General features: G+C 67.1%; 112 protein-coding genes, 1 tRNA gene, 1 other RNA gene and 1 pseudogene (2 of these 115 cut by a window edge). 61 read left to right on the top strand and 54 right to left on the bottom strand.

The window, feature by feature from the left end; genetic code table 11:
• From ACWJIO_RS09635 to ACWJIO_RS09595, 9 genes are all read right to left on the bottom strand, one after another.
• A protein-coding gene (locus ACWJIO_RS09635) for a CYTH domain-containing protein (protein ID WP_480313118.1) crosses the window boundary here: on the bottom strand, positions 1-225 show its start. The gene continues 411 nt to the left of window position 1, outside the view; the window shows 225 of its 636 coding nt (coding positions 1-225); the start codon lies at positions 223-225; its stop codon lies beyond the left edge, outside the window.
• An 8-nt stretch (positions 226-233) separates the two neighbouring features.
• Entirely contained in the window at positions 234-1,187 is a 954-nt protein-coding gene (locus ACWJIO_RS09630; protein ID WP_480313116.1) for an NAD(+) kinase, read from the bottom strand.
• Positions 1,188-1,203: 16 nt separating this feature from the next.
• Positions 1,204-1,533 carry an NADH-quinone oxidoreductase subunit NuoK gene (gene nuoK, locus ACWJIO_RS09625; protein WP_480313115.1) on the bottom strand — a complete coding sequence of 110 codons (330 nt, stop codon included), beginning with the start codon at positions 1,531-1,533 and terminating at the stop codon, positions 1,204-1,206.
• A 97-nt stretch (positions 1,534-1,630) separates the two neighbouring features.
• The gene (locus tag ACWJIO_RS09620; RefSeq protein WP_480313113.1) at positions 1,631-2,233 is read right to left on the bottom strand and encodes an NADH-quinone oxidoreductase subunit J; all 603 of its coding nucleotides are present in this window, start codon (positions 2,231-2,233) and stop codon (positions 1,631-1,633) included.
• On the bottom strand, positions 2,233-2,862 hold the full coding sequence (gene ndhI, locus ACWJIO_RS09615; protein ID WP_480313111.1) for an NAD(P)H-quinone oxidoreductase subunit I: 630 nt from the start codon (positions 2,860-2,862) through the stop codon (positions 2,233-2,235). The genes ACWJIO_RS09620 and ndhI overlap by 1 nt, the downstream gene beginning before the upstream one ends.
• Before the next feature lie 79 nt (positions 2,863-2,941).
• On the bottom strand, positions 2,942-4,126 hold the full coding sequence (gene nuoH / locus ACWJIO_RS09610; protein ID WP_480313109.1) for an NADH-quinone oxidoreductase subunit NuoH: 1,185 nt from the start codon (positions 4,124-4,126) through the stop codon (positions 2,942-2,944).
• A 24-nt stretch (positions 4,127-4,150) separates the two neighbouring features.
• On the bottom strand, positions 4,151-5,335 hold the full coding sequence (locus ACWJIO_RS09605) for a citrate synthase (protein WP_480313108.1): 1,185 nt from the start codon (positions 5,333-5,335) through the stop codon (positions 4,151-4,153).
• Positions 5,336-5,360: 25 nt separating this feature from the next.
• The gene (sixA, locus tag ACWJIO_RS09600) at positions 5,361-5,882 is read right to left on the bottom strand and encodes a phosphohistidine phosphatase SixA (protein WP_480313107.1); all 522 of its coding nucleotides are present in this window, start codon (positions 5,880-5,882) and stop codon (positions 5,361-5,363) included.
• Positions 5,875-7,692 carry a DUF3352 domain-containing protein gene (locus tag ACWJIO_RS09595; RefSeq protein ID WP_480313106.1) on the bottom strand — a complete coding sequence of 606 codons (1,818 nt, stop codon included), beginning with the start codon at positions 7,690-7,692 and terminating at the stop codon, positions 5,875-5,877. Before ACWJIO_RS09595 ends, sixA begins: the two co-directional genes overlap by 8 nt.
• Between ACWJIO_RS09595 and ACWJIO_RS09590 the strand changes: the two genes are divergently transcribed.
• The 3 genes from ACWJIO_RS09590 to ACWJIO_RS09580 all read left to right on the top strand — a co-directional run bounded on the left by ACWJIO_RS09590 (position 7,673) and on the right by ACWJIO_RS09580 (position 10,257).
• Positions 7,673-8,017, top strand: coding sequence for a rhodanese-like domain-containing protein (locus tag ACWJIO_RS09590; RefSeq protein WP_480313104.1), 345 nt, complete (start codon positions 7,673-7,675; stop codon positions 8,015-8,017). The genes ACWJIO_RS09595 and ACWJIO_RS09590 overlap by 20 nt on opposite strands.
• 11 nt (positions 8,018-8,028) lie before the next feature.
• The gene (locus tag ACWJIO_RS09585; protein ID WP_480313182.1) at positions 8,029-9,117 is read left to right on the top strand and encodes an HrcA family transcriptional regulator; all 1,089 of its coding nucleotides are present in this window, start codon (positions 8,029-8,031) and stop codon (positions 9,115-9,117) included.
• 162 nt (positions 9,118-9,279) lie between these two features.
• A complete protein-coding gene (locus ACWJIO_RS09580; protein WP_480313103.1) occupies positions 9,280-10,257 on the top strand; it encodes a proteasome-type protease in 978 nt (325 codons plus the stop codon).
• A gap of 33 nt (positions 10,258-10,290) precedes the next feature.
• Here ACWJIO_RS09580 and trpB read toward each other — a convergent pair whose 3' ends face one another.
• Positions 10,291-11,544 carry a tryptophan synthase subunit beta gene (gene trpB / locus ACWJIO_RS09575; RefSeq protein ID WP_480313102.1) on the bottom strand — a complete coding sequence of 418 codons (1,254 nt, stop codon included), beginning with the start codon at positions 11,542-11,544 and terminating at the stop codon, positions 10,291-10,293.
• A 129-nt stretch (positions 11,545-11,673) separates the two neighbouring features.
• Between trpB and ACWJIO_RS09570 the strand changes: the two genes are divergently transcribed.
• A complete protein-coding gene (locus ACWJIO_RS09570; protein WP_480313101.1) occupies positions 11,674-12,003 on the top strand; it encodes a translation initiation factor in 330 nt (109 codons plus the stop codon).
• 27 nt (positions 12,004-12,030) lie between these two features.
• Here ACWJIO_RS09570 and ACWJIO_RS09565 read toward each other — a convergent pair whose 3' ends face one another.
• Positions 12,031-12,861: a DUF3598 family protein gene (locus ACWJIO_RS09565; protein ID WP_480313099.1), complete on the bottom strand. Its 831-nt coding sequence runs from the start codon at positions 12,859-12,861 to the stop codon at positions 12,031-12,033.
• Between the two features lie 76 nt (positions 12,862-12,937).
• On the opposite strand from ACWJIO_RS09565, the gene ACWJIO_RS09560 reads away from it, so the two are divergent.
• The gene (locus tag ACWJIO_RS09560; RefSeq protein WP_480313098.1) at positions 12,938-13,837 is read left to right on the top strand and encodes an ion channel; all 900 of its coding nucleotides are present in this window, start codon (positions 12,938-12,940) and stop codon (positions 13,835-13,837) included.
• A 17-nt stretch (positions 13,838-13,854) separates the two neighbouring features.
• On the opposite strand, the gene ACWJIO_RS09555 is transcribed toward ACWJIO_RS09560, so the two are convergent.
• Positions 13,855-14,364: a DM13 domain-containing protein gene (locus ACWJIO_RS09555; RefSeq protein ID WP_480313096.1), complete on the bottom strand. Its 510-nt coding sequence runs from the start codon at positions 14,362-14,364 to the stop codon at positions 13,855-13,857.
• A gap of 137 nt (positions 14,365-14,501) precedes the next feature.
• Between ACWJIO_RS09555 and ACWJIO_RS09550 the strand changes: the two genes are divergently transcribed.
• The 3 genes from ACWJIO_RS09550 (at position 14,502) to ACWJIO_RS09540 (ending at position 17,563) form a co-directional block, all read left to right on the top strand.
• On the top strand, positions 14,502-15,104 hold the full coding sequence (locus ACWJIO_RS09550) for a methyltransferase family protein (protein ID WP_480313095.1): 603 nt from the start codon (positions 14,502-14,504) through the stop codon (positions 15,102-15,104).
• A 189-nt stretch (positions 15,105-15,293) separates the two neighbouring features.
• Positions 15,294-16,430, top strand: coding sequence for an N-acetyltransferase DgcN family protein (locus ACWJIO_RS09545; protein WP_480313093.1), 1,137 nt, complete (start codon positions 15,294-15,296; stop codon positions 16,428-16,430).
• The gene (locus ACWJIO_RS09540) at positions 16,427-17,563 is read left to right on the top strand and encodes an alanine/ornithine racemase family PLP-dependent enzyme (RefSeq protein ID WP_480313091.1); all 1,137 of its coding nucleotides are present in this window, start codon (positions 16,427-16,429) and stop codon (positions 17,561-17,563) included. Before ACWJIO_RS09545 ends, ACWJIO_RS09540 begins: the two co-directional genes overlap by 4 nt.
• Here the strand turns inward: ACWJIO_RS09540 and ACWJIO_RS09535 are convergent.
• On the bottom strand, positions 17,502-17,684 hold the full coding sequence (locus ACWJIO_RS09535) for a hypothetical protein (protein WP_480313089.1): 183 nt from the start codon (positions 17,682-17,684) through the stop codon (positions 17,502-17,504). The two genes, ACWJIO_RS09540 and ACWJIO_RS09535, sit on opposite strands and share 62 nt — an antisense overlap.
• Positions 17,685-17,816: 132 nt before the next feature.
• On the opposite strand from ACWJIO_RS09535, the gene ACWJIO_RS09530 reads away from it, so the two are divergent.
• Positions 17,817-18,512, top strand: coding sequence for a DUF429 domain-containing protein (locus tag ACWJIO_RS09530; protein ID WP_480313087.1), 696 nt, complete (start codon positions 17,817-17,819; stop codon positions 18,510-18,512).
• Between the two features lie 8 nt (positions 18,513-18,520).
• Positions 18,521-19,495: an NAD(P)-dependent alcohol dehydrogenase gene (locus ACWJIO_RS09525; RefSeq protein ID WP_480313086.1), complete on the top strand. Its 975-nt coding sequence runs from the start codon at positions 18,521-18,523 to the stop codon at positions 19,493-19,495.
• Between the two features lie 17 nt (positions 19,496-19,512).
• Here ACWJIO_RS09525 and ACWJIO_RS09520 read toward each other — a convergent pair whose 3' ends face one another.
• Both ACWJIO_RS09520 and ACWJIO_RS09515 read right to left on the bottom strand, forming a co-directional pair.
• Complete coding sequence (locus ACWJIO_RS09520; protein WP_480313085.1) at positions 19,513-19,884, bottom strand: VOC family protein; 372 nt, start codon at positions 19,882-19,884, stop codon at positions 19,513-19,515.
• A 221-nt stretch (positions 19,885-20,105) separates the two neighbouring features.
• The gene (locus tag ACWJIO_RS09515; RefSeq protein WP_193915042.1) at positions 20,106-20,300 is read right to left on the bottom strand and encodes a hypothetical protein; all 195 of its coding nucleotides are present in this window, start codon (positions 20,298-20,300) and stop codon (positions 20,106-20,108) included.
• A gap of 177 nt (positions 20,301-20,477) precedes the next feature.
• On the opposite strand from ACWJIO_RS09515, the gene cysC reads away from it, so the two are divergent.
• Positions 20,478-21,137 (top strand): adenylyl-sulfate kinase, encoded by a 660-nt coding sequence (gene cysC, locus ACWJIO_RS09510; protein ID WP_480313083.1) that lies wholly within the window; start codon positions 20,478-20,480, stop codon positions 21,135-21,137.
• Between the two features lie 18 nt (positions 21,138-21,155).
• Here the strand turns inward: cysC and ACWJIO_RS09505 are convergent, their stop codons facing one another.
• Both ACWJIO_RS09505 and purE read right to left on the bottom strand, forming a co-directional pair.
• A complete protein-coding gene (locus ACWJIO_RS09505; RefSeq protein WP_480313081.1) occupies positions 21,156-22,238 on the bottom strand; it encodes an AI-2E family transporter in 1,083 nt (360 codons plus the stop codon).
• A 73-nt stretch (positions 22,239-22,311) separates the two neighbouring features.
• Entirely contained in the window at positions 22,312-22,848 is a 537-nt protein-coding gene (purE, locus tag ACWJIO_RS09500; RefSeq protein WP_480313079.1) for a 5-(carboxyamino)imidazole ribonucleotide mutase, read from the bottom strand.
• 44 nt (positions 22,849-22,892) lie between these two features.
• On the opposite strand from purE, the gene ACWJIO_RS09495 reads away from it, so the two are divergent.
• Together ACWJIO_RS09495 and bchM are read left to right on the top strand one after the other, a co-directional pair.
• Entirely contained in the window at positions 22,893-24,050 is a 1,158-nt protein-coding gene (locus ACWJIO_RS09495; protein WP_480313077.1) for an N-acetylglucosamine-6-phosphate deacetylase, read from the top strand.
• A 64-nt stretch (positions 24,051-24,114) separates the two neighbouring features.
• The gene (gene bchM / locus ACWJIO_RS09490; protein WP_480313076.1) at positions 24,115-24,819 is read left to right on the top strand and encodes a magnesium protoporphyrin IX methyltransferase; all 705 of its coding nucleotides are present in this window, start codon (positions 24,115-24,117) and stop codon (positions 24,817-24,819) included.
• A 9-nt stretch (positions 24,820-24,828) separates the two neighbouring features.
• Here the strand turns inward: bchM and gghA are convergent, their stop codons facing one another.
• From gghA to ACWJIO_RS09465, 5 genes are all read right to left on the bottom strand, one after another.
• Positions 24,829-27,318, bottom strand: a complete 2,490-nt coding sequence (gghA, locus tag ACWJIO_RS09485; protein WP_480313075.1) for a glucosylglycerol hydrolase — start codon at positions 27,316-27,318, stop codon at positions 24,829-24,831.
• Between the two features lie 27 nt (positions 27,319-27,345).
• Positions 27,346-28,422 (bottom strand): pseudouridine synthase, encoded by a 1,077-nt coding sequence (locus ACWJIO_RS09480; RefSeq protein ID WP_480313074.1) that lies wholly within the window; start codon positions 28,420-28,422, stop codon positions 27,346-27,348.
• The gene (locus ACWJIO_RS09475; protein ID WP_480313073.1) at positions 28,412-29,038 is read right to left on the bottom strand and encodes a glycosyltransferase family 32 protein; all 627 of its coding nucleotides are present in this window, start codon (positions 29,036-29,038) and stop codon (positions 28,412-28,414) included. Before ACWJIO_RS09475 ends, ACWJIO_RS09480 begins: the two co-directional genes overlap by 11 nt.
• A 137-nt stretch (positions 29,039-29,175) precedes the next feature.
• Positions 29,176-29,943 (bottom strand): response regulator transcription factor, encoded by a 768-nt coding sequence (locus ACWJIO_RS09470; protein ID WP_480313072.1) that lies wholly within the window; start codon positions 29,941-29,943, stop codon positions 29,176-29,178.
• A gap of 20 nt (positions 29,944-29,963) precedes the next feature.
• Complete coding sequence (locus tag ACWJIO_RS09465) at positions 29,964-30,410, bottom strand: hypothetical protein (protein ID WP_480313070.1); 447 nt, start codon at positions 30,408-30,410, stop codon at positions 29,964-29,966.
• Between the two features lie 92 nt (positions 30,411-30,502).
• Here ACWJIO_RS09465 and ACWJIO_RS09460 point away from each other — a divergent pair, with 92 nt between their 5' ends.
• Positions 30,503-31,639, top strand: coding sequence for a cysteine desulfurase family protein (locus tag ACWJIO_RS09460; protein WP_480313068.1), 1,137 nt, complete (start codon positions 30,503-30,505; stop codon positions 31,637-31,639).
• A 49-nt stretch (positions 31,640-31,688) separates the two neighbouring features.
• A complete protein-coding gene (locus tag ACWJIO_RS09455; RefSeq protein ID WP_480313066.1) occupies positions 31,689-32,453 on the top strand; it encodes a hypothetical protein in 765 nt (254 codons plus the stop codon).
• On the opposite strand, the gene ACWJIO_RS09450 is transcribed toward ACWJIO_RS09455, so the two are convergent.
• The gene (locus ACWJIO_RS09450; RefSeq protein ID WP_480313065.1) at positions 32,434-33,015 is read right to left on the bottom strand and encodes a DUF456 family protein; all 582 of its coding nucleotides are present in this window, start codon (positions 33,013-33,015) and stop codon (positions 32,434-32,436) included. The genes ACWJIO_RS09455 and ACWJIO_RS09450 overlap by 20 nt on opposite strands.
• Positions 33,012-33,935, bottom strand: coding sequence for a 16S rRNA (cytosine(1402)-N(4))-methyltransferase RsmH (gene rsmH, locus ACWJIO_RS09445; RefSeq protein ID WP_480313181.1), 924 nt, complete (start codon positions 33,933-33,935; stop codon positions 33,012-33,014). The genes ACWJIO_RS09450 and rsmH overlap by 4 nt, the downstream gene beginning before the upstream one ends.
• Positions 33,936-34,000: 65 nt before the next feature.
• Here rsmH and ACWJIO_RS09440 point away from each other — a divergent pair, with 65 nt between their 5' ends.
• Complete coding sequence (locus ACWJIO_RS09440) at positions 34,001-35,185, top strand: NAD(P)H-quinone oxidoreductase subunit H (protein WP_480313063.1); 1,185 nt, start codon at positions 34,001-34,003, stop codon at positions 35,183-35,185.
• Entirely contained in the window at positions 35,178-35,606 is a 429-nt protein-coding gene (locus ACWJIO_RS09435; protein WP_480313180.1) for a DUF2752 domain-containing protein, read from the top strand. The genes ACWJIO_RS09440 and ACWJIO_RS09435 overlap by 8 nt, the downstream gene beginning before the upstream one ends.
• A 5-nt stretch (positions 35,607-35,611) precedes the next feature.
• On the opposite strand, the gene ACWJIO_RS09430 is transcribed toward ACWJIO_RS09435, so the two are convergent.
• The gene (locus ACWJIO_RS09430; RefSeq protein WP_480313062.1) at positions 35,612-36,361 is read right to left on the bottom strand and encodes a class I SAM-dependent methyltransferase; all 750 of its coding nucleotides are present in this window, start codon (positions 36,359-36,361) and stop codon (positions 35,612-35,614) included.
• A gap of 255 nt (positions 36,362-36,616) precedes the next feature.
• Here ACWJIO_RS09430 and ACWJIO_RS09425 point away from each other — a divergent pair, with 255 nt between their 5' ends.
• From ACWJIO_RS09425 to ACWJIO_RS09405, 5 genes are all read left to right on the top strand, one after another.
• Positions 36,617-37,900, top strand: a complete 1,284-nt coding sequence (locus ACWJIO_RS09425) for a twitch domain-containing radical SAM protein (RefSeq protein ID WP_480313060.1) — start codon at positions 36,617-36,619, stop codon at positions 37,898-37,900.
• A gap of 26 nt (positions 37,901-37,926) precedes the next feature.
• Complete coding sequence (locus ACWJIO_RS09420; protein ID WP_480313059.1) at positions 37,927-41,055, top strand: AMP-binding protein; 3,129 nt, start codon at positions 37,927-37,929, stop codon at positions 41,053-41,055.
• Between the two features lie 2 nt (positions 41,056-41,057).
• On the top strand, positions 41,058-43,148 hold the full coding sequence (locus ACWJIO_RS09415; protein ID WP_480313179.1) for a glycosyltransferase family protein: 2,091 nt from the start codon (positions 41,058-41,060) through the stop codon (positions 43,146-43,148).
• Positions 43,145-44,026 (top strand): glycosyltransferase family protein, encoded by an 882-nt coding sequence (locus ACWJIO_RS09410; protein WP_480313057.1) that lies wholly within the window; start codon positions 43,145-43,147, stop codon positions 44,024-44,026. Before ACWJIO_RS09415 ends, ACWJIO_RS09410 begins: the two co-directional genes overlap by 4 nt.
• A 106-nt stretch (positions 44,027-44,132) precedes the next feature.
• On the top strand, positions 44,133-45,362 hold the full coding sequence (locus ACWJIO_RS09405; RefSeq protein WP_480313055.1) for an AGE family epimerase/isomerase: 1,230 nt from the start codon (positions 44,133-44,135) through the stop codon (positions 45,360-45,362).
• Here ACWJIO_RS09405 and ACWJIO_RS09400 read toward each other — a convergent pair whose 3' ends face one another.
• Complete coding sequence (locus tag ACWJIO_RS09400; protein ID WP_480313053.1) at positions 45,363-46,295, bottom strand: hypothetical protein; 933 nt, start codon at positions 46,293-46,295, stop codon at positions 45,363-45,365. It lies immediately after the preceding gene.
• Positions 46,296-46,707: 412 nt separating this feature from the next.
• On the opposite strand from ACWJIO_RS09400, the gene ACWJIO_RS09395 reads away from it, so the two are divergent.
• On the top strand, positions 46,708-47,766 hold the full coding sequence (locus ACWJIO_RS09395; protein WP_480313051.1) for a hypothetical protein: 1,059 nt from the start codon (positions 46,708-46,710) through the stop codon (positions 47,764-47,766).
• Between the two features lie 75 nt (positions 47,767-47,841).
• Here ACWJIO_RS09395 and ACWJIO_RS09390 read toward each other — a convergent pair whose 3' ends face one another.
• Entirely contained in the window at positions 47,842-48,528 is a 687-nt protein-coding gene (locus ACWJIO_RS09390) for a hypothetical protein (RefSeq protein ID WP_480313049.1), read from the bottom strand.
• 77 nt (positions 48,529-48,605) lie between these two features.
• Here ACWJIO_RS09390 and ACWJIO_RS09385 point away from each other — a divergent pair, with 77 nt between their 5' ends.
• The gene (locus ACWJIO_RS09385; RefSeq protein WP_480313047.1) at positions 48,606-49,052 is read left to right on the top strand and encodes an acyl-CoA thioesterase; all 447 of its coding nucleotides are present in this window, start codon (positions 48,606-48,608) and stop codon (positions 49,050-49,052) included.
• Positions 49,053-49,217: 165 nt separating this feature from the next.
• Here the strand turns inward: ACWJIO_RS09385 and ACWJIO_RS09380 are convergent, their stop codons facing one another.
• From ACWJIO_RS09380 to menA, 4 genes are read right to left on the bottom strand one after another with little or no spacing between them, the layout of a single operon-like run.
• Positions 49,218-49,496, bottom strand: a complete 279-nt coding sequence (locus tag ACWJIO_RS09380; protein ID WP_193815627.1) for a TM2 domain-containing protein — start codon at positions 49,494-49,496, stop codon at positions 49,218-49,220.
• Between the two features lie 25 nt (positions 49,497-49,521).
• Positions 49,522-50,784, bottom strand: coding sequence for an AMP-binding protein (locus ACWJIO_RS09375; protein WP_480313045.1), 1,263 nt, complete (start codon positions 50,782-50,784; stop codon positions 49,522-49,524).
• Positions 50,766-51,770 carry an enolase C-terminal domain-like protein gene (locus ACWJIO_RS09370; RefSeq protein ID WP_480313043.1) on the bottom strand — a complete coding sequence of 335 codons (1,005 nt, stop codon included), beginning with the start codon at positions 51,768-51,770 and terminating at the stop codon, positions 50,766-50,768. The genes ACWJIO_RS09375 and ACWJIO_RS09370 overlap by 19 nt, the downstream gene beginning before the upstream one ends.
• A 5-nt stretch (positions 51,771-51,775) precedes the next feature.
• Positions 51,776-52,774 (bottom strand): 2-carboxy-1,4-naphthoquinone phytyltransferase, encoded by a 999-nt coding sequence (gene menA, locus ACWJIO_RS09365; protein ID WP_480313041.1) that lies wholly within the window; start codon positions 52,772-52,774, stop codon positions 51,776-51,778.
• Positions 52,775-52,812: 38 nt separating this feature from the next.
• Here menA and ACWJIO_RS09360 point away from each other — a divergent pair, with 38 nt between their 5' ends.
• A complete protein-coding gene (locus ACWJIO_RS09360; protein ID WP_480313039.1) occupies positions 52,813-54,237 on the top strand; it encodes an isochorismate synthase in 1,425 nt (474 codons plus the stop codon).
• 13 nt (positions 54,238-54,250) lie between these two features.
• The gene (locus tag ACWJIO_RS09355) at positions 54,251-55,981 is read left to right on the top strand and encodes a patatin-like phospholipase family protein (RefSeq protein WP_480313038.1); all 1,731 of its coding nucleotides are present in this window, start codon (positions 54,251-54,253) and stop codon (positions 55,979-55,981) included.
• Between the two features lie 3 nt (positions 55,982-55,984).
• Here the strand turns inward: ACWJIO_RS09355 and ACWJIO_RS09350 are convergent, their stop codons facing one another.
• The 3 genes from ACWJIO_RS09350 to grxC all read right to left on the bottom strand — a co-directional run bounded on the left by ACWJIO_RS09350 (position 55,985) and on the right by grxC (position 58,017).
• Positions 55,985-56,680, bottom strand: coding sequence for a Coq4 family protein (locus ACWJIO_RS09350; RefSeq protein WP_480313037.1), 696 nt, complete (start codon positions 56,678-56,680; stop codon positions 55,985-55,987).
• 66 nt (positions 56,681-56,746) lie between these two features.
• Positions 56,747-57,748 (bottom strand): glutathione synthase, encoded by a 1,002-nt coding sequence (gene gshB, locus ACWJIO_RS09345; protein ID WP_480313177.1) that lies wholly within the window; start codon positions 57,746-57,748, stop codon positions 56,747-56,749.
• 8 nt (positions 57,749-57,756) lie between these two features.
• Entirely contained in the window at positions 57,757-58,017 is a 261-nt protein-coding gene (gene grxC, locus ACWJIO_RS09340; RefSeq protein WP_186698303.1) for a glutaredoxin 3, read from the bottom strand.
• Positions 58,018-58,101: 84 nt separating this feature from the next.
• Here grxC and prfB point away from each other — a divergent pair.
• From prfB to ACWJIO_RS09310, 6 genes are all read left to right on the top strand, one after another.
• A protein-coding gene (prfB, locus tag ACWJIO_RS09335) for a peptide chain release factor 2 (protein WP_480313036.1) occupies positions 58,102-59,236 on the top strand; the annotation gives its coding sequence in 2 pieces (ribosomal slippage) (positions 58,102-58,176 and positions 58,178-59,236; 1,134 coding nt in all).
• Positions 59,229-59,399 carry a DUF3285 domain-containing protein gene (locus ACWJIO_RS09330; protein WP_480313034.1) on the top strand — a complete coding sequence of 57 codons (171 nt, stop codon included), beginning with the start codon at positions 59,229-59,231 and terminating at the stop codon, positions 59,397-59,399. Before prfB ends, ACWJIO_RS09330 begins: the two co-directional genes overlap by 8 nt.
• A 3-nt stretch (positions 59,400-59,402) precedes the next feature.
• Positions 59,403-59,972 (top strand): rRNA maturation RNase YbeY, encoded by a 570-nt coding sequence (gene ybeY / locus ACWJIO_RS09325; protein WP_480313175.1) that lies wholly within the window; start codon positions 59,403-59,405, stop codon positions 59,970-59,972.
• A gap of 68 nt (positions 59,973-60,040) precedes the next feature.
• The gene (locus ACWJIO_RS09320; RefSeq protein WP_186700045.1) at positions 60,041-60,469 is read left to right on the top strand and encodes a diacylglycerol kinase family protein; all 429 of its coding nucleotides are present in this window, start codon (positions 60,041-60,043) and stop codon (positions 60,467-60,469) included.
• A gap of 41 nt (positions 60,470-60,510) precedes the next feature.
• Positions 60,511-61,104, top strand: a complete 594-nt coding sequence (locus ACWJIO_RS09315; protein WP_480313033.1) for an anthranilate synthase component II — start codon at positions 60,511-60,513, stop codon at positions 61,102-61,104.
• 64 nt (positions 61,105-61,168) lie between these two features.
• Entirely contained in the window at positions 61,169-61,933 is a 765-nt protein-coding gene (locus ACWJIO_RS09310) for an MBL fold metallo-hydrolase (protein WP_480313032.1), read from the top strand.
• A 33-nt stretch (positions 61,934-61,966) separates the two neighbouring features.
• On the opposite strand, the gene ACWJIO_RS09305 is transcribed toward ACWJIO_RS09310, so the two are convergent.
• Complete coding sequence (locus ACWJIO_RS09305) at positions 61,967-63,103, bottom strand: pyridoxal phosphate-dependent aminotransferase (protein ID WP_480313031.1); 1,137 nt, start codon at positions 63,101-63,103, stop codon at positions 61,967-61,969.
• Positions 63,104-63,164: 61 nt separating this feature from the next.
• On the opposite strand from ACWJIO_RS09305, the gene ACWJIO_RS09300 reads away from it, so the two are divergent.
• The 11 genes and pseudogenes from ACWJIO_RS09300 to ACWJIO_RS09250 all read left to right on the top strand — a co-directional run bounded on the left by ACWJIO_RS09300 (position 63,165) and on the right by ACWJIO_RS09250 (position 70,856).
• A complete protein-coding gene (locus tag ACWJIO_RS09300) occupies positions 63,165-64,136 on the top strand; it encodes an integron integrase (protein ID WP_480313030.1) in 972 nt (323 codons plus the stop codon).
• A gap of 191 nt (positions 64,137-64,327) precedes the next feature.
• On the top strand, positions 64,328-64,738 hold the full coding sequence (locus ACWJIO_RS09295) for a GFA family protein (protein WP_480313028.1): 411 nt from the start codon (positions 64,328-64,330) through the stop codon (positions 64,736-64,738).
• A 136-nt stretch (positions 64,739-64,874) separates the two neighbouring features.
• The gene (locus ACWJIO_RS09290; RefSeq protein WP_480313027.1) at positions 64,875-65,084 is read left to right on the top strand and encodes a tautomerase family protein; all 210 of its coding nucleotides are present in this window, start codon (positions 64,875-64,877) and stop codon (positions 65,082-65,084) included.
• A 355-nt stretch (positions 65,085-65,439) separates the two neighbouring features.
• Complete coding sequence (locus tag ACWJIO_RS09285) at positions 65,440-66,060, top strand: hypothetical protein (RefSeq protein WP_480313026.1); 621 nt, start codon at positions 65,440-65,442, stop codon at positions 66,058-66,060.
• Positions 66,061-66,077: 17 nt separating this feature from the next.
• Positions 66,078-67,514, top strand: a complete 1,437-nt coding sequence (locus ACWJIO_RS09280) for an AAA family ATPase (RefSeq protein ID WP_480313025.1) — start codon at positions 66,078-66,080, stop codon at positions 67,512-67,514.
• A gap of 330 nt (positions 67,515-67,844) precedes the next feature.
• A pseudogene (locus ACWJIO_RS09275) lies at positions 67,845-68,161 on the top strand (type II toxin-antitoxin system PemK/MazF family toxin).
• A gap of 179 nt (positions 68,162-68,340) precedes the next feature.
• Entirely contained in the window at positions 68,341-68,670 is a 330-nt protein-coding gene (locus ACWJIO_RS09270) for a hypothetical protein (RefSeq protein WP_480313024.1), read from the top strand.
• 487 nt (positions 68,671-69,157) lie between these two features.
• Entirely contained in the window at positions 69,158-69,433 is a 276-nt protein-coding gene (locus ACWJIO_RS09265) for a hypothetical protein (protein ID WP_480313022.1), read from the top strand.
• Positions 69,434-69,626: 193 nt separating this feature from the next.
• On the top strand, positions 69,627-69,986 hold the full coding sequence (locus tag ACWJIO_RS09260) for a DUF1801 domain-containing protein (RefSeq protein WP_480313020.1): 360 nt from the start codon (positions 69,627-69,629) through the stop codon (positions 69,984-69,986).
• A gap of 61 nt (positions 69,987-70,047) precedes the next feature.
• The gene (locus tag ACWJIO_RS09255; protein WP_480313019.1) at positions 70,048-70,431 is read left to right on the top strand and encodes a hypothetical protein; all 384 of its coding nucleotides are present in this window, start codon (positions 70,048-70,050) and stop codon (positions 70,429-70,431) included.
• Between the two features lie 32 nt (positions 70,432-70,463).
• Positions 70,464-70,856 carry a class I SAM-dependent methyltransferase gene (locus ACWJIO_RS09250; protein WP_480313018.1) on the top strand — a complete coding sequence of 131 codons (393 nt, stop codon included), beginning with the start codon at positions 70,464-70,466 and terminating at the stop codon, positions 70,854-70,856.
• Positions 70,857-70,963: 107 nt separating this feature from the next.
• Here ACWJIO_RS09250 and ACWJIO_RS09245 read toward each other — a convergent pair whose 3' ends face one another.
• The gene (locus ACWJIO_RS09245) at positions 70,964-71,482 is read right to left on the bottom strand and encodes a WbuC family cupin fold metalloprotein (RefSeq protein ID WP_480313016.1); all 519 of its coding nucleotides are present in this window, start codon (positions 71,480-71,482) and stop codon (positions 70,964-70,966) included.
• Positions 71,483-71,510: 28 nt separating this feature from the next.
• On the opposite strand from ACWJIO_RS09245, the gene ACWJIO_RS09240 reads away from it, so the two are divergent.
• Entirely contained in the window at positions 71,511-71,822 is a 312-nt protein-coding gene (locus ACWJIO_RS09240; protein ID WP_480313015.1) for an Mpo1-like protein, read from the top strand.
• Between the two features lie 3 nt (positions 71,823-71,825).
• Here the strand turns inward: ACWJIO_RS09240 and ACWJIO_RS09235 are convergent, their stop codons facing one another.
• From ACWJIO_RS09235 to acpP, 4 genes are all read right to left on the bottom strand, one after another.
• Complete coding sequence (locus ACWJIO_RS09235) at positions 71,826-73,079, bottom strand: PQQ-dependent sugar dehydrogenase (RefSeq protein WP_480313014.1); 1,254 nt, start codon at positions 73,077-73,079, stop codon at positions 71,826-71,828.
• Between the two features lie 93 nt (positions 73,080-73,172).
• Positions 73,173-75,197 (bottom strand): transketolase, encoded by a 2,025-nt coding sequence (gene tkt / locus ACWJIO_RS09230; RefSeq protein WP_480313013.1) that lies wholly within the window; start codon positions 75,195-75,197, stop codon positions 73,173-73,175.
• A 75-nt stretch (positions 75,198-75,272) separates the two neighbouring features.
• The gene (fabF, locus tag ACWJIO_RS09225) at positions 75,273-76,520 is read right to left on the bottom strand and encodes a beta-ketoacyl-ACP synthase II (RefSeq protein ID WP_480313011.1); all 1,248 of its coding nucleotides are present in this window, start codon (positions 76,518-76,520) and stop codon (positions 75,273-75,275) included.
• A gap of 8 nt (positions 76,521-76,528) precedes the next feature.
• Positions 76,529-76,771, bottom strand: a complete 243-nt coding sequence (gene acpP, locus ACWJIO_RS09220; protein ID WP_480313010.1) for an acyl carrier protein — start codon at positions 76,769-76,771, stop codon at positions 76,529-76,531.
• A 170-nt stretch (positions 76,772-76,941) separates the two neighbouring features.
• Between acpP and psaC the strand changes: the two genes are divergently transcribed.
• The gene (psaC, locus tag ACWJIO_RS09215) at positions 76,942-77,187 is read left to right on the top strand and encodes a photosystem I iron-sulfur center protein PsaC (protein ID WP_011295528.1); all 246 of its coding nucleotides are present in this window, start codon (positions 76,942-76,944) and stop codon (positions 77,185-77,187) included.
• A gap of 95 nt (positions 77,188-77,282) precedes the next feature.
• Positions 77,283-79,196 carry a glutamine--fructose-6-phosphate transaminase (isomerizing) gene (glmS, locus tag ACWJIO_RS09210; protein ID WP_480313009.1) on the top strand — a complete coding sequence of 638 codons (1,914 nt, stop codon included), beginning with the start codon at positions 77,283-77,285 and terminating at the stop codon, positions 79,194-79,196.
• A gap of 4 nt (positions 79,197-79,200) precedes the next feature.
• Here the strand turns inward: glmS and ACWJIO_RS09205 are convergent, their stop codons facing one another.
• Together ACWJIO_RS09205 and rimM are read right to left on the bottom strand one after the other, a co-directional pair.
• The gene (locus tag ACWJIO_RS09205) at positions 79,201-80,670 is read right to left on the bottom strand and encodes a mannose-1-phosphate guanylyltransferase/mannose-6-phosphate isomerase (RefSeq protein ID WP_480313007.1); all 1,470 of its coding nucleotides are present in this window, start codon (positions 80,668-80,670) and stop codon (positions 79,201-79,203) included.
• A 75-nt stretch (positions 80,671-80,745) separates the two neighbouring features.
• The gene (rimM, locus tag ACWJIO_RS09200; RefSeq protein ID WP_480313006.1) at positions 80,746-81,312 is read right to left on the bottom strand and encodes a ribosome maturation factor RimM; all 567 of its coding nucleotides are present in this window, start codon (positions 81,310-81,312) and stop codon (positions 80,746-80,748) included.
• A gap of 109 nt (positions 81,313-81,421) precedes the next feature.
• Here rimM and ACWJIO_RS09195 point away from each other — a divergent pair, with 109 nt between their 5' ends.
• Entirely contained in the window at positions 81,422-81,601 is a 180-nt protein-coding gene (locus ACWJIO_RS09195; protein ID WP_480313005.1) for an NAD(P)H dehydrogenase subunit NdhS, read from the top strand.
• Here ACWJIO_RS09195 and ACWJIO_RS09190 read toward each other — a convergent pair.
• The gene (locus ACWJIO_RS09190) at positions 81,582-82,316 is read right to left on the bottom strand and encodes a ribonuclease III family protein (protein ID WP_480313003.1); all 735 of its coding nucleotides are present in this window, start codon (positions 82,314-82,316) and stop codon (positions 81,582-81,584) included. The genes ACWJIO_RS09195 and ACWJIO_RS09190 overlap by 20 nt on opposite strands.
• Before the next feature lie 40 nt (positions 82,317-82,356).
• Positions 82,357-82,765: RNase P RNA component class A (gene rnpB, locus ACWJIO_RS09185), an RNA gene on the bottom strand.
• An 89-nt stretch (positions 82,766-82,854) separates the two neighbouring features.
• Between rnpB and ACWJIO_RS09180 the strand changes: the two genes are divergently transcribed.
• Positions 82,855-82,928, top strand: a tRNA-Arg gene (locus ACWJIO_RS09180).
• Between the two features lie 1,051 nt (positions 82,929-83,979).
• Here ACWJIO_RS09180 and ACWJIO_RS09175 read toward each other — a convergent pair.
• The gene (locus tag ACWJIO_RS09175; RefSeq protein WP_480313001.1) at positions 83,980-84,171 is read right to left on the bottom strand and encodes a hypothetical protein; all 192 of its coding nucleotides are present in this window, start codon (positions 84,169-84,171) and stop codon (positions 83,980-83,982) included.
• Between the two features lie 32 nt (positions 84,172-84,203).
• A complete protein-coding gene (locus ACWJIO_RS09170; RefSeq protein WP_480312999.1) occupies positions 84,204-85,784 on the bottom strand; it encodes a mechanosensitive ion channel in 1,581 nt (526 codons plus the stop codon).
• Between the two features lie 159 nt (positions 85,785-85,943).
• On the opposite strand from ACWJIO_RS09170, the gene ACWJIO_RS09165 reads away from it, so the two are divergent.
• Together ACWJIO_RS09165 and ACWJIO_RS09160 are read left to right on the top strand one after the other, a co-directional pair.
• On the top strand, positions 85,944-86,282 hold the full coding sequence (locus ACWJIO_RS09165; RefSeq protein ID WP_480312997.1) for a hypothetical protein: 339 nt from the start codon (positions 85,944-85,946) through the stop codon (positions 86,280-86,282).
• A 65-nt stretch (positions 86,283-86,347) separates the two neighbouring features.
• Entirely contained in the window at positions 86,348-86,836 is a 489-nt protein-coding gene (locus tag ACWJIO_RS09160; RefSeq protein ID WP_480312994.1) for a hypothetical protein, read from the top strand.
• Between the two features lie 10 nt (positions 86,837-86,846).
• On the opposite strand, the gene ACWJIO_RS09155 is transcribed toward ACWJIO_RS09160, so the two are convergent.
• Positions 86,847-89,381 carry a glycogen/starch/alpha-glucan phosphorylase gene (locus ACWJIO_RS09155; protein ID WP_480312992.1) on the bottom strand — a complete coding sequence of 845 codons (2,535 nt, stop codon included), beginning with the start codon at positions 89,379-89,381 and terminating at the stop codon, positions 86,847-86,849.
• Complete coding sequence (locus ACWJIO_RS09150) at positions 89,378-91,819, bottom strand: phosphoketolase family protein (RefSeq protein WP_480312990.1); 2,442 nt, start codon at positions 91,817-91,819, stop codon at positions 89,378-89,380. Before ACWJIO_RS09150 ends, ACWJIO_RS09155 begins: the two co-directional genes overlap by 4 nt.
• Positions 91,820-91,948: 129 nt before the next feature.
• Between ACWJIO_RS09150 and ACWJIO_RS09145 the strand changes: the two genes are divergently transcribed.
• Together ACWJIO_RS09145 and ACWJIO_RS09140 are read left to right on the top strand one after the other, a co-directional pair.
• Positions 91,949-93,304, top strand: coding sequence for a cation:proton antiporter (locus ACWJIO_RS09145; protein ID WP_480312989.1), 1,356 nt, complete (start codon positions 91,949-91,951; stop codon positions 93,302-93,304).
• Positions 93,276-93,839, top strand: a complete 564-nt coding sequence (locus ACWJIO_RS09140; RefSeq protein WP_480312988.1) for a methyltransferase family protein — start codon at positions 93,276-93,278, stop codon at positions 93,837-93,839. The genes ACWJIO_RS09145 and ACWJIO_RS09140 overlap by 29 nt, the downstream gene beginning before the upstream one ends.
• On the opposite strand, the gene ACWJIO_RS09135 is transcribed toward ACWJIO_RS09140, so the two are convergent.
• On the bottom strand, positions 93,799-94,113 hold the full coding sequence (locus tag ACWJIO_RS09135; protein ID WP_480312987.1) for a hypothetical protein: 315 nt from the start codon (positions 94,111-94,113) through the stop codon (positions 93,799-93,801). The genes ACWJIO_RS09140 and ACWJIO_RS09135 overlap by 41 nt on opposite strands.
• Positions 94,114-94,164: 51 nt before the next feature.
• Here ACWJIO_RS09135 and ACWJIO_RS09130 point away from each other — a divergent pair, with 51 nt between their 5' ends.
• The gene (locus tag ACWJIO_RS09130) at positions 94,165-95,127 is read left to right on the top strand and encodes an alpha/beta fold hydrolase (RefSeq protein ID WP_480312985.1); all 963 of its coding nucleotides are present in this window, start codon (positions 94,165-94,167) and stop codon (positions 95,125-95,127) included.
• On the opposite strand, the gene ACWJIO_RS09125 is transcribed toward ACWJIO_RS09130, so the two are convergent.
• On the bottom strand, positions 95,054-96,211 hold the full coding sequence (locus ACWJIO_RS09125; protein WP_480312984.1) for an FAD-binding oxidoreductase: 1,158 nt from the start codon (positions 96,209-96,211) through the stop codon (positions 95,054-95,056). The two genes, ACWJIO_RS09130 and ACWJIO_RS09125, sit on opposite strands and share 74 nt — an antisense overlap.
• Positions 96,212-96,228: 17 nt before the next feature.
• Here ACWJIO_RS09125 and ACWJIO_RS09120 point away from each other — a divergent pair, with 17 nt between their 5' ends.
• Both ACWJIO_RS09120 and ACWJIO_RS09115 read left to right on the top strand, forming a co-directional pair.
• Positions 96,229-97,662 (top strand): four-carbon acid sugar kinase family protein, encoded by a 1,434-nt coding sequence (locus ACWJIO_RS09120; RefSeq protein ID WP_480312982.1) that lies wholly within the window; start codon positions 96,229-96,231, stop codon positions 97,660-97,662.
• A 60-nt stretch (positions 97,663-97,722) separates the two neighbouring features.
• Positions 97,723-99,144: an adenylate/guanylate cyclase domain-containing protein gene (locus ACWJIO_RS09115; RefSeq protein ID WP_480312980.1), complete on the top strand. Its 1,422-nt coding sequence runs from the start codon at positions 97,723-97,725 to the stop codon at positions 99,142-99,144.
• Here the strand turns inward: ACWJIO_RS09115 and ACWJIO_RS09110 are convergent.
• Together ACWJIO_RS09110 and ACWJIO_RS09105 are read right to left on the bottom strand one after the other, a co-directional pair.
• On the bottom strand, positions 99,099-100,463 hold the full coding sequence (locus ACWJIO_RS09110) for an APC family permease (RefSeq protein WP_480312978.1): 1,365 nt from the start codon (positions 100,461-100,463) through the stop codon (positions 99,099-99,101). The two genes, ACWJIO_RS09115 and ACWJIO_RS09110, sit on opposite strands and share 46 nt — an antisense overlap.
• Before the next feature lie 7 nt (positions 100,464-100,470).
• Positions 100,471-100,773 carry a hypothetical protein gene (locus tag ACWJIO_RS09105; protein ID WP_480312977.1) on the bottom strand — a complete coding sequence of 101 codons (303 nt, stop codon included), beginning with the start codon at positions 100,771-100,773 and terminating at the stop codon, positions 100,471-100,473.
• 138 nt (positions 100,774-100,911) lie between these two features.
• Here ACWJIO_RS09105 and ACWJIO_RS09100 point away from each other — a divergent pair, with 138 nt between their 5' ends.
• Positions 100,912-101,091: a hypothetical protein gene (locus ACWJIO_RS09100; RefSeq protein WP_186698186.1), complete on the top strand. Its 180-nt coding sequence runs from the start codon at positions 100,912-100,914 to the stop codon at positions 101,089-101,091.
• Here ACWJIO_RS09100 and ACWJIO_RS09095 read toward each other — a convergent pair.
• The gene (locus ACWJIO_RS09095) at positions 101,049-101,732 is read right to left on the bottom strand and encodes an alpha/beta fold hydrolase (RefSeq protein ID WP_480312975.1); all 684 of its coding nucleotides are present in this window, start codon (positions 101,730-101,732) and stop codon (positions 101,049-101,051) included. The genes ACWJIO_RS09100 and ACWJIO_RS09095 overlap by 43 nt on opposite strands.
• 223 nt (positions 101,733-101,955) lie before the next feature.
• On the opposite strand from ACWJIO_RS09095, the gene ACWJIO_RS09090 reads away from it, so the two are divergent.
• On the top strand, positions 101,956-102,279 hold the full coding sequence (locus ACWJIO_RS09090) for a hypothetical protein (protein WP_480312974.1): 324 nt from the start codon (positions 101,956-101,958) through the stop codon (positions 102,277-102,279).
• 653 nt (positions 102,280-102,932) lie between these two features.
• Positions 102,933-103,337: a hypothetical protein gene (locus tag ACWJIO_RS09085; RefSeq protein ID WP_480312972.1), complete on the top strand. Its 405-nt coding sequence runs from the start codon at positions 102,933-102,935 to the stop codon at positions 103,335-103,337.
• A 37-nt stretch (positions 103,338-103,374) separates the two neighbouring features.
• On the opposite strand, the gene ACWJIO_RS09080 is transcribed toward ACWJIO_RS09085, so the two are convergent.
• Complete coding sequence (locus ACWJIO_RS09080) at positions 103,375-104,403, bottom strand: helix-turn-helix domain-containing protein (RefSeq protein WP_480312971.1); 1,029 nt, start codon at positions 104,401-104,403, stop codon at positions 103,375-103,377.
• Positions 104,404-104,741: 338 nt separating this feature from the next.
• Here ACWJIO_RS09080 and ACWJIO_RS09075 point away from each other — a divergent pair, with 338 nt between their 5' ends.
• The 3 genes from ACWJIO_RS09075 to ACWJIO_RS09065 all read left to right on the top strand — a co-directional run.
• A complete protein-coding gene (locus ACWJIO_RS09075; RefSeq protein ID WP_480312969.1) occupies positions 104,742-105,773 on the top strand; it encodes a formylglycine-generating enzyme family protein in 1,032 nt (343 codons plus the stop codon).
• Entirely contained in the window at positions 105,766-108,426 is a 2,661-nt protein-coding gene (locus tag ACWJIO_RS09070; protein WP_480312968.1) for an arylsulfatase, read from the top strand. The genes ACWJIO_RS09075 and ACWJIO_RS09070 overlap by 8 nt, the downstream gene beginning before the upstream one ends.
• A 143-nt stretch (positions 108,427-108,569) precedes the next feature.
• Positions 108,570-108,820 carry the start of an alpha/beta hydrolase gene (locus tag ACWJIO_RS09065; RefSeq protein ID WP_480312967.1) on the top strand. 1,315 nt of this gene lie beyond the right edge of the window, so only the first 251 of its 1,566 coding nucleotides appear in the window; the start codon lies at positions 108,570-108,572; the stop codon falls past the right edge of the window.

The following is a 108,820-nucleotide window of genomic DNA, read 5'->3' as shown; positions in this document are numbered from 1 at the left end:
GCCGGCCATCACAGGAGCCTTGAGGGTCAGCCAGGCCTCGTCAGCCCCCGGCTCTGCGGCAGCCTCCGCCCCCGCCGGAGCCTCCGCCCTGCTGGAGCGCACCCGCAAGGTGAGCCCACCGGTGCCGCTTACCAGGTAGCCCTGCAACAGATGGGCCCGCCCGGCGATGTGCTGACGCCACTGGTCACCGTGCACCAGGAACCGACGCTCAATCTCCAGGGCCATGGCTCGGGTCAGTTGTGGGAGGGTTCGCCGGCAATCAGGCTGCCGGCCCAGTGCAGCTTGTGGGTGAGGGTGCGGTAATAGGACGGGCTGCGCTCGAGCACCAGCAGCAGCGCCGGATGGCCCGAGCGCTGCACCAGGGCCCGGTCCCCCGGCTCGAGGGTGGTGGCCTGGGCTCCGTCCTGCCAGAGGTTGACCCGGCGGTTGGACTCTCCCAGGGGCCACACCGAGAGCTGGGCCCGGGGGGGCACCACGAGGGCGCGGCTGGAGAGACTGATCGGGCAGATCGGCGTGACCACGATCGCCTCGATGCCTGGGTGCAGGATCGGCCCACCGGCCGCCATGGCGTAGCCGGTGGATCCGGTGGGGGTGGCGATGATCAGCCCATCGCCACGGAACTGATCCACCACCTCGCCATCGATCTCCAGCTCCAGCACGCAGGTGGGCGAGCGTTCATCGAGGCCCGGTCGGAAATAGACATCATTGAGGGCGAGGTGGGTCAGCTCCGCAGCGGCCTCCACCCCATCGCCGCGATCGATGTGGGCCTCCAGCATCATGCGCTGCTCCACTGCGAAGGCGTCTTCGCGCAGGATGCCCCAGAGGCTGCGGGGGTCGTCGGAGGGAGTGCCGCGGCGGGGGGCCTCGCCATCGAGCCGCAGCAGGTTGCGGTTGTGGGTGAGAAAGCCCAGGTGGCCGCCCACGTTGAAGCAGAGGATCGGGATGGACAGCGGAGCCAGGTGGCGAGCGGCTCCCAGCACCGTGCCATCACCCCCCAGCACGATGGCCAGATCCGGCAGCTCAGGCTGCGTGGCCAGCAGTCCCGGGAAGGGGTTGTTGACAGGGCCACTGGTGGCCATGGTCACAGTGGCTCCCTGGCTGCGCAGGTCAAGGGCACAGCGCTGGGCCTGGCGCTGGGCGGCCTGGCTGCCGGCCCTGGCGATCAGCCAGATGCGATCGAGCCGCATGGGGAGAGCTCAGGGATCACCAGCGCAGCAGATTGAACCGCTCCATGTCCACGGTTTCGCGGTTGCGATACAGAGAGAGCAGGATCGCCAGACCCACCGCTGCCTCTGCAGCGGCCACGGTGATCACGAAGATCGCAAACACCTGGCCGCGGATCAGCTGACCATCGAGATAGCTGGAGAAGGCCATCAGGTTGATGTTCACGGCATTGAGCATCAGCTCAATACTCATCAGCACCCGCACCGCATTGCGGCTGTTGATGAGCCCCCAGACGCCGGCGCAGAACAGCAGAGCCGCCAGCACCAGGTAGGCCTGGAGAGGAATGGTGGCGGAAAGACTGGACTCCATGGTGGGCTGGTGGTGACGGAGGGTGCGGAGGTAAGGCGGAACGGAGGGTGAATCAAGGCAGCCTTAAGGGCGGCATCAGAGGGTCCACCAATCCAGGTCAGGAAGACGGCTTGTCGAGCAGCAGGGGATAACGGGACTGCTCGATCAGCTCCTGATCGGCGGCCTCGCCCGTGCCGATGTCCGAACTGAAGACATCGCGCCGGGCCAGAACAATGGCACCGATCATGGCCATCAGCAGCAGCACGGAGGCGAGCTCGAAGGGCAGCAAATAGTCGGAGAAAAGATGTTCACCGATGCGAATGGTGGCCTCCTCCCCGATCGGCATCGGGCCAGGCAGGTTCCAGGGGGTGGTGACGGCCACGCGGAAGAGGAGGGCAAACAACCCGCCGCAGACCAGACCAGACAGACCCCGGCGCAGGGCCAGACCCTTGATCACGGAGAGGTCCTCCCGCTTGTTGACCAGCATGATCGCGAACAGGATCAACACGTTCACGGCCCCCACGTACACCAGCACCTGGGCCGCAGCCACGAAGCTGGCGTTGAGCATGAGGTAGAGGCCGGCAACCGAGAGAAAAACCCCGGCCAGCAGGAAGGCGGAATAGACGATGTTGGGCAGCAGCACAACGCCCAGGGTTCCAGCCACCAGCGTGGTGGAGAGGATGGCAAAGCAGATGAACTGGGTGGTGGAGGCAATGGTCATCAGCTGTCACCCTTGGAAGCGGACTGGTCCTTGGAGGTCTGGGCTGAGGCCGGCATCGAGGCGAGCACCTGCTCAGGCAGCTGCCCCACTCGAGGCGTGGTGTCGGGAACTCCATGGGGGTCCATCACCCCCTTGGGCAGGTAGGCGAGTTCCCGCAGGGCCACGACAGCGGGATCACTGGTCACGCTGGTGGGCAGGCGTCCAAGCGCCACGTTGTCGTAGTTGAGGCTGTGGCGATCGAAGGCGGAGAGCTCGTATTCCTCTGTCATCGAGAGGCAGTTGGTAGGGCAGTACTCCACACAGTTGCCACAGAAGATGCAAACTCCGAAATCAATTGAGTAGTTACTGAGCTCTTTTTTCTTGGTGGCTTTGTTCATCGTCCAATCCACTACAGGCAGATTGATCGGACATACCCGCACGCACACTTCGCAGGCGATACACTTATCAAACTCGAAATGGATACGGCCGCGATAGCGCTCCGAAGGAATCAGCTTTTCGTAGGGATACTGAACCGTGACGGGCCGCCTGCGCAGGTGGTCAAAGGTGACCGCCAGCCCCTGAGTCATGTATTGGGCGGCACCCACCGCGTCGCGGCTGTAATCGCCGACTTTTTTGAGAAACCCGAACATGATGTGAAGGGGATGGGAAGACGGTGCTGGTCTGAGCGAAGCCAGACCATGATGACTCAGGAGAGCCGAAGCTGAAGGTTCAGCCGCCGAAGACGGCCGGGAAAGCAAGCTTGAGGCCAGCGGTGACCAGCAGATTGACCAGGGCGATCGGCAGCAGGAACTTCCAGCCCAGATCAAGGAGTTGGTCGATTCGCACCCGAGGTGTGGTCCAGCGCAGAAGGATCGCCAGGAACACCAGCAGGTAGGCCTTCAATACGGTCATCACGATGCCCACGGACCCCGTGATCACCTGCACCAGCGGAGCATCAATGGGCTGACCCAGCCAGCCCGCCAGCCATTCCACCGGCAGCGGGAAGCCCCAGCCCCCCAGATACAGCACCGAGACCAGCAGGGCAGAGAGCACCAGATTGATGTAGCTGCCCAGATAGAAAAGGGCAAACTTCATACCGGCGTACTCGGTCTGGTAGCCGGCCACCAGTTCCTCCTCGGCCTCGGGGAGATCGAAGGGAAGGCGCTCGCATTCGGCCAGCACGCAGATCCAGAAGATCACAAAGCCCACGGGCTGGCGCCAGATGTTCCAGCTGAGGATGCCGGCCCCGTTCTGCTGAGCCACGATGTCCACGGTGCTGAGCGAGTTGCTCATCATCACCACGGCCAGCACGGCCAGAGCCAGCGGAATCTCGTAGCTGATCGACTGGGCGGCCGCCCGCAGACCACCCAGCAGCGAGTACTTGTTGTTGGAGGCGTAGCCACTCATCAGCAGGCCGATGGGCTGGATCGAGCTCAGGGCAATCCAGAGGAAGATGCCGATACCCACATTGCTGATCACCAGATGCTCCCCGAAGGGCACCACCAGCCAGCTGAGGATCACCGGGATCAGCACCAGCACCGGGCCGAGGGTGAACAGCAGGCCGTCGGCCCGGGCGGGAATGATGTCCTCCTTGAACAGCAGCTTGAGGCCATCAGCCATGGGCTGCAGCACCCCCAGGGCGCCTGCGTATTCGGGACCGATCCGCTGCTGCACAGCGGCGGAGATCTTGCGCTCCAGCCACACGTTCACCAGCACCCCAACCACTGCGGCGACCAGCACCAGCAGCATGGGTAGGGGCAGCCAGAGCAGACGGGCCGCGCCTGGACTGAGTCCGAGGCCCTGGAGCAGAGCAACAAAACTGGCTTCGAGGTCGAGGCCTGGGTCAGGTGGGAGGGCGGCGGCCGGGACGAGCCCCAGCACCGCTGCCAGACCTGAACCTGAGGGGCTCAGCATGACGGCGTCTCAGATCGCAGCAACTTAGCGGGCTTCCAGGGGGATCCACTCACGTGGTGCAGCCCCGGTGTAAATCTGCGACGGTCGGAAGATGCGGTTTGCACCAAGCTGCTCCTTCCAGTGGGCCAGCCATCCAGCCGTGCGGGCAATGGCGAACACGGGGGTGAACAGATCGCGGGGGATGCCGAGCTTGCGGTAGACGAGGCCGGAATAGAAGTCCACATTGGGGTAGATGCCCTTGGGGCCGAGCCGGGAGCTGGCCTCCTCCTCCACCTTGCGGGCCAGGTCGTAGAGGGGATCGTGGCCGAAGCGGTCGAACAGCTGTTCGGCCAGCCCCTGCAGGATCACGGCGCGGGGATCCTTGACCTTGTATTCGCGGTGACCGAAGCCCATGATCTTCTGCTTCTCGGCAATGGCCCGGTCGAGCCAGGGACCAACCTGTTCCTCGCTGCCGATCGCTTCCAGCATGGCCAGCACGTCCTCGTTGGCGCCGCCGTGCAGGGGGCCGGCCAGGGTGCCCACCGCCGAGGCCACCACGGCATAGGGATCGGTGAGGGTGCTGGCCGTCACCCGGGCGCTGAAGGTGCTGGCGTTGAGGCTGTGCTCGGCGTGCAGGATCAGGCAGGCATCGAAGATGCGGGCCGCCAGGGGGTCAGGCTCCCGCTCCATGAGCATGTAGAGGATGTTGGAGGCAAAGGCGAGGTCGTCGCGGGGCTGGATCGGGTCCTGGCCTTTGCGGATCAGCTGGAACGCCGCCACCATCGTGGGGATCTTGGCGATCAGCCGCACCACCGCCTCGGCGATGTACTCGGGGTTGTCGAGGGCGCGCCGCGAATAGAAGAGGCCCAGGGAGGCCGCGCTGCTCTGCAACGCATCCATCGGGTGGCCGGTGGCCGGGAAGCACTTCATCATGTCGCGGATGCGGAAGCTCACCCGGCGGTGCATCTGCACCTCCTGCTCGAACTGGCGCAGGCCTTCGGCGGTGGGCAACTCCCCCCAGATCAGCAGGTAGGTGGTTTCCAGAAAGGAGCTGTTGGCCACCAGGGTCCCGGCGTTGAAGCCCCGGTAGGTGAGCAGCCCGCGCTGGCCGTCGATGTCGCAGATGGCCGACTGGGTGGCGGGCACCCCCTCAAGACCAGGGCGAAACGGCGGTGGGCCCGGCTGGTCGGTGACGCCGGCGGGTGGGTGGGTGGTGACGCGCTCTGCCATGCCTCGAGGTCCAATGGGCCAGAACCTACGGCTGGGGGCTGGCCCCGCGCGGTGCCCGCTCGCACAGCAGCTGGCGCGGGGCAATCAGCAGCCGCAGTTGCCAGCAGCCCGGCGCCAGGGCCTCGGAGCTGCACAACAGCGCCAAGCCGGCCTTCTTGAGGGCAATGCTGCCACTGGCCGCTCCGATCAGGTGGGCGGCCAGGCCGCCGAGATCGGGCTCGTGGCCCACCAGCATCCACCGCTGGGCCACTGCCGCAGTCTGCAGCCGGGCCAGCAGCAACGCCAGCGTCCTTCCGCCCGGAGCCAGCGCCTCGCTTTCCTCCAGGCCGGGTGCCAGACCAGCGGCGAGGGCGATCTCGGCAGTCTGGCGGGCCCGGGCCAAGGGGCTGGTGATGAGCCGGTCTGCCCCCAGGCCGAGGCGGCTGAGCCGCTCCACCACCTCCCGGGTGCGGCGCCGCCCCTCGGGGGTGAGCTGGCGCAGCGCATCGTCCCGGCCGGGGCAGCGCTCCTCGGCGATGCCGTGGCGGAGCAGCAGCAGCTCAGCCAAAATCAAGATCCAGCCTGAGATGCAGGCCATCGCCGGGTTCCGGCTCCAGCCCCAAGGCCAAGCCTTCCACGGCAGCATCGAGGGGTTGGCCGGCGAGGCTGGTGAGCAGCCGCCAGGTCGGCCAGCGGCGCAACCGGGCCCTGGCGGTTTCTGGGCCGCTGGCCCACTGCAGGGGCGCTTCGGGCAGGTCCAGGGCGTCCAACGCCCGCAAGCGATCCCGGGGAACGGGCCCTGCCTGGCGCCGCTGCTCCAGCACGGCCAGGGTCTGCCCCCACCACGCCTGGCCCGCCTCCACCTCCCGCGCTCCCGCCAGGCTGACGCTGAGCTGGGGGCCGTTGCGGCGCTGGCGCCCAGCCCCCTCCTGAGCGTCGAGCCTGGTCCACACCTGCTGGCTGCCCCCATCCGGGCGCTGCAGCGTGGCGGTGATCAACCCCAGCTGATCCAGGGCAGGCTGCAGCGCTGCCGGTTCAGGCTGATCGGCCGGGGTGGCCAGCATCCAGCCCTCGGGTCCCTGGCTCCAGAGCAGCGGGCCCGCATCGGCCGCCAGCACCGCACCCGGCAGGGGTCCCCCGTCAGGCTGCTGCAGCAGTTGTTGCAACAGCTGGTTCCAGGTTTCGGGCCAATGGGCCGGATCCTGGAGCAGGGCCAAACTGTCGGGGTCGCCCCGCAGCCCTGCCATCAGTGCAGCGGCTCGGGCCGGATCGAGGCGGGAGGTCCAGGCGGTCTGGGCTGGGGCTTGGGCGGGAACCGGCTTCGCGGGATCGGCAGGTGGTGGGGGATCTGTACGGAATGCAAGTTCTATGGGTTCTGCCTGGTCAACCTGGGGAGAGACCTGCAGATCGCGCTGGGGCGATGGTTCGGGGGTCAGCGCCAGCAGGGCCTCCAGCTCCAGCCGCCGACCGCTGGGGCGCAGGGCCAGCGTCCCCGATTGCAGCGGCAGGGCGGCGGACCTGGCTGCGCCCCCGGCGGCCGGCAGACCCAGCCACGCTTCCAGGCCCGCCGGCCGGAGCTGCAGGAGCAGGGTCCCCTGCCCCAGGCGCTGCACGGCCTGGCGGAAGGAGGGATCGGCGGCCAGGTTGAGTTCGTCGATCTGGGACACGTCGAGGGCCTGCTCCAGCACGCCCCGCCCGGAGGCCAGCAGCACGAGGTCGTCGTCGATCAGCGCCGTGGCGATCGGCACGGGCTGGCTGCCCAGCAGAGCGCCCCGGCCACTGATCATCCCCATGCCGCGGTAACTCGACACCTGCAGATCCGTGCCAGCCAGACTGCGGGTCTGCCAGAAGCGCTGCAGGAAACGGCGGGCACCGTCACCATCGCGGCTGTGCAGAGCCAGCAGCCAGCCGTCGGGGGGCTGACCGGGTTGGCTCGCCACCAGGGCCAGTCCGGTTTCGGCGCCGAGCCAGCCGGCCAGTTCGCCCTGGTAGTCGAGGCCGGCGGCCGCGAAGGCCCCATCGCGCAGGCGAGCCACGGCCTCGGCGGCCTGGCGGCGCTGGCGGATCGGCGCCTGGGCGCGGGCGTAGTCGACGGGCTGCTGGGGATCGCTCAGCAGGAACAGCCCCAGGGCGGCTGTGCGCGGCACGAAGCGGGCTGAGCCGGGCACCACCAGAGTGCGCACCTGGAGCTGCAGGGGCGAGAGCTGCCAGAGCAGCCAGCCCGCGCCAGCCGCCGAGCCCAGCAACAGCAGGGCAACCGCCAGCACCACCGCCAGGAAGGGACGGGCTTTCATGCGTCCAGGCAGGCCGTCATGCAGACGCAGCAGGATGCGCCCATCCTGCACCGAACACCAGCCCGTGGACACGCCGATCAGCATCAAGGCCCGCGACCTGCAGCAGCGCCTGGCCGCCGGAGAGGCCATCCAGCTGGTCGATGTGCGCGAGAGCGAGGAGCTGGAGCTGGCCCGACTGCCCCTGCCAGTGATCCATCTGCCCCTCAGCCGCTCCCAGGAGTGGCTGGGCGAGCTGCCCACCCGGCTGCAGCGCGACGCCCCGGTGGCGGTGCTCTGCCACGCGGGGGTGCGCAGCTGGCAGTTCGGCTGCTGGCTGATGCAGGAACACGGTTACGACGTCGTGTGGAATCTGGTGGGCGGCATCGATGCCTGGAGCACCCAGGTGGATCCCTCCATACCGCGCTACTGAACACCGCGCCACTGAGCTCTACCCAGGCCTGCGTTACCGAGAGCCCACGGCGACGGCGCAATCCAGCCGGCTCTCCCTACCATCCAGCCACTCCGGATCGGGGGCTCGTCTTGGCGCAGAACCTCTCTCCCCGTCAGCAGGAGGTGCTGCGCCTGGCCGTGCGCCACTACGTGGACACCGTGGAACCGGTGGGCAGCCAGACCCTGGTGCGGCGCTTCGCCCTGCCGGCCAGCTCCGCCACGGTGCGCTCGGCCATGGGCGTGCTGGAGCAGCGGGGTCTGCTGACCCAGCCCCACACCTCGGCCGGCCGCATCCCCAGCCAGCTGGGCTACAGAGAGTATGTGGACCGGCTGCTGCCGGCGCCGGGGGCCGCGGCCCAGCAGCTGGACCGGGAGCTCGCCGGCCTCAGCCTGCACTGGACGGCCCTCGACGATCTGCTCGTGCACCTCGGGCGGCGCCTGGCGGACCTCACCGGCCTGCTGAGCCTGATCACCCGCCCGATCAAGACGCAGCAGCGGCTTCAGGAACTGAGGCTGGTGGCCAGCGGCGACCGGCTGATCGTGTTTCTGGTGAGCGGCTCGGTGGCCGGCGGCAGCCTCAACCTGCGCCTGCCTCCTAAGGCCACTGCCGAGCTGGCGCGGCTGGAGGACTGGACCAACCGGCAGTTGCGGGCCCACCCCGAGCAGCCGATTCCGTGGCAACAGTTGCCGCAGGAGCTGCGCAGCAGCGGCCACCTGCTGCGCCAGGCGCTCGACCAGCAGCAGCCCCTGGCAGCGCCGGGCGCCAGTGCCGTGGCCAGCGGCATGGGGGGGCTGCTGGCCCAGCCCGAGTTCAGCCAGACCGCCTCCCTGCGGCCCCTGCTGCAGCTGGTGGAGGCCACCCCCCACGAGCTGCTGGGTCCCCCGGCCGACGCCATCTGGATCGGCCAGGAGCATCCCCATGGCGCCCTGAAGGCCTGCGCCGTGGTGCAGGCCGGCTACAGCAGCCTGGACGGGGCCCGCGGCCATGTGGCCCTGGTGGGGCCGATGCGCATGGCCTACGCCACGGCCCGGGCCGCCGTGCAGTCCGTGGCCGCCACGCTGACGCGGCTGCTGAGCTGATCGGCTTGCGGGCTGCCAAGCTGAAGAAGAGCAGCAGCTGAGCCCCTCACCCCCAGCGCCCGATTCCATGGACCCCGCCCCTGCCGCTGGCCACAACGCACACCGGCAGACCCCACACCGGCAGAGCGTTGAGGCTTCCGCCCGCCCGTTCGGGGTGCAGGCATGACCTATTGCGTGGCCTTTCTGCTGGATTCCGGGCTGGTGTTCGCCTCGGACTGCCGCACCAATGCCGGGGTCGATTACATCTCGACCTACAGCAAGATGCACGTGTTCCAACCGGCACCGGACCGGCTGTTCGTGCTGCTGGCCGCTGGCAACCTGGCCACCACCCAGGCCGTGCTGAACCAGATTCAGCGGGAACTGAGGGACCAGGGGGTAGGACCGATCGGTGCCACCCAGCCGGGGATGCCTGTGGGCAGCGGACTGGGGCTCAGCGGCGAGGCGGGCGATCCGCCCCCGCAGACCAGGGTGTTCGCCGGGCTGGAGGCCGCCAGCCAGGGGCTGCCCACAGCGAAGGTGCAGGAGGCCGGCCAGCCCCCTGACGCCGCGGTGCAGCGCTGCGAGGCCCCCAGCCAGGAGGCTCAGGACAGCCCGCCCGAGCCCAGCGCTCCTGGCCCGAATCTGCTCACGGCCCGCTACCTCTTTGAGGTGGCCGACTACGTGGGGCGTACCAGCGTGGCGGTGCAGGACCGCCACAAGGCGTCGCTGCACCAGTCAGGCGCCAGCGCCGAGGCCACCTTCATCCTGGGCGGCCAGATCGAGGGGGACCGCCATGGCCTCTATCTGATCTACCCCCAGGGCAATGCGGTGATGGCCACGCGCGAAACGCCGTTCCTGCAGATCGGCGAGAGCAAATACGGCAAGCCGCCCCTCGACTTCGTCGGCCACTGCGGCCTTTCGCTCGAGGACGCCGCCCGGCTCTGCCTGATCTCCCAGGTGATCACGCGCCGCTCGAACCTCTCGGTGGGGCCGCCCTTCGAGCTGGCGCTGATGCCCGCCAATGAGCTGCGCATCTCGCGGCGCATCAAGCTCAAGAAGGGAGCCCCCGAGATCAGCCGCTCCATGGAGGTGTGGGCCGGCTGCATGCAGGAGGGCCTGCAGCGGCTGCCGCGCTTCGCCTGGGAAGAACATCCGCTGTAGCCAGCCGCCAGGTCCGGCAGCCGGCCAGCGGTCTCAGCCCCGCAGCTGATCGCCCAGCCGGTCGGCCACGGTGTTCACATCCTTGTCGCCGCGGCCGGAGAGGTTGAGCACCACCTCGGTGCCGGGCGCCAGGGTGGGGCAGAGGGCGTCGAGGGCCGCGAAGGCGTGGGCGGTTTCCAGGGCCGGGATGATCCCCTCCAGCTCGCTCACCAGCCGCAGGGCCGTGAGCGCGTCGTCGTCGGTGACGGCGAGGTAGTCGGCCCGGCCGATCTCGCGCAGGTAGCTGTGCTCGGGGCCGACGCCGGGGTAGTCGAGGCCGGCACTGATCGAATGGGCCTCCTGCACCTGGCCCTCGGCGTCCTGGAGCAGCAGGCTCATGGCGCCGTGCAGCACGCCGATGCGGCCCTCGGTGATGGTGGCGGCGTGGCGGCCGCTGGCCACGCCCTCGCCGGCCGCCTCCACACCGATCAGGCGCACGGCGGTGTCCTGCACGAAGGGATGGAACAGGCCCATGGCGTTGGAGCCGCCGCCCACACAGGCCACCAGCACATCCGGCAACCGCCCGAAGGCCTCCTGGCACTGGGCCTTGGCCTCCTTGCCGATGCAGGCGTGGAAGTCGCGCACCAGCATCGGATAGGGATGGGGGCCCGCCACCGAGCCGAGGATGTAGTGGGTGCTCTCCACGTTGGTCACCCAGTCGCGGATGGCCTCGCTGGTGGCGTCCTTGAGGGTGGCGCTGCCGGCGGTGACCGGCTGCACCGTGGCGCCCAGCAGGCGCATGCGGAACACGTTGAGGGCCTGGCGGCGCATGTCCTCGGCGCCCATGTACACGACGCACTCGAGGCCGAAGCGGGCGCACACGGTGGCGGTGGCCACGCCGTGCTGACCGGCGCCGGTCTCGGCGATCACCCGCTGCTTGCCCATGCGCAGGGCCAGCAGGGCCTGGCCGAGGGCGTTGTTGATCTTGTGGGCGCCGGTGTGGTTGAGGTCCTCGCGCTTCAGCCACAGGCGGGGACCGCCCTCGGGGCGGGCGTAATGGGCCGTGAGCCGCTCGGCCTCATACAGCGGGGTCGGCCGGCCCACGTAGGTGCGCAGCAGGTGATTGAGACGGCCGGTGAAGGCGGGATCGGCCCAGGCCTCGGCGGCGGCGGCCTCCAGCTCCGCCAGGGCCGGCATCAGGGTTTCCGGCACGTACTGGCCGCCGAAGCGGCCGAAGCGGCCCGCCGGGTCGGGGCGCACGGCGGGCACCAGGGAGGGCGCCGGGGCTGGGGGGACGGTGCTGGTCACGCTGGGGCCACCGGAACGGATCAATGAGCTCAGCGTAGGCAGGAAGGCAGCCCGAACCAGCCCAGGCTGCGGGAGGATGGGGGCCACCGGCTGCAGTGCCGGACTGAAGGGATTCAGCGGGAGGAGGCGATGGGCAGCAAGGGCAGCTGGCAGGAGTTCGAGAGCCTCGAGCGGCCGGCCAGCCTGGAGCGCCCGACCGCGGCCCCCACCCCCAGGGCCCAGCAGCGGGTGCGGGTGCAGCGCACCAAGGCCGGCAAGGGCGGCAAGCTGGTGACCGCCATCAGCGGGCTGGAGGCACCGGAGGCCGAACTCAAGGCCCTGCTGAAGCAGCTCAAGGCCGCCGCGGGCACGGGCGGCAGCGCCAAAGCCGGCGTGATCGAACTGCAGGGCGACCAGGTGGCCACGGCCCTCGCGGCCCTGGCAGCGGCCGGCTACCGGCCCAAGCAGGCTGGGGGCTAGCTCCGGGAGCTCCGGGGGGCGGCGGCGCTAGGCCAGCTTGGTTTCGACCAGGTGGGTGGAGGACAGCCAGGCCCCGCGGGCGTCGTAGCGGCGGATCAGGCGCTGACGCTGCGTGGGAGAGGAGAGCCAGCCGGCCTCGACCTCGAAGGACTGGCGATGGCTCACCTGCAGCGGCACCCGGCTGAAGCCGCCATCGGGCAGGAGATGGAGGCGCTGCGGCGCCGGCGCCTCAATCGCCACCGCGCTGCCCTGCACGGTGCCTTCCAGACTGACCAGCTCGCCGCCGAGATCGGTGCTGATGCGGAGGCCATCGCCCGGCAGGTGTTCGATGCGGGTGGTGCAGGGCACCGTGCTGGGCACCGGCCAGTCGGCCTCCACCGTGGCGGCCTGGCCCTGCCAGGTGCCGATCAGATGCTCCGGGCTGAGCGGAGGGAGCTCGCCGGCGTTGCTGCCGGCCCGGGTCTCGCGGATCAGCACCAGCGACTCGAAGACCCCCGACTCACCGTGCAGCTGCACCAGCCGCCAGCGGCGATCCGGGCCCACGAAGCCGAACTCGGCGCCGGAGCGGGTCGACGGGGCGATCTGCAGCGATCCCTTGGAAAAGCTGCCGTTGTCGAAGAAGGTCACCTGCTTGCCCAGGGAGCGGTACTCCTGCTGGTGGTCGGAGCTGGGAGGCCCGCTGGTGTCGCCGCCTGCGAAGCGGCGCAGGCGGAACTGCACGCAGGCACCCCCTTCATGGCTCTCGAGGCTCAGGATCGAGGCTGTGGAGTGCAGCAACGCCCCGTGGGCGTCGAGGTCGGCGAAGCTACCGTGCCACTCGCCAAGGTTCTGGAGAAAGTTCTGCCACTGGGTGCCCATGGCTGCGGCCACTGGCGGCTCAAAGGGGGGGATGCTAACGATGTGGTCGATTCCAAGTCCCAGGGCGGCGCCACCGATGGCCAGGGTCCAGCACCTGCGGCGGAAGCACGGCCTGCTCACAGCCCAGGAGAGCCAGCGCTGGTGGCGCCACTGGCGGGAGCCCTATCTGCTGGCGCTCTCGCTCTCCTGGCCCCTGTTTCTGGGCCTGCTGGCCCTGGTGTACCTGGCGATCAACCTGCTGTTCGCCAGCCTCTACCTCGCCGACCCGGCTGGCCTGGCCGGGACGGCCGCAGGCCGCGCCAGCTTTGCTGAGGCCTTCTTCTTCAGTGTGCAGACCCTGGGCTCGATCGGCTATGGCGCCCTCCATCCGCTGAGCCTCTACGTGAACCTGCTGGTGGTGGCGGAATCGTTCAGCGGCGTGCTGTTCATTGCGCTCAGCACCGGCCTGGTGTTTGCCCGCTTCTCCCGCAGCACCGCCCGCATCCGCTTTTCGAAGCTGGCCGTGGTGCACCGCTACAACGGCCTTCCCACCCTCAGCTTCCGCCTGGCCAACGAGCGCGGCAACAACATCCTCGAGGCGCGGGTGCGGGCCTTCCTCTCGGTGGATGAGATCAGCCAGGAAGGTCACCGGATGCGGCGGCTGCTGCCGTTGCCGCTGGAGCGCGACCAGGGCGTCTCCTTCCTGCTGGTGTGGACGGCCCAGCACCGCATCGATGCCACCAGCCCGCTGCACGGACTCACGCCGGCGGAGCTGGCCCGTCGGCGCGCCGAGCTGGTGGTGGCCTTCAGCGGCGTCGACGAGACGATCGAACGGTCGATTCACAGCCGCTACAGCTGGCCCATGAGCCGGATCGGGCTGGGCCTCTGCTTCATCGACATGGTGGAGGTGGAGCAGGTGGAGGACGGGGGCGACCTGCACCACATCGATTGGTCGGCCTTTGATCGCACCCGCCCCTGCCCGCTGGGAACGGCCTGAGGCCCGCGGGCAGCCCTCTACGGATTCAGGGGGGACCAGGCCATGGTGGCGTTGAACTGCTGGCACCAGATGATCAGGGAGCCATAATCCGCCAGATCGAAGTCGGCCGGGAGTTCATAGGTCTGGGCTCCGGAGACGGCCCGCAGGGGCGCGATCACGGTGTAGGTGCCCTCCTCGAGCGGGTAGGCCGGAGGCCTGCTGTTCGAGAGCGGGTTGGCGGCCCGGCCGAAGGTCACCTTGAGATCGGGCGCCGTGCGGCTGGTGCTGAAGTCCTCGCTGAGCATCAGCAGGGTGCGCTGGCCCTCCCGGCGGATGCTGAAACCGCCCTCCACCGGTTTTTCAGCCTCGAGGAACGATCCGCTGTGGAGCGGCTTGGCGGGCTTGCCGGGCATGGCCGCCACAAAGGCGGCCTCGGGAGTGGCCGCCACTGGAGCGGCGGCCTCCTTCTGGGAAGCAGTGGCGCAGCCCGCCCCCCCGAGCGCCAGGGCGAGGCTGAGCAGCAGGGCAGGGCGTGGGGAGAGAGACACAAGGAGATCGGCAGACAGTCAGAACAACTACCGCCCAGCCCCACGACTGGATGGTCCACGCCTACGGGCGGCCCGGATTCGCGGCGGGCCTTTGGATCCAGACTTACGGTCTGTAGCTTTGTCGCTCCGAGCTGCTGATGGCGAACCAGGCCTTTTCCACCGTCCATCGCATGGTCTGGAGCAGGGTGGTGGCTGCCCTGGTGGTGCTGTATCTGCTGGTGGCGGCCCCCCCGCCGCTGCTGCCCGGCTGGGCGCTGGAACTGGGGGAGGCGGTGGGCTTGATTCTGTTGGCCACGGCCGCCTTCGGCAGGCTCTGGTGTCTGCTGTTCGTGGCCGGCCGCAAGAATGAACAGGTGGTGCGGGAAGGTCCCTACTCCGTCGTCCGCAACCCGCTCTACGTGTTCAGCCTGCTGGGGGCCGTGGGCTTCGGACTGGCCGTGGAAAACCCTCTGTTGGCGGCTGTGCTGGGGCTTGGCTTCATCGCCTACTACCACTTCGTGATCCGCAGTGAAGAGCGTTTTCTGCTCTCGGCGTTCGGCAAGAACTACAGCGCCTACCTGAATCAGGTGCCCCGCTGGATTCCCAGCTTCAAGCTCTATCACTCCCCCAGGACCATTGAGGTGGATACCACCAAGGTGCTGCGCGGCATCGGCGATGCCATGTGGTTTGTGTGGGCCTTTGTGCTCTGGGAACTGGTGGAGGTGATGCGCTCCTCGGTTCTGCCGATGCTGCGCGCCTGACCGGCAGGCAGGGGCCAGGCCACCGCGGTTGCCCGGAACAGTTAGTATCGAGATATACATTCCCGCTTGGCGGGGCCACTGGTATCCCTGCCCGGTTCTGGCGATCGGCAGACCATTCGGTCGTCTCCCCTGAGTCTTCAGAACCGAATCAACCCCGTGGTCTCTTCTTTCAGGGCCCTGCGTGGACCGATGGTGCAGGACGCTCCATCGATCCCCAGGGTCGTCGCTTCAGCCTCCCCAGCCGCCGGCATCCCAGCGGTGATCTACTGCGAAGGGCAGTTCGGCCTGGCCGATGGCAAAACGGCCCACGGCCTGATGCGGCACAGCGAACGCTTCAGGATCGTGGCGGTGATCGACAGCCTGCTCACGGGCCGCGATGCCGGCGAGCAGCTCGATGGAGTGGCCAATGGCGTGCCCGTGGTGGCAGACCTGGCGGCCGCCTTTGCCCTGGGCGGGGCACCCCCGCAGGCCCTGATCTACGGCATGGCCCCCGCCGATGGCCTGTTCAGCCCGGTCGACCGCCTCGTGCTGCTGGGCGCCCTGCGCGCCGGCCTCAGCCTGGTGAGTGGCATGCGCGAGTTCCTCGGGGATGACGCCGAGTTCGCCGCCACCGCCAAGCGCCACCAGGTGACGATCGAGGACGTGCGGCGCCCGCCGGCCCTCAAGGATCTGCGCCTGTTCAGCGGCACGATCGCCAGGGCCAACTGCCGGCGCATCGCCGTGCTCGGCACCGACGGCGCCATCGGCAAGCGCACCACCGCCACCGTGCTGGTGCAGGCCCTCAACGACCACGGCATCCACGCCGTGCTGGTGTCCACGGGCCAGACCGGCATGATCCAGGGCGGGCGCTACGGGCTGCCGCTCGATGCGATTCCCTCCCAGTTCTGCTCCGGCGAGGTGGAGGCCGCGGTGGTGCAGGCGTTTGATACCGAGCGGCCCCAGGTGATCGTGATCGAGGGCCAGGGTGCCCTCAGCCATCCCGCCTACCTCTCCTCCACGTTCATCCTGCGCGGCAGCCAGCCCCAGGCCGTGATCCTGCAGCACGCGCCGATGCGCCGCCAGCGCTGTGATTTTCCTCAGGTGGCCATGCCCACGCCCCAGAGTGAGATCGCTCTGATCGAGGCCTTCGCCCCCACCCGCGTCATCGGCATGACCCTCAACCATGAGGGAATGGACGTGGCTGAACTCCCCGCCGCCATCGCCCTCTACGAGGCCGAGCTGCACATTCCCGTCAGCGATGCCCTGGCCTGCCCGCCCGGGCGGCTGGTGCAGATGGTGATCCGGGCCTTCCCGGAACTGGGAGCACCGCTGGCGGCGCTGGCGTGAGCGCCCCGCGGCTCGAGATCGATCTCGGCCGCCTCCATCACAATGCCGCCACCATGGTGAGGCGCCTGGCCCGCCAGGGAATCGCAATCACGGCCGTGGGCAAGGCCGTGCTCGGGCTGCCGGAGATCGTGGCCACCTGGCTGGCGGCGGGGGTGGGCTCGATCGGCGACGCCCGCCTCGACACTCTCGAACGCCTGGAGCGCAGCGGCGTGACCGCCCCGATGCTGCTTGTGCGCACGCCGATGCTCAGCCAGGTGGAGCGGGTGGTGGCCGGGGTCAGCGTGAGCTGCAACAGCGAAGCGGTGGTGCTGGAGGCCCTGGCGGCGGCGGCCGAGCGCCAGGGGCGACGCCACGGCGTGCTGCTGTTGGTGGAGCTGGGCGATCTGCGCGAGGGGATCCTGCCCCAGGACCTGGCGGGGATCGCGGCGCTCACCCTGGGGCTGCCCTGGCTGAGACTGGTGGGGATCGGCGCCAACCTGGGCTGCCAGCACGGGGTGGCTGCCGATGCCACCAACATGGCCGAACTCTCGGCCCTGGCCGAGGCCCTGGAGGCCCGCTTCCACATCCATCTGGAGCTGATCTCGGGGGGCAACTCCGCCAACCTTGCCTGGCTGGCCGGGGGCGGTGATCCCGGCCGGATCAACCATCTGCGTCTGGGGGAGGCCCTGCTGCTGGGCCGCGAACCCCTGGGGCGGCGCCCCATCCCCGGACTCCACACCGATGCCTTCCGTCTGGTGGGCGAGCTGATCGAAGTGAAGACCAAGCCCAGCCGGGCCTGGGGCCGCCGCGGCCTCACCAGCTTCAGCCCCGAGGGCTGTGCCCAGCCCGCTCCCCTTCCCCCGGACCGTGGCCCGCAGCAGCGCGCCCTCGTGGCCCTCGGCCACCAGGATGCCGATCCGGCCGGGCTGGAGCCTCCCGCCGGCATGGCGATCCTGGGGGCCAGCAGCGACCACCTCGTGCTGGAGGCCGATCGCCCCTTGAGCGTGGGGGAGGAGATCGGCTTTCGCCCCAGCTACAGCGCCCTGTTGCGCGCCATGACCAGCCCGTTCGTGGCCCGCCAGTGCCGGGGCCTCAGCGCTGGCCCAGCAACTCCAGCCAGCTTGGGGACGGCTCGCCGGCGATCGGGATCGTGAACGACTCGAGCGCAAAGGCGCCGGCTTCCAGGCTGCAGAAGGGCCCACTGGCAGGCCAGGGGGGCAGGTCGATCGGCGGGGTGAGCACCACGGGACGTGGCGTGGAATCAAGGTTGAACATGGGCAGGCCTCATGCCCACTCAGGCTGGGCGGGGCCCTCCGCCCTGGCTGCTGCCTGGATGGCGGCTCCACGGTGTCGCCGCACACACGGGCCTGCGGCAGCGGACCCCCCTGGCGCTGGCAGTCTTGGGCCATGGCGGCCCCGGTTCCACAGCAGACCTCAGCAGAAGCCCCCAGCCTCTGCGTGGTGGGGGTCGACGTGGGCGGCGAGCGCAAGGGCTTCCATGCCGTGGCCCTGCGGGGCGCCGGCCTGCAGGGCCTCCACACCACATCCGACGCCACCGAGCTGGCCCAGTGGTGCCGCAGCCTCGGCGCCAGGGTGATCGGCGTGGATGCTCCCTGCCGTTGGAGCACCGATGGGCGCGCCCGGCCCGCCGAGCGGGAGCTGATGGCCGAGGGGATCCAGTGCTTCGCCAGCCCCAGCCGCGAACGGGCCCTGGAGCACCCCAGCAACTACTACGGCTGGATGCTGCGGGGCGAGGCCCTCTACCGGGCCCTGGAGCCCAGCCATCCCCTGGCCAGCGGCCTGCCCAGCCCAGGCCAGCGCTGCTGCTTCGAAACCTTTCCCCATGCGATCACCTGCCAGCTGCACCGGTCCCTCGGCCTGGAGCCGGCGGCAGCGTCGCGAAAGCGCTTGGAGCGGCGGGCCCTTCTGGAATTGTGCGGATTGGCCTGTGGTCAGTTCTCCAGCATCGACTGGATCGATGCTGCCCTTTGCGCCCTTGCCGCCGATCAGGCGGCCAGGGGTGGCCCCTGCCGCGTCTATGGCGAGGTAAGCAGCGGCGTGCTGATCGTGCCGACTCAGGTGCCAAGCCGCCCCAACCCTTGAGCCAAGCCATGAAAGCCTTCCTCTATCACCACTACGGCTCTGCCGATGTCCTCCGGCTGGAGGAGATCGATCAGCCCGTTCCCCGGGCCAACGAGGTGCTGATCAAGAGCCATGCCACCACGGTCACCTCCGGGGACTGGCGCATGCGCAGCCTGGAGGTACCTGCCGGTTTTGGCTTGATCATCCGATTGGTGGCGGGGCTGAGGCGGCCCCGGCAACCGATCCTGGGATCGGAGCTGGCGGGGGTGGTGGAGGCGATCGGCCAGGACGTGACGCGTTTCCAGGTGGGTGATGCGGTGTTCGCGTTCAGTGATCTCGCCCTGGGATGCCACGCGGCCTACCGCTGCCTGCCGGAGGACGGCGGCGTGGCTCGCAAGCCCAGCGGCCTCAGCTTTGAGGAGGCCGCCGCCCTCTCCTTCGGCGGCACCACGGCCCTGGATTTCCTGCGCCGGGCCGGCCTGAAACGCGGCGAGCGGGTGTTGATCCATGGCGCTTCCGGGAGCGTCGGCAGCGCCGCCATCCAGCTCGCCCGCCACCTGGGGGCCGAGGTCACCGGCGTGTGCAGCAGCGCCAATCTGGAGCTGGTGCGCTCTCTCGGGGCCCACCAGGTGATCGATTACAGCTGCGACGACTTCGCCCGCAACGGCCAGACCTATGACGTGATCCTCGATGCCGTGGGCACGGCTTCCTTCTCCCGCTGCCAGGCCTCGCTGCGGCCCGGAGGGCGGCTGCTGCTGCTGGTGGCAAGCCTTCCCGCCCTGCTGCTCAGTGGCTGGCAGACCCTCACCACGGACAAGCATGTGATCGCCGGGCCAGCCAGCGTGAAGCCCGGCGACCTGGAGCAGCTGGCGCAGCTGGCCGAGGCAGGGGTCTTTCGGCCCGTCGTCGGCCGCTGCTATCCATTCGAGCAGCTCCCGGAGGCGCACCGTTACGTGGACAGCGGCCACAAACGGGGCAATGTGGTGATCAGCCTGGAGGCCTGAGCCCCAGAAGCAACCGCTCAGGCCAGGGAATGCAGCCCGATCGGATTGCCTTCGGTGTCGATCACCACCGAGATGAAACCGAACGCTCCGATCGCCATCTTGGGACGCAACACCGTGCCACCTGCTGACCCCACCCTGCCCTCTTCGACGGCACAGTCCTGACAGGTGAAGTACACCATGGTGCCGCCCTTGCCGGGCTCGCAACCCTCCATCTGCATCAATGCTCCGCCTGCTCCCACCTGGTCGTCCTGCATCGGGAAGCACCAGTAGGCCATCCCCGGCGTGGAGAAGTCTTCAAAGCCCACCTGGAACACAGCCGTGTAGAAGGCCTTGGCGCGCTCCATGTCGGAAACATTGAGCTCGAACCAGGTGATGGGGTTAGGAGTCATGGCTCACGTGTGTAGTCTTTGACATGAAATTAGGCCTGCCGGAAGCTCGCTTCAAGCCTGCAGAACCAAACGTCATGGCGCGTGCGAGATGCGAGCGCAACCGCAGTGAAGGTTGCAAAGCTGGTGAGTACAAAACCTGCCAGATCCGTTGCTCCACCACTCATCACAACGGCGAGCGGCATGACATCCATGCCAAACCTGATCAGGGAGAAGCCATCGGGTCAGCGCGCGAGCAGCCAGCGCAGGGCAGAGAGCCCGATGATCAGCCCGATGCCGCTGTTCCACAGCAGGCTGCGGTGCCGGCGCAACCGCTCCAGCCAGTGCGGCAGCCGACTGCCATTTTGCAACAGCAACATGGTGGCGACCAGCAGCAGGGCAGTGGGCAGCAGCAGTGCCAGCAGCAGGTCTGCGGCCATGGTGGTCAGGGGCGACAGCCTCCCCAGCTTGGCTGCTGGGCTGGATGGCGCCATCGCTTTGCCTCGGACCAGGGCTTCGGGGTCAGCCCCCCAGACCCGAACTCGGCCCCTTGCGCGCCAGGGCCGGGCGCAGAGCTGAAACAATGCCCCCCACACCCCCTGCTCCTCGCGCTCCTGATGGCCGCTGCTCCCGCTCCCAACCCCGCCTACGGCGCCCTCACCGACCAGGGCAAGTCGACCAACATCGTGTGGCACCATTCCACGGTGACCAGGGAGTCCAGGGCCCACCAGCGCGGCCACCGCAGCGCCATCCTCTGGTTCACGGGGCTGAGCGGCTCAGGCAAGAGCACCCTCGCCAACGCGGTGAACTCTGCCCTGTTTGAGCAGGGGCTGGCCTGCTACGTGCTCGATGGCGACAACATCCGCCATGGCCTCTGCACCGACCTCGGCTTCTCGGACGCCGATCGGGTGGAGAACATCCGCCGGATCGGCGAGGTGGCCAAGCTCTTCCTCGATGCCGGCGTGGTGGTGCTCACCGCCTTCGTGTCACCGTTCCAGGCCGACCGCGAGCGGGTGCGGGCCCTGGTGCCCGCAGGTGATTTCATCGAAATTCACTGCGACGCCGACCTCAGCGTCTGCGAGGAGCGCGACACCAAGGGCCTCTACGCCAAGGCCCGCGCCGGTGTGATCAAGGAGTTCACCGGCATCTCCAGCCCCTACGAAGCCCCCGAATCCCCGGAGCTGAGGGTGGACACGGGCCATGCCGAGCTGGAGGGCTGCGTGGCCCAGGTGCTGAGTTTCCTCGATGCCAATGGGGTCATCCCGGCAGCCAGCTGATCCAGGCCAGAGCGGGGCTCAGGGGTTGAGCGGCGCCGGCGGCGGAGGATTCAGGCGGGCCTGGAGGCTGGCATCCAGGAAGGTCTTGCAGCAGCTGGCCACGGGCACGGCCAGGAGCAGCCCCAGCAGCTCCCCGAGCCCCAGCAGACCGCCCAGCCGAGCCCCCACCGGCAGGCTGATCAGCAGCCAGGCCGGCTGCAGGCCCACGATGCTGCCCATCAGGCGTGGCTGGATCACCTGATCCACCACCTGCCCCACGCTGATGGCCGCTGCGAGCACCTCCAGGCCGGTGCGCGGGTCACTCAGGGCCAGCAGGGCACTCACCAGCAGGATCGTGACGGCACTGGCATAGGGAATCAGGGTGGTGAAGCCGATCACCACAGCGAACAGCACCCCGTAGGGAATCCCCAGCAAGGTGAACACCAGGATCTGCAGGCCGCTGAGGATCAGGGCCAGCACCACCTGGCCGGCGAAGTAGCCCCGGAAGGTGCGGTTGAGGGTGTCCACCACCAGGGGCCGCACTCCGCCGGGGAGCCACAGGGCCAGGCCGCTGACGACGCGCTCTCCACCCAGCAGCAGGAACACCGCCAGCACCAGCACGATCACGGTGTTCACCGTGAGGCCCACCGTGGCGCCGAGCAGACTCAACAGCCGCTGACTCAGCTGGCTGGCCAGCTTGCTGAGCCTGGTCAGCAGGTCGCTGCTGAGCTCACCGAAGTCGGTGGGGATCCCCTGGGCGCGGGCCCAGCCCTCGAGGCTGTCCAGCCACACCTCACCCTGGGCCAGCCAGCCCGGCAGGGCAGCGATCAGCTCAGCGAGCTGATCGATCAGCCGCGGCACCAGCCAGATCACCGCCAGGGCGAGCAGCCCCAGGGCCACACCCAGCACCAGGGCCATCGCCAGGGGCCGCGGCAGCCCCCGTCGCCGCAGCCAGAGGCTGGGGATGTCGAGCAGGAAGGCGATCAGGGCTGCCGTGAGGAACAGGGCGGGGAAGGGGGCCAGGGGCACCAGCAGCTGGCGCAGCACCCAGAGGTTGAGCACCAGCAACGGCAACGCCAGACCGGCCTTGAGCCAGGGCGGCAGCACCAGGGAATCGAGCATGGGCCGGGCGGCAGGGAGCGGAACAGCGGGGATTGGGGCGGCAGGGGGGAGGCTGGGGTCTTGGGGTGGTGCGTCAGTCCATCTGGGCCAGGTAGGCCTCGCTGCCCAGCTGGCTGAGGCGCCCATCCTTGGCACGCACCTGGCCATGCAGTTCAGCGCGGTAGGCCAGCAGGGCCTCAGCCAGCCGGCCATCGGCCGTGGCCAGGATCTGCACCGCCAGCAGGCCGGCGTTGGTGCCGTTGCCGATCGCCACCGTGGCCACCGGAATCCCGGCGGGCATCTGCACGATCGAGTGCAGCGAATCCACCCCGGAGAGGGCCCGGCTCTGCACCGGCACGCCGATCACCGGCAGGGTGGTGAGCGCCGCCACCATGCCCGGCAGGTGGGCGGCACCGCCGGCGCCGGCGATGATCACCTTGAGCCCCCGCCCAGCTGCCTGCTGCGCGAAGGCCACCATCTCCAGCGGTGTGCGGTGGGCGGAGAGCACCCGCACCTCGACCGCCACGCCAAAGCGCTCCAGCATCGCCACCGCCGGCTGCATGGTGGGCAGATCGGAATCGCTGCCCATCACCACGGCCACGCGGGGTTCGGAGCTGGAACGGTCGCTCAAGGGGCCGGGCGCAGGATGGTCGCATTCTCCCGTGTGCCGCTGCGATGCGCTGGATCCGCAACGTCCGCCTGCCCCAGGCCCGCCGCTGCAGCCACGGCCGGCAGCAGCGCTGGCGGCTCGGGCTCGACGCCCACGACTGGATCGAGGTGCTGGAGCCCATCGACCCTGGCAGCAGCGTGGCCGGCGACGACTGGCAGGGCGACTGGCTGAGTCCTGCCGGGGTGGACCTGCAGATCAACGGCGGCCTGGGCCTCGCCTTTCCGGAACTCACCCCCGCTGACCTGCCCCGGCTGCTGGAGCTGCTGGAGCTGCTCTGGTGCGATGGGGTGGAGGCGATCTGCCCCACCCTCGTCACCTGCGACGCCACCGCCCTGCGCCAGGCCCTGGCCGTGCTGGACCGGGCCCGCCAGCAGCACCGCGACGGCCGCTGCCAGCTGCTCGGCGCCCACCTGGAGGGGCCCTTCCTCCACCCGGCTCGCCGGGGCGCCCACCCCCAGCAGCACCTGGTGGCCCCCAGCCTGGAGGCCCTGGCAGCGCGCATCGACGGCTTCGAGGACCAGATCGACCTGGTGACCCTGGCCCCGGAGCTGGAGGGCGCCGGCGCCGTGATCGAGGCCCTGCGCGAGGCCGGCGTGGTGGTGAGCCTGGGCCACAGCAGCGCCGATGAGCACCAGGCCGCCGAAGCGTTCAGCGCCGGCGTGGGCATGGTGACCCACGCCTTCAACGCCATGGCGGGCCTGCAGCACCGCAACCCGGGCCCGATCGCCGCGGCCGTGCTCGATGGCGGCGTGGCGCTGGGGCTGATCGCCGATGGGGTGCACGTGGCACCGTCGATGGCGCTGCTGCTGCAGCGCCTGGCCCCCGAGCAGCTGGTGCTGGTGAGCGATGCCCTGGCCCCCTACGGCCTGGGCGAGGGCCGCCACCGCTGGGATGAGCGGGTGCTGCTGGTGCAGAACGGCTGCTGCCGCCTGGAGGACGGCACCCTCGCGGGGGTGACCCTGCCGCTGCTGGAAGGGGTGCGGCGGCTGGCAGGCTGGGGCGTCGCTGCCGAGCAGGCGATCGCCGCGGCCACGATCACGCCCCGGCGGGTGCTCGGGGATGGGCGCGACATCGCCACCATGCTGCTGGGCTCACCCCTGGCGGAGACCCTGCGCTGGAGCGGGGGCGAAGGGGAAGCCCTTGGCTGGCGGCGCTGCGCCTGAGCAGCCAGGCGGCGGCGGGGCCAGGAGCCGCTCCTTAGGATCCGAGCCACATTCTTCTGCCCCGATGCCTGCTGAGTCCACGGCCGCTGAGAAGGACGAGGTGAAGGGCTACTTCGAGACCACGGGCTTCGAGCGCTGGAACCGGATCTACAGCGACAGCGAGGACGTCAACAAGGTGCAGCGGAACATCCGCCTGGGTCACCAGAAAACGGTGGACAACGTGCTCGTCTGGCTGCAGGAGCAGGGTGATCTCTCCAGCCGCAGCTTCTGCGACGCCGGCTGCGGCGTGGGCAGCCTCAGCCTGCCCCTGGCCGGGCTCGGCGCCGGCAGCATCGCCGCCAGCGATCTCTCCGAGGCCATGGTGGCCGAAGCCGCCCGCCGCGCCGCCGCCGCCGGCCTCACCACCAGCCAATTGCAGTTCCACGCCTCCGACCTGGAGAGCCTCACGGGGCGCTACGACACGGTGATCTGCCTGGATGTGTTCATCCACTACCCCCAGGCCGCCGCAGAGGAGATGGTGGCTCACCTGGCCGCCATGGCCGAGAAGCACCTGATCGTGAGCTTCGCCCCCTACACCCCCCTGCTGGCCCTGCTCAAGGGCATCGGCCAGCTGTTTCCGGGTCCCAGCAAGACCACCCGGGCCTACACCCTGCGGGAGGAGGGCATCGTCAAGGCCGCCGCTGCAGCCGGCTTCACTCCCATGCGCCGCAACCTCAACCAGGCCCCCTTCTACTTCTCGCGGCTGATCGCCTTCGAGAAACAGGCCTGACGGCTGAGCTCAGCAGGGTTCCAGGAGCAGTGCCTGGCTGTCCTGGAACAGGATCGGCTCCCGGCCGGCCAGCTGCACGGCACTCGGCTCCAGCCCGGGAGAGGCGAGCAGCAGCCGCCAGGGGCCAGGCTGCTCCGGGAAGAGCTCGGGCAGGCCCAGAGCCATCGCCGCACCGCCCATATGGGCCACCAGGGCCACGCTGGAAGCCTCAGGAGCTGCTTCACCATCCTCGGCGGGTTCCCCGGCGGGCGCCCGCCGCAGCCCGTAAAAGATCGTGGTGGAGGGCGTGGTGAGAAGGTCCAGCCGCTCGACGTTGCTCAGGTTCTCGGCCAGCCAGGGCCGGGAGCGGCGGAACTGACGCAGGGCCAGGTTGAAGCCGGCCTGCACCGGATCCACCCGATCGGCATGGAGCCAGATGTTGCAGGCGGCATGCATGTCTTCCATGAAATGGCGGGCAAAGGCCTTCAGCCAGGCCACGTCCACCACCGCCGTGGTGCCGTCGTCACCGGTGGGCACCCCGGCCTGGCAGGCCAGGGCGATCTGCTCGAGGTCGTAGTCGCTGGCGGCGATGGAGCCGGTCAGCAGGGCCAGAAACTGGCGCAGCTGGGCCAGCTCAGCGAAGCCCAGCTGCTTGATCGCCTGGAACAGCCCGTCAGCGGCGTACAGCTCGGCAGTGAGCTGCCAGTCGAGGAAACCCGGGGCCTCCTCCGCCACCACCTTGACGCCGAAGCGGTCATCGGTGTTGCGGAAGAAGCCCCAGGGCGCCCGCATCAGGCAGTGGATGAAATCCATGGGCAGGCCCGGACCGAAGCCATAGGTGAGGGCCCCGATCGCACCGTTGTCGTAGGCGTTGGCCAGCACCTCCGGCAGCGTGCTGCCCAGGTGAGGATTGATCGGCTCGCCGGGATCCACCTGGGTGCCGCGCCGCAGGGTGTCGTGGTTGCCGCAGCCGGTGACCCAGCGGGACCCCAGCTGCATCTTTTCGCAGACCCGCCGCCACTTGCGGGCCCAGAAGCCGTGCAGGGCCGGGGTGTTGTGGGCAAAGATCATGGGGCCCCACTGGAAGGCGTCGGGACGCTGCTCCACCAGGTCGCGGTAGCTGGACACCTCTTCCCAGCCCTCGGCCGGCCAGGGCCGGCCGTCTTCATAGATCACAAAAGGCCGCCAGCGCGCCGCGCCGATCACCTGCACCAGATCGCCCATGCTCAGCAGGTAGGGGTCGTCGTAGGCGACCCGGCCCGTGATCGGGTCGAAGTACTTGAAATCCTGGCCGCCGTCGATGCGGATGCCATCGGCGCCGGTGTTGACCTTGCGGCGCTGCATCTCCAGCAGGATCGCCCGCACCACCGGGTTCTGGTGGTTCACATCCTGGCCGTACATGTTCGGCCCCTTGAGAAAGCGGCCGTTCAGCAGGTCGATCGCCTGGTTGTCGGCGTGGCCATAGACCAGGTCGTACACCACCCGGATCGGGCCGGTGGGGAAGGTGTGAAGTTCGCTGATGAAGGCCACCAGCTCATCGGGCCGCAGGGTTTCGAGCAGGGCCGGATTGGTGGCGGCGCTACCGAAGATCACGATGTCGTAGCCCCAGTTCTGCAGATCGGGGCGCCGCAGCCTCACCCTCACATCCCCTGACTCGGCCACGATCCCCTCGGTTTCTGGATCGAGCACGTCCTCATCGTCAGGCCGCAGGCTGAAGTGGTCGTCGTCACCCCCCTGCCCGGAACGCACCTCCACCGTGGGTTCGGTGGGCAACAGCTGCACGGCGTCGTAGCCGATCAGGTTGGTTTCGGCGGGGGTCAGCGCCTCGCCGCAGCGCAGTTTCGCGGCCAGCTTGCGGTAGAGCTGCGTGAGCCCGGAGAGGTAGCCATTGGGTGAGGCCGTGCGCACATGCAGCTGCAGGATGTTGCAGGGCGCCGGGATGGTGACGGGCTCATCGGCGATGAGGGCGTCGTAGTAGGCGCGATCGGCCCGGCGGGCCTGCAGACCCTCCAGGTCATAGATCTCGGCGGGGGCGTAGACGCCGTAGGGGAAGGAGTTGCCGAGGCAATCCCCCAGGGCGGTCACGGCGTTGGTGTCGGGGCTGAGATAGCGCAGCCAGTAGAGCGAACCGATCGTGGTGGCATCGCCAGCCCGCAGGCCACTGAGCACGCCCCAGTGGTAGTCACCCCACTTCTCGAGCTGCAGGTAGTCACGCTGGAAGCGCACCGTCTGCTCGGCCAGGGAGGGATCGATCGTCTGGCGGGGGGTGAACACTTCCAGCTGGATGTTCTTCGGCTGGATCACATCGCCGGAGAGTTCCGGGGTCCAGAAGCCGATCTCCACCAGCCCGTCGGGGCGCACGTGGGCCCCGAGCCGCGTGGCCAGCAGCCGCGCCTTCTCGAACAGGGTGCCCTCACCGGCCTCCACCGCCTCGGCCCAGGCCAGCAGCGCGGCGGTGGGCTCGGATTCCAGCTGGATGGAGGCGTCCCGTTGGAGGCTGGCAGTGGGGGGCTGGGGCATGGCCTGGCGTCGGGAACAGCCGGGGGCTCACCCTGGCATGGGGTCGGGGTCAGAGGCGCTGGCCCCATCGGCGGAACCGAGCAGGGGCGGGGGCAGCGGCGCCTCCAGCGCCAGCACCTGCCCGCCCGGCAGGGGCAGCCACAGCCGGTGGGCGTGGAGCCGGTAGCCGCCCTGCCCCGGCAGCACCGTGGGCCGGAACCCGCCCCCCGGCAGGTAGAGGGGATCGCCCAGCAGGGGGGCGCCGAGGGCGGCGGCATGGATGCGGATCTGATGGGGCCGGCCGCTGGCGATCACCACAGCCACAAGACAACCCTCAGCGCGGCGATCCAGCAGGGTGAAGACGCTCTCCGCCGCCAGGGCCCCGTCGCCGCCAGCAGCCCAGATCCGGCCCAGCAGGGGGTGCGGGAGCCGGCCAATCGGGGTGGTGACCCGCCGGCAGGACCCCACGGCCAGCGACGCGGGCAGGGGAGCCGTGAGGGCGCGGTAGAGCTTGCGGCATCTCCCCGGGGCAGCCCCGGCGGCCTGGGGAGCCGCGGTGTTGTCCCGCAGCAGGGCACTGAGCCAGGCCCGGGTGGCCTCACGGCGGGCACACACCAGCAGGCCTGAGGTGAAGCGACCCAACCGGTGAACCGGGCGGGGCAAGCCGGCGGCAGCGTCGAGCTGGCCCTCCGCCACCTGCCGCTCCAGCAGGCGCAGCACGGTGTGCTCCAGGAAGCCACCGGCCGGCAGCACCGGCAGACCGCTGGGCTTGTCGATCACCAGCAGGTCGCCGTCATCGAACAGGGGACTGGGCAACCCCGGCACGGCGGCCTCCTGCCAGGGGGGCCGATGCCACACCAGCCGATCCCCCGGGGCCAGGGGCCCATCGGCCTGGAGGCACTGGCCGTTCCTGCAGATCTCCCCGGCGGCGAGCCGCTGCAGCCACACGGCCCGGGAGGAATGGGGGTAGCGGCGGGCGTAAAAGCCGCTGAGGCTGGGTTGGTGCAGGGGGTCGCCAGACGGATTCACCAGGTCGGTCGGCCCTACCCGGTCGCGATAGGCGTGCCCCCGGTTGAGGGCGACCGGCAGCCACTGCCTGGGCTCCAGGCTGGCCCTAGCGTCCACTCTCGTGCTGGGCTCCAGGCTGAGCGGAGCCCTGGTCGGTGCTCAGAAAAGGCGATTCCCCCTGCTTTTCGCGCAGCGACCAGTGCGTCTCCACCGGCAGGAAGTGGATGCTGCTTCCCACCTCAACCTTGCCCACCAGCTCCTGGAGCGGAATGACGCGCAGGGTGTGGTCGAAATCACCCCCCTTGAGGGTGTCGCGGAAATGGCCGGGGCCGTAGTCGAGCCAGATCGAATCACATTCCCTGGCCAGAAGGCGCCTCTGCACCGTGTCCCAGAGCGCCACGAGGAAGGGATGCCTGGGCCGATGGACATAAATCACCCCGTTCCAGCACTGGGGCGGCACCATGTGCGGGCGCCGCAGCATCACCAGCCCATCGCTGCGATCGAGCCAGCTGCCCAGGGGCGCCTTGCAGACCGTGCCGGCGTCCACCCAGAGGCCCGAGCCCTCAAGCAGGCGACCCATGCGAAACACATCGGACATCATCGAGGGCATGCGGATGTCGAGGAAGGCCTCCCGCACCGGCTCCCCGAACGCCCTGCCCAGGTAATCGGCTGCGAGCTGGCGGTCGTAGACCTCGTAGCGCCAGTCTGGATTCAAGCGGCGCCAGGCCTCCATCCTCTCCACCAGAGCTGAAGAGGGGTTGCCGTCGTGCCAGAAGCGGATGATCGTTCTGGAGCGGTGGGGACGTCGACGTCCGGAGCGCTTGCGCCGGGGGGGTCGGGGGACACCTGTTGCTGGCGGCTCTTCAGGCTTCACTCCACCAGGCCATGTTCCAGGGCGTAGCGCACAAGCTCGGTGCGGCTGGCGGTGCCGGTCTTGATGAACAGGCGGCTCACGTACTTCTCCACGTTGCGGATCGAGGTTTCCAGCCGCCGGGCGATCTGCTTGTTCATCAGCCCCTCCGCCACCAGCTGCAGCACCGAGGCCTCCCGGGGGGTGAACACCAGGTCACTGCTGCCCATGGACGGCTTCGCCTGGCCACCGCTGGCCAGCAGCGAGCGGATCTCGGTGATCTGCTTGGCCATCTGGCCGATGTCCGCATCGGCGAAGCGGGCAGCCTCGGCCAGCAGCCGCTCCTGGCGGCGCACGGCATTGCGCACCCTGGCCACCAGCTCGTCGGGATCGAAGGGCTTGGGGATGTAGTCGTCGCAGCCGGCCTGGAAGCCGGCGATGCGGTCGGCGGTCATGCCCTTGGCGGTGAGGAAGATCACCGGGGTGCCGCCCAGGCGTTCATCGGCGCGCAGCTTTTTGAGCAGGCCGTAGCCATCGCAGCGGGGCATCATCACGTCGCTGATCACCACATCGGGCAATAGCTCCTGGGCCTTCTCCCAGCCCTCCTCGCCGTCGGCGGCGGTGGTCACCGCGAAACCCTCGTCCTCGAGGTAGGCCTGCACGGCGGTGCGCAGGCCGGGCTCGTCGTCGACGAGCAGCAGGCGCGCCGGCGCCGGGGGGGCGTCGGGGCTGCTGGGGTCGGGCCCGGCGTCAGGGGAGGCGGGCGCTGCGAGGGGATCGGTGCTCATGCGGTGCAGTCTGCAGAGCCTCAGCGGGGTCGTCCAGGCAGCACCTGCTCGGATTCCCGCAACGTGGTGCTGTAGCCCAGCTCGAGGGCGGTGGCCTTGAGCTCGGAGGGGTCGCGGCCCGCCTGCTCCGGATGGCAGACAGCCCACCACACCAGGTGATCCACCCGGTTGGCGGGGGTGATCACGCCGCCGGGGTTGAGGGAGCGGATCACCAGCCGGCCCCCATCCTGGGTGATCCACATCGGCTCGTCCTTGTCGCAGTGCACGGTGTCCGTCTGGATCGACACCTCCACCCCCAGCTGCCGCCAGAGCTGCATCCGCCAGAGGCCGGGGGTGGTGGGATCGGCCTGGGGGCTGAAGACCCCAAGCACCAGGCCCCCCTCCGGACGGGGCCGCTCATCCAGCACCACCAGGCCGGGCGGCCGCTCCACCGCCGTGGCCTGGGCCTGTGCAGGCCCAGGCGACATCCCGCACATCAGGGCAAGGCCGCCGGCCACCAGAGCCGGCCGGCGCCAAGGCCCCCAGTTCGTTGGCAGCATGGTGGGCGGCACGGCCCTCCATGCTCGCCTATCTCGACCACCACGCCAGCACCCCCTGCGATCCGGCGGTGCTGAACGCCATGGAGCCCTGGTGGCGGGAGCACTGCGGCAATCCCTCCAGCCGCCTGCACCGTGAGTCCCTGGCGGCGGCGGCGGCCCTGGAGCGGGCCCGGGCCCAGGTGGCCGCGGCCCTTGGGGCCGAGACCAGCGGTGTGGTGTTCACCAGCGGCGCCACCGAGGCCAACAACCTGGCGCTCAAGGGCGTCTGCGAGGCCGCCCTGGCCCAGGGCGGCGAGCGGCGGCGGCTGGTGACCCTGGCCACCGAACACCGGGCCGTGCTGGATCCGCTGCGCTACCTGGAGCGCCATGGCTTCCCGCTCACGGTGCTGTCGGTGGATGGCGACGGCCTGGTGCAGGAGGAGGTGCTGGCGGCGGCCCTGGGCCCGGATGTGCTGCTGGCCTCCGTGATGGCGGCCAACAACGAGATCGGCGTGCTGCAGCCGATCGCGGCGATCGCCCGCCTCTGCCACCAGCACGGCGCGCTGCTGCACGTGGATGCCGCCCAGGCCGCAGGCCACATCCCGCTGGCGATGGCGGAGCAGGGGGTGGATCTGCTCAGCCTCAGCGGCCACAAGTGCTACGGGCCCAAGGGGGTGGGAGCTCTTCTGGTGCGCGAGGGGGTGGCCCTGGCGGCCCAGCTGCACGGCGGCGGCCAGGAGGGGGGCCTGCGGGCCGGCACCGTGGCGGTGCCGCTGGTGGTGGGCCTGGGGGAGGCTCTCAGCCGGGCCGTCGCCGATCAGGAGCCGCGGGCGGCGCGGCTCGGCAGCCTGCGCGATCAGTTGCGCCAGGAGCTGCTGGCACTGGGTGGGGTCACAGTGAACGGTGCCGCGGCGGCGCGTCTGGCCCACAACCTCAACGTCACGGTGGGCGGGGTGGACGGCACCGCCCTGCACCGGCTGCTGCGCCGCAGCATCGCCGTGAGCAGTGGCTCGGCCTGCAGCCAGGGCTCCCCCTCCCACGTGCTGGCGGCCCTGGGCCGCAGCCGCAGCGAGGCCGCCGCCTCGATCCGCTTCGGGCTCGGCCGCAGCACCGGCGCGGCGGAGATCGAACGCGCCGTAGCCAGCGTGGAGGCGGCAGTGCGGCAGCTGCGCCCCTGACGGCAGCTGACGCCAGGCCTAGGTTCCAGACACTTCAGCCGCGTCTGCGATGGTCACCACCCCCGGTAGTCCTGGTCGCCTGCAGATCCTCCTGGCCGTGCAGGAGGGCTGGAGTGCCTTCTGCCGGGCCCCCTGGCCCTTCGTGCTGTTCACCCTGGTCACCGGGGCACTGTCGGTCCTGTTCCAGAGCCTGGCCAGTCTCGACATCCTGCCGGCCGCCTACCAGCCGCCTGTGCTGGTGCAGGTGCTGGGGGCCGTGGTGGGAACGGTGGGTAGCGTGATCGTGAGCCTCTGGGGCACGGTGGGGCTGCTGCGCGGCTCCTGGATGGCCCTGCAGGGCGGCCGGCCCGACTGGGCCACCTTCAGCCGCTGGGACAACGGCGCCGCGGGCCGCCTGCTGATCCGGCAGCTGGCGCTGGGGGTGCTGCTGCTGCTGCTGATCGGTGTGGCGGCCCTGCTCGCCCTGGGCTTCGGCCAGGTGGTGGACGCCCTGGCGGCCATCCCGGCGCTCGTCGCCTTCGTGGTGCTGGTCTATCTGCTGGTCAACCAGACCTTCCTGCCCTGGCTGGCGCTGCTGGAGGGTGAGGGCCCCCTGGCCACCCTGCAGCGCGGCCGCGAGGTGGTGGACCCCCAGTGGTGGCCAGTGCTGCTCCTGCTGCTGGTGCAGGGAGCGATCGTGCTGGCCGGTGCCCTGCTCTGCGGCGTGGGGTTGCTGGCGGCGGCCCCCCTCAGCCTCTGTGTGGCCAGCGCCGCCTATCGCCAGCTGTTCGGTGGCGAAGACCGCACCGGGCTGCTCAAACCCGCAGGCTGGTGAGCAGCACAAAGCCGGCGGCGCCCACCAGGGCCAGCAGGGCCTGGGCCACCTTGCTCACCAGCATCCCGGCCACCACCGCCAGGCCCACCACCAGGGACCGCCGCAGCCGCAGCAGCCCGATCGGCCCCAGGGCGGTGGGGGCCGTGATCAGCTCCCCAAGGCTGGCCCCGAGCAGCGGGCCCAGCAGGGCCCCCAGCAGCGGACCTCCTACGGGCAGCGCCGGCAGCAGGCCCAGCAGCCCCACCAGCAGGCCGATGCCGGCGCCGATGTAGGCCCAGCGGGTGGCCTTCAGCCGCGCCGGCCCCAGCACCAGCCCCAGGGCGTCGGCGCCCCAGCCCAGCAGCAGCAGCAGGCAGGCGAGGGCGAAGGGGGGCCAGGCGGCACTCCAGCCCACCGCCCAGACCCACAGCCCAGCCCCCAGGGGCAACAGCGCCAGCCCCGGCAACAGCGGCAGCAGGGTGCCGGGAATGGCCAGCAGCTGGATCAGCAGCGCCGCCCACCAGAGACCATCCACCAACGTGAGCGCAGGCAGTGTGAGCCCTCCCACCGCAACGCCACTCATGGCCGCCGGCGCGCCAGGCGGGCCTTGGCCGAACGGCTGCGGGGATTGGCCTCGGCCTCCTCGGCACTGGCCACCAGCGGCTTGCGGCTGATCCGCTCCAGCCGTGGATCGCTGCGGAAGGCCGTCTTGACCCGGCGGTCTTCGAGGGAATGAAAACAGATCACCGCCAGCAGGCCTCCAGGCACCAGCCAATGGGGTACCAGCTCCAGCCAGCGCTCGAGCACCCCGAGCTCATCATTCACCGCGATGCGCAGGGCCTGAAAGGTGCGGGTCGCCGGATGCAACCGGCCCCGGCGGGCCGCCGGCGGGTAGCAGCCACCCACCAGCCAGGCCAGCTCGGCGGTGGTGCGCGGCTGGCGCGGGTCGTCCCACGGCCCCTGCTCCTTGATGCGGCGGGCGATGCGCCGCGACAGCCGCTCCTCGCCGTAGCCATAGATCAGATCGGCCAGGGCGCCCTCGTCGAGGCGATCCAGAAGAGCGGCGGCCGTCTCCCCGTCGCCGGGGTTCATGCGCATGTCGAGGGGACCCTCGCTGCGGAAGCTGAAACCCCGCTCAGCCACGTCCAGCTGGGGGCTGCTGACGCCGAGGTCGGCGAGCACCGCCAGGGCGGGTTCGGGAGGCTGGTAGTCGGCGAAGTTGGTGGCCACGATCTCCACCCGGGATCCATAGGGGGCGAGGCGCTCGGCGGCGGCGGCGCGGGCACTTGGGTCCTGGTCCAGCCCGGTCAGGCGCAGGCCGGGATGGGCTTCCAGCAGCAGGGCGCTGTGGCCGCCGCCGCCGAGGGTGCAGTCGATCAGCAGGCCGCCAGCGGGGTGCCGCGCCAGCAGCTCCCCCAGCGGCTCAAGGCCCGCCAGCACCTCGGCGGCAAGCACGGGCCTGTGCTCAAAGCCAGAGGGATCAGTGAACAGCTGAGGTGGCAGGGGAACAAAGCGGGGCGCCAAACCTTCCTAAGATCCCGACACTCTTTCTCCGTTCCCTCGGCCCCATGACGCAGCTGGAAACGCGCACGGAGCCGATGGTGGTCAACTTCGGCCCCCACCACCCCTCGATGCACGGGGTGTTGCGGCTGGTGGTGACCCTCGACGGCGAGGACGTGGTGGACTGCGAGCCGGTGATCGGCTACCTGCACCGCGGCATGGAGAAGATTGCCGAGAACCGCACCAACGTGATGTTCGTGCCCTACGTGAGCCGCATGGACTATGCGGCGGGCATGTTCTACGAGGCGATCGTGGTCAATGCCCCTGAACGGCTCGCGAACGTGCCGGTGCCCAGGCGCGCCAGCTACATCCGGGTGCTGATGCTGGAGCTCAACCGCATCGCCAACCACCTGCTCTGGCTTGGCCCCTTCCTGGCGGATGTGGGCGCCCAGACGCCGTTCTTCTACATCTTCCGCGAGCGGGAGATGATCTACGACCTCTGGGAAGCGGCCACCGGCCAGCGGCTGATCAACAACAACTACTTCCGCATCGGCGGGGTGGCCGCCGATCTGCCCTACGGCTGGCTGGAGAAGTGCCTCGACTTCTGCGACTGGTTCGGCCCCAAGATCGATGAATACGAGAAGCTGATCACCAACAACCCAATCTTCCGCAAGCGCATCGAGGGGCTGGGGGTGATCAGCCGTGAGCAGGCGATCAACTGGAGCCTCTCGGGGCCGATGCTGCGGGCCTCCGGCGTGCCCTGGGACCTGCGCAAGGTGGATCACTATGAGTGCTACGACGACTTCGACTGGTCCGTGGTGACCGCCCAGGAGGGTGACTGCTTCGCGCGCTACCGGGTGCGGGTGCAGGAGATGCGGGAGTCGCTGAAGATCCTGCGCCAGGCCTGCGCCATGATCCCCGGCGGCCCCACCGAAAACCTGGAGGCCAGGCGCATGGCCGAGGGCAAGGGCGGCGAGGCCAGCGGCTTCGATTACCAGTACGTGGCCAAGAAGGTGGCTCCCACCTTCAAGATCCCCTCCGGCGAGCTCTACACCAGGCTGGAATCCGGCAAGGGCGAGATCGGCGTGTTCATCCAGGGCAACGACGACGTCACCCCCTGGCGCTTCAAGATCCGCGCCGCCGACCAGAACAACCTGCAGATCCTGCCCCACATCCTCAAGGGCGCCAAGGTGGCCGACATCATGGCCATCCTCGGCTCCATCGACGTGATCATGGGCTCGGTAGATCGATGAACAGCACAGACCGCTGAAGCGCCTTCTGCGCCGCCTCCAACACGCTGGCTTCCTGCTGCCTGCGTCCCTCACGGGCTATCTGTGGCTCAAAGGCGCCCATCCCGCCCTACCGGGTTGGCCATGCCCGCTACGGGCCTTCACCGGCATCCCATGCCCCACCTGCTTCCTCACACGGGCCACCAGCCTGGCGCTGCATGGGGAGCTGGCCACTTCCGTGCAGTGGCATGCCTTTGGGCCCATCGTGGCGGCGACCCTGCTGGGCTGGTCGGTGCTGGCTGTGCGTCAGCAGCGGCTGATGCCCCGGCCTCTGCGTGGCTGGCGACTGGGGGGAGCCACCGCCGCGGTTGGCCTGGTGGGCTACTGGGGGGCTCGGCTGGCCCTGCAACTGGGCCTAGGCTGGAGCAGTTTTCCAGAGGACTGATCGGCCTAATAGGGGAGGCACTCCTGGTCCCAGTCAAGCCCGCGTCGATTTCCGCTGAACTCAGCAGGAGCCCGCGCAATCCCAAAGCAGTTCATATCAGCAGGGCGCGTCGTCTTGACGAGCACGGCGCGCGTGATTGAGCTTTGACCATCGGCCCCTAGCACATTGCATCGAGAATCCATATCCTCAGGAAGACGCTGCGCACAGTATTCCAGGTAGCGGTGCACAGCGGCAGGCCTGGCCAGAAAAGCCTTTCCAAATCCTGTAAGAAACAAGCTGAGCCGATAGGGACTGGCATCGAGGTACCGGAACACAGCTTGTGTCACCTGGGGGTACCAAGGAGAGAAAAAGTCATCAACGCAGATCACCCCATCTTCCATGAGCAAGGCCTCCGCAGCCTCAAGGTCGGCGTGTAGATAGGCTCCGGTATGATTGCCATCGACATGAATGAATCGGAAATTATGCTGTGAATCTCGATAGAACTGAAGATTCTTAATCAGCCGAGAGGAACCCTCGAAAAGATCCACCTTGAGCGGAGAATCGATTAATCGAAGCGCAGTGGCGCCCTTCAAGACCTCTGAAATGGAAACTCGATCTGGGGTTGTATCCATCAGGTGGAGCACCTCCTGTTCACACTGGTGCACTCCCCACAGGCCTGCAGACTTACCCTTCCAGACACCAATTTCAAGGAAGTGACCCGAGATCGCCTCTTGCTCCTGGAAACAGAGTAGACAGTCGCAGACACTCGCAGCCATGGAGTCAAACCAACCCTCTGTTGTAGACCACAGCTGATTCATGTAGGCGGAGAATCGCAGCAGATCAGATTCCGGCAACGCAAAGTCAGCTCAATAGCTCCAACCATAGCTCCTTCACGGGGCGTGAACAGCTTCAGCGTGTGGGGCACCAGCACCGAAGCAGGTGACAAGATCAAGGAAAGCCAATAGGATCAGAACGGCAAAAGCGCCAGGATGCATCAACCCTCTGGGGGCTGCGAGCAGGAATCCACGATGTTGAGCAACGAGGTTGGCCAGCAGTCCGATGGCACTGAACTGCTTGAGAGAACCAACGGATTCTGTCTATTGCCGTGGACCCATCTGCATGTGCGCCCGGATGGCATGGTGGCAGCCTGCTGCGACTTTGAGGGCGAGCTCGGCAACATTCGAAAGCATGATCTGGGCTCTATTCTGGACGGCGGAGCCATGCGAGAGCTACGCCTGAAAATGCTGCGCGGCGAAACGGTGTCCGGGTGCAGGCGCTGTGCTGATCGCGAAAGCAGCGGAGCTCTGAGCATTCGGCAAACCATGAATGGCGCATTGGCACACCATGTCGGCGCAGCATTGACCACAGAACCAAATGGGCATGCACCACAGGCACGGCCGGTCTACTGGGACATCCGCTTTTCCAACGTCTGCAATTTCCGTTGCCGCAGCTGTTGGCATGGGGCCAGCTCGCGCTGGTTCGAAGACGCTGTGGCACTGGGTCGGCAAGTCGGCGACCAGCCGATCATCCATGCTGATGATGACATCGACCGCCTCATGGCAGAGCTCGATTCCTTCCTGCCCGTCGTGGAGGAGATATATTTTGCGGGTGGCGAACCAATGCTCATGGAAGAGCATTACAGACTGCTGCACAGGTTAATCGCAAAAGGCAGAACCGAAGTCAGTCTAAAATACAGCAGTAATTTATCCACACTTGCCTACAAGGACATGAAAGTTCTCGATGCATGGCAACACTTCTCCAGGGTGCAGCTACTCGCCAGCGTTGACGCCATGGGGGCCCGCGGCGAACTCATGCGCAAGGAACTCAACTGGGAACAGTTCGTAACTAACCTACAGGCCGTGCAACAAGCTTGCCCCCATGTTGAAAGGAAGACCTTGACCACGGTATCGATTTTCAACGTGTTGCATCTCGCAGAGCTGCAACGTTTTCTTCATCTTCAGTGTGGCATCGGCTTAGGACAAATCCAATTACATATGCTTCAAGTGCCTAGTCATTACAGTATTCGCCTGCTTCCCTCAGGCCTCAAGAAGATTGCAAGTAGCCAGCTCAGGGCCCATCTCGCCTGGCTCGAGCAGCACACGGATGATGACGCTGCCGGGGTAGAATTCCAGCAACGTCAGATCAACGCAGTCATCAAAGAGATGGATGGTAAGAGCTCTACCGAATCACTGGATAACTTTCGCAAAGAATGCGCAGAGATTGATGCCTTACGCCAGGAATCTGTGGAGGCAACCTTTCCGGAGCTGGCAGAGCTCTTCAGCGCTTCAACAGCAAGCATAAGCCCATCATGTTAAGATAAGCAAGCTGAAGGTAGTTTCCAATGGGCAAAGTTACACTGCAAGCGCAGTGCAATGGGCCCGAGCTTGCAGCCGTCGGGATTGATGATCAACTCGACGCACTATCGGTATTGCGTGCTCAGGTTGAGGAACATGGCGAGAGAAGACTAACCCTGGTAGGCGCCAATGGCAAACCAACCAACATTCTCACCTATGACCAGATCTGGAACAAGGCGGCTTGCCTCCATCATGGACTGCTGAATCACCACTGCGAACCTGGAGATTTGGTGATCGTCGCCCTTGCAGAACTAGGCGATCTGATTTCTGCTCTGTGGGCCTGTTGGATGGCGGGTGTAGTGCCTCTGGCAGCCCCGCTCAGCAGCACACGGTTGACTGACTGGAGAGAAGATCTGGATCGGGCCGTAGGCCAATTGGTCCGTCAACAGCGGTTCCGAGCTCTGATCCATGATCACAGCACGGCCAGCAAACTTTCCGCACCTGGCTTCCCAACGTTCAGCCTCGAAGCCCTCGCCGCCGAGTCTCCGGAGTTCAGCTTCAAGCGCCTGCCAGGAAGCACCCCAGCGGTTCTGTTCAGCAGCAGTGGCTCCACGGGAGTGCCCAAACTGGTGCTGCTGAACCGCCAGGCCCTCGCAGTCCGGCTGCAGCTATGCCGCACCTCGGGGCACAGCTCCAGAACCGAGGATGGCGGCGGGTTGTACTGGCTACCGCCCCATCAGGCCGCCACCTTCCTACGAGTGATGACGCCGGATGGAATGCCAAAGACTGTGCTCAGCACCGAGGCCTTTCTGGCCAATCCATGCCAGTGGTTCGATCTGATTGAGCAGCACAGGATCGGCACATCGATGATGACCAGTTTTGGCATGGGCCTGTTGTTGCAGGCCACTGAGCAAGCGCCAGAACGGGGCTGGAATCTTTCCTCCCTCCGTAATCTCGGCATCGGAGCAGAACCAATCTCCCCCCATACCCTGCGCCGTTTTCTGGCTCTCATCGAGCGTTTCGGGATCAGTCCGGAGCGGGTGTATGCAGGGTATGGAATGACAGAAGCGGGTACCGTCACCAGCGGGCCCGCCAGGGTGGAGGCTGGTGACGGTAGCGATGGGCAAGCCATTGCCGTGGCTGTGGGCCAACCCTGTGCTGGCTACGCCGTTCGTGTGGTGCGCAGCAACCACAGTCTTTGCAGCATGGGTGAAGTGGGGCAGATCGAGGTGTTCAGTCCTACCGCCGCCGAGGGCTATCTCGGCAAGCCGCGGGCGAGCAGACGGTTGCGCTGCGTCGACCGCTGGTTGCGTACCGGTGATCTGGGACTGATCCAGGGTCAACAACTCACCGTGACTGGCCGCTGCCAGGATGTGGTGATCATGAATGCCAAGAAATATTCTTGCCACCACATTGAATTGGCCCTGCAGCAATCCCTGAACTGCACCGATGCGGATGTGGTGGCCTGCGCGGTGCGCGAGGCCTCTGACCACACTGAGGCGCTGCTGATCTTCTTCAATCCTGGCGCGCCCGTTTTTGTCAGCCATGCGGGCGCCGGAGATTCAGCTTCCAGCGCAATGCTCGACCAGACTGTCACCCAGCTCCGCCGCAGTCTGCTGGAGTCGACCGGCCTTACGGCTCGCGCCTTCATTCCGCTGGCCCCGCAACACATCCCGCGCACACCGGCAGGGAAAGTGAAACGATCGGCACTCACGCAAGCCTTTCTTGACAGCAGCTTCACCAGGGCAGAAGGTCTGCCTCAAGACCAGGCAGAGCAGGACCCCCAGGCCTTGCAGGCCGACGTCGCAGCGGTACCGGACAGCTCCAAGCGTTTGCTGGCAACCCCCTCTGAGCAGCTGCTGCTGGAGGTCTGGGGTCAACAGTTTCCTGGCCAGAACGTAGGACTCCACGACGATTTCTTTGACCTCGGCGGTGACTCGATCACCGCTTTGGCGCTGCTCGCGGCGATCGAACAGCGCACGGGCTGCCGTCTGGCCATGGCCAACCTTGCTGCCTTCACCACGATTTCCGCCCTTGCCGTTCAGATGGATGCCCTGAGCAACGGTGAGAATCTTGCTGCCAAGTCGACCCTTGATCCCGAGGTGGAGCAGCAGTTACGGGGGTATCTGGGCGGCTGGCCCGGCCCACGCAGCTCCGCCGATGCTCTGCTGGTGGGCTGCAACCTGGAGACCGGTGCGATGCCTCTGTTCTGGTGTTGTCAAGGCTTCCAGGAGCTGCAGGCGCTGGCACAGGAGCTGGGCCCGGAACAGCCCGTCTATGGCATGCGTTCCCTCCACCTGATTGCGCCATGGGATAGCCAGCTGGTGACACAACTCGCTCATCGCTACTGCGAAGAAATCATGGCCATCGCCAAGGGGTCGAAGGTCGCCGTCGGCGGGAATTGCCAGGGCAGCTACGTGGCCCTGGAGCTTGCCCGGGAGTTGCTGAGACGGGGGCTGGAGGTTTCAGTACTGTTCCTGCTGGAACATCATCGCCCAAGTCCTTATCCGGGGAGAGTGGTATTATTGCATGGCGCCGATAGCTTTGCTGATCCCCACATTCAGTACATCAATCCCGAACTCGGATGGAGAGCAATTTATCCGGCTGGATTTTCCGTGTCCAGGATCAACTGCAAGCACGGTCAGTTCTTTCTTCCGCCCAATCGTTCTGCCTTGACTGAGCTGATTGGCGCTGGCCTGAAGGCCGCTGCCGCATCTCCATCATGGCCGGCCAGCTGTGCCTCCCCTTCACCCCTGGCGGCGATTAGGTTTGAGGCTTGCGTGCGACTGCTTGAACCCGCTCAGTCCAACGCACCGCCCAGCTGGCCAATGGCTGTAGCGGTGACCAATCGCAGCTCCACCCCGTGGCCTCCCACTCACGCCAGTGGGGTGAGGCTGGGGGCCATGGTTGAGGCAGGCGATGGCGGCTTACGGCGCCTGTCCGTGGCAGGGGCTGATCTCCTGGAGGCGATCATGCCTGGAGACACACGCTGCCTTGAGCTGAGCTTGGCCCTGGGCGAGAATCTGCCGGAGCCGCCGGGTGAAGGGCTCCTGACCATTGACCTCGTTCAGGAGGGGGTCAGCTGGTTTCGGCACCGAGGCGGCAGGGCCTTGCAGCTCAGCCTGAACCAGGAGCCCCCCCTTGATCAGCCGCCATCCGGGGGGCCTGATCCTTGACGATGGTCACTCCCAACACGATCCTCGATGTCTCACCACAGACGGGGAACGAACAAGCTGCTGGCCGCAGGGTCGAGCCCAGGATCAGTCCTGCTTCATTGCTGGTCTGCCTGACCCTCTACAACGAATCGGCCCCCAGCCTGGCAGCGTCGCTAAGCGCCCTGGCTCGAACCTGCGCCGCAAGCCGTGGAACTGTGATCACCAAGTCTGGAGGGAATGGTGCGGCGCCCTCCGTCGTGATCGCGATCATCGCCGATGGCGCCGAGGCCCTGGCTCCCTGCATGCGGGAGTTCCTGGCCCATCTGATTCGGGACGCTCCCGGCGGAGCCGAAGCAGCTGACGTTCCCATGGTGAAAGGGGTGGGGCACAGCGCGGTGGCGCGATTCAGCGCCGGCCAACTGGCCCACTCCTGCGAGCCATGGACTCGGAACAGCAGGCCTGCATCTGGCTCTGGGTGGATGGATGGCGGGCAGGGAGCGCAGAACCTGGATGCAACCACTGGAATGGACTTGCATCTGTTCATCAAGCCACAGAACGTCGGCAAGCTCGATTCCCACGTGCTGTTCTTTGCCCAGATCTGCCCTGATCTAGAGCCCCAATTCTGCATTCAAATGGATGTGGGTACGATGCCCGATCCCGAATGTCTATCCAGGCTGATGGCTGAACTCTGGGCATCCCCGGATTGCATCGCCTGCTTTCCCACAATCATGTCGGATAGATCCCAACCCAGCACACTGGTCAGGTTGCAACACTACGACTACCTCCTGGGCAACGCGCTGAGATGGTCACTCCAGTCACTGTTCAACTATGCTGAGGTCATTCCTGGGCAGTTCTGTGTTCTCCGCTGGAATGCCCTGAAGCAGGGTTCACCGAGCCTGATTGATCGCTACCTTAAGTCTGGTCGGGGCAGCTCTCCACTCGAGGCCCTCATGTTTCTGACTGAGGATCGTGTCTTGGCGATGGACCTGATGTTGGCTGATCACGGCCGCTCAGGCCCATTCACATCCCATGTGGTCGATGCCATTGCCATCACAGACCCCTGCCTCTCCTGGCCCGAATTACTGCAGCAGCGGCGCCGATGGCTGAACGGCTCCGCCGCCGTACACGTGGCCATCCTGGCTGCACTGCTATCCATGGTGTTAGGCAGGGATAACCCAGCCGCGAGACCGAAGGGGTGGACGTTAACCGCAGGCCTGCTCAGCGCAGTCTCCCTGCTGGGCTACTGGGTGGGAGGAGCCCTGCCTCTGGTGCTGGTGGTCTGCCTGCTGGACCTGTTGGCCGAACCAACCTGCGTCCTGGGTGCGTGGTGGTGCTCGGCTGGCCGGCTGGCCTGCCTGGGGTCTGCATCACTCTGGTTGGTCCAGGCCTGGCTGCTGGCCAGGCAAGGCGACAGGCTCGCCCGGGGGTTAGGCCTGATCCTCTGGTGCAGTCTGGCCCAGGTAGTGGGACTGGCCGCTGTGTTAACGCTGGCCGCCGCCGCCGATCGTCGCGTGCTGATCGCCAGCCTGGGCCTGGCCATCAGCTGTGCCGCTGCCGAACTCGGAGCAACAGGGTGGTATGGCTCCTCCAGAGCCCGAGGCTGCGGAGGGCGACGACTGCACTGGTGGCCGCTGATGCTGCCGATCATGCGAAGCAGCCTGGCCACCTATGCCATCGCTCACTTCACCGACCACTCCTGGGGCACCAAGGGGTTGACCCAGACCAGGCGAGGCCCTGGCCCCAGACCACGGCTGCTGAGCGCTGCGGGGCTGGTTGTGGTGGGGCTGACGATGGGACTCATCGGCTTCGGGTGGCCCACCTGGTGGGTTGAGCTGCTGGTCTGGCTGCTGCTGGCCTCCCTTGGCCTGCTGGCCCTGCTGGCCAACTATCCCTGGCTGCGCGATCGCCTGGACCCGAGATGGTCTGATCCATGGCCGATCTGGTTGGCCAGCACTGCGGCTCTGCTGCTGCTTCTGCAACGCCTCCAGAACCAGCAGATCCTGCTGGACCTGATCGCGCCGATCCTGGTAGGAATCAGTGGCGTGGTGTTGATGGGCTCGGTGGCCAGCCTCTGGCGTCTGCGCCAGCTGGGTCAGCGACGGGCAGCCCAGTGAAGCTCTACTACTTCCGCCGTAGCGATGGCATCAGCAATTTCGGTGATGATCTCAATCCCTGGCTTTGGCAGAAGCTGCTGGGGGATGTGCTTAATGACGATGACCGCGTCACCTTCGTGGGGATCGGCACGCTGCTGAATGACCAGCTTTCTGCTCGCTGCGGCCATCCGCAGCTGCATGTGATCTTTGGATCTGGAGTGGGCTATGCCCACCCGCTAAGACTGAAGTCCAACGATCATTTTCGCATCGATGCCCTGCGCGGCCCGGTGTCGACAGCCGTGCTGGGTATTGATCCCGATCTGGCGCTGGTGGATCCCGGCCTGCTGCTGCGTCGGTTTGCCAACCGCCGGCAGCCAGGGCCAAGGGCAGCAGCCTTCATGCCCCACGTGGAGCAAGCCATTGTAAACGAAGAGATCTGGGAACAGGCCTGTGCCGTTGCCGGAATCAGCTTCATTGATCCCCGCGATCCGATTGACACGGTGCTCTCGGCTCTGGCCCAGCATCAACTGCTGCTGGCGGAGGCCATGCATGGAGCGATTGCCGCAGAAGCCCTTGAAATTCCCTGGGTTCCATTACGCATCTCCGATGGGATTCTGGAGCTGAAGTGGCGTGACTGGTGCGGTTCATTGCGCTTGCCTTACACTCCTATCAGCTTTGATCTTGGTGATTTCACCCTTCACGGCAACTCCGCTCTGCCGCCTTCGCTAGAGCCGCTCTCACCCTGGGCCCTGGATCGACTGGCTGAGCAGCTGGTCCGGATCAGCCAGATGGCCGAGCCATTTCAAGGTGATTCAAGTCATACCAATGGGCTGCTCGAAAGGCTTGAAGAACGGCTGGAGACACTCCGCTGCGACGCTGTATCAGGCAAGCTCAGCTGACTTCTGCATGGGTCAAAAACAGGGTCATAGGCAGGAACATCTGCCAAAGCCAGCTTACGAATAGGCGGAAAATGAGTAGTTCACTGTTCCCTACCACCACCTGCCGATGAGCTTTCTTGAGAGCCGTGAAAGCATGCTTCAGTTCCTGAAGCAACACGTGATACAAGCCTGGTTTCCCCGCTGCTTTAACCCGGAGGGGTCTGGCCTGGTGGCAGATTTTTCCGCCGACTGGCAATGGCTTGGTCCCCAGCCCCGCCTGCTCGAATTCAGTGCAAGGCAGGGTTGGGCTGCTTGCGTACTGGGCCAGTATGTTCCTGAGCAGGCTGAGCTTCTGTCCGAAGGCATCCGGCGGGCCCATGAGGATCTCGACCGCACCTTTTCTCAACCCTCCACAGGGGGTTGGCGCCAGTGGGCCGAACCAGCGGGCGAGAGGCCCCAGGCTTCGGATGTGCAATTGCATGGCATCGCCTACCTCATCTCCTTTCAGACCAGTTACGAACTGAGCCATCCCGGCCAGGGAGGGCTGGAACGGGCCGTGGACGCCTGGAAATGGCTAGAGAAGCTACCGGCAACGCACCCGTTCTCCCTGCTGCGTCTGCCCCCTGTACCCAAGACCTGCAGCGATCCCTGGGGCACCGTTGACGGAGTCGGAACACCACTGGCACTCTGTGACCTGAACCATCTGGGGGATCTGTTCGAGGCGTTGCATCTGCTGCATCAGGTGTGGCCAGAATCGCGTCTGCTTCCCACACTGCTCCAATTGCGTGGCCAGATGCTGGCCCAGATCCATGCTCCAAGCGGCACCTTAAGGGAGTATTTCCTGTCCACGGGAGAGCCTGGTCCGGGGCATCTGTGGACGGTGGGGCGTGCCTGGCAGCTCATCAAGCGGCTATTGCTGGCGCAGAACAGTTTGCCCCTGGGAGAAGGGGAAGCAGAACTGATCGAGCAGTTAATCCGTGGGCTGCTGAACCGTGCCATGGATCAGGGTGGCTGGGTTTTTGCCATGCCTCACCATCCGCCCTATGTGATCGAAGGACACGATCTGGTGGTACGCAGCAAAAGCTGGTGGGTGCAATTCGAAGCACTGGCTTGCCTTGCCCTGATCGCCGACTCACCCTTGTTTGGCCTTGATCTTCGTAGCAGGGCCCTAGAGAAGTATCACCAGAGTGGGCAATTCATCGAGAGCCACTTAGTGGATAAACAGCATGGAGGGATCTTTCACTGCGCCCCGTCTTCAACCAGTCTCAAGATAGCCTGCCACAAGGGCAGCGCCTGGAAAGATGCTTCTCACGAAACCCTCTGCCTAGACGTTCTCCTGCAAAGGCTGGGGCAGTGATCAGGAGCTGTGCCCTAGGGGATAGTCAATAGCTTGGGCATGATTCAACACTTCCCGGCAAAGCGATCGAGGCGACTCACGCAGACTTTCGACATAACCTGATCGAATCGAATCATATTTTTCAGAGTCGAAGACTCGTTGGTATCTATCCCGCACCCCTAGCATTTCAAGAGTGAGCTGAGTGCGTGCGCATTTCCAACACAAAGAACAGTTTGACTGATCATCCTCAGGCTGAACACAGACGTTCAGGAAGTCGTAAGACAACGGAAATCTTGAGACAATCTCAGTTTTTTTAATACGGGAGTACTGACACCCGACAACCAGAGATTGCATGGATTCGGTGGAGAGCAGGTGGATGGCCATAGGATCCATCGCCCCACCATCAGTCGAGGCAACAATGTCACAGGCTTCATAGGAATAGGCAGAGGAATAAAGAAAGCGTCGAAATAAGCCCTGAAGCATCAAAACGCCAGAAAGATGCCGCAGACTATGGGTTGAGCAGAAGTCTGTCACCAGGTGCTCATCCAAGTTGGAATCAATCGCGATCAACGGCAGCCCCAGATGGCTGGCACAAACCTGCAGCTGCTGGCAGCGTGCGTTGAACAGGGCCCGTCCGCCAGGCCCGTGCGAGCCTACATTCAGATGGACGAGATGGGTGATCTGATAGCCACTGGGAACATCTTCATGGCGATGTTCTGCCACAGTGCAAAAGGAGTCAATGCCACCGGTAAACCCGGTGCCCACCCCATCCTGGATACCGCCATCAGCAACAACAAGGCTTTGTGGCCATAGCTGAATTGGGGCAAGCTCTGGCAACAGAACGCGGAGTATGGGAATTAAAGACCGGGTTATATTATAGAATAATTGCTCAGAAATGGGCGCTAAAAGTCGGATATTCTCCTTGCGACTCATCGCCAGAGTGAGTAGGCCCACCAGGAATCCATCGCATCGGTTGATGCAGAGAAAAGGAGCGTAAACAGCATCAACCTCGTACCAGAGCTCTCGCCGAAGCCCTCCACTGGTGAACCAGCAGCTGAGTCGAGCCCGCCCATGGCAGTCGCTCAATCTGGGACACTCAATTGTCATCCATGAGGTAGCCACTTGTGGCTCCAAAGCAGCTCCCCCTTGAGACATCCTGATCACCGAATGACCGAACAAGCCTAACTCTGCGGCACTCTAAATAACAGGAAGATTGTCGCTAGGGTCAGGCTCTGCTGATGGAAAAGAGTGTTTGCATCAAGCTTGACCAACAGCAGGTAGACAAGCTTAACTGGCGGTCAGCCTGGGGTGCACGAGATGGGGAAGCAAAGCCATTGAATCGATAGCCCCCTCGTTATCTTTCATCATGTACTATATCATTCATTTTCGTAATGTCCATGGCGACAAGACAAAGATGGCATTTCTGCTGCATCGCAGTCGCGCAACCAACCAATTTATTTGGTTGTCTCAGAACGACATCGCCGATGGCAAAAGCGTAGACCAAGACGAAGGCTACAACTTCGCGATGGCGTATGGACGCGATGCTGCAATCAGCTTATCGTCAAAACTAAACGAGGGCATTGATGCTTTTAATGCAATTCAACAACAGGAGTTCAAGTTTAGGATCCAGCCCTTCAGGTTCAGTGGCGATCCACTCAAAGACAGGCAATTGCTGAACCGGCAACATGCTGATTTTGAATTCTTCATCGGTCGGCTACATGAAGGGAATACAGCTATTGGAAGCAACTCAGAAAGCAGAATGAGAGCAATCAAGTCTGCAGGCTTGGATAAGACTCCCACTCCCAAATGGAATATTGCCAATCACGAGCGGCAATCCAAGTATCATCTCAATGCCATCAACAAGTTGATCCACGGACTGGAATGGAAGCTGCACACGTACTACAGCAATGACAGCAGCGTTGTCAGCGCCTCTATGGCCTATAGGGTGAAAGACGGCAACAGAGTCGAGAACACCAAAGACTATCACAAGTATTTTACGCTAGGCAGTGATTTCGGCTTGTTGATGATGAGCTATGCCACTACCGGGAAGAATCTTTCTAGTCTGTATCTAGATAATGATGTCACCTATTTGCAGAAGGGTGGCAGGGCTACAGCTCAGCAATACATCAACTCCGGTGTGCTCGCCCTGTTCAGTGGCACAGCCGAAAACAGACTAAGTGACGACAATTCGACTTCTCATCAAGAGCGAAAAGCATCTTTTGATCACTGGTTTGAAGCGAATAACATCGCGCACTTTGGGTATGACATGGATTGCGAGAGCAATTGCCTCGGCTACATCCCCCTAGGCACATATTGCCCGACTGATCAATTTAATGCGAATACGAAGCTCCACGAGATCGTGGACCACTACAAGGAGCATCCGATTTTCAGCCATTATGAGTTATCAGAAACCCTGGAAGCCTGAACACTCAGAAGGGTTCTGGCTGCCAAGCACTCAACGCGCCTGGCAGGCTGGTCATCGGCAGGCCGCCAGGGGCACTCAGCTCAGCACGCCCCGGTGATAGGCCACGTTCTGGATGTAGAAGCTGGAGACGGGAACCGCCACCAGGGCCCCCAGGCCGCAGGTGGCCACGGACACAACGGCGACGACCAGGCCCGTGAGGATCTCGATCCCCACGAACTCCCAACCTCGCTGGGAGCGGTAGACGGCCTGAAACGAAGTCCGCAGGGCATCGAGCACCGGCAGGTCGGTGTTGAACACCTTGTTGATGTACACGGGCCCCACCAGGGCCACGGCAATCCCGGGCAAGACGCACAGCAGCAGGCCGATCACCACGGCGACGCTGAACAGCACACCCGCCAGCAGATAGCGCCAGGGGCGGGCCCACAGGGCCTGGAACGCCGCCTCGATGCCGATGGTGTCTCCCGTGGCGTAGTGAATGGCCGGGACGGCGGTGAACAGCACGCCCACCAGGCTGGAGAGGATCGAGAAGGGCAGCTGACCCAGCTGGCCCACGACCAGCGCCGTTCCGGCAGCGGCATCGGACATGTCCTCGCCGCCGGCAGCGGCGAACACGATCAGGTTCACGATCAGATAGATCGCCACCCCTACCCCACTGATCACCGCCGTGGCCACCCAGATCAGCAGCATCGTGGGCACATGGGCCAGGAAGGCTTCCCAGGCCCGGATCAGGGTGGGCTGTTCGGAGGCGGCGGGGGAAGCCAAGGGCTTGGAGGCGCACTGGGGCGACTGTACGAACCCCTGGCGGGACTAAAACGCTGGGGTGACCACCGCCCGGCGTCATGGATCGTTCCGATTGGTTGCAGCTCAGCCGCACTGTGCGCTTCGGGGACACCGACGCCGCCGGGGTGGTGCACTTCCACCGCCTGCTGGGCTGGTGCCACGAGGCCTATGAGGAGAGCCTGGAGCGCTTCGGCGTGGCGGCGGCGGAGGTGTTTCCCACCCCCGGCAGCTCCCTGGCCGTGGCCCTGCCGATCGTGCACTGCCGGGCCGATTTCCTGCGGCCCCTGGTGTGCGGCGATGGGCTCAGCCTGGAGCTGAAGCCCAGGCGGCTCGATCCGGCCAGCTTCAACGTGCACTACAGCTTCCGCTGCAACGGCGCAGCCGCGGCTGAGGCCCTCACCCGCCACCTGGCGATCGAGACCAGCAGCCGCCGGCGCTGCCCCCTGCCGGCGGCGCTCAACCGCTGGCTGGAGGCCTCGAGCCTGGGGGGGGTGCAGCCGCTGTAGCCCAGTACAGGGCCGCCAGCTGCAGGGGCAGCAGGCTGGCCAAGACAGCCAAGAGGTGCAGGGAGCCGTCCTGGGGAATGGCGCCGAAGGCCCCAACGCTGATGCCTGCCGCTGCCAGCAGGATCAGGCCGGTGAAGCGCCGGGCCGGTTTGGTAGGAGCCAAGATCAGAACCAGTCCTTGACGGCATCGATGTAGGTGACCTGGAACTCCTCGTTGGTCTTGGTGAGATAGAGGATCCCCTCGATCAGGCCGATCACCCCCATCACGAAGCTGGCGATGCCACAGGTGACGACGCCACCGGCCAGCGACACCACCAGCATGATGATGCCCGCTTTGGTGTAGCCGAGGATGAACTTGTGCACGCCAAAGGCACCGAGGAAGATGCCAGTGAGGCCGGCAGCCAGTTTCTTGTTGCTCAGTTCGGCATCACTCAGAGTGGTCATTGCAGGGTGGTCAGGCAGTGGATTCCTAACCAGCTTCTAGCGATTCAAGCCAACGCTGCCAACGGGCCCGGGGCCACTTCCCCAGGCCTGTTGGTGCCAGCGTGGGGCAGAGCAGCCAGGTTCGGGGCCGCTCAGCGGGTGACCACACGGCCACGGCGGCCTTCAGCTGGGCCAGCAGGGCCTCGCCATTCGCCGCAGGCTGAGCCCGCACCAGGGCCACCAGGCGCTGGCCCCAGAGCGGATCGTCCACCCCCAGCAGCAGCACCTCCCCCAGCGGCAGGTTCGTGCTGGCGGCGAGGGCCCGCAACCTCCCCTCCAGCTGTTCGGGAAACACCGTTTCGCCGCCGCTGTGGATGGCGCCATCCAGCCGCCCCAGCACCTGCAGGCCATCCCCACTGAGCCGGGCGGCATCGCCGCTGCGCCACCAGCCCCCCGCCGCCAGCGGCAGCGGCTGCAGCACGCCGTCGCACAAATAGCCCGGGCTGAGCCTGCCGCAGCGCACCTCCAGGGCGCCGCCCTCCGCCGTCAGGCGCAGCTCCACCCCCTCCAGGGGCGGGCCACAGCCGGCGGTCCCGGCCAGGAAGCCCTCCGGGTGAAGGGCGGTGACCATGGCGGCGGTCTCGGTGGCGCCGTAGCAGGGGGCCAGCCGCAGACCGGCCTGGCGGGCCTGCTGGGCCAGGGCCGGCGGCAGCGGCGCGCCACCCACCCAGATCACCGCCAGACGCTGCAGCCAGGCCAGCCCGGCCGGGTCGGCCAGCAGACGGGCCAGCTGGGTGGGCACCAGCGACAGCAGGGCCGGCGACTGCGTCGCGATGGGCAGATGGGCGGCCAGAGCCTGGGGCTGGCGCATCAGTTCGGGGGAAATCGGCCGGTGGGCGCAGCCCCAGCGGCGCGAGCGCAGCCAGGGCAGCAGGCCGCTCACGTGGTGGCTGGGCAGCGGGTTGAGGTGTACGCAGGCGGCGGGATCGAGGCCGATCCCCTCCAGCCAGCGGCCCGTGGCTGCGGCCGAGGCCTCCAGGTGGGCGAGCGGTTGCAGGCACCAGCGCCGCCCGCCAGGGCCACGGCCCGGGCCGCTGTTGCCACGGCTGCCGCCGCTGCCCAGCACCACCCCGGCCCCCCAGCGCTCCGCCAGCTGATGCAGCGTCCTGCCCCCCGCCTCACCAAGCGCCAGGGCCAGCGCCTGCTGCTGCTGGGGGCCGGCCAGGGCCACCAGCTCACCGCGACGCCAGGCCGCGTCCAGCTGCTCTGGCCCCAGGGGTTCCCCGGGCCTCACTGGGCCGCCCGCCACACCGCCTCCGGGCTGGCCGAGCCCAGGCTGCCCAGGGGCTGCCAGGCCCTGGCCAGGCCAGGGGCCACCGGGGTGGGGCCGCGCCACTGCAGGGCGGCGAGGTGCTCCAGCCAGCGGCGGCCGATGCCGGTTTCAAAGCCGCTGCTCAGCATCAGGAAGGAGCTGCCCCGCTCCAGGGCCGCCAGCAAGGGCCTTGGATCGCCCTCCTGGCTGGGACGGCGCACCTGCCAGGAGGGCCAGTCACCGGCCAGCTCAGGGTGGCACTCCAGGGATTCATCCAGGGCCACCGGCAGCTGGCGGACCAGCAGCTCCAGCCCCTCCCGATCGGCCGGGGGCAGGGGCTGCTCCAGCCACTCCAGCCGCGGCTCCTGCCGCAACCGCTCCGCCCAGGTCCAGGCGGTGGCCCGGGTCCAGCCCCCGTTGGCATCGAGACGCAGACGGGCCGAGGCGGGCAGGCGCTCCAGCAGCTGCTCCAGCACGCGGCGCTCCACGCCATCAGGCTCGGTGGCCACCTTCCACTTCAGCACCAGCGGACTTGGGCAGGAGTCCTGAGCCAGTAGACGCTCCAGTTCGGCCAGGGCCGCCTCCCCGGCCGGCAGCAGCGCTGCCCCGGCGGGGGCTGCCAGCCAGCGTTCCTCGGGCAGTCCGTCGAGCTCCGCCAGGGCAGCCCCCAGGGCGAAGGCCAGACAGCGCGGACAGCCGGGCTGGGCCAGCAGGGCCTCCAGGGCGGCGCGGTCACAGGCGCCGGGGAGGGCATCGATCGCCTGCTCAAGGCTGCGGGGGTCCCCCTCGAGCAGGGCCGCCTCGCCCCAGCCCAGGGCGCCATCGCGGCGAGCCTCCAGGCGCAGCAGCCAGCCCTGCTTGGCGTCGATGCGGCCCCGGGCGGTGCGCAGCGGCCGGGGCAGCGGCGCCCGGAACCGCCGCCACTCCAGGTGGAGCACCTGGGCCGCCGCCGACTCTTCACGCAGGAGAGGGGGCTGGGCCATGGCCTTCAGAGCCAGCGCCCGAGGGCCAGGCCCAGAGCCAGGCCGAGGCCGTTGAAGGTCTGGAAGCGGAGGGCCAGAAACTTGCTGCCCGCAATCGCACTGGGGCTGTCGTGCTGCTGTTGGAGCAGACCGATCAGCTGACGGCCGGGGGCCAGCGCCAGCCCGCCGAGCAGGGCGGTGAGGGGCCAGTGGCCCAGCAGCACCGGCGCCCACTGCAGCGCCAGGGTGAGGGCCACGAACCAGGGCACCAGGCCCGCAGCGGTGGCGGTGCCCAGCTGCACCACCGGGGATCGCTTGCCGTGATCCGCATCCTCCTCCACCTGATGGAAGTGGGAGCAGAACAGCACCAGGCTGGTGGCCACGGCCGCTCCACTTCCCAGCAGCAGGGCGGTGCGCCAGGGGATGCTGCTGGCGGCGGGGCCCAGGGCCAGCAGCGCCGCCGCCGTTGCCAGAGGCCCGAAGGCCAGCCAGCACAGCGGCTCCCCCAGGCCGTGATAACCGAGGCGAAAGGGCGGGCCCTGGTACAGGTAGCCGAGGGCGCAACAGCCCAGCACCAGGGCCAGCACCAGCGGCGTGCTGCGCCAGGCCACGAGGGCCATCAGCAGAAGCCCGGCCACCAGAGCAGTCCGGGCCCAGCGGGCCACCGTGGCGCGGCGGCCGGTGAGGTTCACCAGGGAGTGGGGCTTGCCGTGGGTGTCCACGCCGGTGTCGGCGTCGTGGACGTCATTGGCGAGGTTTTCCCAGGCCAGCAGCAACACGGCCGCCAGCAGGAACAGCAGCAGCTGGTCGAGGCGCAGCACCTCGCCCTGCCCCCAGCGCCAGCCGGCCGCCAGCAGCGCCGGCATCACCGCCACGGCATACATGGGCCACTTGATCGCCGAGCGCCAGAGGAGTCGCCGCTGCTCGGCCGCGCCCGCCGCCTGCCCTGAACCCACGGCACCCAGCGCCGCCACGGACCCGGGCGCTGCGGCGTAACGGCTTGCGACGACCTCGGGCTCAGGCATGGGGACCGGGGGCGGCAACCGCGACAGGACCCATACATTTGAGCAGCTCTTCGCGGCGCCCCGGGCCCCAGCCGTTGCCGGCTCCTGATTCCTTCACCGATCTGCTGGCCCTGGCCAGCGAGGGCGCCCGCCAGGCGGACGAGGAGGGCGTGCTCAGCCTGGCCATGGCGATCGCCCCGGGGGATCCGATGGCCCTGCTGCCCCACCTGGAGGGCGGCGACAGCTTCCGCTTCCTCTGGGACGGCGCCCCGGGGCTCTGCATCGCCGCCAGCGGCCGCACCAACAGCCTGGAGCTGAGCGGTCCGCGGCGCTTCGAGCTGGCCCAGCGCTTCGCCAGCGCCAGCCTCAACCGGCTGGCCGGGGCCCAGGTTGCCTGTCCGCCCCTGGCCAGGCCCAGGGTGCTGCTGGCCTTCGGCTTCTTCGACGCCCCCCTGGACACCAGCGTCGCCGCGATCCCGGGGGTGCAGGCCGTGCTGCCCCGCTGGCAGCTGAGCCGCCATGGCCAGCACTGCTGGCTGCGGCTGCAGCGGCCCCTGGGCGGCGGCGTCACGGCCCGCAGCCTGGCCGAGGAGCTCTGGGAGAAGGCCCGCCAGCTGGAGCGCCACAGCCACGCCTCAGCGGCCAGCGCCACGGTGGCGGTGGCCCTGCGCACGCCCTGGCAGGAGAACTACCGCCAGGCGGCGGCCCAGGCCCTGGAGCTGGTGGAGGGCGGCGCCCTGCAGAAGCTGGTGCTGGCCGTGCGCCAGCAGCTCACCCTCAGCGCCCAGCCCGATCCCCTGGGCCTGCTCGCCCCCCTGCGCCGCCACCAGGGCGGCAGCTGCCGGCTGCTCTGGCAGCGCTGCGCCGGATCAGCCCTGATCGGCGCCTCGCCGGAGCGGCTGCTCACCGTGCGCCAGGGCCAGCTGCGCAGCGATGCCCTGGCCGGCACAGCGCCCGCCGATGAACGGGCCGCCAGCCTGCTGCACTCCACCAAGGACCGCCTCGAACACGAGCTCGTGGTGGACACGATCACCGCCGTGCTCAGCCGGGCGGGCCTGAACCCGCGGCGGCCTCGGCATCCCCGCCTGGCCCGCCACGGCCAGCTGGTGCATCTGCACAGCCCGATCAGCGCCTGCCTGGGACGGCAGCAACCCCTGGCCATCGCCGCCGCCCTGCACCCCACGCCGGCGGTGGCGGGCCTGCCGCGCCGCGAGGCCATGGCCTGGCTGCGCAACCTGGAGCCCTTTGAGCGGGGCCACTACGCCGCCCCGATCGGCTGGATCGACAGCGCCGGCGACCTCGACCTGCGGGTGGCGATCCGCAGCGGCACGGTGGAGGGCCGCCAGCTGGAGCTCACCGCCGGCGCCGGGCTGGTGCCGGGTTCGGCGGTGGACCGGGAGTTGCAGGAGGTGGCCCTCAAGCTGGGGGTGCTGCAGCAGCAGCTCAACCTGCCCCAACCCACGCGGCTGACAGGGCCTGCCTGATCGATACCCCTCCATGACACAAACGCTTCATGCCCTGCTGGCCAGGGCCCTCGCCGGCTCAGGGGTGCTGGCGGGCCTCGATCCCAGCCGCATCACCGCCCTGGGCCCCAGCCAGATGGCCCTTGAGGAGGGAGAGCTCCTGTTCCGGCAGGGCGATCCCGGCGACCACGCCTATCTGGTGCTCACGGGGGTGGTGGGGCTGCACACCGGGCCGCCGGGCCAGCCGGAGGGCTTCTTCCGCAAGGTGGTGCCCGGGGAGCTGGTGGGGGACTACGGCCCCCTCAGCGGGGAGCCCCGCTCCGCCTCGGCCCTGGCCCTCACGGCGGTTGAGGTGCTGCAGTTCGACGGCGACCAGCTCAAACAGCTGCTGGAGTGCGAGCCCGGGGTGCCATCCCGCTTCATCACGGCCCTGGCCGAGGCGGCCTCCGTGGGTCGCGACCCCGGCCGCTTGCCGCTGCAGACGATCGTGATCCACGACGCCTGCCCCGGCTCGCCCCTGACCACGGCGGTGCGGCGCCTGCTGCCGGAGCAGCTGCAGCGGCTCAGCCAGGGCCTCAACGGCCTGGACGACCTCAGCATCAGCGCAGCCTCCGAAGCTGACGACGACCCCGAAGCCGGCCTGCACGCCCGGCTGGTGGAGGCCACCCGCACCGGCCGTCCCGAGGTGATCGTCAGCGACGATCCAGCCGCCCTCAGCCGCCGCAACCGGCTGCTGGTGGATCGGCTGCTGATCCTCAGCGAGGGGGAGGCCAGCAGCATCCGTCTGCCCCAGGCCGAAGCTGGCGAGGCCCTGCTGGTCAGGCTCTGGCCAGCCGAGGAGCAGAACCCCCGCTCGCGGGACTGGGCCACGGCCCAGCCCTTCGCCCAGGTGCTGAACCTCAAGCCCGAGCGCCCCGATCACCTGGAGCGGCTGGCCCGGGCCACCCTGCGGCGCCAGCGGGTGCTCGTGCTCGGCGGCGGCGGCGCCAGGGGCTTCGCCCACGTGGGCGCGCTGGCGGCCATGGAAGAGCTGGGCCTGCGCGACTTCGACATGGTGATGGGCGTGAGCATCGGCGCGCTGGTGGCCTCGCTGGTGGCCTTTGATCTGCCCGCCAGCGAAATCCTCAGCAATCTGGAGCGGGTGATCATCAAGGCGCGGCCCTACTCCTTCACCGTGCCGCGGGGCTCCCTGTTCACCCTGCGCAACTCCCGGCTGGAACTGGACCGCTTCTTCGGCACGGCCCGGCTGCAGGACAGCTGGCTGCCGCTGCGCACCTTCTCCACCAACCTCGCCACCAACCAGCTGCAGGGCTGGGGCAGCGGCGACATCGCCACGGCGGTGATCGCCAGCATGTCGGTGCCGGGGATCTTTCCCCCCGTCGCAGACGGGCAGGGCCAGCTGAACGTGGATGGCGGCATCCTCAACAACCTGCCGGTGGCCGAGGCTCGCCGGCGCAGCAATGGCCGCGTCGTGGCCCTGTCGCTCGATCCCGATCCGGAACTCAGCGCTGAAGCTGGGGCCGGCAGCGCGGCAGCGCGCGGCAGCGAGCGCCAGCCCCCCTCCCTGGGGCGCACGATCATCGACGCGATGATGTGCGGCTCCCACGCCACCACCCGGGCCCAGGAGCGGCTCGCCGATGTGATCCTGCGACCCGATATCGGCAGCTTTCCCTTCCTCGACTGGAAGCGTTACCAGGAGATCCACACGGTGGGCTACGAAGAGGCCAGCCGGCAGCTCCAGGCTGGCTGGCCGGAGAGCGGCTGAGGGCTAGGGCTGCGGCGGCAGGCCTGCCACCTGGGGCAGCACCGGCGCTTCCGGCAGGCCCACGGCCTGGCGCCAGCCGGCCAGGGGCCGCGTCCAGTCGCGTTCCCAGCGCTGGGCCAGCAGCGGCTGGGCCTTGTAGCCCAGCTGGTAGCCGTGGCCGATGCCCCCCAGCACCGCGCCCATCTGTTCCGGGTCCTTGAGCAGATAGCGCAGCAGGCCACCGCAGGTGATCACCGCCGCCATGGGCCGCCAGGTCTGGGCCAGTTCAAACGCCTTGAGGGCGATCTCACCAATGCGGTCGGTGCCGATGCCGCTCACCACATGCCAGATGTCGTGGCTCTGACGCATGCGCATCAGGATCCAGTCGAGGTCGCTGTTCACCGCCACCTTGCGGTAGTAGTCGGGATCGAAGCCGTGGTCCTGGAGGTGGCGGGCCAGCGCATGGCCGAGGCTCTCGGGGGGCATGGCGGCCAGCTCCTCCACGTTGAGGGGCTGGGCCAGGTAGCGCTCCTGCATCAGCTCCTCCACCCCTGGCAGGGAGCGCACCCGCGCCTCGAAGCTGTCCATGGCACCGCTGCGCTTGAGGCCGTCCTCGATGTCGAAGACGGATTCGGTTCCCTCGGGGTTGCGGATCATGCCCACCACGCCGCTGAGGGTGCGCAGGTAATTGATCTGGTGGCGGTGCCGGAACTCGGCCATGGCGTAGCCCCTGAGAACACAGTGCTGGCGGGCGGGCCCGGGGGCCAGCCGACCAGCTGCAAGGTATCAAGGCCGGCTGAGTCGGGCCACGGTGAGGTCGGCGAGGGGCACCCCGCCGAGGCGCTCCACCTCGCGGATGCCGGTGGGGCTGGTCACGTTGATCTCGCTGAGGCGGCCGTCGATCACATCGATGCCCACGAAGAACAGCCCCTCGGCCCGCAGGGCCGGAGCCAGCTCGGCGCAGATGCGGCGCTCCTGGTCGGTGAGTTCGGTGGCCTGGGGCGCTCCCCCCACGGCGAGGTTGCTGCGGAATTCACCACCGCTCGGCACCCGGTTCACGGCCCCGAGCGGCTCGCCATCCACCAGCAGGATGCGCTTGTCGCCCGCCTTCACCCCCGGCAGGAAGGCCTGCACCATCACCGGCAGCTGTTCCTGGCCCGTCACCAGCTCCAGCAGGGCCCGCAGGCCGGGGCTGGAGGCCGAGGCGAACACCACCCCCTGGCCGGCCCGGCCGCCCAGGGGCTTGAGCACCACCTCGGCGTGCTCGGCGGTGAAGGCCGCCAGGGCCTCCACCCGGCTGGCCACCAGGGTGGGAGCCATCAGGTGGCTCCAGCGCAGGGCACTGAGCTTTTCGTTCCAGGCCCGCAGGGCGGCGGGCCGGTTGATCACCGCCACCCCCTGGCGCTCCGCCAGATCGAGCAGGTGGGTGGCATAGAGGTAGGCCTCGTCCACCGGCGGGTCCTTGCGCATCCACACGTGGGCAAAGGCCGTGAGCGGCAGCAGCTGGGGCTCCCCCAGGCGATACCAGGGCTCCGGCACGATCCAGCCCTCGGGCCCCAGCGCCATCGGCTCCAGGGCGATGGGCCAGGCCCGCACCCAGGCCTGATGGCCTGCAGGGGCGGCGGGGTCAGCGCAGCGGGCCGAGAGGTCGGCCGGGGTGGCCACCCACACGGGCCGGCCGGCCCGCTGGGCCGCCTGCATCAGGGCGGCGGTGGAGTCCTTGGCGGGGTTGAGGCGACCGATCGGATCGATCACGAACAGCTGGGCGCCCTCCTGCTGGAACGGCATCGCCACCGTCAGGAGGCCAGCAGGGCGTCGAGCCTGCCGCTGCGTTCGAGGGCGTGCAGGTCGTCGCAGCCGCCCACGTGTGCGCCGTTGATGAAGGTCTGGGGCACGCTGCGGCGGCCGCCGCTGAGTTCGGCCATGGCCGCACGGGCCCGCTCATCGCCGTCGATGGCGAATTCGGTGTAGGCCACACCCTTGCGATCGAGCAGGGCCTTGGCCCGCACGCAGAAGGGGCAGGCCCGCCACGTGTAGATCTCGACGGTGGGGGCCATGGGCACTCGCGGCTTGATGAAGGAATCCTAAAAGCGGCCCCAGCCCCTCGCTGGTACGGTCGATTCACCGACCGACCGTGCCCGGTGCTCGATCTCACCGACTTCAAACGCGACCTCTCCGAGCTCACTGACCGCCTGGGCAACGCCCAGGACTGTCTTTGACGTTCCTGCCCTGAACGCCCGGCAACAGGACCTCGAGCAGCTCGCCTCCCAGCCGGAGTTCTGGAACGACCAGCAGGAGGCGCAGAAGCAGATGCGCCAGCTCGACGACGTGAAGGCCCAGCTGCAGCAGCTGCAGCGCTGGCAGACCGCCGTGGGCGACGCCGAAGCCACCCTGGAGCTCTACGAGCTGGAGCCCGACGCCGAGCTGCTGGAGGAGGCCCATGGCGGCCTGGGCCAGCTGCGCAGCGAACTGGATCGCTGGGAGCTGGAGCGGCTGCTCTCCGGCCCCTACGACAAGGAGGGGGCCGTGCTCACCATCAACGCCGGCGCCGGCGGCACCGACGCCCAGGACTGGACCCAGCTGCTGCTGCGCATGTACACCCGCTGGGCGGAAGACCACGGCATGAAGGTGAGCGTCGATGAGCTCAGCGAGGGGGAGGAAGCAGGCATCAAGAGCTGCACGATCGAGATCGAGGGCCGCTACGCCTACGGCTACCTGCGCAACGAGAAGGGCACCCACCGGCTGGTGCGCATCTCCCCCTTCAACGCCAACGACAAGCGCCAGACCAGCTTCGCGGGGGTGGAGGTGATGCCCAAGCTCGATCAGGAGGTGAAGCTCGACATCCCCGACAAGGACCTGGAGATCACCACGTCACGCTCCGGTGGTGCCGGTGGCCAGAATGTGAACAAGGTGGAAACGGCGGTGCGCATCCTGCACATCCCCACCGGCCTGTTCGTGCGCTGCACCCAGGAGCGCTCCCAGCTCCAGAACAAGGAGAAGGCGATGGCGCTGCTGATGGCCAAGCTGCTGGTGATCGCCCAGGAACAACGGGCCTCGGAAATCGCCGACATCCGCGGCGACATCGTGGAGGCCGCCTGGGGCAACCAGATCCGCAACTACGTGTTCCATCCATACCAGATGGTGAAAGACCTGCGCACCCAGCACGAAACCACCGATGTGCAGGGAGTGATGGACGGCGACCTCGACCCCTTCATCCAGAGCCTGCTGCACGCCGGCGTGGCCGGGGTCGCCGCCGAGGGCGAAACCGATGGCTGAGCCCAGCCCGGACGCCAACCCCAGCTTCGTGAAGCTGGCGATGCGCAACATGGTGCGCAAGGGGCGCCAGAGCCTGCTGCATTTCGGGCTCACCGCCGTTGGCCTGATGGCGTTTCTGGTGCTGGTGGCCTGGCTGGGCCGGCCCCAGCTGCCCGGGGGCTGAGCCATCGAGCTCGATCTCGCCTTTGACGCCTCGGCCACCGGTGCCGCTGAGCTGGCCGATCCCGAAGCTGGCGCAGCGCTGTGGCAACAGCAGCTGGAGCACTGGCTGGCCCTGCTGCAGCCTGAGCTGCCCGCCGCCCTGCAGGCTCCGGCCTACAGCCTGGGGCTGAGCCTGGTGACCGATGCGGCCATCGCCGCCCTCAACCAGGACTGGCGCGCCCTCAGCGGCCCCACTGACGTGCTCGCCTTCGCCGCCCAGGATCCAGACCTGGACGGCCTGCCGGCTCAGCCGGCCCTGCCGGCCGACCCCGACGGGGCAGCGGTCGCCCTGGAGCTGGGCGACATCGTGATCTCCCTGGACACGGCCGAGCGCCAGGCCCCGGAGCACGGCCACAGCCTGGAGCGCGAACTGCTGTTCCTGGCCAGCCACGGCCTGCTGCACCTGCTGGGCTGGGACCATCCCGACGATGAGGCCCTGGCGGCGATGCTGGCCCGGCAGGAGGCCCTGCTGAGCGCCTGCGGGCCCCAGCGGCGGCGAGTCGCTGGCGTAGCCGGCAGGCCTGTTCAGAGCTGAGAACGGCGGTAAGGTGCGGCACAGTCATGACCAGTCCTCGCCCAGTACCCGAACCCCGTCCCCGGCTGATGGAGGCGCCCCCGCCAGTGTCACGCAGGAAGGTGCCCAAGCGGATCGGAGCCTGGCGGGTGGCCGGCGATCTGCCCTCGAGCTTTCGCTACGCCGCCCAGGGCCTGGCCTACGGCCTGCGCAGCCAGCGCAACTTCCGCATCCATACGGCCACCGGCGCGGTGGTGTTCGGCCTGGGGTTGTGGCTGCAGCTCAGCGCCGACCGCATGGCCCTGCTGGTGCTCACGGTGGCGGCCGTGCTGGTGCTGGAGCTGCTCAACACCGCCACTGAGGCCGTGGTGGACCTGGCCATCGGCCGCCAGTTCCACCCCCTGGCCCGGGTGGCGAAGGACTGCGCCGCCGCCGCCGTGCTGGTGGCGGCCATGGCGTCACTGGTGATCGCAGCCCTGCTGCTGGTGCCGCCGATGCTGAGCCGCTTCGGCCTCTGAAGCCGGCTCGGCCTTTGAATGGGCCGAGGCCCCGAGCGTTCATGCTTCTCGTTCTCGACAACTACGACAGCTTCACCTTCAACCTGGTGCAGTACCTGGGCGAGCTGGCGGCCGACCATCCCCTCGCCGCCGAGGTGCGGGTGGAGCGCAACGACGCCCTGAGCCTGGAGCAGATCCGTGCCCTGCAACCGGCGGCGATCCTGATCTCGCCTGGGCCGGGGGATCCGGATCAGTCGGGCGTGTGCCTGGAGGTGCTGCGGGAGCTCAGCCCCACGGTGCCCACCCTGGGGGTGTGCCTGGGCCACCAGGCCCTGGCGCAGGTGTACGGCGGCCGGGTGGTGCGGGCCCGGGAGCTGATGCACGGCAAGACCTCGCCGGTGCTGCATGAGGGCGCCGGGGTGTTCGAGGGCCTGCCCAGGCCCCTCACGGCCACGCGCTATCACAGCCTGATCGCGGAGCGCGACTCGCTGCCCGACTGCCTGGAGATCACCGCCTGGCTGGAGGACGGCACGATCATGGGCCTGCGGCACCGCAGCCATCCCCACCTGCAGGGGGTGCAGTTCCACCCCGAGAGCGTGCTCACCCAGGGCGGCCACGCCCTGCTGGCCAACTTCCTCAACCAGGCGGCAGGCTGAACCCCGCCGGCCAGCCAGGCCTGGCAACGCTGCTAGTTTCGCGCCAGCAAAGCGGCCCGATCCGATGCTTAGCGCCACCCAGACCCGCCGGAGCCGGCCGCGGCCCAGCCGCAGCGGCAGCGCCCTGGTGGCCCTGGCCCTCGGCGCCGGCCTGGGGCTGAGCCCGGCGGCGGCCCTGGCCGGCAGCGGCGTGAGCATCACCAGCTACGGCCACAGCGCCCTGATGATCCGTGGCGGCGGCGCCAGCGTGCTGCTCAACCCGTTCAAGGCCGTGGCCTGTGCCGCCGGGCTGGCTGAGCCGCGGGTGAGTGCCACGGTGATCCTGGCCAGCAGCCGCCTGCTGGATGAGGGAGCGCCCGTGGCCAGCGGCAAGTTCCTGGTGGATCCGGGCTCCTACCGGGTGGGCAGCCTCAAGATCGAAGGCATCGGCGGCCCCCACGACCGGGTCGGTGGCCGCCGCTTCGGGCAGTCCACGCTGTGGCGCTGGCAGCAGGGGGGGCTCACCTTCGCCCACCTCGGCGGCACCGTGGCCCGCCTCAGCCCCGCAGACAAGGTGCTGCTGGGCCGCCCCGACGTGCTGATCATCGGCGTGGGTGGCGGCGCCAAGGTGTACGACGGCAGCGAGGCCGCCGAGGTGGTGCGCGAGCTGCAGCCGGCGGTGGTGATCCCGGTGCAGTACGTCTCCGGCTCAACGCCCGCCGACTGTGATCAGGGCAGCGTGGATGGCTTCCTGCAGGCCATGGGCGGCGTGCCGGTGAAGCGGCCGGGCCGCAGCCTCAACCTGCCTGGCAGCCTCAGCGGCGGACCGGTGATCCAGGTGATGCGCTGAAGCCGCACCGTTGCTCAGTGCACCAGTGCTGAGTCAGGCGGAGGTGATGGCCGTGTAGGCGGCCCAGAACTGCTGCATCTGGGCGGTGGTGCCGAGGCTCACCCGCAACGAGCCCCCGATCAGCGGCTTGCCCGCCATGGAGCGCACCAGGATGCCGGCCTCCCTCAGACGCCGCTCCACCTCCTCAGCCGGGCGCTCGGGCCAGAGCAGCAGGTAGTTGCCGCCGGCGGCGTGGTGGCGCACGCCCTGCTGCTGGAGCTGGCTCACGAGCCAGTGGCGGGCCCGCAGCACCTCGGCCACGTAGGCATCGGTGTAGGGCTGATCGGCCAGGGCCGCCAGGGCGGCCGTCACCGCAAAGCTGTTGATGTCGTAGGGGCCGGTGACGCGGCTGAGACGATCCACCACTGCCTCAGCACCGATCGCAAAGCCGATGCGCAGCCCGGCCAGGCCGGCCGTCTTGGCCAGGGAGCGCAGCACCAGCAGGTTGGGCGTGGCGGCGAAGTCGGCCGTGGGCAGCACGCTGTCGCCCGTGAAGGCCTCGTAGAGCTCATCCACCACCACCAGCGTGGCCGGCGCGGCGGCGGCCAGCTCCAGGATCCGCTCTGGCGCCAGCCGGGTGCCGGTGGGGTTGTTGGGGTTGCAGAGCAGCAGGATGCGCGGGCTGGGCTCGGCGAGCAGGGCCTGGCGGATGGCCTTGAGCGGGAAGGCGAAACCGGGCAGCTCATAGGGGATGGCGGTGATCGCCATGCCCTGCATCTGGGCGCAGGGGCTGTAGTAGCCGAAGGTGGGGCTGGTGGTGAGCAGCCGGTCGCCCCGGTTGCCGTAGGCGTGAAAGAGGGCATGGATCGCCGCATCCACCCCGTTGAACAGGCCGACCTGGGCCGGGGCGAGCGGCCTGGCCAGGCCTGAGGGGGAGGCGCTGAGATTGGCCACCACCGCCTCGCGCAGGCCGTCGTACTCGGGATAGATGGCGTAGTGATCGGCCGGGATGGCGCGCAGCGCCTCCACCACGCGGCGGCTGGGACCCACGGTGTTCTCATTGAAATCCAGCCGCAGCAGGCCGCGGCGGCCCTCCAGCGGGGCGCTGTAGGCCTGCAGGCTTTCCACCTCGGGCCGGGCCGGGGGGCCATCTGGCAGGCAAGGGATCAAGGAGCAGCCGGCGGGAACCATGGGCAGCGTAGAAAGCGGTCTGCGGCGTGGAAATACTGAAGAGGAAGCAGTATCAACCGTCATGCAGCCCAAGCCATCCCCTCCAGGGCTGATCCAGCGCTACCGGGAGGAACTGCAGGTGCGGCACTACGCCCGCCGGACAGTGAACACCTACGAACAATGGCTCAGGCGCTTTCTGCGGTTTCACCACCTGCGCCACCCCAGGGAGATGGGCAGCGACGAGGTGAATGCCTTCCTCAGCCATCTGGCTGTGCAACGGCAAGTTAGCGCCTCCACCCAGAACCAGGCTCTCGCGGCTCTGCTGTTTTTGTACCGGCAGCTGCTGGGTCGGGATCTGGAGCTTGAGGGGGTGGTGCGGGCGCGCAAGCGCCCACGGCTACCCGTGGTGCTGACTACGGATGAGGTACGTGCCGTGTTTCAAAGACTGACTGGCGTGGAGGCGCTGGTGGCTGGCCTGCTGTACGGCAGCGGGCTACGACTCATCGAAGCCCTGCGCCTGCGGGTGCACGATCTCGACTTCAGCCGACACGAGCTGATGGTGCGTGATGGCAAAGGGGGCAGGGATCGCCGCACCTTGCTGCCGGACCGCCTCGGAGCCCGGCTGAGGGGGCACCTTGCGGAGGTCAGACAGATCCATCGGCAGGATCTGGCCCAAGGGTGGGGGCGGGTCGTGTTGCCCCACGCCCTGGGCCGCAAGTATCCCAATGCCGGGGTGGAGTGGGGCTGGCAGTGGGTGTTTCCCCAGCATCAACGATGGTGCGACGCCTCAACTGGCGAGCAGGGGCGACATCATCTCGACCCCAGTCTGATCCAAAAGGCCGTACGCCGAGCCGTGCTCGCGGCTGGCCTCACCAAGCCAGCCACTTGCCACACCTTCCGCCACTCCTTCGCCACCCATCTGCTGGAACGGGGACAGGACATCCGAACGATCCAGGAACTCCTGGGACACAGTGACGTCAAGACCACGATGATCTACACCCATGTGCTGAACAGGGGAACGCTGGGGGTGAGCAGCCCTGTGGACCTTCTGTAGCCAACTGAACAGATGGTTAACGGGTCCGCATAAACTGCCGAAGGCTTGAGGTCTTTTACCCAGAAGTCAGTAATGGCCGCTACTCTCAGCCTTAGCAAGGGCCTGGCCATGTCCTTAGTCTGGTTAGTGTCCCACCAAGGAGGCGGTTACCGGACCCGCCCAATCAGCGTTAGGCGTTTAGGATGTCAGCCATGACAGAAGTCAATTTGAGCGGAAGCTGCCTGTGCGGAGAAGTGAGATATCTCATAGCGGCTGAGCTTGATGAATTCTACTTTTGTCATTGTCAACAATGTAGAAAGCTTTCCGGAACGGCGTTTGCTTCAAATATCCTGGCAAAACCCTCGCCGATTCTATGGCAATCCGGTTCGGAGCTTGTAAGACGCTTTGATTATCCCGGCGAACGATCGTTTACTCGGGCATTCTGTGTTAAGTGCGGATCGGCACTTCCCTTTCTAAACAAAACGATGTCGTCTCTGATCATCCCAGCGGGAGGGCTTGACAGCGATGTTTCAATGCTGCCAGACAAGAACATCTTTTGGGATGACAAGGCGCCTTGGCTTGGCGCTGGCACTGTGGCTCAACGATATGGTGGCTTTCCATGAAGATTCTAGTTCAATTAGAGCTTGCCAAATACAGTATCTGATTTGACTGATTCCGTACTCTTTTGTAAGCCGCCCTTGGCCTCGTAGGCTACAGTCACAAGCGCCGCTAGCTTGTAAACGTCGTATTTGAAAACCCATGCCCTATGTCAATGTGCAGATCACTAAGGGTGCCACGCGCGAGCAGAAGGCGCAACTAGTGAAAGATATTACGGATTCTCTTGTTGCGGTACTAGGCAAGAAACCCGAGCACACTCATGTCGTAATTCAGGAGATCGATGATGAAGACTGGGGCTTTTCAGGCTTACTTACTGACGAATGGAAGATAAGGACAGGACACAGCAGCTGACGCCTAACATCAAGATTCAGCGGACGGAGGCAAAGAATTTATTCTCCGGAGTGCCTTCCTCCCGCCGCTGATCTTGAGCGTTAGAGAGATGGGGTCGAAGCGGCTGCATCACAAAGCTGGTATGGTCCTGGTTTAGACTCATTATTGCCATGCAAATGCGTTTTCAGAAATGGGGAAACAGCCTCGGTGAGCGGATTCTGTGTGGTCTAGCTGAGTAACCTGGCCTCGTTGCTGGTTCTGAAGTGAGCCTGCCCGCTAAGGTCGGGGAGTATGTCGCCACTGGTGGGCCTTGTGTTGGAGTTGTTGGGATTACGACTATGTAGTAGGCTGTCAAGAAGTATGCCATGGGGTATCTGTGAGCAGCGATTTCCTGCCACCCTTGCCGCCACCTCCGCCAGCGCCGGGACAAGGTGCGACAAATTTCTCCACTCCAAGGGCAACCCCAGACAATGGTCCATTTGGTCTGCAGAAAGGATTAAGGAAAGAGGACATAGACGCCCAACTTGCAGAAGTTAAGCCCTGCATCTATCGAGCTGAAACGCTACCAAAGAAACACTCTGCCTTTGCATATTACTTCCTCCAAATATCACCAGTGCAGGGTTTGGCGTGGGTGAAATCTGTTGGCAATACAATTACCACCAATCCCTATGGAGTAGAATTAAGGAGCACTTTCAATGACATGAAAGGCAAGCTAGAAAAGATTTATGGGAAGTCTAAACTCATAGACTTCTTAATGTACGACAGCATCTGGAATAAACCCAGAGACTGGATGCAAGCAGTTAACAATGGAGAAAGAATACTTGCTGCTCAATGGGATAATAGTAATCAAAAGAGTCTTGCGTCCGATTTGGAGTCGATCTTCCTATGCGTGGCTGCGTCTAACAAATATAGTGGGTTTATCGCAATTGAGTATGCCTTTAATAATTACAGCGAGTCCAAGCAGGAGATTGCTATGCAGGAAGACGACGCCCTCTAGAAAGCACTTATGTCTGCATGAACAACAAGTCCAGACTATTCCTTTCTGCTCATAGAAAGTGCCTGACCGAATATTCCGCTAAAAACCTAGATCCCAGTATTCCCAGTGCTCTTGGCGCAATTTTTCTCGATATCGCTCACCTATATTTGCATACAGTTCCAGGTGCGGATCAGAGTGATTACTGGATATCGTTTGTTTTCGACACTTGCTGTTGCGCTGGCATGTGCTCAGAGAGGTATATCACTTTTTTGAGTGTCGCGCAAAAGCGGGGCTACATCAGAAAGACCCTTGAAGCGAGATTGTTAACAGTTGACGCCTCACTATCAAGAGCAGATACGCTTGCCAAGCGGATTGTTGACTTTGCAGCATCTGAAATGCGTGCCCATAGTCTGTTACAGATCAAGCAGAAGGATGTGACAAATGCAATACTAGATTACGCGCACATTCTGATATCAATTGACAGGAGAGTGGATCAGGAGGAAGAGAGTTTCTTCAACATCCTGAGGGATGGAGTGTATAGAGGAATGGGATGGCGTCAGGATTCAGTGAAGACATCCATAGGGGGCGCAGGAATAACTGTGGGCAACTCCTCCGACGCGAATGAACCAAGTACTCACGATCGAACCGTTGAACAGGTCTTCGCCGAGATAGATCAGATGACTGGCCTGGATAATATTAAGGATGAGGTCAGATCACTTGTCAACATACTTCGCGTTCAGAAGTTAAGAGCGGAAGCGGGTCTTCCAAATCCTGATGTTTCAAACCACATGGTCTTTTACGGTAATCCTGGAACTGGGAAGACGACTATTGCTCGCAAGCTTGGGGAGATGTACAGTATACTTGGTCTCCTCAGTAAAGGACATTTTATCGAAATCGACAGAGGCGGTCTAGTTGGTGGATATCTCGGACAAACGGCTATCAAGACGACAGAGGTCTTGGACAGAGCATTGGGAGGAATTCTATTTATAGACGAAGCATATAGTCTGTCAGCCTCAGATGGCACTGATCAGTACGGTCAAGAGGCAATAGACACTATACTGAAGTACATGGAGGACCACAGAGAAGACATAGTCGTAATAGTCGCAGGGTATCAAGAGCCTATGGCAAGATTCATGTCATCAAATCCTGGTCTGAAGTCCCGTTTCAACAAGTATTTCTGTTTTGAAGACTACTCGAGTAATGAATTGCAAGAAATATTTATCTCTATCGCCGATTCCTCTAATTACAGACTAGGTGAGGACGCGAGGGGCAAACTATCTCGTGTAACAGACGAACTGGTGCGATTGAAGGCGCATAACTTCGGGAATGGGCGAACCATGAGAAACCTGTTCGAGCGCTCGATCTCCAATCAAGCAAATCGAATCATCATGCAGAATACAAGCACAAGAAGCGATCTCACTATCATACTGAGCGAAGATATATCCTGGAAGGATGCTCAAGATCTCTCCCGGTAAATCCAAGTCAGTACAGGCTGCATTGCGCTTGTCATGTAATCCCTCCATTGTGTCGACTTCGGTGGACGTGTTTTTAATCTTATTTCTTCCTTGTGCGCACTCTGCATATGTCATCTCCACTGGAGACGACGACACGATCACCGTGGGGGAGGGCCAGTCAACGGATCAAGGTCCGCTTTGCCTGTAAATATGTTTCTGATACATCCCAATCCACATACAGAATAGAGCCCCGTAGATCACTACAATCACTGCTGCCCATCGGATTGGACATCACCGTTAGGACCAAGGCAGTGGACCGCTACGGGTGGAGCGTTGCTGAGGTGCTTAAGGGTGCCATTAACCCCCCAGACAGGTAGTGAGCAGGCTGGGAGGCATCCTGCCTTGGTGATCTCACCGAAGGCCTACAACGCCAAGGCTGGCTTGGCGCTGTTCTGTCCAGTAGTTTTCCTGTAAAGGGTTATCCCATTGAAGTGGCCTTGCCAGAGGAGAGCGGTGTGAGTGGTGTCGTTCTTGCAGATCAGCTGAAGAGCGTTGGCTGGCGTACGAGAATAGCCAAGTTGATTAAGACAGCGACGGCTGATGTTCTGGCGATGGTTGCATCAAGGATCCTTCCTCTGCAGGATCCTGACAATGCGGCCACTCTCTAACACGGCCATTCACCTGACCCGCCACCAGAGATTCTCTGCCCCCTTGGGGGATGCTTTCGCATCGTCTCTCTACAGGCAGGTGATGGCCAGCGTTAGTTCTCTTCTAGGGCTACAAGCTGTGATTCTTACGGGCGGGGAAGGAATCACCTCCGGATAGCGCTGAATGACGAAGGGGAAGCTTGCGCTGGGTTGGCCAGACCAACCCCGTTGTTGATACAATTGTTGCGTGGCGGCAACAGAGCGATGGACTCCCAGAATCCGATCAGGATTTCTTCACCTTCCTGCTCAGGGCCGTGCTCCTATCGATGGGGGCGTTCCTGTTCTTTAACGAGGTGATGGTGAGTTCGGAACCCATAGGCCGACGCCTCCGCTTTGGTCAGGGCTTTAGGCGCTCCTTGTGGGGCGACTATGGGACGGGATTCGGTGGTAGTGGCAGGGGAGGCGGCTTCGGGGTGCCCCTCGGCTTGGCCGACATCTTCGGCCTGATGATGATGCCGCTGGAGATCTAGGTTTGACTGCTGTTCGCGCTGCCCAATCAACGCTGGGGCTGGTTTCAGGTTCTGGCCTAGGCGGCGGGGGGGCCGCAGACGCTGATCATGGGATTCCCCCACACTACGTTTTGGGACTTGCTCACGAAGGTGGTCCTGATCGGCAGCCGCGGCGGCCTGATGTTCCGTTCGCTCAAGGGATACGACGATGACAAGAAACAAGAGGACCGTTGAGGATCTGATCAGCGAGATGGAGGGGCTGGCGTCTGCCACCAAGGGGTCTCCTCAAAACAAGCCTCCTGGTAGCCAGGCCCGACTTCCGTCTGCGGAGTCTCCCGGCTTCCGAGGCCGGTGGCTGCTGGCCGTCGCAGTTCTGGCCCTTGGGTTCGGGGCCGGTTGGACCGCGGCGGGCCTGCGGCCACCGGCAGACGGTGCTGCTGCGGCAAAACCAGGCAAAGAGACCCGACAGGATCTGCTGGCGGCCGGCTGGCAGGAATCGGATCAAGGAGTGTTCACCCGCCAGTGCCAGGACAACTGCCGCCGGCCCGTGTTCTATGGCGGCGGCATGGCCGACGTGATGGAGGTGAACTGCCTGGAGCGCCCCTGCGGAGAAATCAGGGCGGAGTTTGCTGTGCTGGATGGGCGCGGCCAGGTGATCGATCAGATCAAGGAGCTCCGCCCCGGCCGGCAGGGTGAGCGCCTGCAACTCGTGCTCGAGTCCCAGCTTCCGGAGGCTCGCCGCTTCGTGCTGCAGTCATTCAGCGCCAAGGCCCGTCTGGACTGAGGTTCTCTCCCGCCGACTAACAAGGCCATACCTGAGCCACCACCGAAAGCGTCAGAATGTTCCCAGTAATCCCTGCGACCTGGTAATGGCGGACATTATCAGTCATGCCTTGGCCGGCAGACTATACCTCTGATCCGTATAGTCGGCCGGGCTTGAACCAAGACAGCCGATTCCTCAGCGGAGCACCACCTCCATGGCCCAGTCAGTTCAGACTCTTCTGGATCAGATTCACTTGCTCGGAGAAGAGCAGTTTCAAGTGCTCCAGGCAGTGCGAAACCTTGTCAGGGAAACCATCATTCCAATGACAGAAGAGGTCAAGTATGGAGGCATTCTTTTCACTTCTGACGTCCAGTTCGGTGGTGTTTTTGCGTACAAGGAACATGTCTCCGTGGAGTTCAGCCTGGGCGCCAACATCAAGGATGAGGACGGGTTCCTGGAAGGCGGTGGCAAGCGGCGCCGTCACCTCAAGCTCAGGCATCTTGACGACATAGCGGCTAAGAAGTTGGGGAAGTACCTTCAGATGGCCCTGGAGGCCGCCAGGAGAAAGCCGTGATTTAACCTGCTAAGATTATTTTCTTTCGCAACTGAGAGGACTTTCAGTGGCAGTAAACAACATGTCTGCACATCCAATCCATCTGGGTCTTGGTGCAACCGCCGAGGTTGAGCCTCTGTTCACCGGTGACATGGATTGGTACACAGAATACATCAGCCGCCATAGCGAAGACGGTGCGGAGGGGCGACTCTTAAGCATGCATCAATTCAACGCCTCGTGGGACATGTGGGAGATGCATCCGCACGGGAGCGAAGTTGTTCTTTGCACCTCTGGTGCCATGATCCTCTATCAGGAAGATCCTGATGGCCGTCACTCCTCCATCACACTGGGGCCAGGCCAGTACGCCGTCAACCCTCCAGGCACCTGGCACACCGCTGATGTGGAGCACGAAGCAACGGCACTGTTCATCACCCCAGGATTGGGCACTACGCACCGGCCGCGATGAGCACTGTTTGATCCATCCACAACGGCAAGTCGATGCGGAACTCCCCTTACCTCCTCGGGCACTCTGATCACGAACTCAATCGCCTGCGCAGCCAGGCACGGTTGCTGGAGCCGATGACCAGGCAGCTGCTTGGTGAGGCGGGCATTCGGCCAGGCATGCGTGTTTTAGATGTGGGTAGCGGCGCCGGAGATGTGGCGTTTCTTGCGGCTGAACTCGTTGGTGAGGCTGGGAGCGTGGTGGGCGCCGATCAGGCAGCTGCCGCCGTGGCCGCAGCGACCTTGGCGGCTCGAGAGCGTGAACTGCCAAACGTTCAGTTCCGCAAAGGCAATCCAGCGGAGATGGCGTTCGATGGGGTCTTCGATGCCGTGGTTGGACGCTATGTACTCCTGTTTCAGGCTGACCCTTGTGGCCTTCACCGGCGCTGATCTTCCAGCTCCAACGATGCGCCTGCACACCTTCCTGGCGGGTGATTCCAAGGCCCGGGAATGGCTGCTGGGAGTGGTCGATATCGTTGAAACCCTGCTGCCAGCCATCAGTGGGGCTGGAACAACGCCCGCCACTGCCGCTCCTGCAGCTCGGCCTCACGGGTGCCCTCGGCGGGGAATTGCGGCAGGAAGTCCTTGTCCCTGGAGGGTTGGTACGGGCCCTGCTTGAGCTCGAACATCACCGCATCGGCGCTGAGGGCCACGAGCGTGTGGAACTGGCCTTCGGCCAGCTCGATGCCCTGCACCGGCCCGCCGGCCTCGAGGCGCAGGGTCTGGGTCACCTGGCCGTGCTGATCCAGCAGCAGCAGGCCGATGGCGCCCTGCAGCACCAGGAAGCACTCGAAGCCGCTGCCGGGTTGCTCGCGCAGGTGCCTGTGCGGCCGCACGTAGGTGCCGGGCTGCAGGGCGTTCAGAAACCGGTGCACCAGGTCGGGCAGCTGGTGCAGGTTGTGGTTGCGGCGGCGACGCGGCGACGCCGAGGCCTGCCGGCTCAGCTGATCGAGCAGGGCCTGATCCATCAGCTGCAGGGCAGGCCGCTCAGCCGTTGGCCGTTCAGGATGGGGCAACGGTTCAGGGCATCGGGCGGAAGGCGGCATGGGCACAGACCGGCAGTACACCAGCTTTGCCGACTTCTACCCCTTCTATCTGGGCGAACACGCCAACCGCAGCTCCCGGCGCCTGCACTTCCTCGGCGCCAACCTCGCCATCGTGCTGGTGCTGCTGGCCCTGCTGACCCAGCGCTGGTGGCTGCTGCTGCTGGCCCCGCTGCAGGGCTACCTGCTCGCCTGGGCGGGACACGGCCTCTTCGAGCGCAACCGCCCCGCCAGCTTCCGCTATCCCCTGTTCAGCTTCCGGGGCGACTGGTGCCTGTGGTGGGAGATTCTCAGAGGCAGCATCGAGCTCTGAGCTTCAGAGCCCCGTGGGCCGCACCCGCAGCAGGCGGCCCTGCTCCTCATCGGTGAGCACATAGAGCGCTCCATCGGGCCCCTGGCGCACATCCCTCACCCGGGCGCCGATCGGAATCACGGATTCGGCGATCACGGCACCGTCGGCATCGAGCTGCAGGCGCCGCACCCCGCCGGCCACCAGACCACCGGCGAACAGGTTGCCGCGCCACGGCGCCACCCCCTCGCCCTGGAGCAGCGCCAGGCCGGAGGGGGCGATCGTGTCCATCCACACCCGGCTGGGGTCCACGAAACCCGGCGCGCTGCTGGCTGGCGCCACGGGTTCGCCGCTGCTGTATTCGAGGCTGTGGGCCACCACCGGCCAGCCGTGGTTGGCGCCGGGCCTGATCAGGTTGAGTTCGTCGCCGCCCCGGGAGCCATGCTCCGTGGCCCACACCCGCCGATGCACCGGGTCATAGGCCAGGCCCTGGATGTTGCGGTGGCCGAGGCTCCACACGGCCGGGTCAGTCCCCGCCTGGCCCACGAAGGGGTTGTCGGGGGGGATGGAGCCGTCGTCCTGGATGCGGATCAGCTTGCCCAGGTGGCTGGCCGGGTTCTGGGCCTGGAGCCGGATCCAGGCGCCATCGAGGCTCACGGGCGGGTTGCCGCCATCGCCGATCGACACCAGCAGCGTGTCATCTGGCAGCCACAGCAGCCGCGAGCCGAAGTGCTGGCCGCCGCTCTTGTCACGGTTCACCGTGAAGATCACCTGCCAATCGCTCAGGGCCCGGCCATCGAAGCGGGCCCGGGCCACACGGGTGCCGTTGGCCTCCTGGCTGCCATGGGCGTAGCTGAAATACACCCAGCGGTTCTGCGCAAAGCGGGGGTGCAGGGCGATGTCGAGCAGGCCCCCCTGGCTTGAGGCGAACAGCTGGTTGGCGGCCACATCGGCCACGGGCGCCACGCCGGGCACCGGCTCTGGATCCAGCACACCGGCGCGCACGACCCGGAGCCGGCCGGGGCGCTCGGTGATCAGCAGATCGCCATTGGGCAGCCAGGCCACGCCCCAGGGGCGGTTCAACCCCTGCACCACAGGCTCCAGCGCCACAGCCTCCACAGGCAGCCGGGCCGGATCCGGACTCAGCAGCGCCGCTGCGCCGCCGGCTGAGCTCAGGCCCGCACCGCCGCCCGAATCGCCGACTTCGGCCTGCCCGTCGCCCGGCTGGGCCCCGCAGCGGGGCAGACCTGCCATCGCCAAGGCCCCGATGGCGAGGGACATCACAAGCGGGGCCAGAGGCCGTTCATGAGGGGGGAACCAGGGCAGGGAGGGTGCCACGCGGGACTGGGGCTTGAGGCCCCCAGTCTGCTGGCTTCAGCCGAGGGCCTTGGCCTTGGCCACCACGTTGTCCACCGTGAAGCCGAACTGCTCCATGCACACCGGACCCGGGGCCGAGGCGCCGAAGCGGTCGATCGACACGCTGCCGCCTTCGAAGCCGGTGTACTTGTGCCAGCCGAAGGAGCTGGAGGCCTCCACCACCAGGCGCTTGCGCACCGCCGCCGGCAGCACGCTCTCGCGGTAGGCGGCGTCCTGCTCCTCGAACAGCTCCACGCAGGGCATCGACACCACCCGCACGCTCTGGCCATCGGCCCGCAGCTGGGCCGCCGCCTTGACGCAGAGGTCAAGCTCGGTGCCGGTGCCGATCAGGATCAGGTCCGGGGTGCCGTCGCTGTCCTCGAGGATGTAGCCACCCTTGGCCACGGCAGCCGCGGTGGAGCCGGGCTGGTTGGCCATGCCCTGGCGGCTGAGGATCAGGGCGGTGGGGCGCTTGCGGTTGGCGATCGCCACCTGGTAGGCACCGCTGGTCTCGTTGCCGTCGCCGGGGCGGATCACCAGCAGGTTGGGCAGGGAGCGCAGGGTGGCGAGGGTTTCGACCGGCTGGTGGGTGGGGCCGTCTTCGCCGAGACCGATCGAGTCGTGGGTGAGCACGTAGATCACACCCAGCTCGCTCAGGGCCGAGAGGCGGATGGCGCCGAGGGCATAGCCGGCGAACACCGCAAAGGTGCCGCCGTAGGGAATCAGGCCACTGCCGTGGTAGGCGAGGCCGTTGAGGATCGAGGCCATGGCGTGCTCGCGCACACCGAAGTGGAGGTAGCGGTTGGCTTCGCCGCCCTTCTGGAAGCTGGCCTCACCCTTGATGTCCGTGAGGTTGGAGTGGGTGAGGTCGGCCGAGCCGCCGATCAGCTCGGGCAGGTTGGGGCCGATGGCGTTGAGGCAGTTGAAGGAGTGCATCCGGGTGGCCAGGCCCTTGTCCTCCGGGGTGTAGCTGGGCAGGGCGGCATCCCAGCCCTGGGGCAGCTCGCCCCGCAGCTGGCGCTCGAACTGGGCGGCCTCGGCGGGGTAGGTGCTGCGGTAGGTGGCCAGGGTTTCGTTCCAGGCGGCCTCGGCGGCGGCACCGCGGCTGATCGCCTGGCGCCAGTGGTCGTACGACTCCTGGGGCACCTCAAAGGCGCCGTAGGTCCAGCCCAGATTGTTGCGGGTGAGCTCGGCCTCATCGGCGCCCAGGGCGGCGCCGTGCACGCCGGCGGTGTTGGCCTTGTTGGGGGAGCCGTAGCCGATCGTGGTGGTCACCTTGATCAGCGAGGGCCTGTCGGTGACGGCCTTGGCCTCGGCGATGGCCCGGGCAATGCCGGCCACGTCCGTGTTGCCGTCAGCCACATGGATGGTGTGCCAGCCGTAGGCCTCGTAGCGCTTGAGCACATCCTCCGTGAACGACACCTGGGTGTTGCCGTCGATGGTGATGTGGTTGTCGTCGTAGAGGGCGATCAGCTTGCCCAGGCCGAGGTGGCCGGCCAGGGAGGCGGCTTCACTGCTCACGCCCTCCTGGTGGCAGCCGTCGCCCATGATCACGTAGGTGTGGTGATCGATCAGGTCGCAGCCGGGGCGGTTGAACCTGGCCGCCAGATGGGCCTCGGCCATGGCCAGGCCCACGGCGTTGGCGATGCCCTGGCCGAGGGGGCCGGTGGTCACCTCGACGCCGGCGGTCTCGAAGGTTTCCGGGTGGCCCGGGGTCTTGGAACCCCACTGGCGAAACTGCTTGAGGTCGTCGAGGCCCACCGAGTCGTAGCCGGTGAGGTGCAGCAGCGCATAGAGCAGCATGCAGCCGTGGCCGGCGGAGAGCACGAAGCGGTCGCGGTTGAACCACTTGGGGTTCTTGGGGTTGTGCTTGAGGGTCTGGTCCCAGAGGGCGTAGGCCATGGGGGCGCAGCCCATGGGCAGGCCGGGGTGACCCGAGTTCGACTTGTTGATGGCATCGACAGCCAGGAAGCGGATGCTGTTGATGCAGAGCGTTTCCAGCTGGCTGGCGGGGGCGGTGGAAGTGGTGGGGGTGGCGACCATCGGGAAGGAGCTAGGGGGTAAGGGGGATCAGGCTTGACGCAACGGGCGATGCCGGGCGGTGGGGCTAACGGACCATCAGCTCAGACGCCGGAAGGCCAGGCAGACGTTGTGGCCACCGAATCCGAAGGAGTTGGAGAGCACTACGTTGAGTTTCCGTTCTCGGGCCTGGTTGGGCACGACATCCAGATCACAGGCGGGATCCGGATTGTGGTAATTGATCGTAGGCGGCACCAGGCCATGCTTCATGGCGAGCACCGCGGCGACGGCCTCGATGCCGCCGCTGCCGCCCAGCAGGTGGCCGGTCATCGACTTGGTGGAGCTCACCGGAATCTGCTGGGCCCACTCGCCCAGGGCACTCTTGATGGCGGCGGTCTCGTTGCTGTCGTTGGCCTGGGTGCTGGTGCCATGCGCATTCACATAGTCCACCGCTTCCGGCTCCAGCTGGGCATCCCGCAGGGCGAGCCGCATCGCCTGGGCGCCACCGCGGCCGCCGGGGGCGGGTGAGGTGATGTGGTGGGCATCGCAGCTCATGCCGTAGCCCACCACCTCGCCCAGGATGGTGGCGCCGCGGGCCTCGGCATGCTCCAGGCTCTCGAGCACCAGCACCCCGGCGCCCTCACCGATCACAAAGCCGTTGCGCTCGGCATCGAAGGGGCGGCTCGCCGTGGCCGGGTCGTCGTTGCGGAAGGAGAGGGCCTTGGCACTGGCGAAGCCCGCCAGCCCCAGGGGCGTGATCGCCGACTCGGCGCCACCGCACACCATGGCGTCGGCCAGGCCCAGCTGGATCAGGCGGTAGGCATCGCCGATGGCGTTGGAGCCCGCCGCACAGGCCGTGGCCACAGCGGAGCTGGGCCCCTTGGCGCCGAGGGCAATCGCCGTGAGCCCGGTGGCCATGTTCGGGATCATCATCGGCACGCAGAACGGGCTGACCCGGTCGGGGCCGCGGTCGGCCAGCACGTGGGCCTGGCTCTCCATCATCAGCAGCCCGCCGACGCCGGAACCGATCGCCGTTCCCACCCGCTCGTCGTTGCTGGCATCGATCGTGAGGCCGGCATCGGCCACGGCCTGCTTGGCCGCCACCACCGCGAACTGGCAGAAGCGATCCCAGCGTTTCGACTCCTTGGGCTCGAGCCAGGCGCTCGGGTCGAACTGCTTCACCTCGGCAGCGAAGCGACAGGCATGGCGGCTGGCGTCGAACAGGGTGATCCCCGCGACGCCGTTGCGGCCGCTGCTCAGCCCATCCCAGTAGCTGGAGACGTCATTGCCGATCGGTGTGACCGCGCCGAGGCCGGTGATGACGACCCGCTGGAGACCCTGGACCATGGAGCGGTTCAGGCCTGCTTGTCCTGGATGTAGGTGACGGCATCCCCCACGGTGGTGATGCCCTCGGCGGCCTCATCGGGAATCTCGATGTCGAAGGCCTCCTCCAGGGCCATCACCAGCTCCACGGTGTCGAGGGAGTCGGCCCCGAGATCGTTCTGGAAGTTGGACTCAGACTTCACTTCTGCGGCGTCGACGCTGAGCTGTTCAGCAACGATGGAGCGCACTTTCTCGAAGATCGCTTCCTGGGACATGGCCGCTGTGTTGGTCGAGGCACTCTACGGGTCGCCCCGCCGGGGGCCCATCAGGGGCTGCGCTCTGGCGACTTATGAACAAGGGTGACGGCCATGGCGTCGGCAGTGATCCCACCCGAGCGGCTTGGGTACCTTTGCCACACGCCGAGTCTCAGCACACCGGAGTTCAGATGTCTCACGCCGTCAAGATCTACGACACCTGCATCGGCTGCACCCAGTGCGTCCGTGCCTGCCCCCTGGACGTTCTCGAGATGGTGCCCTGGGACGGCTGCAAGGCCTCCCAGATCGCCTCCTCCCCCCGCACCGAAGACTGCGTGGGCTGCAAGCGCTGCGAAACCGCCTGCCCCACCGACTTCCTCTCGATCCGCGTCTACCTGGGCGACGAGACCACCCGCTCCATGGGCCTCGCCTACTGAGATTTGAGCTGTCGCCCAGCCGCCCTGGGCCCTCCCACCAGCTCCCATAAGCTCATGCCCGGCCCCCGCCGGGCTTTTTTTGTGACTCCTGGCCTATGTGCGGCATCGTTGCCCTGATCGGTTCCCGGGAGGCGGCTCCCCAGCTGCTGGAAGGGCTGCGCCAGCTGGAATACCGCGGCTACGACTCCGCCGGCATCGCCACCGTGGAGCTCCGCGGCGAAGGCCCCGAGGGGCAGCTCCACTGCCTGCGGGCGGAGGGCAAGTTGGTGAACCTCACGGGCCGCTTTGAGCAGCAGGGCGCGCCGGGCCACTGCGGCATCGGCCACACCCGCTGGGCCACCCACGGCAAACCCGAGGAGCGCAACGCCCACCCCCATCTCGATGGCCGCGGTGAGCTGGCGGTGGTGCAGAACGGCATCATCGAGAACCACCGCAGCCTGCGCGAGGGCCTGCAGCAGGAGGGGGTGGTGTTCCGCTCCGACACCGACACCGAGGTGATTCCCCACCTGCTGGCGCGGCGGCTCGACCAGCTGCTGGGAGAGGGTGCCGAGGCGGGGCCGGCGCTGTTGCTGCAGGCGGTTCAGGAGGTGCTGCCGCTGCTGGCCGGGGCCTACGCCCTGGCGGTGGTGTGGGGCCGGGTGCCCACAGCCCTGGTGGTGGCCCGCCGCGCCGCCCCCCTGCTGATCGGCCTCGGCGAGGGGGAATTCCTGTGCGCCAGCGACACCCCCGCCCTGGCGGGCTTCACCCGCACCATCCTGCCGATGGAAGACGGCGAGGTGGCCCTGCTCACCCCCCTCGGCATCGAGCTCTACGACGCCGCGGGCCAGCGGGTGCAGCGGACCCCCAGCCTGCTGAGCGGCACCCAGCACGTGGCGGACAAGCGCAGCTTCCGCCACTTCATGCTCAAGGAAATCCATGAGCAGCCCGAAACCGCCGCCCTCTGGGTGGCGCGCCATCTGCCCCCCGAGGGGGAGGCGCGACTCGTGGCCCTGGCCCTCGACGAGGGCGTCTACGAGGGGGTGGAGCGAATCCAGATCCTGGCCTGCGGCACCAGCCGCCACGCCGCCCAGGTGGGCGCCTACCTGCTGGAGCAGCTGGCCGGCATCCCCACCAGCGTGTTCTATGCCAGCGAGTTCCGCTACGCGCCGCCGCCGCTCAGCCGCCACACCCTCACGATCGGCGTGACCCAGTCGGGGGAGACCGCCGACACCCTCGCGGCCCTGGCCATGGAGCGCGACCGCCGCCAGCAGGTGGCCGATCCGGCCTACGCGGCCCGCCTGCTGGGGATCACCAACCGGCCGGAGAGTTCCCTGGCCCGCATGGTGCCCCACCTGCTCGACATCGGCGCCGGCATTGAGGTGGGCGTGGCCGCCACCAAGACCTTCCTGGGCCAGCTGCTGGCCTTCTACGGCCTGGCCCTGGCCTTCGCCGAGCGCCAGGGGGGCGCCCCGGGGGTGGGGGAGCCCGAGCAGTTGCGCCAGCTGGTGGGCCAGCTGCGCCAGCTGCCGCTGCTGCTGCGCCAGCTGGTGAACGACCACGACCAGCGCTGCGAGGCCCTGGCCCATCTGTTTGCCGACACCCAGGACGTGATCTTCCTGGGCCGTGGCATCAACTTCCCGATCGCCCTCGAGGGCGCCCTCAAGCTCAAGGAGATCAGCTACATCCATGCCGAGGGCTATCCGGCCGGAGAGATGAAGCATGGCCCGATCGCCCTGCTCGATTCACGGGTGCCGGTGGTGTCGATCGCGATGCCGGGGCCGGTGTTCGAGAAGGTGCTCAGCAACGCCCAGGAGGCCAAGGCCCGCGATGCCCAGTTGATCGGGGTGGCGCCCCAGGGGCCCGACACGGACCTGTTCGACGTGCTGCTGCCCGTGCCGGAGGTGTCGGAACTGCTCAGCCCCCTGCTCACCGTGATTCCGATGCAGCTGCTCAGCTATCACATCGCTGCCCACCGGGGCCTGGATGTGGATCAGCCCCGCAACCTGGCCAAGAGCGTCACGGTGGAGTGAGCCATCAGCCGCTCTTCACCACGACATCACTGCGCCCGTAGCGGTCTTCGAAGCGCACGATGTCGTCTTCGCCGAGATAGGCGCCGCTCTGCACCTCGATCAGCTCCACGGGGATCTTGCCCGGGTTGCTGAGCCGGTGCCGGGACCCCAGCGGGATGTAGGTGCTCTGGTTCTCGCCCACCAGCTCCTCCTGGCCGTCCTTCTCCACCACCGCGGTGCCCTTCACCACCACCCAGTGCTCGGCCCGGTGGTGGTGCATCTGCAGCGACAGGCTGGCACCTGGATTCACCATGATCTTCTTCACCTGCCAGCGCTCGCCCTCCACCACGCCGTCGTAGGAGCCCCAGGGGCGGTAGATCTTGCGGTGCGCCCTGCTCTCGGGGGCGCCGGCCCGCTCCAGGAGTCCCACCACGGTCTTGACGTCCTGGGCCTTGTCGCGGTGGGCCACCAGCACCACGTCGTCGGTCTCGACCACCACCAGGTCTTCCACCCCCAGGCCCACCACCAGCCGGTGCTCGCTGCGCAGGTAGCAGTTGCGGCTGGCCTCGCTGATCACCCGGCCCCGCAGCACGTTGCCGGCGCTGTCCTGGTCAGCGGTTTCCCACAGGGCACTCCAGCTGCCCACATCACTCCAGCCGGCCTGCAGGGGCAGCACACAGCCCAGCTCGGTCTTTTCCATCACCGCCACGTCGATGGCCACCCCCGGGCAGCCGGCGAAGGCCTCCCGTTCCAGCCGCCGGAAATCGAGGTCGGCAGAATCGTGCTCCAGGGCGGCACGGCAGGCGCTCACCACCTCGGGGGCCAGGCGTTCCAGTTCCGCCAGAACAGCGCTGGCGCGGAACAGGAACATGCCGCTGTTCCAGGTGAAGCGCCCCGAGGCCAGGAAGCGCTCCGCCGTGGCGGCATCAGGTTTTTCCACGAAGCGGGCGATCGGCACCGGCTGGGGGTCTGCGGCCCCGGCGGCGGGCAGGGGTTCGGCCGCCTCGATGTAGCCGTAGCCGGTTTCAGGTGCCGTGGGCACGATCCCGAAGGTCACCAGCTGGCCCGCCATGGCGGCCCCCAGGCCGGCCTCCACCGTGCGGCGGAAGGCGGCGGCGTCGCGCACCACGTGGTCGGCCGCCAGCACCAGCAGCAGGGGGTCGTCGCCTCGGGCCGTGGCGTGCAGGGCTGCCACCGCCACGGCGGGGGCGGTGTTGCGGCCGATCGGCTCCAGCAGGATGCCGCCGGGGTCCACCTCGATCTGCCGCATCTGCTCGGCCACGATGAAGCGGTGGTCTTCGTTGCAGATCAGCAGCGGCGGCGCCAGTCCCGGCAGGCCCGCGAGCCGCTGGTGGGTCTGCTGCAGCAGGGTCTCCTCGCCACTGCCGCCCAGGGCCCAGTACTGCTTCGGGTAGCTGGCCCGCGAGAGGGGCCACAGGCGGGTGCCGGTGCCCCCGCAGAGGATCACGGGAACCAGGTTGGGAGTGCTGCTCATCGCTGTCCTGCCGTGCCGCCATTCAAGGGCAGCCTGCCAAGCTGGTGGGGTGGCACTGATGCAGAGCCGCTGGCGTCAGAGGTCAAGCAGACCTGGAGGAGGGGTGATGCCGATCCAGCCCTCGGCCAGCCGCACCTCCGGCACGATCGCCTGCACGAAGGGGATCAGCAGCCGGCGACCGTCGCTGCGGGCCACCTCCAGCAGGTCGTTGCCCGCGTGGATCAGGTTGGTCACGGTGCCGAGCACGGCGTCTGCCCCGCTGCCGTTCTCAGCACCGCCCTCGCTGCCGCGCTCAAGCAGGCGCACTTCGAGGCCCACCAGATCCAGCAGGTAGAACTCGCCTGGGGCCAGCCTGGGGCGGTCGCTGGCGGGCACCAGCAGTTCCTCGCCCACCACGGCCTCGGCGGCCTCGCGGCTGTCCACCCCGGCCAGCCGCAGCACAAACAGCTCCTTGCCCGGCAGGGGCCTGCCAGAGAGCAGTTCCAGGGGGCGAGCCGCTTGGCCGCGCCGCTGCAGCCAGCGGCGCCCGGGCCGGGTGAAGCGCTCGGGGAAGTCGCTCATCGGCAGCACCCGCACCTCGCCCTTCAGCCCCTGGGCGGCCACCAACCGGCCCACCACCAGCAGGTCTTCGGTTTCCGTCATCGCTGTGGCTCGTCAATCGCAGTCATCGCTGGCGCTGATGGGTCCGGGCCGTCACTGCTGCCAGTTGCGGCGCTTCCAGCCGATAATGGCGCCACGCCGGTTTCTCACCATGACTGACCTTCCAATCCTGCCGGGCAGCACCGTGGTGGTGCGTGACGGGCGCTCGATCTACAACGGCTACAAGGGCTTTGTGCAGCGCATCAGCGGCAACCGGGCCGCCGTGCTGTTCGAGGGTGGCAACTGGGACAAGCTGATCACGGTGCCCCTGCTCACCCTCGAACAGCTCTGATGCGGGCGAGGGCCAACCGGGCCGCATCCTGCTCAGCGGCCCGGCGCGAGCCGCCCCAGCCCTCGGCTGGCTCCGCCCCGCCGGGTTCGAACCAGACGCGGCAGTGAAACCGCCGGGGATCGCCGTGGGCCGGGCTGGCTTCACGGCAGCTGTAGCGCGGCAGCCCCAGACCCTGGCCCTGGGTCCACTCCTGCAGCGCCGATTTCCAGTTGTGGCGGTCGGGGTCGGCCAGCAGGGCCGTGCTGCTGCGCTGCCAGTGGGGGGTGAGCCAGCGGTGCACCGGCTCCAGGCAGCCCCAGGCCTGGTAAATGGCGCCGATCAGGGCCTCGCACAGCTCCGCCCGCACGGTGGCCTCGCCGGCGCGGTCGCCCTGGGCCATCGGACCGATCAGGGCCACGCTGGCCACGCCACACTCCTGGCCCAGTTCCGCCAGCCAGCGGTCACTCACCAGCTGGCTGCGCAGGGCGGCGTGGCGGCCCACGCTGAGGCCGTGGTGGTGCTGACGCAGGTATTCGGAGGCCGCCAGCCGCAGCACGGCGTCGCCGAGGAACTCCAGCTGCTCGTGGTTGCGGGGCAGGCGGGCGGAGGTGTGGGTGAGGGCCTCATCCACCGGGGCCAGGGCCACTGCCGTGGATCCGGGACCGCCGGGAGCATCCGGATCGAGGCCAAGGGCGGCCAGAAAGGTCACCAGTTGGCGGCGGCGGTCGGGGGTCACGGCATCGGGATGGGGCGGGGCGGCGCAGGGCAGCCGAAGGGGTGAAAGCAGGGCGTAAGCCGGGTTCTGTTCCGGAGCCGGGCGGACCCTGGCTCCGGGGTGATCATCTGTCTGGGACCGCCGTCTCCGACGGCCTCGAGCGGCGCACTTGTGGCGGGACGGGTGTCATGGCCAACCGTTGTCCCTGGGCCTTGCTCCCAGCCGGGGTTTACCGAGCCAGCACCTCTCGATGCTGCTGGTGCGCTCTTACCGCACCTTTGCACCCTTGCCTGTGCACGGGGACAAGCCCCGGCCATCGGCGGTGTGTTTCTGTGGCACTCTCCTCGCGGTCACCCGCACTGGGCGTTACCCAGCAAGCCTGGCCATTGGGGAGCCCGGACTTTCCTCAACCGGGCGGACCGGCGGCCCGAAGACCGCCGCCCCCCGATCGCGATCACCTCGCCTGCTTTCACCCCCCATGATGCCTGTCGGTCCGGCGGCCAGGGCTGCAGCTCCGGTGAGGCCGGGGCGCGGGGTCGGTCGCATAATGGCGTGGCCGGGGGCTGTAGCTCAGCCGGATAGAGCGGCGGTTTCCTAAACCGTAGGTCGTGGGTTCGAGTCCCGCCAGCCCCGTTATTGCCTGCCCAAGGCGTGCCCCAGCAGCTCGGCAGGCCAAGGGAGCACGGACCAAGGCCAGACGAAAGGATCGCAGAGCCGATGCGTCTAGCTGCCTGTAGCGACAGAGGGTGCAGTCGTCCGGGCTCGATAGCGCCGGCGAAGGGTACTCAGACCCGCAACCGGCAGGAGAAGCAGGGCGGAAAACGGCGCTGGAACGGCCACCAAGGCTCCACTGACAGAAGTGAAGATCGCCCGTTCGCCTCCACTGCAATTCCGACCAGCGGTCGGACCGGAGGTGGGTTGACTGGCACTGCAATAGAACCCACCAACAGTGAGCGGCCTCACGCCTGGGGAATCGGTGAGGGGTCCACCAGAAAAGGTGATCTGCAGTACATCCACATCACTGTTTGGAAGATTATTGAAAATCAGCGTGTCGACTCCGTTGTAGAAGAGGACGCTTGTGAAGGTCGTCGTATTACCTCTGCTGGCCGGGGTTGGGCCGAAGAAATCACAGGGGTCGCTTTGTCCACTGGGCCCTTCAAAACAGACTGCGGTCACAGAGAGGTCTGTAAAGGTGGGGTTATTTCCTCCGGGGTTCGTGAAATTGAACGATCCGGAAATTGTTCCGTTAAACGTCGAACTTCCCACAGGGTTTTGATTCGACGGGTCATTGTCCACAAAGGTGGCCCCGGATGCCGTTCCAGTGAACACATACTGAATGGCCTGGGCTGGCGCGCTGACACCCACCACCAACAAGGCGGCACATCCTGCTACTGCACGGATTCCAATCCGAAGCGAGGTTCGCAACCTGGAGAGCTGCACCGAAAGATCTGAGGGGCGATTGCTGGGCAAACTTATAGAGCCACAAGTATTGGCAATGGCCACAAGTATTTTCAATCGCCAACAACGATAGTTATAGCTTGCCATGGCCCGCAGGCAATGGGATCTTCATTTCAGCTGAGTATCTGCTGAACAGTTCATGTGAGAACTCCAAGAATTGACCCGTTCAATCCTGCGGGGATCTGGCCAGCCAACCTCGCAATCCGGCCCCACTCGGGCTGCTCGCTCAAGGCCCGCCGCTGGGGACAGACCGGGGAGCCCCGGGGGACGGGGGGACGGACTCCTCCAGCACCAGGTCGATTTCGCCGATCCAGAGCACCAGTCCCGCCAGGCAGGCCAGGGCAGCAAGCAGCAACCACCAGTGGCGACGGTCCATGGCGACAGGGCACAGGAAGGCCGTGACATTGGAACACGCCATTGACCTGTGCCCGGGGCGAAGGCCTCGGCGCTTCAGCGGCCCTTGAGGCTGCCCACCCACTCGCGCAGTTGCTCGGCCGCCACCTCCCGGCCGCCGAGGCCGAAGGCCACCGCTGCGGCCACGGCCAGGGACCCCAGCACCAGGCCGAAGGCGAGGCCCACGATGTTCGGAGCAACGCCGATCTGCTGCAACGCCATGGCGCCGCTGAAGCCGATGATCGCCACCCGGGAGATCTGGGCCAGAAGCGGGGCCTGGTGGCCGCTGGAGCCGCTCACCAGGTGGTGGGCCAACTGAGCCAGGTAGAGGCCTACGGCGAACACAACCAGGCCCGAGAGAATCTGGCCGAACAGCAGCAGCAGACCCTCCACCACCACAGCCAGGCCAGGCAGGTTGAGCACATCGGTGGCGGCCACGGCCGCGAACAGCACCACACCCACCTGGGCCAACACCCCCAGCAGCTCCGAGGGACGCCGGCCGATGGGGTTGTCGCCGTCGCGGTTGAACCCCTCCAGACCCATCCAGCTGTAGAGGCGATCGAAGCCCACCCCCGCCAGCAGCCGGCTCACCAGCTGGCCGATGAAGCGGCCCGCCACCACACCCAGGGCCAGCACCAGTGCAGCGGTGAAGATCAGGGGAAGGGCCGAAAGGATGCTGTTCAGCATTGCCGTGGCGGGCGTCGAGATCGCCGGGATGGCCAGGGCGTCGAGGGCGGCGGTGGCGGTGGGAATCAGGATCAGCACGTACACCACGGTGCCCACCAGCCAGGAGAGCTTGCGGCCGCCCTGCCTGGGATCCAGGCCGAAGCCCGCACCCACCTGGTCGATGCCGCTGGAGGCGAGCAGGTTGGCCACCAGCAGGCGCACCGTGCGGGCCAGGAACCAGCCCACGGCCGCAATCGCGGCGGCCTTGGCGATCTGGGGCAGGGCACCCAGGAAGCTGTCGAACAGGTTCACCACGGGGGTGACCTGGGAGCCCAGGTTGAGGGCGTTGAGGATCAGTGGCAGGAAGAACAGCAGCACCAGCCAGTACACAACCTCGGCCAGGGTGTGACCCACCTGGCCGACCAGGGCAACCGGCTGAGCGGCCTCAGCAGTCGTGGTGTCGGGGGCGGCATCGGCACCGGCCTCCGGGGCTGCAGCGGCAGCAGCCAGAGGCCCAGCCTCCGGTCCGGGGCTGGGGCTGAGCCCCTGGGTGACGCGCCGCAGGGCAGCCCTGGCCAGGGAGGCCAGCAGCCAGCCCACCGCGGCCAGCACGGCGGCGGCGCCCAGCTGGGGCAGGAACGAGAAGATCTGATTGAGGAACTGGTTGAGCGGCTCCGAAACCGTGGTGAGCTGCAGCACGTTCAGGGCCGCCACGATCGAGAGCACCATCACCACCCAGAACACCACCCCGGAGAACAGGCGGTCGAGCTGGGGCATCGAGCCCGTGCCGTCAGCGCCCACGGCACCGGTGATGCGGCGGTCCAGACCCATGCGGCGCAGCAAGCGCCGCACCCCCCGGGCCAGCAGGGCGGCCACCACGTAGCCCAGCACCAGGATGGCCAGGGCACCGAGCAGGTTGCCCACCAGGCCCAGCATCTGCGGACCCACCAGAGCCTTGATTGGATCGGCCATCGGCTCTCTCTGGTGCGGGGGGCTCAACTTCAACCCTGTTCAGAGCTTCCCCAGATGTCAAGCAGCACCGGCGAAGGGGCTTCCCGTAGCTGACGCTACCTATGGTGCCCTGTCGATTTCCACCACTGCCGCTAGCGTGTGTTCAACGTCGGGACCTCCATGACGCAACTGCATGATCTGCGCCTGCGCCTGTTGGTGCAGCAGGAAAGTGAGCGCATCGCCGACGGCCATCTCGACGAACTGGATCTCTCGGTGGTGCAGGCCCGCTGCCTCTGCTGGCTGGCGCTGCTGGCCCAGGCGCACGAGGAGCAGGCCGGAGACGCCGAGCAGCGCGGCGACACCGAGCAGGCCATGGGCTGGTTTGCCGACTCGATGCGGCTGAGGGATGTGATTCAGGTGGTGAGCTCAATCGAGATCCCGATCCCCTCCGCCTGCGATGACAGCGACGACGACGATGGCGCCAGCGACTGCCTCCATGGAGACGGCCTGGCGGCCTGAACCCCGATTGGCGGCGGCCCTGGCCCACGGTGCCATGATGGGGACTGACTTCCCTGGGGAGCGCGGTGCCCGAAGAGCCCTGCCAGTGCCCTGATTGCCAGCGGTTCTATCGGGAACATGACCGATTGATCCGGGAGAACCCCACCCTGCGCCAGCAGCAGGAGCTCAACTGGGCTGCCCTGCAGTCCTTCCGGACGCTGGCGGGCCGGGTGATGGATGAATTGCAGAAACAGGCCGATGCCGCTGAGGAGGGGGCCCCGGCTGCCGCCACTCCTCCGCCCGCGGACAGTGGCGGGGCTGCGGTGGCGCCTGAGCAGGAGGCCCCGGAGCCGGACGCCTTCCAGCAGGCCCTGGCGGACCTGGAGAACATCAACGCCCACCTGTTCTCGATCGAGGCGCTGATGGAGCGCATCTTTGATGTGCGCATACCGGATGAGGTTGAGCAGAAGTTCCGCGAGGTGGCTGGGGAGCTGGCCCCGGACCCCCTCAACGCCGATCGGCTGCGGCTGAACCGACTGCTGCACCAGACCCCCGATCTCCCAGACCGGGGCTGACGGGGCAGCGTCAGTCAGGCATCGCGTCGGTCTCGCAGGAGATCTTCACCGGGTAGGGCTTCACCTGCCAGATCTTGTCGGCGTAGTCCTGGATGGAGCGGTCGGAGGAGAAGAATCCGCTGCGGGCGGTGTTGAGCAGGGCCATGCGGTTCCAGCGGGAACGGTCAGCCCAGGCCTCACCCACGCTCTGCTGGGCGCGCAGGTAGTCGTCGAAGTCGGCCAGCACGAAGTAGGGATCCCGGCCGGTGAGGTTCTGCAGCAGCGGTCGGAACAGCTCTCCGTCACCATTGCTGAAGTGCCCCTGCTCCACCAGGCGCAACACCTCAGCCAGCTCGGGCATGGAGCCGATCAGCTCCCAGGGGCGGTAGCCGCCGCTGCGCAGCTCGGCGATCTCTGAGGTGGTTTTGCCGAACAGGAAGAAGTTGTCTTCCCCCACCTGCTCACGAATCTCCACGTTGGCGCCATCAAGGGTGCCGATGGTGAGGGCGCCATTCATGGCGAACTTCATGTTGCCGGTGCCGGAGGCCTCCATGCCGGCTGTGGAGATCTGCTCCGAGAGGTCGGAGGCGGGATACACCCTTTCGCCCAGCTTCACGTTGTAATCCGCCAGGAAGATCACCCGCAGGCGGCCCTCCATATCGGGGTCTGAGTTGATCGTTTCGGCGATGCCGTTGATGAACCGGATGATCAACTTGGCCATGTAATAGCCCGGCGCAGCCTTGCCGCCGAAGATCACCGTGCGGGGCGGCAGATGGTCGCCATTGCCGTGCTTGATGCGCAGGTACTGGGCCACCACCTGCAACGCGTTGAGATGCTGGCGCTTGTACTCGTGGATCCGCTTCACCTGCACGTCGAACAGGGAGGCCGGGTCCACCAGCACGCCGTTATGGCGATGGATATAGTGACTGAGCTGGGTCTTCACGGCCAGTTTGGTGGCATCCCAGCGCTCCAGGAAGGCGCTGTCCTCGACAAAGCCCTCCAGCTGCTTCAGCTGGCTGAGGTCGCGCACCCAGCCTTCACCGATCGTCTCGTTGAGCAGCTCGCTCAGCCGCGGATTGGCCAGGGCCATCCAGCGCCGGGGGGTCACACCGTTGGTGACGTTGGTGAACTTCTCGGGCCAGAACCTGGCGAAGTCCGGGAAGAGGTCGGTGGTGACCAGCTGGCTGTGCAGGGCCGCCACCCCATTGACGTGGTGGGAGGCCACGGTGGCCAGGTTGGCCATCCGCACCGCCTTGCCGCCGTCCTCATCGATGATCGACATCCGCCTCAGGGCGCCCTCATCGCCGGGGTAGCGCAGGCGCACCTGCTGCAGGAAGCGGCGGTTGATCTCGAAGATCAGCTCCAGGTGCCTGGGCAGCAGCGAGCCGAACAGGTCCAGGCCCCACTTCTCGAGGGCCTCAGGCAGCAGGGTGTGGTTGGTGTAGGAGAGCGAGCGGCTGGTGATGTCCCAGGCCCCATCCCAGGTGAGTTGCTTCTCATCGATCAGCAGCCGCATCAGTTCGGCTACCGCAATCGAGGGGTGGGTGTCATTGAGCTGCACCGCCCAGTGCTGGGGAAACTCCTCGATCGGCAGGCCGCGGCCCTCCAGGCTGCGCAGCATGTCCTGCAGGGAGCAGCTCACGAAGAAGTGCTGCTGCTTGAGGCGCAGGCGCCGGCCCTCGTCGGTGCCGTCGTTGGGATAGAGCACCTTGGAGAGGGTTTCGCTGCCCACCTTCTCCTCCACGGCGCCGTAATAGTCGCCGATGTTGAAGGCGTAGAAGTCGAAGCTCTCGGTGGCATCGGCGCGCCACAGGCGCAGCCGGTTGCAGGTGTTCACCCGGTAGCCCAGCACCGGCACATCGTGGGGGATGCCGATGGCATGCTCGGCAGGAATCCAGCGCGACCGCTGCACGCCGTTGCTGTCGCGGTAGGTCTCGGTGCGGCCACCAAAGCCCACGAAGCAGGCCTGATCGGGCTGGGGCAGCTCCCAGGGCCAGCCGGCCTTGAGCCACTTGTCGGTGACCTCCACCTGCCAACCATCCCGGATCAGCTGATCGAAGATGCCGAATTCGTAGCGGATGCCGTAGCCGGAGGCCGGGATCTCCAGCGAGGAGAGCGATTCGAGGAAGCAGGCGGCCAGTCGGCCCAGGCCGCCGTTGCCCAGCCCCGGCTCCTCCTCCACGTCCAGGATCTGGTGCAGATCGTCGATGCCGAAGCGCTTCAGGGCCTGGCTGGCCGACTCCTCGATGCCCAGCATCAGCAGGTTGTTGCCCAGCTGGGGACCGATCAGGAACTCGGCCGAGAGGTAGGCCACCACCCGGGTGGGGGCGGCCCGCAGGGCCTCGAGGCCGGCCAGGTAGCGGGTCATCAGCCGGTCGCGCACCGCGTAGCTGAGGGCGACGTAGAGGTCGTGGCGGGTGGCGGTGGGGGCGAGCTTGCCGAGGCTGAAGAACAGGTGCTCGGTCATGCCGTCGAACACGTCCTCCGGCCCGGAGCCGCTGCGGTTGGGGTCGGCGTAGCAGCCTGGAGTGGGCAGGCGCAGGGCCCTGGGTTGGATGGTGGTCATGCCTCGGGTGTACTCCAGCGCCAGTTGGTGATCTCGGGGGCGTCCATGCCATGGGTGTGGGCATGGGCGCGATTCGCCAGGATGGCGTTCTTCATGCGTTCTTTCACATGGGCGGCCCTTGAGCCGAGCCCGTTGACACGATCAATCACATCAATCACAAGATTGAAGCGATCGATCTGGTTGTTCATCGCCAGTTCGAGGGGGGTGTTGATGTTGCCCTTTTCCTTGTATCCACGCACATGGAAATTAGGGTGGTTGGTGCGGCGGTAGACCAGCCGGTGAATCAACCAGGGATAGCCATGGAAGTTGAAGATCACTGGCTTGCTGGTGGTGAACAGGCTGTCGAAATCCCGATCACTGAGGCCATGGGGATGCTCTGAGGGTTCGGTGAGAGCGAACAGCTTCACCACATTGAGCACCCGGATCTTCAACTTCGGGCACTCCTGGCGCAGGATCTCCACCGCCGCCAGGGTTTCCTTGGTGGGGATGTCGCCGGCACAGGCCATCACCACATCGGGCTCATCGGGATCGGTGCCGCTGTCATCGTTGCTGGCCCAGCTGAAGATGCTGATGCCCTTGGCCACGTGGGCGCGGGCCTGCTCAAGGCTGAGGTACTGGAGGTGTTTCTGCTTGTCGGAAACGATGATGTTGCAGACGTTGGGCTCCACCAGGGCCTCTTCCGCCACCGCCAGCAGGGAGTTGGCATCGGCGGGCAGGTAGACGCGAACCACCTCGCCGCTCTTGTTGCCGGCCAGATCGATGAAGCCCGGATCCTGGTGGGTGAAGCCGTTGTGATCCTGGCGCCACACCGTGGAGGAGATCAGGCAGTTCCAGGCGCCGATCGGGGCCCGCCAGGTGGCGTGGTGGATGCAGCTCTCCAGCCACTTGGCGTGCTGGTTGAACATCGAGGCGATCACATGGGCAAAGGCCTCGTAGGTGTGGAAGAAGCCGTAACGGCCGGTGAGCAGATAGCCCTCCATCATCCCCACCAGGGTGTGCTCCGAGAGCATCTCCACCACCCGGCCCTCGCGGGCCAGCTCGCTGCCGTTGAGGTCTTCGGGGAGGAAGTCCTCCATCCACACCTTCTTGCTCACCTCGTAGATCGCCTGCAGGCGGTTGGAGGCCGTTTCATCCGGGCCGAACACCCGCAGTGAATCGGGGTTGCGGCTGATGGAATCGCGCAGCAGGCAGCCCAGGGGCGCCGTGTTCTCGTGCTCAGTGGCACCCGGCTGCTCCACCGGCACGGCGTAGGCCTCCACCGGCGCCAGGCGCAACTTGCGGCGCAGCTGGCCGCCATTGGCATGGGGGCTGGAGCCCATCCGCCTGGGGCCCACGGGGGCGAGGGCCTGCAGGTCGGGCCAGAGGCGGCCTTCCCGGTCGAACAGCTCCTCAGGCCGGTAGCTGCGCATCCAGCCCTCCAGCATGGCCAGCTGCTGGGGATCGGTTTTGGGGGCCGCCAGGGGCACCTGGTGGGCCCTCCAGAAGTTCTCGATCTTCTTGTCGCCGAGGGCGGCGGGGCCGGTCCAGCCCTTGGGCGAGCGCAGCACGATCATCGGCCAGGCCGGGCGCACGGCCTCACCACTGGCCCGGCAGGTGGCGCGCACCTGCTGGATCGCATCGACGGCCTGGTCCATCGCCGCGGCCATGGCGGCGTGCATGGCGTGGGGCTCATGGCCCTCCACCAGGATCGGCTCCCAGCCGTAACCGCGCAGCAGGCTCACCAGCTCCTCGCGCGGGATGCGGGCCAGCAGGGTGGGGTTGGCGATCTTGTAGCCGTTGAGGTGCAGCACCGGCAGCACCGCCCCATCCGAAATCGGATTGAGGAACTTGTTGATGTGCCAGCTGGTGGCCAGCGGGCCGGTTTCGGCCTCGCCATCGCCCACGCAGGCCACGGCGATCAGCTCGGGGTTGTCGAACACCGCGCCGCAGGCGTGCGAGAGCACGTAGCCCAGCTCGCCGCCCTCATGGATCGAGCCGGGGGTTTCCGGGGTGCAGTGGGAGCCGATGTGGCCCGGGAAGGAGAACTGCTTGAAGAAGCGCCGCATCCCCTCGCTGTCGCGGGAGATGTCGGGGTACACCTCGCTGTAGCTGCCATCGAGGTAGGTGGGGGCCAGCACGCCCGGGGCGCCGTGACCGGGGCCGGAGAGGTAGAGCATCTCCAGGTCACGCTCCCGGATCACCCGGTTGGCATGGGCCCAGATGAAGGCCTGACCCGGGCTCGACCCCCAGTGGCCCAGCAGCCGGTTCTTGATGTGCTCGGGCTGGAGGGGCTGCTGCAGCAGGGGATTGTCCTGCAGATAGATCATCCCCACCGCCAGATAGTTGGCGGCACGCCACCAGCGGTCGATCAGGGCCAGGTCCTGCTGGGAGGGTGTGGTGGACGGGGGCGGCAGGCTGCTGGCGAGGTTCGGGATGGCGGTGGAGAGCAGTTCTCCCATCTCAGTCAGCCCAGAAACGGCATGTGCGGACGGTAGCGACCATGGCCACGGTGGAACGGCGCCGCTGGTTAGAGATCTGCGTCCGAACACCGGCGCCGGCGATCCAGTCGGCCCCAGAAGCCCGCCTCCATGACCCTGCCAGCCCTGCTGCTCGCCGTTGACAGTCACCAGTCCGAGGTGGCCGAAACGCTGATTTCCGTCGGCGAGTTCGTCGTGATCTTCGTGGCGGCCAGGGTGCTCGCCGAACTGATGGTGCGCCTGCAGCTGCCCACGATCCTGGGCGAACTGGTGGCTGGCGTTGTGATCGGCGTTTCGGGGCTGCACCTGATCGTGCCGCCCGACACCCAGGCCCAGCTCTCCGCGTGGAGCCTCTCGCTGCTGGGCTCCCTCTCCGGCCTGGAGCCGGCCAGCGTGCAGGATCTCTACGCCGAAACCTTCCCCAACCTCAAGCAGGTGTCGGAGATCGGGCTCTACGCCCTGCTCTTTCTCACCGGGCTGGAAAGTGAGCTCGATGAGCTGGTGGCGGTGGGTGCCCAGGCCACCACTGTGGCGGTGACCGGCGTGGTGCTGCCCTTCGCCCTGGGCACGGCCGGGCTCTACTACTTTTTTGACGTGCCGCTGATTCCGGCCGTGTTCGCCGGAGCGGCCATGACGGCCACCTCGATCGGGATCACGGCCAGCGTGTTCGGGGAGCTCAAGTTTCTGCGCACCCGCGAGGGGCAGACGGTGATCGGCGCGGCGGTGCTCGATGACATCCTCGGCATCGTCATCCTGGCCGTGGTGGTGAGCCTGGCCGGAGGCGGCGGCTTCGAGCTGGCCCCGTTGCTGAAGCTGGTGGTGTCCGCCGGCGTGTTCGTGGCCGCGGCCCTCTTCCTCAGCCGCACGGCCGCCCCCGGCTTCGACTGGCTGCTGGATCGGCTCAAGGCCCCCGGCGAGGTGGTGGTGGCCGGCTTCGTGGTGCTCACCCTGTGCTGCTTCGCCGCCCAGGCGATCGGCCTGGAGGCGGCCCTGGGTGCGTTCGCGGCGGGCCTGATCCTGAGCGGCTCCAAGCACACCCATGCGATCCAGGGCACGGTGCAGCCCCTGGTGGCCCTGTTCGCCACGATCTTCTTCGTGCTGATCGGCACCGGCATGGATCTCTCGGTGCTCAACCCGATGAACCCCGAGAACCACGAAGGGCTGATCGTGGCCGCCTTCCTGCTGCTGGTGGCGATCCTGGGCAAGGTGGCGGCGGGCTGGAGCTACGTGAGCAAGGAGAAGACCAACCGGCTGGTGGTGGGGCTGGGGATGATGCCCCGCGGCGAGGTGGGACTGATCTTCCTGGGGCTCGGCAGCCAGGCCGGCCTGCTCACCAAGTCGCTGGAGGCGGCCATCCTGCTGATGGTGATCGGCACCACCTTCCTGGCCCCGATCCTGCTCAGACTGGTGCTCGGTGGCCAATCCGGAGGACCCGACCTTGACCCCCTCGCCGAAATCCCCACCTGAAACCGGTGTCTCGCAGCTGCGGCGCTGGGGCCTGAGCTGGGGCGGCTGGCTCGACAACCGCCGGGGCGAGTGGTGGCTGCTGGCCCAGCTGCTGCTGATCGCCGCCCACCTGCTGCCGCCCTGGCCGGCACCGGGGGCCTGGGGCTATGCCTGGCCGTTGCCCCTGGCCCTGGGCGGTGCCGTGCTGTTCCTGGTGGGGTTGGGGCTGGCCCTGCAGGGCTTCCTCGGCCTGGGCGCCAGCCTCTCGCCCCTGCCGGAGCCGATCCCGGGGGCGGCCCTGGTCACCAGCGGCGCCTACGGCCGCTGCCGCCACCCCCTCTACCAGGCGGTGCTGCTCTGCTCCCTGGGGGTGACGCTCGCCCTCGGCAGCCTGCTGCACCTGGGCCTGCTGCTGGCCCTCGGCGCGGTGCTGGGTGGCAAGGCGCGGCGGGAGGAGCGGGCCCTGGCCAGCGCCCACCCCGACTACGCCGCCTACCGGCGCTCCACCCCGGCGATCATTCCTGGTCTTCCCTGGCTCGACTGGCGAGAGCTGTGAACAGGCCCCAGCCCACGGCGATCAGGCCGAGGCTGGAGGCCCAGCTGGGGCCGAGGGCCAGGCCCAGGCCGATCTCCGTGAGGGCACCCACCGCCACGGCCGCGAGCAGGCTGAGCCCCACCAGCACCACCTGCTGCAGCAGGGGCGGCCAGCTTCCGGCCGCCAGGGCCTGCTCCAGCCGCCCCAGGGGCAGGCTGAGCGGCAGGTAGAGGGCCAGCGCCCAGAGGGCGATCCCCGGCAGCAGGCCGATCCAGTCGATGCTGGCGAGGGGCAAGGGTGAGCTCGCGGTGCTCCTTAGCATCGGCCCTCCCTGCCGGCCGCTGCCGTGCCCGATCAGCCGATTGCCCAGCCCTGGACCCACCTGGGCCACCCCGTGCACGCCGTGGTGGCGGGGCCGGAGCGGCCGCTGGGGCCTGCGGTGCTGCTGGTGCATGGCTTCGGGGCCTCCACCGACCACTGGCGCTACAACATCCCGGCCCTGGCCCGCAGCCACGAGGTGCATGCCGTGGATCTGCTCGGCTTCGGCCGCAGCGCCAAGCCCGCCGGGCTGGCCTATGGCGGCGGCCTCTGGCGCGATCAACTGGTGGCCTATGTGGCCGAGCGCATCGGCCGGCCCACGGTGCTGGTGGGCAATTCCCTCGGCGGCTTCGCCGCCCTGGCGGCGGCGGCGGCCCTCAAGGGCGAGGCCGCGCCGGTTCGCGAGGCGGCCGGGGTGGTGCTGGTGAATGCCGCCGGCCCCTTCAGCGATGAGCAGGCCCCGCCGAAGGGCTGGGGCGCCATCACCCGCCAGACGATCGGCGGCGCCTTGCTGCGCAGCCCGGTGCTGCAGCGGCTGCTGTTCGAGAACCTGCGCCGCCCCGCCACGATCCGCCGCACCCTCAACCAGGTGTACATCGACCGCACCAACGTGGACGACGCCCTGGTGGAGGCGATCCGGCGGCCATCCCTGGATCCGGGCGCCTTCGGCGTGTTCCGCACGGTGTTCGACATTCCCCGGGGCCAGCCCCTCGATGAGCTGTTTGCCGAGCTGCGCTGCCCGCTGCTGCTGCTCTGGGGCATCCGCGATCCCTGGATCAACGCGGTGGGGCGCCGCCAGGCCTTCCAGCGCCACGCGCCCGAGATCACCACCGAGGTGGTGCTGGAGGCGGGCCACTGCCCCCATGACGAAGTGCCCGACCAGGTGAATGAAGCCCTGCTCAGCTGGCTGGCGGGCCTCAGCCAGCCACAGGAGCCACGCCAGGCAGCCGACCCCGCGCCAGTTGCTGCTTCGGATCGAACTGCCGCTTGATGGCCTCGATCAGGGGGCGGGAGGGGGCATCGAGCCAGGCGGGCAGGCTGCTGCCGCTGGGCTGCCGCAGCAGGCTGAGCGCCCCTCCGGCCGCCTGGCAGTGGCGCCGCAGGCTCTCCACGCGGTGGGCCGGCACCGCGGCAGCGCTGCCCCAGGCGTAGCCCAGGCCACTGCCGGCGCCCATCACCAGCTCCAGGCCGCCGAGGGCCCGTTGCTCCAGCAGCTCCGGCAGCCGGTCGGGCAGCACCCCCAGGCGCAGCAGCCAGGCGGGCTCGGGGTCGCCCTGGCCGCAGCACTCCGCCGCGGCCAGGGCATCGGGCTCCAGGCAGTGGCAGCCCAGGCCTTCGCCGCCGGCCTTCGCCTCGATGCAGGCGATCTGCTCCTGGAGCGTCTGGGCACTGATGCTGGCCAGGCTCACCAGCAGGCTGGCCTCGCCGCCGCGGCGCTGCCAGTCGAGCCGCTCGGGGCTGAGGCTGGAGCCGAGCAGCCAGCGGCAGAAGCTGCCCAGGGCGGGCCTGGCCCCCTCAAGCCGCAGCCCCTGGCGGTGGGGCGGAATCGGCTGGGTGCGCAGGGTGACGGACGTGATCAGCGCCAGGGAGCCCCAGCTGCCGCAGAGGGGGCGCATCAGGTCGTAGCCGGCCACGTTCTTCACCACCTTGCCGCCGGCCCGGGCGGCCACGCCATCGCTGCGCAGCAGGTGGATGCCGATCAGCTGGTCGCGCACGCCCAGGTAGCGCTGGCGGTAGCCGCCGGCCTGGCCGCGGGCCACCAGGCCGCCGACGGAGCCGGAAGCCTCGCCGGCGGGGCCGCTGCCCCAGGGCCAGTCCACGGGTAACCACTGCCCGTGGTGGGCCAGAGCCTGCTGCACCTCCACCAGTGGTGTGCCGGCCTCCACGCTGATGGTGAAGTCGCCCGGGTTGTGCTCCAGGATCCGGTTCAGCCGCCGGCAGCTCAGCACCGTGTGGGGCTGCGCCACCGGCGGTCCCCAGTCGAGGCGGCTGCCGAGCCCGGCGGGCAGCCAGGTGACGTTGCGCCGGTGCAGGTCCTGCACCACGGCCTGCAGATCGCTGGGCTCGGGAGTCATCACGGCACGATGGTGCCATGAAGGTTGTGGTGCTCGACGACGACCCCACCGGATCCCAGACCGTGCACGGTTGTCTGCTGCTGCTGCGCTGGGATGTGGCGACGCTGCGGCGCGGCCTGCAGCACCCCTCACCACTGCTGTTCGTGCTGGCCGACAGCCGCGCCCTGGCCCCGGACGAGGCGGCCGTGAGGGTGGCAGAGATCTGCCGGGCCCTGCTCGAGGCGCTCAGGGCGGAGCAGGCCGAGGGGCGTTGCCGGCACTGGCTGGTGGTGAGCCGGGGCGACTCCACCCTGCGCAGCCATTTCCCCCTGGAATGCGAGGTGATCGCCCGGGAGCTGGCACCGCTGCTGAGCGCGCCGGGGGAGCGGGAGCCCGGAGGCTTCGATGCCACCCTGCTGGCACCGGCCTTCCTGCCGGGGGGGCGCACCACCGCAGGGGGAGTGCACCGCCTCTACGGCGTGCCGGTACACACCACGCCCTTCGCCCGCGACGGCCTGTTCGGCTACAGCAGCAGCGACCTGGCGGCCTGGGTGGAGGAAAAGAGTGCGGGCCGGCTGCCGGCCAGGAGCGTGCAGCGGCTCGGCCTGGCGGAACTCGACGCGGCGGCGGCCTCGGCGGATGGCCTGGCGGCCCTCTGTGCCCGCCTGGCCGCGCTGCGCGGCAACCCGGTGGTGGTGGTGGATGCGGAGCGGCCGCAGCAGCTGGCGGCCCTGGGAGCCGCGGTGCGGCAGCTCACGGCTGCAGCGGCCAGCGAGCGCTGGGGGCGGCCGCGGCGGTTCCTGTGCCAGTGCGCCGCCAGCCTGCTCAACGGCCTGGTGCCGCTGCCCCCCCAGCCGCTGACACCCTCTGCCCTGGCGGGCCTGCGGCGCCGGGGGCCAGCCGGCCCCCTGCCGGGGCTGGTGCTGGTGGGCTCCCACGTGCCCCTGGCCGATGCCCAGCTGGAGACCCTGCTGCAGGAGCCCACCTGCCAGGCGGTGGAACTGCCGGTGCGCCGCCTGGCGCGGGTGCTGGAGGGGCCCCTGCCCGCTGAGCTGCTGGCCTCCCTGGAGGCCGACTGGCTGCAGCAGCTCGAGGCCGTGCTCCACAGCGGCCGCACGGCCGTGCTGCACACCAGCCGCGGCGAGCTGCGCTGCGCCAGTGCCGCCGAGCGGCTGCGGCTGGGGCAGGGGCTGGCGGCCCTGATGGCCCGGCTGGCCGCAGCCGTGGTGCCTCAGCTGGGCTACGTGATCAGCAAGGGGGGCATCACCAGCTCGGCGCTGCTGCGCGACGGGCTGGCCCTGGAGGCCGTGGAGCTGCAGGGGCAACTGCTGCCGGGGCTGTCGCTGGTGCTGCCGCCAGCCGAGGCGCCGCTGCCGCGGCTGCCCCTGCTCACCTTCCCGGGCAACCTCGGCGAGGCGGGCAGCCTGCGGCAGGCCTGGCTCTGGATGGAGGGCGCGCAGGCAGCGGACTGAAGCGAAACATCCGCCTGGGCCCCAGTCCGGTAAACCGGGGGAATTCCGTGCTCTGCTGCCGTGCCCCTGCCCGCCATGCTCCGGGCCCGGTTGGCTCGGCGGATCGCCTTCTGGATCTTTCTGAATTTCCTGGTGGTGGAGGCGCTGGTGCTGGTGCCCTCCGTGCTGCGCCAGGCCGACCGGCTCGGGGCGCAGCTGCGGCAGGTGAGCACCGCCAAGATCGATTGGCTGGTGGCCGAAGGCCAGGCGGGCTCATCGCCGCAGCTGCTGGCCGCGGTGCAGCGGCTGCGGAGCTCCTCGATGCTGCAGGACATCGAGGGGGCCGCGCTGTACCGGGCGTCCAGCGGGGAGAGGCTGGGCGGCTTCGGGGCACTGCCGCAGCTCTCAGGGGTCCAGGCCAGCCGGAATCGCATCGAGGGGCGCTGGTATCCGCTGCGCGGCAGCTACGACGCCGTGTGGGGGCCGGAAAGCCTGGGCGGCGACCATCTTCTGGTGATGCGCCACGAGGCCAGCAGCATCCGCGCAGGGCTGGTCAGCTACACCCTCAACATCACCCTGATCGTGCTGGGGATCGCGGCCTTCCTCACGCTGATCACCCTGGTGGTGATGCAGCGGCTGGTGATCGGTCGGATCGTGACCCTGCGGGATCGGCTGGTGCTGGCCGGGCGGGCCCTGGCCTCGGGCGCCACCAGCAACCCGGAAACCCTGCTGCTGCCCCCCGGGGCTGCCGATGAGGTGGGGGAGGTGGAGCAGGCCTTCAACCAGTCGTTTCTCACCACGGCAGCCGAAATGGAGCGCCGCCAGGTGGCCGAGCGCAGTGCCCAGCAGGAGCAGGAGCGGGCCGACCAGCTGCTGCTCAACATCCTGCCGCCGCCGATCGCAATGGAGATGAAGCGGGGACGGCGCACCATCGCCGAGACCCATGCCGATGTGAGCGTGCTGTTCGCCGACATCGAGGGGTTCACCGCCCTGGCGGCGCGGCTGCCCTGCCATGCCCTGGTGCAGCTGCTGAACCAGGTGTTCACCGCCTTCGATCAGCTCTGCGAACGCCATGGCCTGGAGAAGATCAAGACCATCGGCGACAACTACATGGTGGTGGGGGGCCTGCCCCTGCCCCGCGAGAACCACGCCGACGCCATCGCCGCCATGGCCCTGGACATGCAGGCCTGGATGCGCGACTTCCGCAGCCCGGAGGCCGAGGGCATGGCCCTGCGGATCGGCATGCACTGCGGCCCGGTGGTAGCCGGTGTGATCGGCACCAAGAAGTTCATCTACGACCTCTGGGGCGAAACGGTGAACATCGCCAGCCGCATGGAAAGCCATGGCCTCGCCGGCCGCATCCAGCTGAGCGAGGCCCTGGCCCGCAGGCTGGAGCCACGCTTCCAGGTGCAGCAGCGCGGGTCCCTGCTGGTGAAGGGGGTGGGGGCGATGACCACCTACTGGTTGGAGCCGCCGGCGCCGGCCGCCCCGGGCTCCGCCTGATCGGGGCTGGAACGCCGCGGGATCACCAGCCCCAGGCTGGCCAGGGCGAGGGCCGCCAGGCTGTTGGCGCTGTCCTGCAGCAAGGCCGCCGCCAGGAACGCCACCGACACCAGGGCGATCAACAGCGGCGCCAGCGGGTAGGCGGGCAGCCGGAAGGGGCGCTCCAGCTCGGGCTCCCGTTGCCGCAGCACCGCCAGGGCGGCGATGCCGACCAGGGGCAGGCACACGTAGAGGAAGGCGGCCATGGCCAGCAGGTGCTCGAAGGATCCCGCCAGCACCAGGGCCATGGAGGCCGCCAGGGTGAGGCCGAGGGCGCCTGTGGGGGTGCCGCCTGGGTTCACGCCCTGGGCCAGGGCCGGGAAGAGGCCATCGCGGCTGAGGCCGTAGAGGATGCGCGGCGCGGCCATCACCACGGTGTTGATCAGCCCGAGCAGGGCCACCAGGGCCACCGCCGTGATCACCTGTCCGCCGATCGCACCGCCAAGCAACTGGGCCGCCGTGGTGGCCGGCAGGCTGGAGGCGGCCAGCTGCTGCGGTGTGAGCACATGCAGCAGGGCCCCGTTGATCAGCAGGTAGAGCACCAGCACGGCCAGCACGCCGCCGATCAGGGAGCGGGGCAGGTCATTGGCGGGATCGGTGAACTCCTCGGAGAAGTAGATCGGACTGGCCCAGCCGTCGTAGGTGGTGATCACCGGCTGCAGGGCCGTGAGGGCCACCAGGCCGAGGCTGCCCCAGGCCAGGGGCTCACCAGCGCCGGCGCTGGTGTAGACGCTGGTGGAGTCCAGCGGCGGCAGCAGATAACAGGCCGCCACCAGCCCCAGGAAGGCCACCGCCTTGGCCAGGCTGAGCAGCTCCTGGCTGGCGCTGCCAGCCCGCACCCCGCGCCACTGGATCAGGCCGAACAGGGCAATGGTGAGCAGGCCGACCAGGCGCTCGGACAGGCCGGCAGCGGGCAGCAGCTGCAGCACCACTTCGCCGGTGGTGGTGGCCACCCAGGCCAGGCCGATGCAGTGGGCGAGCCAGTCGGTCCAGCCCACCAAGCCGCCGGCCCGGGCCCCGAAGGCCCGCTCGGCGTACACATACCAGCCACCGGCGCGGGGCAGGCTGCTGGCCAGCTCGGCCACGCAGAGGGCGCCGAGCACCGCGTAGAGGCCACCCAGCAGCCAGGCCGCGAGGATCAGCCAGGGATCGAGCAGCTGGGCCGCCACGATGCCGGGGGTGCGCAGGATGCCGGCCCCGATCGTGCCCCCCACGGCGCCGGCAAGGCCAAAGCCGAGCCCCAGCACCTGCTGCAGCCGGCCCGGAGAGGGCGTGCTCATCGGGCCATCAGTACAGCGACTCGCAGCTGGGCGTGGGGGTGAGCTTCATCAACGACCACAGGGCCTCGAACTGGGCGGCCGTGATCACCAGCTCCTGCTCCATGAGCTCGGCCATGGGGGTGCCCGGAGCAGCAGTGGCACCCAGCTTCTGATTGATCAGGGCCAACCCCTCGCACATCGTCTCGATGTCGGGGTTCAGGGGCTGGCGGGCCCTGGCGGCCTGGGGCTGCAGCAGGAGGGGCAGCGCGGCCACCAGCAGGGTCGTCACTGCCCTGCAGAGAGGGATCGCAGGCCGGGGGGGATGGGGCATGGAAAAGACCACACGGCAGGACCGCCTGGGGCGAGGGGTCATCATGGGCGGGCAAGGGGGACGGTGCAGCCTCAAACCCAGGTTCGGCGAGCGGAATCACAGCCGATACCATGGGGCAAGCGCTTGGGCAGGTCTGCGGTGAAGCAACTTTCTGGCCCCCTGCGCAGAGCCTTGATCTATGGCCTGGTCAGTTACTCAGGCCTTGTTCTGATCAACAACTCAGAGCTGAATCTTCCCAACATGTGGGTGGCCTACCTGCCGATGTTCATCGGCGTCTATGTGCTCACGCTGTGGCTCGATCGCAAGTTCGGGGACTGATCCCATTCAGGCTGAGCCCATCCAGGCGGTACCAGTCGGCGTAGGTGTCGATCGATCAGCGCTGCAACCTCATCGGCCCTCTCCAGGGCCAGGTCATGGGTGCCGCCGGGCAGAACCACCAACCGCGCGGCCGGCAGCAACGAGGTGAGGCGTTGTGCCACCCCCACCGGGCTGATCGGATCGGCGTCGCCCCACAGGAGCAGGGTGGGAACGGCGACGGCGGGCAGCTGCTGGGAGAGATCCACCGACGCGGTGGCGAACCAATCCGGCAGCTGGGGATGGGCGAGGCGGAAGGGCTCACGCCAGTCGGCGGCCCCGTGTTCCCTCATCGGCAGGCCGCCCGACGTGGCGGCCAGCACCAGGTGAGTGATCCGCTGGGGTGCCGCAAGAGCCGCCTGGAGAGCGAGCACGCCCCCCATCGACTGGGCGATCACGGCGCAAGGCTGATCGAGGCGGGCGAGCACCAGATCGAGGAGTGCATCGAATCCCGTGACCCGAGGATCCGCCGGCGTCGCCCCGAAGCCAGGCCAACCCAGATGGATCCGTTCAGCGGCATGGACGAGGCGCTCGGCCACGGGCCTCCAGTGAGCGGCGTTGCCGGAGGCGCCGGGAAGGAACAGCAGCCTGGTGGGAGGATCCAAAGCGTTCAAACGCCACGGGTGGAAAACCGCTTCCAGCTTGCCCCTGGCGTGGCTGGGCTGCTGGGGAGGTGAGGCCCATGCTGGTGGTGCCGCTGCGGCGGAGACCTTGAGGCGCCCTGCGGCTTGGCGGCGATGCCGCGTGAGAACAACGCAGGGCCCGGTCATACTTAGGTTCCCGGCTTCGCCTGCCATGCCGAGACCTCTGGGCCATACCGCCCTGACCGTGTCTTTGATCCAAAGCACCCTGGCAGCAACGGTTCTGGCCCCAGCGGTTCTGGCCCCCGCAGCCCTGGCCGAGTCCTGGAAGGCCTGCGCCTTCAACGACGAACTGATCGGCTGCCGCGACAGTCACTCCGCCGATGGCACGGTGCGCATCGTCTGGGAGGACGGCAAGGCGATGACCTACCGGCTGGTGCAGGAGGGCTTCCGCGAGTCGACGCTGCGGGATTCTCTGGGCGGCACCTGGGAGCGGCGGGTGTTCGTTCAGGGCAACGTGGAGTTCATCAACCTGGCCAATGGCAACCGGATCTTCGTGCCGCTGCGCTGAGCCTGGAGTGATCAGCGTAGAGGCGTCGTTTAATTCTTCTTCGCCAATCGATCATGGCTGATGCTTGACCATGGTGCGACGTAATCCCCCGCCCGTTATCGCCTCGCCGGCTCGCATTCCCGATGGATCCCTGCCCAGTAGCAGACAATATTCTAGCGGCTATTAGCCTATCCAAGCAGTCGCCGATTCGTGCTTAAATATATAAAGTAGCCACAGAAAGGAGCAGCACTTGATCAAGCGGCCTCTCCTGCTCTGTGTCTTCGCCCTGGCCCCAGCGGCTATCGCGAACACCAATCCTGCGGGCCCCTCCCAGGGGAGCGAGTCATCGACCATCCCCCTGCCGCCGCAACCAGCGACGATCAAGCCGAGCGGAGTGCAGCTGACCTCGCCAAAGAGGCCCTGAACCCGATCGCCAATCTGATCAGTGTGGCCTTTCAGAACAACACCAATTTCGGTGCTGGGCGATCGGGGGGACGGCACCCCGAATGTTCTGAATATTCAGCCTGTGATTCCGCTGCCGCTATCGAAGCAGCTGCTGTTGGTCACCCGCACGATCGTCCCGGTCGTCAATCAACCCGCAATTTTACTTCACCCCGATCTCGAAAAGCAAAGTCACCTGGGGGGTGGGGCCCACCTTTGTTTTACCCACGGCCATGGACGAGGTTCTGGGCCAGGGGAAGTGGAGTGCCGGCCCAGCGGCGGTGGTCGTCGTGTCCACCGGGCCCGTGGTGTTCGGCGCTGTGGGCAACAACGTCTGGTCCTTTGCCGGTGACAGTGATCGTGAGTCGGTCAATCAGCTGCTGATGCAACCATTCCTGAACGACAACCTGCCCAAGGGCTGGTATCTGATGACAGCTCCGATCATCATCTCCAACTGGAACGCCCCAGACGGGCAAGAGCAGTGGACCGTGCCCATCGGTGGCGGCGTTGGCCGGGGGTTCGCCATCGGTGATCAGAAGGTGAATGCCACGCTGCAGGCCTACTGGAATGCCATGAAGCCCGATGCCGCCGGGGACTGGACCCTGAGGGCACAGTTCCAGTTCCTGTTTCCCCGCTGAGCTGGCCGTGCCGCCGGCGCGAGGCTCTCGCCTGGCCTCAGTCGCAGTCGCCCTGTGAGAGGGAGCAGCGCAGCAGGGCGGAGGGCAGCACGCCATAGCTCTGGGCGAAGCTGGCCGCAAACGACGACAAATGGGTGAAACCATGGCGCCGAGCAATGGCCGCCACGGTGTCGCCGGGCTGGCCCCGTTCGAGATCGCGGCGCACCGCCAGCAGCCGCTGCTGCTTCACCCATTGCATCGGGCTACAGCCGAACCGCTGTTGAAACCGGTACTGCAGGTTGCGCGGCGAATAGGAACTGCGCCGGCTGAGCTCAGTGGGGGTGATCGGGATGTGCAGGTGAGCCTGAATCCACTCCAGCAGCTCGTCGAAGTGTCGATCCGGGCTGGGGCCTGGAACGGTCGCGTCCGCGGCGCTGAGCAGTTCCGGGCAGATGAGGGCAGCCACCAGGCGGTACAGCAGGTCTTCGAGCGGGGCACTCTGCAGCCCACCCGCCGAACACAGCAACGGGGCCTCCATGAGACGCAGGGCCAGGTGGAGATGGCAGAGGAGGTCGGCCTGCCCGCAGGGGAGGCTGCCATCCACCAGCAGGGTGCTCTCGAAGCGGGGCCTGTAGCTGCGGGCACTCCTGCCGAAGCCCCCCAGGGCGGAGGCCGTCTCGGCCAGCCTCTGCCGATCCAGGCAGATCAGCACATCCTCCAAAGGTCCGGTGCTGGCGGTGAAGGCGGCGCCGGGCAGGTAGGCGGCCATCGGGCCTCCTTCCAAAGCGAGCCGCTGCCCTTCAATCCGCACCTGGGCCACCCCAGCCAGCGGCAGCACCAGCGTGGCGAAGGGGCAATCGTCAAAGCCGATCTCCAGGGGGGAGTGGACGCTGCAGGACACCGCCACGTCGCCGACGCTGACAACCCCACTGCGGTGGAAGAAGCCCTGCTGCTGAGGCCCTTCCAGAAAGGCCGTCAGGGGCATGCTCCTGGCCACGCGCTCCATCAGGGAGGTGGGATCGTGCAGTTCCACCGCCCGGGACTCGAGCACGGTGAGGGTGGCGCGGCCGCTGGCGGGGGACTGCATCAGGGCACCGTCAGATCCGGCAGCCGGGGGGTCACATCCATCATGGCGGAGTTGAGCCAGGAAGGACTCAGCCAAACTGACCACCAAGGGGATCGCATGGAACTGGTCAGGTGTGGTTCTGGAATCGCTGGATCCTCACCACTTGACGTTCTCCCGTTGCCATGGCGATCGGAGATCTGCAAGGGCAGAAGATTGCGTTTTCACGGCAGGATTGCCGTGAGCGGTTAGCAGCCAGCCGCAAGGCGCCAGGCGCCGATCAAGTGCTGTGAAGAAAGTGATTGATCACACACTGAAACAGGCCCTTGCGAGCGAAGAATCCTGCCTTGTCCTGCTTTGCCATGAGACAAATCGCCCCCTTGCCGGTGTTGCGCGCCGATGCCGATCTGCTGGCGGTCGGGCTGCTGGCGATCGCCCTGGGGCTGGCTCTGATGCTGCTCCGGCCCGCTCCGGTTCAGGCCGCAACAACCTGCCCTGAGGGGATGGCAGCCATCCACGCTGGCCGTTACCGGATCGGGGCCGCCGGGCGGCTGCCGGAGGAAGCGGAGGCCACCGTGCGAGTGCAGCCCTTCTGCCTCGGGCGCACGGAGGTCACCAACCGGGAGTTCGCTGCATTCGTGGAGGCCACGGGCTACACCACCCAGGCGGAGCAGCCCCTCAGCACCGAGCAGTTCCCGGGCCTCTCCACCGCCGAGCGCCGGCCGGGTGCGGTGGTGTTCCGCCCGCTCTCCCCCGGAGAGCCACTGCAGGAGCTGAGCTGGTGGCACTGGGTGCCCGGCGCCGACTGGCGCCATCCGGAAGGGCCCGGCAGCTCCATCGACGCGCGGCTGGATCACCCGGTGGTTCAGGTGTCTGTGGCGGATGCCCAGGCCTACGCCGCCTGGGCCGGGGCCGGCCTCCCCAGTGAGGCCCAGTGGGAGTTCGCCGCCCGCGGCGGATTGCGCGATCAGGTGTTCAGCTGGGGCAACACCTGGCAGCCGGATCAGGCCAACACCTGGCAGGGGACGTTCCCCGTGAACAACACGGCCGAGGACGGCTACCCAGGCACCGCCCCGGTGGGCCACTTCCCAGCCAACGGCTACGGCCTCCTCGACATGACCGGCAATGTCTGGGAGTGGACATCCGACTGGTACCAGAGCGGCCATGGCCCGATCGACGGCCAGCTCGATCCGCGCCTGGAGGATCCTGCCGCCAGCAGCGACCCCCGCGAGCCCGGCGTGGCCAAGCACGTGATCAAGGGCGGGTCCTTCCTGTGCGCCCCCAATTACTGCAGCCGCTACCGGCCCGCCGCCCGGGAAGCGGAGAGCCCCGACACCGGCACCTCCCACATCGGTTTCCGTCTCGTTTCCTCACCCACCACCACCCATGGCTGACCGCCAGTTCACCGATCTGACCCGCCGGCTCCGCAGGCTCCGCGCGTTTTTCTCGGCCCAAGGGGTCACAGGCCTGGGCCGGCGCCTGGCCCTGGTGGGGATGGTGCTGGCGCTGTTCAGTTGGCAGCTCGGGGGTGTGCAGGCGATGGCCCAGGTGGTGAGGGGCACCCTCGGCTCGCCCGATGCCACCACCACCATCAGTGGCGAGCAATTGCCCGCCCCCGCCCCGGCCTTCGGCGGCGTGATCAAGGAAGACGCCCTCAACTCCAAACCATGGTGGGCGCCACGGGTGGTGCCTCCCAAGGGCGCCCCCAACGTGCTGCTGATCATGACCGACGATGCCGGCTTCGCCGTCAACAGCGTCTTCGGCGGTGTGATCCCGACTCCGGCCATGGACCGGATCGCCAAGAACGGGCTGCGTTACAACCGGGTGATGTCAACCGCCCTCTGCTCGCCGACGCGTGCGGCGCTGATCACCGGGCGCAACCATCATTCGGTGGGCTTTGGCGTGATCGCTGAGCAGGCCACCGGCTTCCCCGGCTACAACAGCGTCATCGGCGAAGAGAACGCCACCGTCGGACGCATTCTGCGCGACAACGGCTACGCCACGAGCTGGTTCGGCAAGGACCACAACACCCCCACCTACCAGGCCAGCCAGGTGGGGCCCTTCAGCCAGTGGCCCACGGGCATGGGCTTCGATTACTTCTACGGCTTCGTCGGTGGGGATGCAAACCAGTGGGGGCCGAATCTGTTCCGCAACACCACGCAGATCTACCCCTGGAAGGGGCACGAGGGCAGCCTGAAGTTCGACCGCTCGGATCCCAACGCCGAGATCTGGCCTGTGACCGGTGAGGAGCCCTCCTGGAACCTGATCACGGCGATGGCCGATGACGCCATCGACTGGATGCACCGGATTCGCCAGACCGACCCCGAACAGCCGATCTTCCTCCACTACGTGCCCGGCTCCTCCCACGCGCCGCACCATCCCACCAAGGAGTGGGTGGACAAGATCCATGCCATGCATCTCTTCGACGACGGCTACGAGAAGCTGCGCGAGCGCATCTTCGAGAACCAGAAGAAGCTCGGTGTGATTCCTGCGAATGAGGAACTGACCCCCTGGCCCGCCGACATCCTCACCCCGTGGGACAAGCTCTCACCAGAGGCCAAGAAGCTCTACATCCGCCAGGTGGAGGTGTTTGCTGCCTTCGTGGCCTACAACGATCACGAGATCGGCCGGGTGATCCAGTCATTCGAAGACCTGGGCGAACTCGACAACACGATGATTGTTTACATCAATGGCGACAACGGCACGAGCGCGGAGGGTGGACCGGAGGGCACCTTCAGCGAGGTGGCCTTCTTCAACGATGTGCGGCCTCCAGTGGAGGTGCAAACGAAGTATTTCGATGCCTGGGGCACCGAGTTCGCTTACAACCACATGTCGGCGGGCTGGTCTTGGGCCTTCGACACCCCATTCGACTGGTTCAAGCAAAACGCGTCGCGGCTCGGCGGCGTCAACCAGAACATGGTCATCTCCTGGCCGGCCCGCATCAAAGACAGAGGTGGCTTGCGCGAACAGTTCATCCACGTGATTGACGTGGTGCCCACGATCCTGGAAGTCACCGGGATTGCACCGCCCCAGCAGGTGGATGGCATCCGGCAGAAGCCGATCGAGGGCACCAGCTTTGCCTACACCTTCGATGGCAGGAATGCCAAGGCAGCTTCCCGCCACCAGACCCAGTACTTCGAGATGATGGGCCAGTGGGCGCTGTACCACGAGGGTTGGCTGTTGAGCACCAAGGTGAATCGAGCGCCCTGGGATGCCTTCGGCCCAGCCAACCCCGACCCACTCAACAACCAGGAGTTCCAGCTCTACGACCTGAACAAGAACTTCAACCAATCCGAGGACATCGCCGCCCAGCACCCGGAGAAGGTGGCGGAGCTGCGCAGGATGTTTGTGGAAGAGGCCAAGAAGTATCAGGTGTTCCCACTCAACGCCTCGGTGGCCTCCAGGGTGGCGGCCCAGCGCCCCAGCCTCACCGCCGGACGTGATGAGTTGGTCTATACGCGGCCGATGACCGGTGTTCCCCAGGGTGACGCCCCCTACCTGCTCAACACCTCCTACAAGCTCACGGCAGACATCACCGTGCCGGCCGGCGGTGGGGAGGGCATGATCGCCACGTCCGGTGGCCGCTTTGCCGGCTGGGGTTTCTATCTGCTCAAGGGCAGGCCGGTGTTCAACTGGAACCTGCTCAACCTGGACTGGGTGAAATGGGAAAGCCCCGAAGCCCTCACCCCGGGACGGCACAGCGTTGAGTTCGATTTCAAGTACGACGGCCTCGGACTGGGCACCATCCAGTTCAACAGCTTCGCCGGCGTCGGCAAGGGGGGTACCGGCACACTGAAGGTGGATGGCCAGGTGGTGGCTACCAAGCGGATGGAGAAAACGATTCCGATCATCCTGCAATGGGATGAGAGCTTCGACGTCGGCTCAGACACGATCACCGGCATCGATGATGCCGACTACCTGCCCCCGTTCCCGCTCAGCGCCAAGCTCAACAAACTGACCATCAAGATCGATCGCCCCCAACTCTCACCGGAAGACATCAAGAAGCTGGAAGCAGGCATGAAGACAGCGGCCCTCGGGATCCAATAAACCTGCCCTCGCTTATCTCTACTCAGCTCATCCTCTCGCCCTAGATTCAGCCTATGGGCAAATCAGCCCGGCCATCAAGAAAAAAGGTCCGGTGGATCGCAGCGATCCTGTCCGGCCTGCTGCTGCAGCTCAGTGCCACCCCCTTGCTGGCAGCGCAGCAGGTCACGTTCCGCCTCGGAGAACTGGAACGCTCGGTGTCCGTGGCCGACCTGGCCGAATTCGTGCGCACGGGAACGATCAGCAGCAGCATCTCCTTTCTGATCGATCCGCTGAAGCCGCGTGATCGTGAGGCGTTGCGTTTCGCGCTGAGCCACCCCTTCCCCACCACCAGCCTGGAGGTGTCCGACTTCCTGCAGACACCCATGGGCGCTGTGGTGCTGCGCCAGTTGGCGAA

This window comes from Paraciimarium castrense LEGE 11436 (assembly GCF_056633055.1).
Note: the sequence above shows the minus strand (reverse complement) of the source record. Positions and strands in the feature narration are given on the sequence as shown.

Excerpts from the sequence above, each read along its gene's own strand:
- ACWJIO_RS09455 (WP_480313066.1), top strand. The coding sequence starts at position 31,689 with ATGGTCACCACCCCCGGTAGTCCTGGTCGCCTGCAGATCCTCCTGGCC.
- gshB (WP_480313177.1), bottom strand. The coding sequence starts at position 57,748 with ATGCCGTTCCAGCAGGAGGGCGCCCAGCTGTTCGTGATCGATCCGATC.
- ACWJIO_RS09355 (WP_480313038.1), top strand. The coding sequence starts at position 54,251 with ATGACACAAACGCTTCATGCCCTGCTGGCCAGGGCCCTCGCCGGCTCA.
- ACWJIO_RS09415 (WP_480313179.1), top strand. The coding sequence starts at position 41,058 with ATGGTCACTCCCAACACGATCCTCGATGTCTCACCACAGACGGGGAAC.
- ndhI (WP_480313111.1), bottom strand. The coding sequence starts at position 2,862 with ATGTTCGGGTTTCTCAAAAAAGTCGGCGATTACAGCCGCGACGCGGTG.
- ACWJIO_RS09075 (WP_480312969.1), top strand. The coding sequence starts at position 104,742 with ATGAGACAAATCGCCCCCTTGCCGGTGTTGCGCGCCGATGCCGATCTG.
- ACWJIO_RS09370 (WP_480313043.1), bottom strand. The coding sequence starts at position 51,770 with ATGGCCCAGCCCCCTCTCCTGCGTGAAGAGTCGGCGGCGGCCCAGGTG.
- ACWJIO_RS09240 (WP_480313015.1), top strand. The coding sequence starts at position 71,511 with ATGGGCACAGACCGGCAGTACACCAGCTTTGCCGACTTCTACCCCTTC.
- tkt (WP_480313013.1), bottom strand. The coding sequence starts at position 75,197 with ATGGTCGCCACCCCCACCACTTCCACCGCCCCCGCCAGCCAGCTGGAA.
- ACWJIO_RS09310 (WP_480313032.1), top strand. The coding sequence starts at position 61,169 with ATGCTTAGCGCCACCCAGACCCGCCGGAGCCGGCCGCGGCCCAGCCGC.
- ACWJIO_RS09460 (WP_480313068.1), top strand. The coding sequence starts at position 30,503 with ATGCTCGCCTATCTCGACCACCACGCCAGCACCCCCTGCGATCCGGCG.
- ACWJIO_RS09525 (WP_480313086.1), top strand. The coding sequence starts at position 18,521 with ATGAAAGCCTTCCTCTATCACCACTACGGCTCTGCCGATGTCCTCCGG.
- bchM (WP_480313076.1), top strand. The coding sequence starts at position 24,115 with ATGCCTGCTGAGTCCACGGCCGCTGAGAAGGACGAGGTGAAGGGCTAC.
- ACWJIO_RS09175 (WP_480313001.1), bottom strand. The coding sequence starts at position 84,171 with ATGGCGTGTTCCAATGTCACGGCCTTCCTGTGCCCTGTCGCCATGGAC.
- ACWJIO_RS09320 (WP_186700045.1), top strand. The coding sequence starts at position 60,041 with ATGGAGGCGCCCCCGCCAGTGTCACGCAGGAAGGTGCCCAAGCGGATC.
- ACWJIO_RS09550 (WP_480313095.1), top strand. The coding sequence starts at position 14,502 with ATGGCGAACCAGGCCTTTTCCACCGTCCATCGCATGGTCTGGAGCAGG.
- ACWJIO_RS09305 (WP_480313031.1), bottom strand. The coding sequence starts at position 63,103 with ATGGTTCCCGCCGGCTGCTCCTTGATCCCTTGCCTGCCAGATGGCCCC.
- ACWJIO_RS09605 (WP_480313108.1), bottom strand. The coding sequence starts at position 5,335 with ATGGCAGAGCGCGTCACCACCCACCCACCCGCCGGCGTCACCGACCAG.
- ACWJIO_RS09330 (WP_480313034.1), top strand. The coding sequence starts at position 59,229 with ATGGCTGAGCCCAGCCCGGACGCCAACCCCAGCTTCGTGAAGCTGGCG.
- ACWJIO_RS09565 (WP_480313099.1), bottom strand. The coding sequence starts at position 12,861 with ATGGGCACCCAGTGGCAGAACTTTCTCCAGAACCTTGGCGAGTGGCAC.
- gghA (WP_480313075.1), bottom strand. The coding sequence starts at position 27,318 with ATGCCCCAGCCCCCCACTGCCAGCCTCCAACGGGACGCCTCCATCCAG.
- ACWJIO_RS09105 (WP_480312977.1), bottom strand. The coding sequence starts at position 100,773 with ATGCCCCATCCCCCCCGGCCTGCGATCCCTCTCTGCAGGGCAGTGACG.
- ACWJIO_RS09205 (WP_480313007.1), bottom strand. The coding sequence starts at position 80,670 with ATGAGCAGCACTCCCAACCTGGTTCCCGTGATCCTCTGCGGGGGCACC.
- ACWJIO_RS09070 (WP_480312968.1), top strand. The coding sequence starts at position 105,766 with ATGGCTGACCGCCAGTTCACCGATCTGACCCGCCGGCTCCGCAGGCTC.
- ACWJIO_RS09535 (WP_480313089.1), bottom strand. The coding sequence starts at position 17,684 with ATGTTCAACCTTGATTCCACGCCACGTCCCGTGGTGCTCACCCCGCCG.
- ACWJIO_RS09385 (WP_480313047.1), top strand. The coding sequence starts at position 48,606 with ATGGATCGTTCCGATTGGTTGCAGCTCAGCCGCACTGTGCGCTTCGGG.
- ACWJIO_RS09430 (WP_480313062.1), bottom strand. The coding sequence starts at position 36,361 with ATGGCTGCGAGTGTCTGCGACTGTCTACTCTGTTTCCAGGAGCAAGAG.
- cysC (WP_480313083.1), top strand. The coding sequence starts at position 20,478 with ATGGCCGCTGCTCCCGCTCCCAACCCCGCCTACGGCGCCCTCACCGAC.
- rimM (WP_480313006.1), bottom strand. The coding sequence starts at position 81,312 with ATGACGGAAACCGAAGACCTGCTGGTGGTGGGCCGGTTGGTGGCCGCC.
- ACWJIO_RS09255 (WP_480313019.1), top strand. The coding sequence starts at position 70,048 with ATGTCTGCACATCCAATCCATCTGGGTCTTGGTGCAACCGCCGAGGTT.
- ACWJIO_RS09595 (WP_480313106.1), bottom strand. The coding sequence starts at position 7,692 with ATGCTGATCGGCGTGTCCACGGGCTGGTGTTCGGTGCAGGATGGGCGC.
- ACWJIO_RS09620 (WP_480313113.1), bottom strand. The coding sequence starts at position 2,233 with ATGACCATTGCCTCCACCACCCAGTTCATCTGCTTTGCCATCCTCTCC.
- ACWJIO_RS09170 (WP_480312999.1), bottom strand. The coding sequence starts at position 85,784 with ATGGCCGATCCAATCAAGGCTCTGGTGGGTCCGCAGATGCTGGGCCTG.
- ACWJIO_RS09515 (WP_193915042.1), bottom strand. The coding sequence starts at position 20,300 with ATGGCCGCAGACCTGCTGCTGGCACTGCTGCTGCCCACTGCCCTGCTG.
- ACWJIO_RS09120 (WP_480312982.1), top strand. The coding sequence starts at position 96,229 with ATGAAGGTTGTGGTGCTCGACGACGACCCCACCGGATCCCAGACCGTG.
- ACWJIO_RS09350 (WP_480313037.1), bottom strand. The coding sequence starts at position 56,680 with ATGGCCGAGTTCCGGCACCGCCACCAGATCAATTACCTGCGCACCCTC.
- glmS (WP_480313009.1), top strand. The coding sequence starts at position 77,283 with ATGTGCGGCATCGTTGCCCTGATCGGTTCCCGGGAGGCGGCTCCCCAG.
- ACWJIO_RS09440 (WP_480313063.1), top strand. The coding sequence starts at position 34,001 with ATGACGCAGCTGGAAACGCGCACGGAGCCGATGGTGGTCAACTTCGGC.
- grxC (WP_186698303.1), bottom strand. The coding sequence starts at position 58,017 with ATGGCCCCCACCGTCGAGATCTACACGTGGCGGGCCTGCCCCTTCTGC.
- ACWJIO_RS09475 (WP_480313073.1), bottom strand. The coding sequence starts at position 29,038 with ATGGAGGCCTGGCGCCGCTTGAATCCAGACTGGCGCTACGAGGTCTAC.
- ACWJIO_RS09450 (WP_480313065.1), bottom strand. The coding sequence starts at position 33,015 with ATGAGTGGCGTTGCGGTGGGAGGGCTCACACTGCCTGCGCTCACGTTG.
- menA (WP_480313041.1), bottom strand. The coding sequence starts at position 52,774 with ATGCCTGAGCCCGAGGTCGTCGCAAGCCGTTACGCCGCAGCGCCCGGG.
- acpP (WP_480313010.1), bottom strand. The coding sequence starts at position 76,771 with ATGTCCCAGGAAGCGATCTTCGAGAAAGTGCGCTCCATCGTTGCTGAA.
- ACWJIO_RS09470 (WP_480313072.1), bottom strand. The coding sequence starts at position 29,943 with ATGAGCACCGATCCCCTCGCAGCGCCCGCCTCCCCTGACGCCGGGCCC.
- ACWJIO_RS09145 (WP_480312989.1), top strand. The coding sequence starts at position 91,949 with ATGACCCTGCCAGCCCTGCTGCTCGCCGTTGACAGTCACCAGTCCGAG.
- ACWJIO_RS09315 (WP_480313033.1), top strand. The coding sequence starts at position 60,511 with ATGCTTCTCGTTCTCGACAACTACGACAGCTTCACCTTCAACCTGGTG.
- ACWJIO_RS09290 (WP_480313027.1), top strand. The coding sequence starts at position 64,875 with ATGCCCTATGTCAATGTGCAGATCACTAAGGGTGCCACGCGCGAGCAG.
- ACWJIO_RS09495 (WP_480313077.1), top strand. The coding sequence starts at position 22,893 with ATGCGCTGGATCCGCAACGTCCGCCTGCCCCAGGCCCGCCGCTGCAGC.
- ACWJIO_RS09280 (WP_480313025.1), top strand. The coding sequence starts at position 66,078 with ATGAACAACAAGTCCAGACTATTCCTTTCTGCTCATAGAAAGTGCCTG.
- ACWJIO_RS09260 (WP_480313020.1), top strand. The coding sequence starts at position 69,627 with ATGGCCCAGTCAGTTCAGACTCTTCTGGATCAGATTCACTTGCTCGGA.
- ACWJIO_RS09165 (WP_480312997.1), top strand. The coding sequence starts at position 85,944 with ATGACGCAACTGCATGATCTGCGCCTGCGCCTGTTGGTGCAGCAGGAA.
- ACWJIO_RS09295 (WP_480313028.1), top strand. The coding sequence starts at position 64,328 with ATGACAGAAGTCAATTTGAGCGGAAGCTGCCTGTGCGGAGAAGTGAGA.
- ACWJIO_RS09420 (WP_480313059.1), top strand. The coding sequence starts at position 37,927 with ATGGGCAAAGTTACACTGCAAGCGCAGTGCAATGGGCCCGAGCTTGCA.
- ACWJIO_RS09155 (WP_480312992.1), bottom strand. The coding sequence starts at position 89,381 with ATGACCACCATCCAACCCAGGGCCCTGCGCCTGCCCACTCCAGGCTGC.
- ACWJIO_RS09545 (WP_480313093.1), top strand. The coding sequence starts at position 15,294 with ATGGTGCAGGACGCTCCATCGATCCCCAGGGTCGTCGCTTCAGCCTCC.
- ACWJIO_RS09570 (WP_480313101.1), top strand. The coding sequence starts at position 11,674 with ATGGGCAGCAAGGGCAGCTGGCAGGAGTTCGAGAGCCTCGAGCGGCCG.
- ACWJIO_RS09125 (WP_480312984.1), bottom strand. The coding sequence starts at position 96,211 with ATGACTCCCGAGCCCAGCGATCTGCAGGCCGTGGTGCAGGACCTGCAC.
- ACWJIO_RS09110 (WP_480312978.1), bottom strand. The coding sequence starts at position 100,463 with ATGAGCACGCCCTCTCCGGGCCGGCTGCAGCAGGTGCTGGGGCTCGGC.
- ACWJIO_RS09405 (WP_480313055.1), top strand. The coding sequence starts at position 44,133 with ATGAGCTTTCTTGAGAGCCGTGAAAGCATGCTTCAGTTCCTGAAGCAA.
- ACWJIO_RS09195 (WP_480313005.1), top strand. The coding sequence starts at position 81,422 with ATGACTGACCTTCCAATCCTGCCGGGCAGCACCGTGGTGGTGCGTGAC.
- ACWJIO_RS09150 (WP_480312990.1), bottom strand. The coding sequence starts at position 91,819 with ATGGGAGAACTGCTCTCCACCGCCATCCCGAACCTCGCCAGCAGCCTG.
- fabF (WP_480313011.1), bottom strand. The coding sequence starts at position 76,520 with ATGGTCCAGGGTCTCCAGCGGGTCGTCATCACCGGCCTCGGCGCGGTC.
- ACWJIO_RS09080 (WP_480312971.1), bottom strand. The coding sequence starts at position 104,403 with ATGCAGTCCCCCGCCAGCGGCCGCGCCACCCTCACCGTGCTCGAGTCC.
- ACWJIO_RS09395 (WP_480313051.1), top strand. The coding sequence starts at position 46,708 with ATGTACTATATCATTCATTTTCGTAATGTCCATGGCGACAAGACAAAG.
- ACWJIO_RS09085 (WP_480312972.1), top strand. The coding sequence starts at position 102,933 with ATGGACGAGGTTCTGGGCCAGGGGAAGTGGAGTGCCGGCCCAGCGGCG.
- ACWJIO_RS09630 (WP_480313116.1), bottom strand. The coding sequence starts at position 1,187 with ATGCGGCTCGATCGCATCTGGCTGATCGCCAGGGCCGGCAGCCAGGCC.
- ACWJIO_RS09530 (WP_480313087.1), top strand. The coding sequence starts at position 17,817 with ATGGCGGCCCCGGTTCCACAGCAGACCTCAGCAGAAGCCCCCAGCCTC.
- nuoH (WP_480313109.1), bottom strand. The coding sequence starts at position 4,126 with ATGCTGAGCCCCTCAGGTTCAGGTCTGGCAGCGGTGCTGGGGCTCGTC.
- ACWJIO_RS09580 (WP_480313103.1), top strand. The coding sequence starts at position 9,280 with ATGACCTATTGCGTGGCCTTTCTGCTGGATTCCGGGCTGGTGTTCGCC.
- nuoK (WP_480313115.1), bottom strand. The coding sequence starts at position 1,533 with ATGGAGTCCAGTCTTTCCGCCACCATTCCTCTCCAGGCCTACCTGGTG.
- ACWJIO_RS09235 (WP_480313014.1), bottom strand. The coding sequence starts at position 73,079 with ATGTCCCTCGCCATCGGGGCCTTGGCGATGGCAGGTCTGCCCCGCTGC.
- ACWJIO_RS09380 (WP_193815627.1), bottom strand. The coding sequence starts at position 49,496 with ATGACCACTCTGAGTGATGCCGAACTGAGCAACAAGAAACTGGCTGCC.
- ACWJIO_RS09465 (WP_480313070.1), bottom strand. The coding sequence starts at position 30,410 with ATGTCGCCTGGGCCTGCACAGGCCCAGGCCACGGCGGTGGAGCGGCCG.
- ACWJIO_RS09250 (WP_480313018.1), top strand. The coding sequence starts at position 70,464 with ATGCGGAACTCCCCTTACCTCCTCGGGCACTCTGATCACGAACTCAAT.
- ACWJIO_RS09300 (WP_480313030.1), top strand. The coding sequence starts at position 63,165 with ATGCAGCCCAAGCCATCCCCTCCAGGGCTGATCCAGCGCTACCGGGAG.
- ACWJIO_RS09505 (WP_480313081.1), bottom strand. The coding sequence starts at position 22,238 with ATGCTCGATTCCCTGGTGCTGCCGCCCTGGCTCAAGGCCGGTCTGGCG.
- ACWJIO_RS09520 (WP_480313085.1), bottom strand. The coding sequence starts at position 19,884 with ATGACTCCTAACCCCATCACCTGGTTCGAGCTCAATGTTTCCGACATG.
- psaC (WP_011295528.1), top strand. The coding sequence starts at position 76,942 with ATGTCTCACGCCGTCAAGATCTACGACACCTGCATCGGCTGCACCCAG.
- ACWJIO_RS09560 (WP_480313098.1), top strand. The coding sequence starts at position 12,938 with ATGGCCAGGGTCCAGCACCTGCGGCGGAAGCACGGCCTGCTCACAGCC.